Consider the following 115,343-nt stretch of genomic DNA (forward strand, 5'->3'; position numbering starts at 1 on the left):
ATCCCCTTTGCTTACTTTAAAGGGGATTTTAATTCTATTATGAAGTTTTTCTATACAGACTTATGTAGAAGATTCAGTTGCAAGCAAACGGGTTACCTGATCTCTAAATCATTAGTACTCACGCTGGCGAATGTAATCCGCCTCAGGTTATCTCAGACAAGTTGAATTCCTTTCCGAGCCAGTCTTCGCTGAAGGAAATAAGCGGTCAGTAGCATAATGCACCCCAGTGCTAACGTACAGGCACCCATAAGCAGATAGTAATTCTGATACAGGGGTAAGCTTTCTAGGGCGGAGCTTTTATTTTCTGGAATTGCTACGAAACCAGCTATGCGTCCGGAAATCGTATTGGATAAGGAAGCTGCCAGATACCACACTCCCATGGCGAAGGCTATTGCCTGGCTGTCGCAATAAAGCCCTATCATACTTAATCCAATTGCTGATACCCATAGTTCAGCCAAAGTGATGAGTATGTAGGTAAACCCTATATAATTACCATCAACATAGCCATTAACTGCATTGGTTGCTGCAAAGGCCATCACTAATAAGGCAAAGCCTGCTAACAAGGTTCCGCCGGCGAATTGATAAGGGATCGTGAATTTAGGGAAGAAACGATAAAAACGCGGTAATTGAGTCCCTAAGGCAATAATGAGTAGCGGATTAAGCATTTGATATTGTGCTGGGGAAACATGAAGATTCAAAAGTTTTAAATTGGAATTATTCTGTGCAAACAAGACGAGGGTTGTATTCATCTGGTTATAAATAATAAAAAATACCACGGCTTCCACGATTAATAATAAGGCAACTAATTGTTTAGTCCGGGTTTCTCCGGTCAGCGCCAGGGTTCTTAAGAGAAACCAAAAAATACCTAAGCCGCAACCAATGGTTACAAGGATACTGGCAACATAAATGTATGAATAAGCAAAAAGGGTGAAGAAATAAATCATGATGAGATAAACAAATAAATAAGCTTTATTTGATCGGGAAAAAGAAAGGGTATCTTTACCCCAAATGACATTGTCATAAAGAGAATAATGTTTAGCGAAGTTTAAAGCGGCAATTGCCTTGCCGACAAAAACCAGGGTTAAAATTGACAAAGGACCATAACGACTTTCCATCATTGCAGGAGCAATGATTGTTGCGAGCAAGCCACCAATATTAATTGCCATGTAATAGTAAGTCATAGCCGATTTGGCTTTAATGGCATCATCAGAATAAATATGAGAAACCATACTTGATGAGGTACCAATTAAGAGGGAATTGCTGGCAGGTATTAATGCATAAGCGGCGAGAAAGAGTAGATCTCCATATTTACTTAAGGTGTAACCACTTAACATGACAAGTAAATAAGCAGAGGCTAAAAAAATACTGCCCAGCAAGATGGCACGACGAACGCCTAATACTTTATCCGCCATAAAACCACCTAGAATAGGCATGAGATAGCCCGTAGCTTGGCTAATCCCTATAAAGGCATAGGCTTTTTCTTGATCATAACCTAGACCATGTGTAAGGAGGGGACGCGTCAGAAAAAGAATTAAAACAGTATTAAGTGCATAAGATGAAAACTGGCTCCAAAAGGTAATCAAAACGATATTATTGGTTTGCTGTTGACGAGTATCCCAGCGCGTAAAATAATTCTTTATTGTTTGATAAACCACATGAGCTCCTTAACAGGTGGCATACGAACGGAAATGTAAATAGGCCCTATTTTTTAGCCAGTACCACATCGATAATATGGGTATCATGGTAAGGAAAAGTAAATATTTGTCCAAAAAGACGTTTCAATCGTTCTAATAAAAAATTTTTGGGCAGCATTCTCATCGAAATACTGTTTAAAAACCAGGTGCCCTCGATGCCAAAATGGGCCAGTTCGTCAATGTTTTGCAAGGTAATGGGGATTACCAAACGTTGATGGTGAATCACTTTGAATTGATGCTGTGCAAATACATGGAGTAACTCATCCAAACCTGAAGCCACTGTGGTATTTTTTACCATGGCTTTGTAATAATGGCCAACAACGCTGCTCAATAAAGAGCCTTTTGCAATGAAATCGGCTAAATGCTGTTGAGCGACTGGAAAGGATTCATAAGTTGTCGTGATCAGAGAAAAATGGCCATTGGCCCGCGTCAACAGATCAGCTTCATTAAATAGAGTATGAATTGGAATATAAGCGTTGATGAAATGAGCCAATGTTAAATCCTGGCTGTGGTGTGGCAGATAACGGCTGGCCTCGGTTGCACTGGCTTCTATCGTGGTTAAGGGTAAAGCCTTACGAGCACGAGCCAGCATTTCTGTTGAAATATCTATACCAGTAAAATCCGCTTCTGGCATCAGTGGTCTTAGTTTTTCCAAAAAAGCACCATTACCAACGCCAAAATCCAGAACTTTGTAATGTGGCCTTAACCCCAGATGTTCCTGCTTGATCTGTGCTATCGCCACTTTATGGCTGTCACTAATAGAGCCAAATCGATCTGCGGTTGCATAATTTCCCGCAATCTCGTTATACATGGCCTTTAAGGACATGCAGTTTTCCAGTTCATAAACATTCGGACAGTATATCGCCAATTGCGTGCAGGGAATACTCTTTAAAGGATTAAATTGCTGCTGAAGGTTGGCATGGTTTTAGAGAGACATCGTAATTTTTTATTTACTTTCAATTAGAAAAAATGGGTTAAGCAGGTCTCTTATTTTCCTGTTTTTCCTTTTTTGAAAAAAAATCGTTCGATTTTACCTAATTTGCCGTATAATCGACGGGCTTATTTCGTCGCGGCCCAGCATGGTTTAAAAATAGATTCGAGATAAACAGGATTATCTATTGATAATTATGGAGAGGAGATGGCTTGGTTTAGCTTTTATTTGGTTATTTTAACAGTATCTTGCCTCGTAACATGGTTGTTGCGCCGCTATGCTTTGGCAACCAGTTTGATAGATATTCCTAATCATCGCAGTTCTCATCAGGTTCCAACACCACGGGGTGGGGGGCTTTCTTTTGTTTTTTGTTTTTTAGCAGCAACCTTTTTCTTATTCTCTCTAAAATGTATCTCGCTCTCTGTATTCGCTACTCTGCTGCTGTCTGGCGGAGGTATTGCTGTCCTTGGTTTCTTGGATGACCGCGGCCATATTCCGGCTAAGTGGCGCTTGTTAGGTCATTTTATCGCAACAGGTTTGGCTTTGTATCTGTTAGGCGGCATGCCGGCCATTTCTCTTTTTAATTGGACTTTAGCGCCTGGTTTTATCAGCAATGTTTTAGCTGTTTTTTATCTGGTTTGGCTGTTGAATTTATATAATTTCATGGATGGTATTGACGGCTTGGCGGGAGTAGAAGCGATTACGGTATGTTTGGGTGGGGTTTTATTATATTGTTTGCAAGCGGATTTCATGGCGATTTTTTTACCTCTTTGTTTGGCTTTTGCGGTAACCGGATTTTTAATTTGGAATTTCCCACCGGCACGTATTTTTATGGGGGATGCTGGCAGTGGCTTTTTAGGACTTGTACTCGGATTATTATCGCTTCAAGCTACCACGGTTAATGCCAGTTTTTTTTGGAGTTGGCTAATACTTTTAGGTGTCTTTATTGTTGATGCTACGGTAACATTAGTGCGCCGTGGATTGAGTGGCGAAAAACTGTCAGAAGCACATCGCAGCCATGCTTACCAGCATGCTTCCCGCCATTATGGAGGGCATTTGCCTGTAACAGTAGGTGTTTTGGTAATTAATGTGTTGTGGTTGTTACCTTGGTCTTTACTGGTAGGGGTAGGTTATCTCAATGGTTGTTTAGGATTACTCATTGCTTATTCGCCTTTGATGGTCTTGGCTCTAAAATTTAATGCGGGAAAAAGAGAGTAATTTTTCTTTTTATTGATAAAAAATTTTTAAAAATCAAATTCCTTAATATTTTGTTAAGAATGATTGTGTAAACTTACAATCGAACGCTTTATTGTTCATTTTTTGTTCGAATTGTAGTCATCTAGAGCACCATGGAAGCGTTCTATGGAATAGATGATGGCTACTACTAGAAGGGAGATTTGTCATGTTAATTTTGACTAGGCGTATTGGTGAAACGTTAATTATTGGTGATGATGTAAATATCACTGTCTTAGGGGTGAAAGGAAACCAGGTGCGCTTAGGCATTAATGCGCCAAAAGACGTTTCTGTGCACCGCGAAGAGATTTATCTGCGTATACAACAAGAGAAAGAAACAACTGACACTGAAGAAGCGGTATAGGTATAACCCAGATTTCAGCGCAGTCATCCTGCCCCGTATCGTTTAATGAGTAAACAAAGCGGGGCAAACTCCCAATCCCTCTCCTCTCTATTTTCATTGCAATAAACCACTCGTGTTATTCCTAATTGGAATTGGATGTTCTATTGATGCAATGAGGCATCACCAGAGGATAAATAATGTAGCGTACCTTGTTCATCTCTTAAAGTGAGTTGGCCTAACTCATTAACGCCACAAGCCTGCCCCGCAATTAACCCATTAGGTTGCGCAACGGCGATCTGTTTACCGAATAAATAGTCTACCTCTTGCCATCGAGAGCTAAAGCTGGCAAACCCTTGTTGTAAAAATTGTTCTAAATGATCGTCTAACTGAGCAATTAAATTCGCTAAAATAATATTGCGATCAAAATGATGGCCTGTAATTTCATATAAAGAACACCAAGGTCTACCGATCAGAATTTCGTGTTGGGTTGCTGTATTCACGTTAATACCGATACCGATAATAACTTGTGCGCAACCATTTGTTTCGGCAATCACTTCGATTAGGATGCCGCAGAGTTTTTTATCGCCCCACAAGACATCGTTAGGCCATTTTAGTAGAAGGTTTTGGTCCACATTACTATTGCGCAAACATGCCAGAATGGCCAACCCTACCACCAAACTTAAACCTGATAGATGGGATAGACAGCAATGTAATTCCCAGCGACTGGAGAAATAGATATTTTCCCCAAAAGGAGAAATCCAATGGCGACCAAAGCGCCCGCGTCCATTGGTTTGTGTTTCAGCACAACAAATTGCCAAGGAGGTCCCGGAAGGTAATTCTTTTAAAAATCGATTGGTAGAATCAATGGCTGCGAATAAATGAAAATCGAGGGGCTTAGTGAAGGATTTCTTAGATAAATAATGGCGAATTAATTGCTCATCAAGGAATTGCATGGGGGTGCCTAATTGATAGCCTTGCTGTGGCAGTCGCTTAATAACAAGACCTAATTCGGTTAATTGGTGAACGTGCTTCCATACTGCGGTGCGAGATACACCCAACTGCTCACCAAGACTATTGCCGCTATGGCATTGGCCATCGGCTAACTGATGCAGCAGTTGGAGTTGTAGGGAGCTGAATTGTTTCATAACCAATGCGCCTAACCAGTTTATTAACTAAAAGGAAGTATATCAGATTCATTTCGGTACTCACGACTTGATAGCTATTGCCAATACAAGGCGTGAAGATGCTGTGCAAGAAAACTCCTCGCTTAAACGAGGAGTTTTGTCTATCGAATAGTAGAGCACAATACTCTAACCAGCGCGGCGCTTTATGGAGAGTGCCAGAAAAATATAAGTCCAGCCATCGACAATCATCTCAATAGCGATAAATAAACCAATCACCCATAAGCCACTAATGGGCCAATGCGCTAAGATCATGACGCCAAGTGCGATGGCAATAAGGCCGGCCAGCAATAACCATCCCCATCCTGCGGATCCTTTAAGCATAAGAGCCATAAAAATACGACTGATCCCGATAATAATGAGTACAGAGGCTAACATGGCGGTAATTAAGGTGGAGGCTAGAATAGGATCATAAATGATCAGGCAGCCGCCAATAAGATAAAGGACAGCAATCAAGGCATGCCAGACTACGCCTTTCCAATGTTTACATTTAAAAACATCGATAATTTGGGTGACTCCGGCAACAATTAATAATGCTCCCAGGAAGATCATACTGGCTAGAGTTAGGCCTACAACCATTCCCAAGCCAATACACCCCAGGATAACAAACAAGATCCCCAAGGCTAGTAACCATCCCCAGTTACGGCTTAAATTATTTGTCGCTGTTCCCAAATCTGCTTTTTTAGTTGCCATAAAAATATCCTTATTTAAATTCCTTTGGCAATTAAACTATAGACGAAATTACTTAAGTTTCATATTTATATGTCCTCTATATCGCTTCTCTTTAAGTCAATAGATTGAAAAGCGGGGGTGACACAATGACTCTAAGAGTCGATTGGATTAACAGGTGGTCTAATTTATGTTATTATGCGCAATATTTAATCTGTTTGAGATGTTGAATGGCAATAAGAGATTTTTGGGCACGAGTAGGGGTATTGCCAGAGGAAAATGAATCTTATGTTCCTTATGTATTGACCTTTATGTTTTTATGGGCGCCAATTGTCACTCTTTTTAGTAGTGTATGGGCCTTATTCAGGAATGAAAGAGAAGAACCTCAGCAGCAGCTTGCAGAAACCAATAGACTGCTTTCCAGGCTCTCTGCAGAGGATGAATTGCAAGGAACCACAGAGCACAGCATCGACCTGTTTGCGCAAGTTGAGCCTGTAGCAGAGTTTGGAATGACATGTAATGTATACAATCATGACAGCCTGCAACGTAGAGACTCCTCATCAAATGAACTAGACGAGTCCGAATTAATGGTCGAACAGTTTCAACAAGAGCCTTATTCTCAAGATGAGATGGCTAATACACCATTGACTGCCTTCCTGGCGGCCAGGGTTTTTAATTTGAGGAGTAAATACTTAGAGTCCTATCATCAGGAAGTACTTGATCTCCTTGTTAAATTATGTGAATTAGCTAAAACCTCTAAAACTGCGCAAGCGTTGTTAACGACTGCAAATAATCAAAACATGCCGTTAAGCTCCGAGATGATTCAGATGGGTATGCCATCAAATACTCCGTTGATGTTGTTAATAAAAGCGGGTGATAGCGAAGCGGTTAAATTATTAATTCCCTTTTATTCAGCAGAAGATTTACTGAAAGCAACGCCCCGGGGTAATAGTCTGCTCCATATTGCAGCAATCACGGGTCAAGTAGACGTGCTTATGCTACTAAAAAATAGAGCGTTAGAGCTAGGTGTTTGGTCTCAATTAAAAGAGTACGAAAATCAAAAAGGGTTTACAGCCTTTGATATATTAGACAGTTTCCGGTTACTCCCAAGAAGCTGTTTATTTAAAAACCTTTTAGATTATGCCGATGATTTTTTAGGTGGCGAAGAAATTAACAAGGCTGCGGTTTCGAATCAGGGGAAAAGGTGTTTATACGAAGTTCGCAGTAAGGAACTATTACAGTTTGCTGAAGACGTTGAATCTGCCAATAAAGAGGAGTTAACAGCCTCTTGCTCCTCGCCAATTCCGTGCTCTTGATTATTCTTGTTCGACTCGACTGCCCTGGTTAGCATCAAAAAAAGTAGGATCTTTGATAATTTGATAACGAATCTTGTTGATCTGTGGGTTGTAACACAGGGCTGCACTACAAGCCAATTGAGGCATAAAAGAAACCATTTGCCACTCTATTTCATGCAAGGTATCGCTGATAAGCGCATTGCTTGGGGGCGTAATGGGTACATCAAATTGCTGGGTTGGGTAAGCGAGTCCTAAACCACTTGCCTTAATAAACGCTTCTTTCTGTGCCCAGATATGGAAAAAACTTAAAGGTTTAAGAAAATTTGGGAGCATGAAAAATAGTTGCAATTCTTTGGGTGAAAAGGAGTGTTTGGCTATACCCTCATAAGGCCTGGGTGAAAAAAACTCTAAATCAATGCCTAGAGGGAATCGCCGTCCTATTGCCAGTAGGGCTAAATCACGTGAGTGGCTTAAGTTGAACTCCAGTTGCAAGCAATTTTCAACCCGGGGTTTACCGTGTTTACCATAAGTAAAGATGAGTTGTTTCGGGTCCTGTGTCAGGTAACGAGCTAAAATGAGTCGTAACATGGCTCGAGCGGCGGTAAACCGACGTTGATGACGCGGGAAATGGTAACGATTGGCTCGAGCCTGCTCGGTGCTGTTAAGCAAGGAATCTGCTTGGACGGGAGGATGGAGTAAGGGAAACTCCCAGATATCAATCTGATTATCTTTTAAACAAAAATCACCGGAAGGTATGGTTTCAAAAAGCAACATGGGAAGTATTCCCTAACAAAGAGTGACTAATAGAATGTTATCAACGGTGGCGTCAAAAAGCAGTTGCGGTTATCATAGCGCATGAAAATAAAATTCGCCAACGAGTAACTGAATGAGTCGACAATTTTTAGATTTTGAACAACCTATTGAAGAGTTAAATCAGAAAATTCAAGCGCTGCGGATGGTAGGTAGTGACAATGAAGTCAATTTGAGCGAAGAAATCGCGCGCCTTGAAGCAAAGTGTGAAGAATTAACTGCAAATATTTTTTCTAATCTGGAGCCTTGGCAGGTTGCGCAAATGGCTAGACATCCATTGCGTCCGCAAACTACCGATTATATTGAGCACATTTTCACCGATTTTCAAGAGTTACATGGTGACAGGCACTATTCTGCTGCGCCTGCCATTATTGGTGGTGTGGCTCGTTTAAACGGTGAAGCGGTTATGGTTTTGGGGCATCAAAAAGGTAAACGTACCAAAGAAAAAGTTTATCGTAACTTTGGTATGGCTCGGCCAGAAGAATACCGCAAAGCGCTGCGTTTAATGAAAATGGCGGAAAAATTCAAGCTTCCTATTTTTACGTTTATTGATACAGCGGGTGCTTATCCTGGTATTGGCGCTGAAGAACGTAACCAATCAGAAGCTATTGCGAGAAATTTATTAGAGATGGCCAAACTGAAGACGCCAGTCATTTGTACCGTAACCGGTGAAGCAGGCTCAGGTGGTGCCTTGGCCATTGGCGTGGGTAATCGCGTGCTCATGTTGCAATATGGCATATACTCCGTTATTTCCCCAGAAGGTTGTGCTTCTATTCTCTGGAAAGATGCCGCTAAAGCAAGTGAAGCCGCTCGGGCTATGGGGATTACTGCTGATAAAATTCTTGAGTCAGGTTTAGTCGATAAGGTAATCCCTGAACCGCTGGGAGGGGCTCACCGTAATGTGCTTGATATGACTGCTCGATTAAAGGAAGTTCTGATTGATGAATTACGTTCGTTGAAAAATCTTTCTGTAGAAGAGCTTTTGAACCAACGCTACGACAAATTTATGGCAATGGGGGCTTGTTGACACAATCTTTGCTAACAATCGACTGGCTAACGCAATTAGAGCGTTACCATCGGATTTTTGTTGGTTTTAGTGGAGGGCTTGATTCCACCGTCTTGTTACAACGCTTGGCTATAGAGCCTGCACTATTGCCTAAATTGACAGCCGTTCATATTAATCACGGACTCAGTCCGAATGCATTGGTTTGGCAGGCGCATTGCCAACAGGTTTGCGCCACACTTCAAATACCTCTGATTACCAAATCGGTTGAATTTGCACGCCAGAGTAATATCGAAGAAATGGCCAGAAAAGCAAGGTATCAGGTGTTTGCTCAATTGCTTGATAAGTCGGATTGTTTAGTGTTAGGACACCATTTGAATGATCAGGCAGAAACCTTGCTATTACAACTCTTTCGTGGTGCTGGTATTGAGGGTTTATCCGCAATGGCCGTTGAGAAAGAATTCATGCAAGGGAATTTGTTACGGCCTTTTTTACACCATTCACGCCAAACCTTGGAAAACTATGCTCGATTGAATCAGCTACAATGGATAGATGATGAAAGTAACGAGGATATTGGTTTTTCCAGAAATTATATCAGGCATCAAGTCTTGCCTTTACTATCCACACGATGGCCTGGGATCATTAATAGTTTGGCTCGGACGTCGACCCACTGCCAGCAAGCCCAGGCGAACTTAGATGATTTGGCGAGAATAGACTGTCCAGCACTTGCACAAGCGAGCAGCGAGTTAGTTATCGCTACTTTTTCTCATTTATCTCAGGCTCGTATTACCAATATTTTACGCTCATGGTTTAAGGCAAATCAGGTGAGATTGCCAAATACAGTAACATTCAATCGGCTAATCAACGAAGTGATTCATGCCAGTCAAGATGCTAATCCACAAATTAGCTGGGACGACGTCAATGTTCGACGTTATCAGGACACATTGTATTTGCTAAAACGACAGGTTGAGTCTTCTCCATTGGCAATAACCTGGACTTCATTCCCTAAGCCTCTTGATTTAGGCGAGTCAGGTATTTTATTTGCAAGTGTTAAAGATAAAGGTCTAATTGTCCCGCCGCAAAGCAAAATTGAAATTCGATTTCGCCAGGGAGGGGAATTATTTCATTGGCATGGGCAAAGCAAGCAGCTAAAAAAATTATTACAACAATGGCAGGTCCCTCCCTGGCTACGTGGTCAAATTCCTTTAGTTTTTATCAATGGTGAATTAGCGGCTGTGATTGGTTACGCGATAAGCGATTCTTTTTATGGCACTACACCTGCTACAGCCTACGAATTAATCATCAATAATTAACTTTAAGTTAACAATTGTTAACTTAAAACCGGATTTATTGAAAAATAATTAATTAATATAATGTCTTCTACAGTTATGAGTAGAAGGATTAATCATGGTTTCTAATCTTCGAATCGCTTGGTTACTAAGCTATATTTCCATTGCTTCATTCTCTTCAGCAATTTTGACTCCAGCCTTACCGCAGATCCAATTACAATTTGGTCTACAGACTGGCGAAATAGAGTGGGTCGTTTCGGCATTTTTACTGGGCTATGTTCTTGGCCAGCTAATCTATGCTCCACTAGCCAATCGTTGGGGTAGATTAGTTGCGTTACGAGTAGGATTAAGCATTAATTTAATCGGTATTTTACTCTGTTTTCTTTGCTTGATAACCCATTCTTATGGTTTGTTAATTACCGGTCGCTTGGTAAGTGCCTTAGGAAGTGCAAGCGGATTGGCTTGTACCTTGATGTTAATTAACGAATGGTTAGCTGAATCACAACGAAAAACAGCAATGGCTTACACGATTTTGTCGTTTACTCTGGGAATAGGTCTGGCTGTCACGTTAGGAGGACTTATTACAGAATATTGGCATTGGACAGACTGTTTTCTGCTCTTATTCATCCAGGGTACGCTTATGTTAGCTGGGACCTGGCTATTTAAGGAGACGCTCAAAAACAAACAGGCAATTAATATCAGGACAATCATGCTTGCTTATAAACAGGCTCTAGTATCGCATACTCTGGTTTTATTTGCTTTGGTAGTTGGATTGTGTTCGGTAATTAGTTATTGCTTTTCAGCCGCAGGGCCGCAAATTGCGAATGATTTACTTTATCTTTCGGCCGCTGAATATGGCTATTGGAATCTTGTTAATATGTTAGGCATGCTCTTGGGTGGATTGGGGGCAAAATACTTGTTGAATCGATTCCCAGCCATGCAAGTTATTGTTCTTGGACTAATTGGTTGTGCCATGGGTACAATCAGTTTATTTGTGATGTTACATGAAAATTCATCATCCGCAGTCTGGTTCTTTCTTAGTACCTTAAGTATATATTTATTTGGTGGTTTACTCTTTGCGGGCGGTTCATTGATCGCTTCTAACGCTTTGCCTGATAAAGCTAGTGCTTCTGCCATGATGAGTTTCATTAATATGTCCTCGGCTGTATTGGCGGTGGTGGTCATGGGATATTTGGGGGCTAATCCGCTTCAGGCTTTTGTGGAAATTCTTGCTGCAATGTGGCTATTGATTACTGCTTTGTTGGTATTACAAAAAATGTTTAGCAAAAAAATGGTGTTTCAATAATGAAATATAACGCCTGTTTTTTATTAATTAAAAGCTTTGTATGCTAGATGGCGGGATTTGAGGATCCAAGAGTACGGTGATTTTTTCCTGGAAACAAATGATTACGCGCATGCTAAAAGGTACTTTGATATCGCAAATGCAATTGCCCCGAAGGCCATCACTTAAAATATGCCATATCAACTAAGTTGCTGTAGATAGAAGAGGAAATGCCTGGACGTGGAAACTCTTATTCGTGTACCAGTCTACCTTAACATTCAGGATGATTAACAGCTAATCCACCCATTGAGGTTTCTTTGTAAATGCTCTGCATGTCTTTACCCGTTTCTTTCATGGTTTTTATCACTTTATCAAGTGAAATCTGGTGTTGGCCATCACCAATAAGTGCCATACGAGAAGCATTGACTGCTTTAACTGAGCCCATGGCATTGCGCTCTATGCAAGGAATTTGAACTAAGCCCAGAACGGGATCACAGGTCATGCCTAAGTGATGTTCCATAGCAATTTCAGCAGCGTTTTCGATTTGCTCAATGGTACCTCCCAAGACGGCGGTCAAGCCTGCTGCTGCCATGGAAGAGGCAACACCGACTTCACCCTGGCAACCCACTTCCGCACCAGAGATAGACGCACCTTCCTTGTAAAGGATACCGATGGCTGCTGCGGTAAGAAAATACGTATAGATATCTTCTTTGTTTAAGCGATCGTGCGCTTCCTGGCAATACTTCATTACCGCTGGAATAATACCTGCTGCGCCATTGGTTGGGGCCGTAACAATTCTGCCGCCGGCGGCATTTTCTTCATTGACTGCCATTGCATACAAATTAAGCTTGTTCATAATGTCTGATTGCTCAAATATGCTGGGAATGCCTTTATGCTCGATAAGTTTTTGATATAAATCAGGGGCACGGCGTTTAACCTGTAAGCCACCCGGTAAAATCCCAGGATGATGGCAACCATTTTCGATACATTCATCCATGACTTCGGCAATGGCAAGGATTCCGTCCTGGATTTCCTGAGTAGTTCGCCAGGTTCGTTCGTTAGCCATCATTAATTCGGCAATAGTCAATTGATTATCTCGACATAATTTTAATAGTTGTCGCGCTGTAGTAAATGGGTAAGGGGGAGAATTATTATCGGCAGCAGGGTGGTCAAAGGCTTCTTCTGTAGTAATAAAGCCACCACCGATGGAGTAATAAACTTGAGTCAATAGGGTTTTTCCAGCATGGTCATAGGCTGAAAACCGCATTCCATTACTGTGTTTAGGTAACAATTCCTTTTGCAAAAATAGAAAATCGTTGCTTTCGGTGAACGAAATATTTTTTTTGCCAGCAAGATAGAGTTGTTGGGAAGCGATAATTTCCTTCATGCGCGGAATCATCGTTTCGGGAATTACGGTTTCCGGCATTTTGCCTTCCAAACCGTTTAGAATAGCTTTATCTGTACCATGACCTTTACCCGTTAAGGCTAAAGAACCATAAAGTTCTATTTTTACTCGGGTTGTATCACTAAGTTTCTCTTTGTTTTCTAATAAATCCAAAAAAGCATTGGCAGCGAGCATTGGGCCGACGGTATGTGAGCTCGATGGGCCAATACCGATGGAAAACAAATCAAATAAGCTGATACTCATATTTTAAACTCAAATTCACGCCAAATAATGACAATTTTAGAAGGAAAATTGCACACAAACAACATAAATCGGTACCAAAGATAAAATTCACCACAAATAATATTAGATTGCTTACACGGTTACTGGTAATTTCATTAGAATTTAGGCAGAATGAATGGGCATTTTTGCAAAGTTCTATTCTGACGACAGACAAAAAGGGGATTGTTTATGAAGATGAGACTGGTCGCGGCAGCTGTCATAAGTATGGCAATGTCAACGACAATTGCTGCAGCTGATGCGACAGCTACAACATCATTAAATAGTGACATGGATAAGTTGTCTTATAGCATTGGCGCTGATTTAGGTAAGAATTTTAAGAAGCAAGGCATCGAAATCAGTCCTGCTGCTATGGCTAAGGGATTACAAGACGGCATGAGTGGTGGTCAACTGTTGCTGACTGAACAACAAATGAAAGACGTTTTAAATAAATTTCAAAAAGACCTAATGGCAAAACGAAATGCTGAATTCACTAAAAAAGCTGAAGAAAATAAAGCGAAAGGTGAAGCGTTCATGAGCCAGAATAAGGCTAAAGAAGGCGTAGTTAGTTTGCCAAGCGGGTTACAATACAAAATAATCCAGACTGGTACTGGTGCAAAACCAGCAAAAGATGACACTGTCACTGTTGAATACACTGGCAAGTTAATTGATGGCCAGGTTTTTGATAGCACTGAAAAAACGGGTAAGCCTGCTACTTTCAAAGTATCACAGGTTATCCCTGGCTGGACTGAAGCATTACAATTAATGCCTGCCGGTTCTACTTGGGAAGTCTATGTTCCTGCCGGTCTTGCCTATGGTCCACGTAGTGTTGGTGGCCCAATCGGACCTAATGAAACATTGATTTTCAAAATTCATCTGATTTCTGTCAAGAAATCTGACGCTTAATTGATTCAATTCACCCTTGATGCGTAGCGTTGAGGGTGAGTTTGCTTTCACCTTTCTTGAGTATTTTAAAGCATGAACAAACGCCTATTGATCGTTTTTTTATTGGGCTTTTCTTCAGGGCTTCCTTTAGCGCTAATCAGTAGTACCTTGCAAGCCTGGTTTGCTGATACAGGTATGTCAGTACTGGCAACTGGTATGCTGAGTCTGGTTAGTTTGCCTTATGCCTACCGTATTGCTTGGGGACCATTACTTGATCGTTATTCACTCTCGTCACTGGGTAAGCGACGAAGCTGGATTTTGATTATGCAGTTTGCTTTATTAATTGGCTTTAATGTCATGGCATGGTTTTCACCCAACACAGCGCCAGAACTTATGGCGGTTATTGCATTTATGTTAGCTTGTTTTTCGGCTACTCAAGATGTAGCCATTGATGCGCATCGCGTTGAATATTTACCTGTCGTTGAGCATGGCATCGGCGCTTCATTAGCGGTTTTTGGTTATCGTTTTGCTCTGCTTGTTGCCGGTGGTTTTGCTTTAATCATCGCTAAGAATTTCGGTTGGGCGTTTACGTATCGCCTGATGGGGTTTCTCATGTTATTTGGTGTCATTGCGACTTTGTGGAGTAATGAGCCCTCAAAACATAATGAAAATCAAATCAATTTTGTGGAATCGTTTGTTGCGCCACTGAAAGAACTGGGCAAAAGGCGCGGTATTATTCCCTTGCTGTTATTTATCTTGTTTTACAAATTAGGGGAGGCGTTTACAACCACAACAAGTGGTATTGTGATGCCATTTTTAATTCAAGGGGTTGGCTTTTCATTAGATACTATTGGTTATGTTAACAAAATGATGGGTATCAGCTCCATTCTATTAGGCGGTTTGGCTGCTGGTTTACTGTTAATTCGCTGGTCGTTATTTCGTGCCTTACTTGTTTTTGGTTTAATTCAGGCAATTACCAATGTCTTGTTTATTGCCCTGGCAATAAGTGGCAAAAATTTACCTTTGTTTGCTACGGCAGTTGTTTGTGATAATTTCGCTGCGGGTATGGGTTCAACTGCTCTGGTTGCCTTTTTTATGCGTTTGGTAAATCAGTCGTTTACTGCAACCCAGTTTTCTCTCTTAGTGGCATTAGCAACCCTGCCACGGGTTTTCTCGGGTCCTGTTGCCGCAATGTTGCAAATGTGGCTGGGATGGGTGGGTTTATATCAATTATCCTTCGTGTTAGCTCTGGGATTTATTCCCTTTCTCCTCATGATTCGTGAACAAACCAAGGTTGTTAATGAGCCTGGTTTTGGAGCGCCGGAACTAAAAGTCGTTCATTAGACCTCTACCACAGCGAGCTTGGAAGGAGCCCTATTGGTTTAAGCAAGAAAAGGGATCTTATAACATGAGATCAATGCCACCAATTATTCCGTATTTTGATTTTACCTGTGTTCCGTGTAGTGTTTCAGTAATAGGAAAACCGGCAGAAAAATAGAAGGAGACACTATCTCCCAGATTGATTCTGAATCCTGGCGAGAAAAAGAGGCTATTGCCTCCGGTATTAGGATCGCTCATTCCCGCAATTTTATCTTGAGTAAGGTATTCACCGTTTAACTCAACAATACCATCAATGGAGTAGTTGAGCTTTTTCTCTTTATTATTTTGAGTAACCAGGGGATAAACTACTGCAAAATTATAATCCACTATTTTACCTAACAGCGTTTCTTGGGTACCTTGGGTTGTGTGAGTATAAATACAATCAGCGCTGAGTGAAAATTCTCCCAATTTTTTAGAAAAAATTAAACCGGCGAAAGGGTTCCAGGAGCCGCTACCTGGTTGATCCGCAGCGGCAAAAGGTACCCCGTAAGAAGTCATTGCACTGGTTCTACCGGTAGGAGCGTTAACACCGAAAATAAGCGCGGTTGACAAGGGAAATTTGTTATCATCGATCACGTGCCAAAACCCAAAAAGGTTCGCATCGGCTATACCGGACACATTTCCCAGATTAACTACCTGAGAAAAAAAACCTTCTTCATCAGGAAATGCGGTACGCAATTGATAATTGCGGGTATAAGGCAGCGTTGCACCCATTGTGAGATTATCGGTTAGGCCATAGTTGACCATGAGGTAATTAACTAAAAGAGCTAGTTGACTTTCTGATATGGGATCCTCTAATAAGGTCTGATCTGACAACGGATTAAGGCGATAATATTCTGATCTTCCACTAAACGACCAACTTCCCTTATTCAAACTATCTGCAGTTGTCGTAGTGACGGGAGTACCTACCCCGCTTGAATAATTTAATGTTGCAGCCTGTGAAGGGATGGCATAAAGATTATTGAAGTAAAGACTCCCTAAACCAATGAATGCATAAGCTAGTTTTTTCACCAACGGTTGTGCCCCAGGTTTACCAGATGAAGCTTGCTGAAAAGTTCTATATGCTCTCATGAGATCGTTCTATCAGGTTGCAAGAAGAGCATTGTAGAATGGTTCTGATCCATAGTGTCAGTCACTTCATCCAGACAGGCATCTTTACTTGCTATTCATTATATAAAATAGTTTTTAATTTTCACCAGGTTAATTGGATTATTTTACTGGTTTGAGTAAGTACTATAAGTAGTCTTGGATTGCGTCAAGCGCTGCTCGCGCACAGAGACCATCCAGTTCAGGATTGGCTCCACTAATGCCTATTGAGCCTAAATGCTGGCCTGCCTTGCTAACAATCGCTTGCCCGCCTTCGAGGAAAACGATGTCTGGAACAGAAGTATAAGGACTATTGGAATAAGTATTATTTCGTTCTGCCAGCTCTTTGGTAGAAATTGGAATACTGGCAGAAGTCATCGCTTTCAGTTGAGACATACGAACACTAATAAAATTGTTGCCATCCATTCTTTTAAATAACTTTAAATTGCCGTGATTATCCATGATGGCAATAGCAATACGTATATTATTTTTAACAGCATATTTTTCCGCCTGCTCGGCCATTATCTCTGCCATTTCAAGAGAAAGTTCTTGTACATTTCGTAACATGGATAGTCCTTATAATTTATAGTGATACCCTAGAATCATACTTGGTAATAATGAATGGGCAAGTTTATCTAGAGGAACTTTCATTCTGCGAGAAGTCATTTAGGCCACTCATCGAAAATAAGAAAATTTCTAATATTTTCTACGTAATTACGTTTCAAAAAGATTAATTTAATCACTTAATAAATCATTAATACTCATTGAGTACAATATGCGACCAAATTGATGTCTAAAATAAAATCGGTAACAGATTCACATGAGAATATTGCTTTATACAAGACTTGAAAATGATACTGGGGGGGATGAGGCTCTGTTAAATATTCTTCAATTCTATCTGCTGCAAAAATTGGAAAGGGGCACGGAAGTCCATTTATGCCTTAGCTATGATACAGCATCGGAAGCGCGGGCTAAAAAAATTAGAGCAACATGGCTAAAAAATTTGGAAGAAAAAGGATTAGAGGGACAAATTTGGCTATTCTTAACAGCCGAAAGCTCGTTTGAAAAAAGCGTTACTGGCATAAAATGCAAGTACTTGGATATTGGCCAAAAAACAATAGAGAGCTATAAATCACTTAATACCTTGGATGCTACTGTAACCTGGTATATTAAAGCTCAAGACGGGTATCATTTATATAAGAAAGAAGCTAAGCGAACAGTACCCCTTACATTAAAATCCACAGAACCGCCGAAGTTGGAACAAAGAAACTGTTACATTGCGCTGCAACACTCAGGAAGCGAGAAAGACTTTCCTTTATATGTCCTAAAGAATAAGAGTATTTATTACTATAAAACTATAGATGATTCAAAGCCTAAAAAATTCTCCCTGGAATTCGCGCCTTCAAAAGTCCTACAACAACTGCGAAAAAAGGCGAGTGGGGCAGCCAAACTTTTAAGCAATGATGAGCTTAGAATGATCACCTCTTTTACCTATTATATACCTGCAGAATTACTGATGAACGAAGAAGAATATAACCTGGTAGAAGATTATTTTGCTCAAATACCTGAAAATTTCAGCACAGACAGAATATTCTGGCAAGGCTTTACAGAACTGACAAAGAGCTTGGATTTATTTGTAATGGCCGGATGGGCTCATGCGCAAAAGCCTACTACTGCACAATACTTAAGGGCAGCACTAGAAATTCCTATTACCTGTAACATAGTACTCAGTTGTGTGCCTGGAATGAGTATTAATGTCAATAATTTCCTGACCGCCCTGCAAGACAAGCAGAAATACCCCCATGTCTTTGCATTACAACCTGGAGTTGGCGCTAGAGGAGGTTTTCCGCTATTACCCACTTTAACGAAACGCTCGATTGAAGATCGTGAAGTACGAAATAAGTGGAAATCCCATATTGGAACTGCATATGAACCACATTTGGACAGTGTAGGGGAGACAGGCAAAGATAAATTGATTGTTATTTATTGCAGTAAAGATGCGCCAGGTGCCCCTGGAGAAGAGTTTTTACAACAGATTTCTTTAAAGGTGGAGCCACAGGAGTATCCAGTCCTACTGATCGGTGCAATCGAGGAAAGCGAAGCGTGTAAGAGATGGAAATTAATATGTGCTCAGCGTGACTTCTCTTGTAGTGTTATACCTCGCACTGAAAGCACGCAAATATTAATGCGTGGTTTGCGTGATGCCCAATATTCTATGGCAACGGGTTCCTATTCTATATTGGAAGCACGCTATCTTGAGATTCATCATTGTCGATATCTATGTCCGCCTCATATGGTAGAATTAGGCAATATGCTGGAAGAAGCGGGGGCGCTTGCTATAGAACAGGCCTTTGCTCAAGGGCAAGAGGCATTAAACGAGCTCAGCAGATTGCCGCACCAAATTGACGAGTGCCATTTTTTGGATCCTCAATCTGCCTGGGATCAAAAAAATTCCTGGAGAAGATATTTAGAGGAAGCTTTGAATACATCCGAGGTTCCAGAGGTACTAGAACTAGAATCTACTACCACTACGACCTGTAGTTTGGATAGTGGTTTAAAATTGTAAGATTACATGAAATTCAAAGCGGTAATAGAATCGGTAATTGGAGAAACTAATGTTTTCAAAATTTTTTCATTCAAAGCAATTACAAGCCAGAGAAGAAACTCTTCAGGAAGGAGAGATTACTTTGTCGAATGCAGTAGAGGAATATATGCAATCCATAACGCAAGGGGACTATGCTCCAGAGTTACCTGAGATGGATTGGGACGCTAACGACGAGGCAAGTTATATCGAGAGACTTTTAAGCCCTGTTTCAGAGTATTTTAACCATCTGTCTATACCCCCATCCTCTGATGCTGGCCTGCCTGCTATTGCACATCTATTAGCTTCGCTGACAATTCTTAAAGAAATGAGTGGTGTTAAGGCTGATGACAGACTTAAAAAATTAGAAAAAATGGGAGTAATGACGCAAGTTCAAGCCGGCATGCCTGGACCCTGTATGATTTATATCCATGCACTTTTGCAATCGCCTAAATACGATATTATTTCAAAAACTAACTTACTGGGTGATGTGATCAGTTATTTGAGCGGTAATATAAACACCTTCGGTGGACTTGGCTCTACCGTATTAGTTTTTGCGCTCAAGGAATGGTTTGCTATGTTTGGGCGCTTGACTGATAAATTGCAAAACATCTTATCGGAAGATAAAAGTAATCACATGACTCTTCAAGAAGTGTATTCGACGGAACAGGAAGAAAAGACCTTTCTTGATCAGTGTATTCTGCAAGTTTGGGATATACTCAGCATTGACGTAACGGCGATCGGGTTAGACAAAGACGATTTTCCTGCTCCTCCGGCGTTTCCTTCCCCATTGAGAACTAATGGTTCCCTTTAAATCTGCATAGTCGGTTGCAGGCCGAAAGGCTTACAACCCGGCGATTCGAAATAATCAAAAACATCATCAAAAATGCTCTGCAAGGGTGTCTTGACATTATGTGTTGAATAGTGACAATAACACCCAAATTTAATCAATGAGTAAATAGATGACCTAAAAATAGAGCCCCGCTACAATTAGCCGGTGATGTTGCGATTGGTGCGCTAGGTAACGCCAGGAAAGGTCTTTTCGGTACTCTTTTATTATCTGCAGCTGAAAATTCTATACCTACCGTTGGATCTATTGCCACCATGGCTGGGGCCTGTGCCCTTGGAGGAGCCCTCTTAATCATTCCAGCGATGGCTATAAGAAAAATGTTAATTAGTGAGCTTCAGCCGAACGCTTCTTTTCTTGCGATGGTGGCAAACTCGACAGCCAATTTGTGCTTTAGGACTGCTTTTTCTGTTACTTCAGCCTGTGTTGGAGCTGCTGTTTTAGGATTAGCCATTACTCCTGCCGTGCTAACCAGTCTTACTGCCTCACTAACATTGGGTTTGATCGGCTTCATGGCTGCTCTGATTGTTGAGGCAGCTCGTCCAACGACGGAGCAAAGAGTCGATTTGCAGGCTATGAATGTAGCATTTTAAATGGCCTTCAAACTATCTTTGGGTACTGCCAAGAGATATTTAGGTTCGTGGCAGTATCTTTCTTTAAGAAAGCAATGTTAAATAATCAAAGTATAGATTTCCGCCTTCGCGGAAATGATAAAACTTAAATCAATGATGAAATTTACATAGCCAAGATAGGATAGAAAATGCTTTTTAAAACTTATTTTCTCGTTGGTGGGGCAGGTTTTATAGGTTCTCATTTTTTAGATGCCTTGTTAGCGGACAAAACAACACAAAAAGTGACGGTGTATGATAATTTTTCTTCTGGTAAAGAATGGCATTATCAGCAGCACAATGGCGATTCGCGTTTTTCAGTGGTGAATGGTGACGTCAAAGAAAGCGACAAACTGAATAAGGCGATCGAAGGCCATGAGGTTGTGATGCATTTTGCGGCCAATCCGGATATTGCCCGGGCGGTTAAGGAACCAAGTATTGATTTTACTGATGGTATTTATCTTACCTTCCAGGTATTAGAAGCAGCACGATTGGCAAAGGTGAAACGAATTATCTACACCTCAGGCAGCGGAGTCTATGGCGAAGTCCCTATTGAAAGCCCTGAGAATCAAGGCGGTATGTACCCCATTTCTACCTACGGAGCCAGTAAATTAGGCAGTGAAGCGTTTATTTGCAGTTATTGCCATATGTTTGATATGACCGCCTGTGTTTTTCGGTTCGCCAATGTCGTAGGACCTCGCCAAACACATGGAGTAGGGTACGATTTTTTAAGAAAGCTTAGGAACGATCCGACCACCCTGGAAATTTTAGGCGATGGTACACAAAGCAAATCGTATATCCATATTCAGGATGTCATTGCGGCAGTTTTACTGGCAAATAGTCACTTAACAAAAAAATATGAGGTCTATAACGTAGCGACTGGCGATTGTATCAGTGTCCATGATATTGCCCAAATTGTTGTCAAATGTATGAAGATAAAAGAGCCAGTCAATTTTCAATTTACCGGGGGTGACAGGGGGTGGAAAGGTGATGTTCCGGTGGTGCGTTTAAACACTGAGAAAATTCATTCCTTGGGATGGCATTGCCAACAAAATTCTGCCCAGGCGATCGAAGCATCCGTTTTGGCGATGATTAAAGAATTAGAGCGGTTGGCCTAACCTGTAGATTTTGCTTTAGTGCAAGACAAACGCTATTGACGTAGATATCCTCTACCAGGGTCTGTTGACATTTCGCTAGCTTGAGTCGAAAAGCATTGATTTATGAGCATCGCAGCACAGTTTACATGGTAGTAAATGAGCAGCGAAGCGCAGGAAATCAATGCTTTTCGGCCAAGATAGTAGAGATGTCAACAGACCTTACACTAAAATCCAGTATGCCAGGCCAAAACTGATACCCATATAAATACTGATGACTGCAGAGATAATAAAAAGAACCTTGATTAATTTAAACCACTTTGAATGGCCTGCATAATCTTCGTATAGCCAAAGGGTGATAATTGCCAGGGTGATCCAATAGGGAATGAAATCCATCTCATAGCGTTGAACAGCGAAGGGGAGAAGAAGCAGAAATACGACAATAATGAGAGGAATAAAAAAGGTAAAGAGCAAAAACCGAAGTAAAGGAAGTCTCTCTGGTCTGTTTTCTTTGAAATAAACTTTTAGCAGCTTGGGCAGGGCCAAAATTAAAAGAATAAAAGGGGTCGTTGTTAATACGCCGGCAACTGCTTCAAGATAATAATCTTTATCAATGTAGTACCAACAATTATGCCAGAGCAGTCCAAAGTAGGGGAAAGTCAGACCTGTAGTGAATGGCTGTAGAAAATAGAAATAAAAACTATAAGCAAGATTACGAGGAATTTTTCCCAAGGTCGCCAATTCAAGATGCAACGCTTTTATATTGTTGCATGAAAGTTGCCAGATATGACCAAAGTCAATAATGGAGTCAAATCTCAAATAGTTGTAGAGTGCTAACAGCCCTCCCACAGTCGCTGTTGGAATAACGACCGCCATCGTTAATGTGAACCGGTTTTTAGTCGTGTGCCTGAAAAGATAAATTAAAAGGGCGGGCAGTATAAAGAAACAGACCAGAACAAAATGAGGTCTGGCAGCGACACACAAGGATAAGCAAAGACTGAACAGAACAATATCCTTTGTTTTATATTGTTGGAAAATTTGATAGAGGAAAAATAAAGCGAAACTCATAAAACAATAAGCAGCAGCGATCGCCACTTCGTAGGTTATAGGCCTGGACATTAAAAAAGGAGCACCATTGGTGAATCCCAGGAGCGAGGCCATTAAGACTAACTGTAGTTCTGAAACACGGGGAAAATAGCGTTCTTTAATTTTTATTAGCAGCAAGAAATTCACTATAAATCCTAATGAAAGGAAAAAGAATGCGGCAAGTCCGCCTGAGGGATAGAAACCCGTTAATAACTTAAAAGGCAGGTAAAACACGACAACCGGAAGGGGGCCAAAATAAAGATAGTATTTTCCTTTGTACAGCGAGGCATCATGCAGTCGGAGGTGACTATTTTGGATCGGATCATAAGGATCGGCTAACTGCAGTAATTCTGGCGACGGTGAAACAAGTAAATTGAGGTGCCCGGATAAAAAACTCTCCGTTAAATATTGATATAAACTTTGGGGGACGGTATTGAATGATAAATGAAAGGCTGGGTAAAAAGCATACACCATAAGGACGTAGGCAACTATTGCCCCACGGCAAAGCCATTTTTCGTTTGGGTAGGCAGATTGTATTCCTTGGCTCATGAAAGTACCACTTTGGTTCCCTCAAAATCAAAACTAAAGCGGACTTCTTCCAAACCTGCCCGACGCATTGCATGACGCAATTTATTCCGATCAGCCGCATAAAACATTAAAAAACCGCCGCCTCCAGCACCCACTAATTTTCCACCCACAGCGCCATTTTTCATGCCAAGCTCATACCAGGCATTAATTTGCTCACTACTCATACCAAGTGAGCGCTGCTTTTTATATTCCCAGTGCTCATGCATCAACTCACCAAAGCGAAGGCCATTGCCTTGCTCCAGGGCTTCTTTGACCTGATAACCCAGGTTTTTGATAAAATGTAAATTTTGCAGCATTTTATCATCGCCTTCCTGGGTTCGGGTTTTTTGATCTTGAAGAATGCTCCCCGCATTTCTGGAATAGCCCGTAAAAAAGAGTAAAAGATTATCTTCTAAATCAAACAACATATCTTTGGTAATATTTAAAGAGCTTGCTGTTACTTGATCATTTTTATGAAAGGTAAAACAAGTTAAACCGCCATAAGCAGCGATGTATTGATCCTGTTTACCGATTGGTTCCCCCAAACTTTCTATTTCAATACGGCAGGCCAATTCAGCTAATTCTTGTGGATAAATCAATTTGTGGTTATGGGCATAGAGTGCGACCAGTAAGGCTGTAGTAAAACTGCCGGATGAACCCAGACCAGTGCCCGCCGGAATATCCGCCAGGGAGGCAATCTCAATTTGGTTGGAATGCAGCTCGGGTAATCGTAAAACTTCCCGAATGATTCGATGTTTTATCTCATCCACACAGCTGACATGTTCTAATTCAGAATATTTAAGATAAATGCCTTTACTAAAGGGCCTCATTACGGTGACATAAACGTATTTGTTGATCGCTCCCGCAATTAAAAATCCTTCGTGCTCGTGGTAATAAGACGGTAAATCCGTTCCACCACCACCAAAAGTAATCCGCAATGGGCTGCGTGCAATAATCATAGCCTCTCCTAACGAGGTAACTCGAATCCAGCTGCCATCGCATCGTCGTAAAACATTTTCACTGTATCGAGAGAGTAATCTTCTAAATTATAACCAACCAAGGGTAACTTTTTCAGAATATCTTTAGTGACAGTAATAATGTGGCAACCAATAGCATCTGCTTGAAAGATATTGAACAATTCACGCGGGCTGGCCCAGATTAATTCGGCTAGGGGATTCGTTTTAATAATCTCCAAAGCCTCTGCCATTATAGGCAGGGGATCCAGTCCAGTATCTGCAATACGGCCGGCAAATACGGAAATATAACAAGGTACCTCGGGGGATAATGCTGAAGTAATATGACGAACTTGTTCCAGGGTCATCACAGCCGTTATATTCAATTTAACCTGCTGAGCTGCCAGCCTTTTAACTAAGGCATGGCAGGTTTCACGGCGTGTGTTGGTAATTGGAATCTTGACATAAACATTGTCTCCCCAGGAGGCAAGCTGCAGAGCCTGTTGTTCCATTTCACTAAAATCATCGGAGAGTACTTCAAAGGAGATAGGTTGGTCAGGAATAAGGGCAAGAATTTCATGCGCAAAGGCTTGGTAATCCAATACGCCTTCCTGGCGCATTAAGGTTGGATTAGTAGTCCATCCTTTAATATAGGGCTTGTGGTGCATCTCCAGGATATTTGTTCTGTCAGCGCCATCAGAAAATATTTTTACCCTCAATTGCTCAATTTTTTTATTCATCACACTTCCTTACGAAGAGCTCCTCAGGTAAACCGAGTCGACATGTTAGTTTTGTCTTTCAATGTTGGATGGGACACTAACAAATGCCAAACCACTGCCTGTAACGCTTCGGTATGCGGTGTTATTGTTTCCTTGTTAATTGTTGGAATAATAATGCAGACATCCGCTACTTGAGCCGTATAACCCCCGTCTCGCCCTACAATCCCCGTTATTTTTGCCCCTATTGTTTTTGCATGTTCTAAGGCCATCACAAGATTTGGGCTGACATTTTCAATTAAATTGCCACCTCCCACGGAGAATATAAACACCATATCTTTGTTTGAAAGTTTACTGACTTTTAACCACTCTACAAAGGTTGTTGCCCATCCATCATCGTTAGTTCGTGCAGTCAGTTCTGCGACATTATCAGTCGGTGTATAGGCTTCAATACCAAGAATCTTGCGAAAGTCATTGACTGCATGTGAGCAGTTGGCGGCACTTCCTCCTACACCCAGGAAGAATAAGCGTCCTCCTGTCTCTTTGAGGGTAGCAAGGCAAGTAACCATTTGTTCAATTGCACTAATATCTAGCTGATTAAGAATTTCTATTGTTTCGTTCAAATGTTGTTTGGTATAGACCATCATGGTTCTTCTTCATTAACGATTTTTCGGCTTCATGCAATCAAATACAGGCTTAAACTAAATTATTGGGGATTTCTCCAGCTAGGACGTAACCGGCGTCAATTGTAATGTAAGTCTTTTTTTCTGTAATTGCAAAAGGTTTGTTCCGCAATTTGCTAAGAATCAAGATTTAAAATTTATAAGAACAAAATAATAAAAATCAAAAAGTTAACTTATATTTGGCTACAGAATCCCAAGGATAATTTATGAATGCATCCTGACTTTAATGATGCGTTTTATGGTCCACCAGCTCGTATCCAAGGCATTCATTTTACTCTGTCCAATTCTTTCATGATAATCAATAAACACGGTATGTACTTTATAACCAGATATGATTGGTTTTAATAGTAGTTCAACAGGTAAGGCTGCGCCTTGGGCGTCGAATTGTAAAGCATCAATCATGGTTTTTCGGTAAGCTCGCATTCCACTGTGCAGATCGGTTAGATGCCTAAAAAATAATAGACTGGCTAGCCAGGCAAACACGACATTACCAACATAGTTAGACCAGGGCATTGCCTCTGGTTTTTTTCCTAGTCGCGATGCATCAACCAGGTCGTAGCCTTGGTCGAGTATTAATGAGGCAAGTTCAGGAATTTTTTTGCTGGGATAAGTATTATCGCAATCTAAAGTAATAATCACTTCGCGACTTGCTTCTCGTAAGGCACGTTCCATAGCTGGACCATAGCCACGGGGCGGAATTTGGCGAATTACTTTTGCTCCCATTTTTTCGGCAATCGTTGCTGTTTGATCGGCGCTGGAATCTATAATGACAATTTCAGCGTCAGGCACAACCTGTTTGATATCTTGAATAACCCTTCCTACGGCTTTTTCTTCATTTTTGGTAATCATGGCAACAGTAACGCGTTTCCCTGTAGGATCTGTTGTTAAGCTCATTCAGTTTTTTCTCCAGCTATTTTGCTTGCAACCAAGATGATACGAAAGGCGAATAAGCCAGGTATCAGTCGACTAATCCAATATTCAATAGGATATAAGAATTTACAATAAAATTGATAATAAGGTGAGGTAATAATGGAGTTTGTATCCCCGCTTTTTTGACGGCCGATTAGAGATTTAATAATGGGTAGGAAAGCCCTCACCAGGAATGGTGTGCAGTCTACCTTTTCAATATTGCAACCACTGGCTTTAACCATCTTTTTAGCGGAACGAAAGGTGAAAAAGCGTATATGGGTACGATCCATGACGCCTGTCATTTCGTAATTAAAGAGGCCAAAAACAAGACGTAAGCGATTAAGCCAATTTGCTACATTGGGGAGTGAGATCAGGATTTTCCCATCGTGTTGGAGAAACTCCTGATAATCTCGCAAAATTTGTAAGGGATCATAAACATGTTCCAGCACATCAGAAAAAACAAGGTAGTTAAATTTTTTACCTTGCAACACCTCTCGCACGGTTGCCACTTCATGCAGATCAGCACAGATAACTTGATGAACTCTCTTTTTTGCTTCTTCAGCAATCAAGACATTTGATTCCAGAGCACACACCTCATAGCCAAGCTGGACTAAGGCGGCACCCAAGAGGCCTCTCCCTGCACCGACGTCTAAAATCGCTGCTGATCCTTTGGCAGGGGGTATTTGCTTTACAATACCTTCATTGATTTCTTCCAGATAGGGGTAATCTTTATTTTTTTGAAAATCCAAAATGAAATTTACATCTGGCATAAAGCAGATCCGGTTAGTTTAGTTAGGGCATTTTTTAAATAGACTAATTTTGTTTGGTGACAATCTACTTTATCGCCATTTAATGTTGCGGCGAGTTTAATGGCCCTGTCGACTGCCATATCGACATTGATATATTCAAAATAACTAAAGCGGCCTAACAAATAGATTCCCAGGTTGGCAAACCAGGCCCTTACTTTAGCAATATTTTCTTCATACCCGACGTCATAGACAACATAAGAATGCTCTACACGGTCAATTTTCTCAAAAACAATTTCGTCGTCAGGAGGCAATAGTTTTCGCTTTTGTAAACCTAGTTTAGTGTGCATTAATATTTCCGCATCGGGCCTGTTCCAGGTTGCGGAATTTTTAGCGCAAGTGATTTCAGCTTGTAAACTCCAATGACCTTCGGGCCCATTGGCGGCAGAAAAGGTACAAGGATAGCTGATTCGATTGACCAGGAATTCCGCTTCTGGAAAATAAACCGCGGTATATTGATTGTTGTCAACGCCACGGATACCAAACGAAACAACATACATCGGGTTAACAATTAATTGTTCCACAGCGAATCGAATGTCATCAGGTATCGCGATATCTAACTTGGTAATGAGGTGGTGAACAGGCATGGTGCTGATAACTTGATCATATTCTTTCATGCTGCCGTGCCGATCAAATAATCTGATTTTGCCGTTAATGAACTGGACCTTATCGACGGTAAATTGATAGTTAATGCGATTCGCTTTCTTCCAGGCTTCACTGATCGCTTGATAACCGCCGGTTTGGGGGTAGAAATAATAGAGTTGATGCAAATAACCTTCAGTCGTGTACCCCAAAGAAGATTTGAGGATGTCTTCCGGGGGAGGATTAGGAATACGCTCAGCCATGGACATTGAAAGTTGTTCTACCGGGATATTCCATACTTTTTCGTTGTAGGGAAATAAATAGCGTGAACAAATCCCTTCGCCAAAGGTTTTTAAAAACCACTCTTTCATATTGGCTGGGTTTGCGTATTTTTCTTTATAAGGATTAAAAATAAAATGACGAATACAGTCATAATTATCTTCCAGGGATAGTGCTTTTAAATCATTCTCAAAAGGGTATTTAAGCAACCGGTCTTTATAGGCGATTTTATTGTTACGTCGACACCGGGCAACATTCTCACCCAAGGTGGCAACAATAAAATCTAAAATGTCTTGATCACGAGAAAATAAAATGTGTGGGCCATAATCAAAAGTAAAGCCATTGGCGAGGAACGATGAGGCATGTCCGCCAACATGATTTTTACTTTCCAGGATCTCGGGTGTATCCTTTAGAAAAAGGCTAACAGCCAGACCCGATGGTCCTGCGCCAATGACTGCAAGACGAGACGATGTATTGTTTTTTTGCTTATTAATCATCTGTTAATGGCCTATCCAAAAATCGATACTCCCATGAGATGGGAATTTCATTGATATCATTATATCTAGTTGTCTGCAAATATTATCAGAGCACTAGCCACTCAATTGACCTAAATAAAAGGGAGGACGTCTTACATGAGTTTACCAGTTGCCCTATTAGCCGGCGGGCTCGCGACCCGTTTACTTCCTGTTACTGAGGAAATTCCTAAATCATTGGTAAAAGTAGCAGGCGAATTTTTTATTAATCATCAACTCCGTTATTTACGCAAGCAAGGAATAAGAGAGGTAGTTCTTTGTGTGGGGCATTTGGGTGAGCAGATTGAAGCCATCGTAAGGGATGGTTCTGCCTACGATTTACAAATACGTTATTCTTGGGATGGTCCTCATCTTCTTGGGACGGGGGGAGCATTAAGACAAGCATTAGCGCTTTTAGGTGATGCTTTTTTTATTCTTTATGGTGATTCCTATCTTCCTATTGATTTCAAAGCCGTAGAGCGAAGTTTTCATGAAAGTGGAAAGCTTGCCTTAATGACAGTATTTAAAAATGAAAATCGGGGGGACATCAGTAATGTCCTATTTAAGGACAATAACATTATTGAATATAACAAACAGAACCCCTCTTCTACTATGCAATATATTGATTATGGATTAAGCATTTTGTCTGCATCTCTCCTGGCGCATTATCCTAAGGGAGAACCGTTTGACCTGGCTGAACTCTTCCATGATTTATCACTTCGGGGAGAGTTGTATGGTTATGAAGTATTTGAACGCTTTTATGAAATAGGTTCTCCGACTGGATTAAAAGAGGCCATCAGTAAGTTACAGGGACGGCAGTCAACGAAATAAAGCAATTACCGATGTCCTTGAGCCAGGTCAGAGTCGCTCCTGTTTGCTAAATAGGTATCTGCCATCTCTTCATCGGTTATATCAGCGGGCATATTCACGACGTTGCTTTTTGCAAAAAATGAATGTTCAAAACGCGAGCTATTTTTTGTGAATGCTTTCTTGATATAGCGAAATAATTCATCAACCCCATCACCAGTCAGCGCACTTGTTTGAACATAGGCAATAATATTATGGGCTTCTGCTTGTAATTTTATTGTTAGTGCATCAATTTCATCCTGACTTATTTCTCGTTGTTTATGAAGATCCGACTTATTCCCGACCAGGATAATAAACGGGTTTTTCATGGCATGTCTTTGGGCATCATTGACATAATGTTCGACGTGGGAAAAGCTTGCTCTATTCGTCAAATCAAAAACCACAACAATGCCTTGGGCATAGTGATAATAAAAAGGATGGATGTCCTTATAGCGTTGGTGTCCACTCATATCCCAACAGGCACTTAACCAATCGGATTTAAGGCGAAATACGTATTCTGCACCAATAGTTGGGGTGGGGTCGTAATTATAGCTGCAGTGATGGTGTATGAGTTGAGTTTTACCTGTATTGGTATCGCCAATAATAACTAATTGATTCTTCATAGAGGTATTTTAGGATGGATATTTACTTAATTAGGGGACTATGTCATCTATTTAAAATAATTACCAGTTCCAGCGAATATTCTATACTGTGGAGTAGGATGATATCTGCCTCATCACAATGTGCGTGGTGAACATAGCGATGACTTAGAGGAGTAATGATGGAATTTAATGCCTTATATGAAGAATTAGGCCTTAATTCAACGCAGAGTGATGAAGAGAGAGTCCAGATTTTAGCACAATGGTGTTATGAAAAAGTATCCAGAGATATCCGCTTTACTGATAAGTTAGAGGATAACTATGAAAACTATGAGGAACTGGCAACAGACTACCTCGAAGAGTTTCTAATTAATATTCCTCTGGATCTCGGGAAAGAGGTAGCAGCGTTTGAGGGGAGGAATGCTATCCAGGCAGCCGCCTTTTTGGGGCTCGATCAAGCAATCGCTTCCTTAAATCCACAACGCGATTTATTAAATAAAACCGATGCTCATGGAAATACACCTTTGCATATCGCTGCTTTGGCAGGGCATTTTTATACTGTTTCGGTTTTGCTTGATCTGGGGGCGGCTTTTGACAACCCTAATAAACAGTCGCAGCTACCTATTTTTAGTGCTTTAGAAATGCCAATGCTTTATGAAGATGACTTAAAAGAAAAGAAAACAAGAATTTTTAGACTATTAAGAGAGAAGTCACCAAAAACACTGGAGCATCAAGATATTAGTGGAGATACAGTACTCCATTTGATGGCAATTCACGATTTTTCTACTTTATTGGCAGAGGTCCTGAAAACAAATCCCGAGCTTGCCTTGATTAAAAATAATTATTTCTGTTATCCAATCCATACCGCTATTTTAAATAATAAAATCGATTGTGTCCGTAGTCTGCTGGCAATGGAGCAAGCAACCACCTTGGCGGATAGCAAGGGACGATTAGCGCTTCATTATGCAGCGCGTTATAGTGATAAAGACATTACTATTCTTTGCTGTGATGCCAGCGAAGATCTTAATGTGCTTGATGGGAGAGGACGCACCGCTATCATGTTAGCAGCACAGGCAGGAAATAATGCGGCTTTAAACGTGCTGGTTGATAAAGGGGCGGACGTACATGCTATTGATAGTGAAGGCTATTCGGCACTGCACTATGCTGTACTCGCCGGGCATTTGGAAACAGTGCGTTGGTTATTGGCAAATACGACGATTGATTTCAATGCGCCTGATAGCAAACAACAAACGCCCCTTGCTCTTTGTAATACGCCTGAGAAAATTCAAATTAAGAACTTGCTTCTGGAGAGAGGGGCGATTTAACGTCCTTTTTAACAAGGATATTAAGCAAATGTACTGGATGGTGTGACTGTCCTCATTTTTTCTGGTGGTTCCTGCTCATCGTTCGGACGAGCCAAAAGGCCACTATTTGTTTGGGAGCTGATTAACAAATTGATGGGTAGCGCTTCCGAAATAGTTAGTGTCTTGGCAGATAAGACACAGGAAGTATCCGTAAATGCCCGATGAATTAGGTTCCATAACCCTGGTTCTGTGGCTGTAACCTCACACACTTGCCGAACAAACTCATCAACGTCTCCAGGCCAACCATTTTTTTCTAAACAAGTAAGGTTGGAGTTTAAAAGCGCCTGCAGGGAAGGCTTATCATAGGCATAAAAAAAGCCTTTGCTCTCATTGATATAAGTCGTAATCCCTTTTTGTCTAAAAGCGTTTTTTAATTCTTCAATATTGTAGCCGCCTTCAACAATTTCCTGGGTAGTGAGATAACCAAGCGTTTTCTTGATACCTACCAAATTAAGGTCGCTGGTAATTTTATCCACAAAAAATTCACCGATTTCTTTAGAAATATAACGCTGATCTCGATGACGTTTTGGGACAATAAGATATAAAAGATTTGTTTCTTTGCTATCGAATAACTGTCCCAAACTAACATGATTGGTTAGCAAGGCTTTCCTATTAAAAAGTACGCGTAGATCATTAATATCTTCAACAGTACATAGATCTCCAAATTTTTTCTTATAATAGTCTAATATTTGTGATTTTAAATCGAGAATAGTGGATTTTTCATCCAGAGATAATTCAAATTCACTATCATCAATGCTCTTTATAAGAAACTTCATTTTTCCACCAAAATAAAAGAGAACTTGCTATTCTATCTTAGTTAAATTAAATAAATATTAAGGAAATATTAAGAATAATTTTCCATCAAAACCTGCTATTTTTATTTTTTAAACTACTATCATTAGCAAGGCGTATAATTTAACCTGAAGCAGAGATTTTTTTCAGAATAAGCGGAGTTGGGCATGCAACGAATAATTTTTATATTTTTTTTAACAGCGGGATTGGTGAGCAGTCTTTTTGCAGCAACGATAAAGGATTGGCAATTATCGCCAGAGGGTTTGGGGCCTATCCAAATTGGTATGACCTTAAAACAAGCAGAGCAGGCCTCTGGCATGAAATTTGGTTCGACTAAACCGGAGGTAGATCAAGCCGAAGATGAACGTTGTTTTTATGTTAGCCTAAAAGGAACTCAGGGTTTATCCTTCATGATTTCGGGCGATAAAATTGTGCGTATTAATATAACTTCCTCGTCTTTTTCTACCTCAAAAGGGGCAAGAATTGGCGATACGGAAGTGCAGGTACAGGCTTTATATGCTGGCAAGCTCGAAGTTGAACCCCATCACTATGATCCAAACGGTCATTATCTTACCCTTATTGAAACAGGGAGGGATCGTGCCATTCGCTTTGAAACGGATGGTAAAGTAATCACGCAAATTTATAGTGGTAGAAATCAGGAAACACATTATGTTGAAGGTTGTTTGTAATGAAGTCGTAATTTCCATGCTGTCCTATAATTAATCATTATTTGCTCTTCATTCTACTCTGTAAAGTACGTCTCGTTGGACTAAGGAATTGACGATGAGCAACAAAGGTGATCTCTATTTGACAATGCAGGAATTAATGAATCTTATGATCATCCTTGGTTACCCTCTAACGTCCCAAGGTCTTTGTTATGGTTATAGTTATTCGGCACAATTGACAATGTTGGGTGCAGAGTTAGAGACATTCAATCAACGATCCATAAAATTAGCTGAAATATATAGAAAACTTGAAGGGATAGCGAAAGAATCCCTGTTAAAAATATATACTTCCTATCCGCCAAAGGATTTGCAAAGTCATCCAGATAATTCGGTTGGTGTTTTAATAGAAATGTTGAAAAAAGAACGTTTTGCAAAAGACAAGACGGAATTTAACAAATTAGAAAAATTGAAAAAAGAGCTTATTACAGAATTTACAAATAGCGTAAAAGAGATTTCTATTAATAAAGAAAATGCAGCTCTTCAAAGTCAAGCTTATTTTGACTCCGTATCTGTTTTTCATGATATTTCTTCGATTACTCCGAATACGCGGCCCTCTAATCAACAAAATGCACGTTTGGTCATGAAACTGCTTACGCCAATTAAGCTTGAGAAGATGGGGAAAAAGATTCATCATCCCAATGCAATTACAGGTATTTTTGACCATACTGCCTTAAGTCAGGCGTTATCTTTGATGGCAAAAAAAATGCCTCCGATGGATTCTCCCGTGTCTTTCGAATTCGCAAGTTATTTTAAAGTTCCTGGTTCAGGTCAGTATGCTTCAGAAAAGACCGCACTACATGCAATTGGGGTGGGGTTTGACCCCAATAAAAAGGAATGGCTATTTGCTGATTCTATGGAACACCAAATAAAGCGTTTTCCTCTGGGAGAAGAAGACAAGTTAGCCAAAGAAATAGTAAAAGAATTTACTTACATGAAAGAATTTAAAGGAGGGCTCGCCAAGCCTTTTTATATTAATCCTCTGCTCACTGATGCAAAAGCGCTTGAACCATTTAATCAAGCCGTTACTGAACTGCAGAATTCGGAGGCCTGGCAGCAACTGCAAATTTTCAATCAGAATAAGCAAGAGAATGAGGAGTTTCTTGTGAGAAATCTCCTTATGGAGGGTGCGCCCCAAGTGATAGAGGATTTTTTTTCAAAAAATCCCTATAAACAGTTAATAACTAGTCTAGAAATCGAAGGAAAACCTTTAATTAACTGGTTTTTATGGGCAAGAGGTAGCGATGAAAATATTGATTTACTTCTAGCCAGCTTCATCAACTGCGGTGGGGTGGTGAATGCGAAGGACAGCCAAGGTAATTTAGCATTGAATATATACCTGGCTGATTGTTGGAAAATGAAGAAATTAATGGAAACTGATAAGAAGGCGATTCAGTTTTTTTTAGCGCATGGAGCCGATATTAATGCTCGTACTAGCTATAAAAACCCGCCGCTTTTCCATGCAGTATATCACCAGAGTAGCGACCTCGTTGTTTTTTTGGTAGAAAACGGGGCAGATCCGAATCTATTAAGTGTTAATTGGGATAATACTATTACTTCATGTTTACATCTGTTAGTAGAGGAAGTAGGGCGCGGGGGCGATGAAGCTGATAACGCAATAAAAATGGTAAGCCTTCTTCTGGAACATGGGGCTGATCCTCATGCTGGGGAAGATCTGAATCAAGGAAGATCGGCCTTTCAAGTACTAAGGGATGAACGCAAAAAATACCCAGGGTTTGAGGGTTTCAAAAGGGTGGAAGAGTTATTCTCGGGCCTTGAAAAGGCACCTGGTCAATCTGGGGCTCCTAAGTAAAGTCATATAAAAAACCGATAACAGGGGATGAGTTCAGAATAAAGTAAATTTCTGAAGAGCAAATCATGAAACTCGATAACGGTATGTTAGGATAGGGTCAAGTAGTTGCAGGTGTTTATGATCTGTTAGCAATCGTTAGTGGATGTTCGATGAACTTGGCCGCATGAAATTTTTTCAATAAAGGATAATCATGCTCAAAAAATTATGGCGGGGAGAGTACCCATTATGGTTAACATTTTGGGTATTTGCTGTAGGGGGTACAGTTTTACTTCAGGGTTTTGTTTATCTCATTCAGTTTTTTTACAGCTCTAACTCGATACAGAGCGTTTCTTTTATTTATCTAATACTGGCGGTTGCGCTGCTGTATACCGTTTTTTTATGGATTGTAACAGGCCGCAGTTCAACGAACTATAAAGGGACACGACTGTGGCCAATTATGGCAAAAATAGTTATTGCATTAATTTTTTTAAAATCATTAACGGATAGTTATCTCATCTACGAATATGAAACGATAAAAGATGACTTTCGTGAGCAACTTGTCAAAAAAATACAGGCTAAAAATAAGAAGCTACCCATAAAATGGGGGGACACATTGGAGTGGTACAAGGTCGCTGTTGAAGGAAACAACATGGTTTTCTATTATCGATTTGTCAATTTGAATCCACTCCAACAGGCCTCTCTGCAAATGAGTCCGACCCTTGTCCAGAAGAGGTTGAATGAAATATTTAGTGGGGAAGCAGTTTGTAAAAGCAAAGATGCCACCTTATTTTTTCAACATAACATGGGACTTATCTATCGTGTGGATAGAAAGGGACAACAACCTTATCTTGTTTATGTAACCGCAGAGCAATGTAAAGAAAAAACAAATTGAGCTGGTCAATTATTTCTAGTGATTGGTATTAAAAAATAAGAAAATAAAAGGCGCCGGGACAATAAGGACCCCGGCGAACGTTGCTTGTAGAACACGACGTTATTTACCAATAAGAATAAAAATGGCAGCGACCAAGGCGACAATTGCCACTACGATACTTGGAATGGCAATACCTGGTGCTAGAGTAGTAAGAGCAACCAAGATTAAATAGACTGCTAGAAAAATAAAACCGATATTTTTGATAAATGTCATAATTATTCCTTTAAATAATTCACTAGATTTCTTCGGAAGAAGTCTATAGAAGGTCCAACCCACAGTTCCACAAGGAACCCATGAACTAGTATGACTGAACACCATTCTTGGGTCTAGAGCTAAGGAAAAAGACAAAGAAACGAAGCTCTGTAGACTTTTAACAGCTTGCAACGAGCTGACCACCTGATAAACCACCATCAATGACGAGTTCACTCGCTGTCATAAAGCGCGATTCGTCGGAAGCAAGGTAGGCAATCGCGTAGGCAATATCCTCTGGTTGACCGATATGGCCAATCGGTTGAATTGTATTGTGCCGGGCAATAAATTCTTCATAGCCTATTGCGGATTTACGTGCTACTTCTTCCAGTAGGGGGGTCCAAATGTAACCGGGATGAATAGAGTTAACACGAATTTTGTCTTTCGCATAAAGCATCGCATCTGTTTTAGTCATTAAGCGAATTGCTGCTTTAGCGGCGTGGTTAGCCGGGTAATCAGGTGTACCAATTAAACCATGTAAAGAAGACATGTTGATAATACTGCCGCCACCGGCTTCTCTCAGATGAGGAATCACATGTTTGGTGCAGAAGAGAACACTTTTGACATTAATGTTCATTACTTTATCCCATTCTGCTTCGGTGAGTTCATGAGTAGGCTTATTATCGCCAATAATACCTACATTATTGACTAATACATTGATTCGACCCCAGGCTTCACTAATCTGATAAAACGTGGTTTGCACGTCTTTCTCAATAACGGCATTCATTGGCCAAAATTGAGCCTTCCAGCCTTGGGAATTGATTTCGGCAACAATTTTTTCTCCCTTTTCTATATTGATATCGAGTAAGGCAACCTGCGCTCCTTCTTTGGCGAGTAAACGGCAAGCAGCTTCACCAATACCCGAAGCACCTCCGGTAACCAGGATGACTTTATTGTTTAATCTGTTCATCAATTTTTATCCTTAAACCACATGGGGCAAGTCTAACCTACCAATTAGGTTTAAACTACCTTAGAGAGATATCCAATAGGTTATGCTTATTTATTTGTAAGTCGACCAAATAGTTTGAGGAGATAAAATGAGGATTACCATTGAACAGCTTTCTCCTAAAGTTGCGCAAAATTTATGTCGCAAGATTACAGCAAATCTGCCTGAGTATTTTGGTTTACCTGCCTGTAATGAGCACTATGCAATGGGTGTCCTGGATAGAATTAATTTTGCAGCAAAGCTTGGTAATGATTATGTAGGACTTTTATGTTTGGATTTTCCTTATCCAACAACGGCCAATATTTATTGGATGGGAGTCATGCGCGAGAATCATCGCCAAGGGGTAGGGGCTCTTCTGCTTGTGTCGGCAATGAAGTATGCGCATCGATTAAATGCTTCTACGTTAACAGTGGAAACATTAGCGCCAAAGGAAGCGGATAAAAATTATCTAAAGACTTATCAATTTTACCGAGCACAAGGTTTTTCTCCATTATTTAATTTAAAACCAGAGAACTATGATTTTCTAATGGTCTATATGGCAAAAAATATATCTGATGCCGTCATTGAAAATGAGAATAAGATTAATCTCAGATCGCTAATGCAAACTGATATTCAGCCCATTGTAGAAAAATTTAGCAGACATAATTGGGTAAAACCTGCTTCAACGTTTATCACCTATTTAGCTGAACAAAATAGAGGGGAACGTATTATTTGGCTAGCTTTTTCCCAAGATGAATTGGCCGGTTATGTTACTCTAAAATGGCTATCGTCCTATCCCTCATTTCGAGATCAAAATATACCGGAAATTATGGATCTGAATGTATTGCCACCTTATCGTAAGAAGGGGATTGGTTCCTGTTTGCTCGCTCGGGCTGAACACGAGAGTGCTAAAAAAAGTACTCGATGTGGATTGGGGGTTGGGCTTTATGGCGATTATGGGCAGGCGCAAAGACTCTATATAAAAAGAGGATATCTACCGGATGGCCTGGGGATAACGTCTCATTACAATGATGTTGTCCCTGGCGGGCGCTATGCCGTGGATGATGATTTAGTTCTATGGTTAACTAAAAAATTAGTTTAGTATAAATTAAAGGTTGAAGGTAGCGGATAGAAATCCGAATAAGCGTGAGATATTAAAGTTTACCCAGGTGAGTTAACGCTAACAATACTATGAATACATTACAATGGCTTTCGCATCTTATTGGTTTTAACACCATTTCTAGTAATTCCAATATCCAATTAATTGAGGCCATTGAGGCTTGGTTTAAACGCTATGATATTCCTTATCGTCTTATTCACAACAAGAAAAAATCTAAAGCAAATTTATTGGCAACCATCCCTGCAAACAATGGTGAAACACAGGGAGGTATTCTATTCTCTGGCCATACCGATGTAGTTCCAGTCGCTGGACAGCCTTGGGATACCGATCCTTTTATCGCCACAGAAAGAGATGGCAAAATTTATGGTCGTGGGGCCTGCGATATGAAAGGATTTGTCGCTGTTTTACTTGCTCTCGTCCCCGAATTTAAAACATTAAATCTTTTAAAACCTATCCATTTTGCTTTTACCTATGATGAAGAAGTTGGCTGTATAGGAGCAGACGTTTTAACCAGGCATTTACGGAAAATAGGTCTGCAGCCAGAAGCTTGCATTATTGGTGAGCCCTCTAATATGCGGCCAATAATCGGAGAGAAATCCCGGCAAGTTTACCACTGTAAGGTCAAAGGTTTGGCAGCGCACTCATCACTTGCCATGCGTGGTTGTAATGCAATTGAATATGCCAGTCGTTTGATTGCTTATGTCAGCAATATTGCTGGCCACCTGAGGAAAAACGGTCCTTTTGATGAGGATTTCGATGTTCCTTTCACAACGATTTCTACGAATATTATCAGCGGTGGAATTGCTGCCAATGTTACTCCTGGTCATTGTGAATTTATTTTTGATGTGCGATATATCCCCCAATTTCTCCGTGAAAATTTCCGTAGTCAAATTGAAAATTATATTCGTGATGAATTATTACCTGAGATGAAAATAACATGCCCGGATGCTGCGATTTCCCTCAATCAAATATCCGATTCGACTGGGTTTAACGCGTCAGAAGAGGCTCTCATTACGCGATTAGTGCGTATGGTTACCGGTGTAAAAGAGCGGTTGAAAGTTTCTTATTCAACGGAAGCGGGCATTTTTCAAGAGGCACATATCCCTACAATTGTTTGTGGTCCGGGTGACATTGAGCAGGCACATCGACCTAATGAGTTTGTCAGTATTGAACAACTTAAAATTTGCGAAAAAGTTCTAAGTAATATTGTCAATTTATTTTGTCTGAATTTAGATGCCGGCAGCAGTTTTTAATTTCATATTATTGATTTTTAATACGGTAAAAACGGCATTCCATATCCAAATAATACTCATCCTTATAGTATTCCATCCCGCAATTTTTCATTACGCGAAATGAGCCTTTATTTTTTTTATCGGCATAAGCAATAATATAGTCGGCTTTAATATAGGTTTTTGCCCAATTTAGCAGCGCGCTTAGTACTTCCGTGCCATAACCTTTGTTCCAGTATTTCTGATGAAAAAGATAACCCACTTTGGTTTCGCCACTATCAAGGTGATCAAAATAAGCTTCACCAACAAACTCATTGGTTTGAAGTTTAAAAATAACAAAGCAGGGGAGGCCTTTGGTTTTGCAGTTCAGCATACAGTCATTCATGTAGGCTTTAATTTCATCATCAGTGAGAGTGCCCTCGGGAAAGAATTCTTTAACAACCGGATCCTTATCCAGGCTTCTGAGATGTTCGATGTCTTCCCGTCGCATAAAACGCAAGCCCAAGCGTTTTGTTTCGATTAGATAGTTTTGCATCCTATTTCATACCATTTGATTTTATTCCCTACTAGTAAGAATGGCTGAAAAATAGGATGCTTTCCAGTTGTCATGGTGAGCACTGGCATGACTGATAGTAATCTATACCTTTTTTACAAACTGCGATTTCAATTGCATAGGACCAATGCCATCAATTTTACAATCGATGTCGTGGTCACCCTCAATTAATCTTATATTTTTAACTTTAGTACCGACTTTTACGACCAAGGAAGAGCCTTTAACTTTTAAATCCTTGATAACAGTCACTGTATCACCATCGTTTAGGATATTTCCGTTAGCGTCTTTAATAACCGTTTCTTTATCCGTGTTCCTTTCAGAGATATCTTTCGGCCATTCATGAGTACATTCCGGGCAAATAAAAAGTAGGCCGTCTTCATAAGTGTATTCGGAGTTGCATTCTGGGCATCTTGGCGGGTTGTTCATGTTAAATCCTATTGTTGATTGGCTTTCAATTTGAAACAGTACTGTTATTTTTGGGCAGTAACCATTTTTTTCCTTCGACTAATCGGGCAATCATCATACTACTTACGCTATTACCTGTCACATTCAACATCGTTGCTAGCGGATCGATAAGAATGCTAATAGCCGCTATAACTATCAGCACTGAAGGTGGAAATCCATAGATAGTCAGGATTAATAATTCACCGAGCATACCACCACTTGGAATAGCTCCCATGACGGTACCAACCAATAAGGAAACACCCAGCGCGGTGAGTAACACGGTGGCCCCCGAAAAATCCAAATGAAAAATACCAAACAAAAAGGCAATTTTAAAAACACCACCGATCACAGAGCCATCTTTATGAATGATGGTTCCCAGCGGAATGGCTGTTTCATAAATTTCTGGGGAAACGTTCATTTTCTTTGTGGCAATCAAATTGGCAGGAATGCTGGCAGCGCTGCTACAGGTTGCGATGGCTGTGGTCGCAGGAAGCCATACATTCTTCCAAAATGTTCTTATTCCCGCTGTGTTACCGGCGAGGTAGGCGTAAAAAGTATAGGCAGCGATGAAATAAACCAGTGACGAAATATAATAAATGACAGTAATGCGAACATAACTTTCCATTAATTTTGGACCCAGTTCACTCACTAAAACGGCAAAATAAGCAAAAAAACCAATGGGGGCGTAATACATAATGAACGAGAAAACGCGTATGAAAATTTCTTCACCTGATTGTAAAAAGGTGGCGAATAATTTGCCTTTTTCACCTGTAGTGGCAACAGCCAGCCCCACTAAAACTGAAAAGACAATTAAGGCAAGCATATTTTCGTGGGAGAGGAGTTTGGAAAAATCGGGAACGGTGAAGATAGCAGCAATCTGACTTGAAAAACTGATCGTAGCCACTTTCTCAGGGTTTGCCAACTGCAAATAAACATCTTGTGCAGGCGGGAAAAACTTTACAATAAGAATGGTATAGATAGCTGCTATCATTCCAGTAAACAGAAAAACAATAGCCATATAGAAAATAATTTTTCCCAGCTTTCCCAAAGAACCTGCGCGTGCAATAGCCGAGGACACGCTGAAAAAAATGAGTGGTACAATGGCTGTAAAAATTAAATTGAGAAAAATATCGCCCAAAGGCTTTAAATAACGGGTACCGGAGCCAAATAAATAGCCAGCCAAGCCTCCCAGTAAAATGGAAGTAATTAAAATAATGGGAAAAGCATATGAGTTAAGTGTGTTATGTCGAGTTGTCACAACCAAAAATGTCCTATTACTTCTTCAGCCAATAAGCCTAGATAACAGAATTCATAAAAAAAGTCACTTCACTCGCTGATTTTGCGTTATTTTTTCAATGAAAATCACTTAATGTTTTTTTAAGAAACACTTAATGTTTTCTTAAGATTTCCTTAATGTATAAACACTATACTTATAAAAGCTTTTTCTCTAAGGATGTACTCTCATGCCTACCGTAAGTATTGAATCAAATGCTAATAAACAGCTCAGAACCAATTATGCCCGCACTCTAAAGCAAATTAAACATGATTACAAAGAGTTAATGGAAAAATTTTCTAGCCTTGGTCGATCTGTATCTGCATCAGAAGCTTTTATGATTGAATTGGGAAAGAAAGTTATTAATCCATTGATTTTAATAGAAGATGATGCAAAAAAATTAGGTAGGGATACGCATACTTTACCCAGTTTTATCAAGAGATCAGAGCTTTGGGCTCTGTGTAAAGGCTCAAAATCGCTTCTTCTTAAGTTGTGTGAAAGAGATGCATGGCTACGCCGGTTAATGGGTGCGGATAGTAAGCACGGTAGAGAGGAAGATCGTGAAGCCTTTCATAACCGAGTGAATAAGTTCAAGAAAACATTACAAGAGTTAATGAAAGATACGAATGAATATGATCTATGCCTTCCTTTTATAGAAAAATTTGAACAAGGAACCCTCGCTGCGTTTAACAACTACCGCAAGCAACTGGGTTTCGCAGAAAGAGTGACTCCCCAGTTACTTAAGAGGTTTTGTGACCAAGACCATAAAGGCTCTTTGCAAGTGCAACAGGCAGGTGTCTTAAATCAGGTTTTCAGAAAGCTGAACACTATTTCTGATAATGGGATTGCTCAGGAAGAACTCAAATTTAAACAAACCAAAGCATACAAAGAAGCTGCTTCCCCAATAGAGAAACGAATCTTATTGAAGAAGCATATGGATGCCTTTAGAGAAAGTTTACCTTTACAAGAAAAACTGGAGTTCCTGGATCGCGTTCTGCAGAGTCAACAACCCTTTAAAAAAAGAACGCTCACCAAAGAAGAAAAGAAAACGTTAACTAAAGAAGAAAAGGCAGCGATAGCCCTGGAAGAAAAAGAAAAAATGCTTCAGCACAAGGCAGATAAAAAGGAATTTGCCCCTTTATTTAAACGTAATACCAAGGCAGAGCAGCAAGGAAATGCTATTCCTATTATTCAGCATTTAAAAGACCTTCGAGCAGCTTTCGCAGTAGCAGAAGAAGCCAGAATTGGATATCTTCAAGCTGTACAGACATCACAACCCGAGGCGCGTAAACGAAAAACAGATTCTGCCAAGCCTTCTGCCCCAGAGGAAAGACCGGAGAGCCCTAAAAAGCAAAAAACGGAATCAGGTAACTATGCAAGAAAAATGCGTCTTTTCCATGAAGCAGAGCAACAATCTGAGCAAACAACAGACCAAACGGTTGATATGGATCTTGAAATAGCAGACGCACCTTTGATTGTACCCATGTACTCAAAATAAGAATTGAAAAAATTTCTTCGTCTTAGTAGGAGGGCTATCGCATTGTTTGAAACTAACAATACGATGGCCCTCATTATTGATACGTTGTTGTGTTCATTATTCGTTTGATGTTTCCCAAATCTGTACGCAATTTCTTCCAGCAGCCTTTGCGGTGCCCATGGCGTGCATACTGTGATCTATACATTGCTCTATAGGTAGATGGGGATCAAGTAAGGCTAAACCAATGGAAACGGTCATGCGAATAGTTTCCTGCTGGCCTGCATCGATGGTGATGGTGGCAAGACCTTTTCGTAAGCGCTCAACCACTTTTTGGCCTGGGGCTAGTTCAGTGAAAGGAATACATAACAGGAATTCTTCACCACCATAGCGAAATACTCTGTCATAAGGCCTAAGATTATCAATCAGGTAATGTGCGATAGCTGCTAATACCTTATCGCCTATGTAGCGTCCGTGTTGCTCATTAATCTCACTAAAATGGTCCAGATCAACCATAGCAATACAACAATTTTGACCCTGGCGCTTGGCTAATTCCTGTTGTTCGCGCAAGATGGGTAAGATGCCTAATTGTGAAATAGCCCCAGTCAACGCATCGCGATTATATAATAAGGACTCCAGTTCACTTTTTAATGCAGTAATTTCCAGTTGTAAATAGGCCAGTGCGCTGGTAAAAAGATCATAGTTAACAGGGCTGATAGTTCCAGTTGCTGCTTCTTTTACTAGCTGTAAAGCGAGAAGATGTATTTTTTTGTGTGCTTCATCAATAGTAAGAAATCCAGGATAGTCATTGAGCTCTTTAGGGGCTGATGTGCTTAGCCATTGACCAAAGATGCATTGATGGTGCCCATCGGCTTGTAGATTATTATTATCAATGGGTAAATGGCAAATAAGGGCGCGAAGGAGCGTGCTATGCCATTGTAAATGTTCACTAAGCGCTTGTTCAAGCTGGATGATGACCTGTTGGAGCTCATGGCGTGGAATCATGTTGGCTGATAACATGATACATCCTTCTAGTTATCCAAAACCACAGTCACTCTAAGTATATTAGGTCACTATTACAAAAACAACCTGCTAGATTTTTGGCAGGCTATCAGACTAGGCGAGTTTGCCAGGCCGTTCTCTTTCCCAATATTTTAAAGGTGATAAAGAAGGATTCTCCATGGCGTCTACAGGTAGATAAAAAGTTTGCTCCAACAAAAATTGCCCCCCTAGGGCAGCATGGGAGACTTGATCCGTAAAGACTATCCAAGTGCTATTGGCAGGAAAATCAAATCGTTGTTTATTGACGGTTTGTTGATAGTCATCATTAAGCTTCATCGTATCATGTAAATTGAGCTGATAGTGATCATAGGCTGAGCGGAGCGTTTTAGTTGCTTTTATCCAATGTAAAAATTTAGCGCGAATAGGGCTATAGTTTGGAATGCCTGCGGCAAAGCGATTAAGCACTTTGGCAAAGGGCTCGCCCAGATGCCAGACTCTTGGTGCTCCATGCGGGTTAATATTGCAAAAGACGCGTAATATACGTTGTCCGTTAACTGGGCTGGCTGGAAAAGAGTCAACATGCAGACGAGTATCATCCTTGCGCTTTGAGCTGACTCTTCCTTTAATCTCGGCAGGGCGATAACTGGTTCTTCCCCATAGGAGTGCCTGTTGATATTGCGGAAATACCGTATCTACCAATTGCTTTGCAAATTCAGCATAGCGCTGCATAAACGCTTTTAATGGGGCCGATAGCGCATTTTCATCATCCTGCTGTCGATAACCTCCCAAGCGTTGTCGGCTATAATCAAAACTCACATTTTTATGTTTACCATCCAGGATTGTTTCCGTGAGTAATTGCTCGGTTTCTGCTGTCTGAAGCGAAAAAGCATAATTGGGAAAGTAAATGACTTTGCCAGCCTCCAGGGATTGCAAAGCAAGCTCTTTATTGTCGGCAGTAATGGACTCTAAATCATTGATGTTCAGAATATGCAATTGGTCGTTCATATTGCCTCGGACTTGATTAATCAAAACGACATGATTCTAGCAAATTATTCTGTCAATTTGCTGAAATTGATGAATTATCTTAGTTTGCAGCCTATTATTGAAGGGTATAGGGATATTTTGTTATTTATCTGGAAAGGTTAACGATAAATAATATCAATTGTTATGATTTAACCAATTGATTTTAAAATATCTTCTTTTTGCGCTATGGTTAGAGGAGGTTATATTTCTCTAGCTTGCATGTTGACAGCTTGATAATTGAGCACCGCAGCGGAGCCTTATGCTCTTATGTGTGAGCAGTGAAGCAAGCGGTAAGCACCAAGATAGCAGGAATGTAAACAGCCCCGAATACATGAAATAACAAGGAGTTTGTATGAGCGATGTCGTCAAAAAACTATCTATTATCATGGCAGATACTTATGCATTGTATTTAAAAACCCAAAATTATCATTGGCATGTTACAGGTCCCCAATTTAAAGCGTTGCATGAACTATTTGAAATGCAATATCTGCAATTGGCGGAGGCTGCTGATCAAGTTGCTGAACGTATCCGCATTATAGGGCATAAAGCGCCAGCGACATTTAAGGAATTTGAGCAATTAAAGAAGATAAAAGATGGTGATTCCAGCCTTGATGCTAATCAGATGGTGACCGAACTTGCTAATGATCATGATACGTTGGTGAAAGATCTGAACCAGGCAATGACCTTAGCTCAAGAAAATAATGATGAAGGGACTGCTAATTTACTTTCCAATCGTATTGAAGAGCATGAGAAATCACGTTGGATGTTAAATGCATCACGTGCCAGATAGCTTTAACTAAAAAAATAAATAAGACAACAGGGCTTAGGCTCTGTTGATCTTATTAGGTTGCTTAAATCAAAAAAAATCTTCCTTAGTTTTAAGATATCAGCCACAATCCTTGCTGATTGGGAATTCGATGCAATACTGGATGCGTGTCTAACTCCATGTAATGCGGCAATAGCAGGATAAATAGGTGATACAATTTCTTTTTGCCACTAGTCTATTTTTAAGCGCAGCCTTGTTATTTGTGATCCAGCCTATGGTAGCAAAAGCAATGTTGCCTCTCTATGGTGGTACACCGGCTGTTTGGTCAGTCTGTATGTTATTCTTTCAAGCGTTATTATTGTCGGCTTACGGTTACGCCTGGTTGCTTAGTCGTTTTGCTAATTGGCGGTTTGGGAGGTCATTGCATTTTGTAGTCGCGTTACTCAGTCTAATTGTTTTATTACAGCCCTTTATTCCTTCTGAGAGTGGTGCAGTACCTGAGTTTTCTATTTTAAAAGATTTAATCGGTCAATTAGGATTGCCATTATTAATCATTGGTGCTTCCGCGCCATTGTTACAATTTGCTTATAGTCAAACACGGGATAAATACGCCAATGATCCCTATTTTTTATATGTAGCTTCGAATGTAGGCAGTTTACTGGCATTAATCAGTTATCCATGGCTGATTGAATATGCTCTTGGCATAGAACAGCAATTTCACTATTGGCAATGTATGTTTGTTGTTTATTTGTTGTTTCTGGGGATTATCTTTTTTGCTATCCCTTACCAGCAATTAGAGTCAATAAAGAAGAAAAGCAACCTTGCCTGGCAATCTATTTTTCGTTGGGTAAGTTATAGTTTTGTTCCTTGTAGTTTAATGTTGGGTGTGACTTTTTATATATCGACTGATATTGCGGCAACCCCCTTGCTTTGGGTATTTCCTTTAGCACTGTATTTGTTGTCTTTCGTCATCACTTTTGCCAGAAAGCCACTGATTTCTCATGCCTGGGTGGAGCGCTATACCTTGTTGGCTGTCATTTTCCCTGTGCTTGTATTTATCGTTGGTGCCAGTTTGTTGCAAGCCTGGCAATTAATTATTTTCCATTTAGTCAGCTTTTTTATGTTTGCTTTATTGTGTCATGGCGAATTAGTAAGGATGCGGCCGCCAGCTAGTCAATTGACAAGTTTTTATTTTTGCCTTGCCTTGGGTGGCGTATTAGCAGGTTTGTTTAATGGTTTGCTGGCACCAAGAATTTTTAATGATGCCTATGAATATCCTTTGATTTTTCTGCTAGCACTCTTTTGTTTGCCTCTATCCAAATCTACCCGTTTAGGTTGGATGCCTTTTATTGTTCTTGTCCTATTAATGCTTAATTATTGTTTGCCGAATCAACCGTGGGTTTTATGGCTTAAGAAATATCACCTGGCTGAGATTCTAGCCTTAGCTTGTATTATTATTTGGCCAAAAAATAGAATCACTTTGTTTGTGGGCATGAGTATTTTATTCGTTTTTTTATTTTCCCCTTGGTTTAAACCAACAAAAATTTTAAGCCAACAACGCAATTTTTATGGTGTGAAACAAATTGTTTCCCAGTTTGGAGCACATGTTTTAATGAGTCAGAATACGGTGCATGGTTTTCAACTGGAAGGAGCGCAAGGGCCTGGGAATGGGGCTATGGCTTATTACGGTCCCATGTTACCCGTCGTGCGGCATTTACAAGAAACCTATCAGCCGTTGCGGGCTACTATATTAGGTTTGGGAACAGGCATGATGGCTTGCCAGTTTCACAAAGAGGATCAGGTTGACATCATTGATATTGATGAGCAAGTACTTGAGATAGCAAAAAATAGTCTTTTCTTTACCTATTTACGGGATTGTCCACCGAGGGTTTCCTTAGTAGAAGGCGATGGCCGTTTGATATTGCAGAGTAAAGATAACCTTGCAGAACTACTGGTTGTGGATGCTTTTTCTTCGGATGCCATTCCGACCCATTTACTAACCCTGGAAGCATTCAAGCTTTACCAGCAAAAAATTATCGCTGATGGGGTTATTTTGGTAAATATCAGTAATCGCCATCTGAATCTACTGCCTGTACTGACCGCAGCCGGGCGTGAACTTGAATTGCTGGTGTTGCACAAAGGGCATGCTGGCAATAATAAGTTAGGCCAATTTCAATCAGAATGGGTCTTGCTTACAGCAAATCAACCGTTGTCAATTTATTTAATGCGTAGTCACGGGTGGCGTTTTGTTGCGAAAAGAGAGAGTCAATTATGGACCGATGATTACTCTAATTTAATCCCTTTACTCAAATGGTAACGCTGGGAGTAACTGAGAGGAATGGCATAGAAGAAACGCTCAAGCAAGGTGTTAGTGCTTGCTTAAGAATTCATCGACTACTTGTTTTAGAGGCTAATTGACTATTTAATCTTCATTATAAGGAAAGAGGCTATAAAATTAACCGTGAAACCTGGTTAAACTTCAGCCAGGTTTCCTTTGGTTTCCAGCCAAGCTTTACGGTCGGAAGCCCGCTTTTTGGCCAGCATCATATCCATCATGGCTACGGTAGTCTCTTCATCCTCAAGAGTGAGTTGTACCAGACGTCTGGTATTGGGATCCATCGTGGTTTCACGCAATTGCATAGGGTTCATTTCACCTAAGCCTTTGAAGCGCTGAACGTTAATCTTCGCTTTCGTGGTTTGAGACAGTTGCGTGATAATGGCTTGCTTTTCCTCGTCATCCAACGCGTAATGCACTATTTTACCGGCGTCAATTCGATACAAAGGTGGCATGGCAACAAAGACATGGCCTGCCTGAACAAGTGGTTTGAAGTGGCGTAAGAAGAGTGCACAGAGGAGTGTAGCAATATGCGCACCGTCTGAATCAGCGTCAGCAAGAATACAAAGCTTCCCATAGCGCAGACCGGCCAAATCAGTGGAACCCGGATCAACGCCAATAGCAACGGAAATATCATGAATTTCCTGTGAAGCTAATACTTCATTGGATTCTACCTCCCAGGAGTTTAAGATTTTTCCTCGTAGAGGCAGAATAGCCTGAAAATCTTTGTTACGAGCTTGTTTAGCGGAACCGCCTGCTGAATCCCCTTCAACCAGGAATAATTCTGCCTGGCTTAAATCTTGTTGCAGACAATCGGCTAGTTTTCCTGGTAAGGCTGGACCCTGGTTGACGCGCTTACGGGCAACTTGCTTGGCTTGACGTAGACGTTTTTGAGCGCGCTCAATGGCAAAGGCCGCAATCATTTCCCCCTGGCTACGATGCTGGTTAAGCCAAAGAGAAAAAGCATCTTTTACCACGTTGCTGACAAAGGCCGCTGTTTGTCTGGAGCTTAAACGTTCCTTCGTCTGGCCGGCGAACTGCGGCTCTTTCATTTTCACTGACAGTACATATTGGCATGGTTCCCAGAGATCGTCTGCGGTTAATTTCACCCCGCGTGGTAACAAATTACGTAATTCACAAAAAGCAGCCAAGGCATCATACAGGCCTGCTCGAAGGCCATTAACGTGAGTACCACCTTGTGCAGTAGGAATGAGATTCACATAACTTTCATTTAAATTACTGTTGCCCGATGTGGCTGACCAGACCAAAGCCCAATCCACAGTTGCTTCTTCACTGGCAAATTCGCCGGTAAAGGGCTCGTCAGGAAAGTAATCATTGTTTAAGGATTGTAATAGATAATCGGCCAGGCCTTTCTCATAGCACCAATGAGTTTGTTCATTCGTGGCCTTGTTATTGAAGGTCATGGACAAGCCTGGGCAAAGAACCGCTTTGGCACGCAGAACATGGGTAAGTTGTTTAACAGAGATTTTTGTCGTATCAAAATAGTGAGCATTGGGCCAGAAACGGATAATGGTTCCCGTATCTCTTTTTTTGGTTACTCCAAGTTCATTAAGTTCTTCTAACTTGTCGCCATTGGCAAAACACATACCATAAATAATGCCGTTGCGCTTGATGATAACTTCCACCCGTTCAGAGAGGGCATTAACGACAGACACCCCTACACCATGCAATCCACCAGAAAAGCTGTAATTTTTATCGGAAAATTTACCACCAGCATGCAGGCGCGTCATAATGACTTCGACACCACTTAAGCCTAATTGCGGGTGTAAATCAACGGGCATACCACGGCCATTGTCTTCCACTTCGATGGAGCCATCTTCATGCAGCGTGACGATGATCTGATTGGCAAAGCCAGCAATGACTTCATCGACGCTATTGTCGATCACTTCTTGTGCTAAATGATTGGGTCTGGTTGTGTCAGTGTACATGCCAGGGCGGCGTTGTACCGGTTCAAGACCGCTTAACACCTCTATTGCTTCAGCTGTGTAATTTTCAGACATGGATAATCACTTATGTGTAAAAAATACCTTTAGTTTAACACGAAAAACGGTGTTTCGTTTAAGTATATATTAAATTCAATTTGGTTTTTTATTATTCAATTATGACGGGGGGAAATTTATCGGCATAATTTAAGGGTTTTCTAGCTAAAATAGCCGCTGTTTTTATGGCTGTTTTGATAAAAGCGTTTGCTAATTCATCATCACCATGAGCAGCAATAGGGAGACCTTCATCGCATTGACTACGAATACGACTGTCCAGAGGCAGCTGACCTAATAACGTTGTTTGGAAATTTTCACTCAGTGTTTGTCCGCCACCCATCCCAAAAATGGCTTCCTGATGACCACATTGACTGCAGATATGTAAAGACATATTTTCCACCAAGCCAAGAACGTCAATGCCGGTTTTAGCAAACATTTTTATGGCTTTTTGTGCGTCGAGAGTAGCCACATTTTGTGGGGTTGTTACTACAACTGCTCCGGTTAAAGGTATTTTTTGCACCAAACTTAATTGAATATCACCGGTTCCGGGAGGTAAATCGATAAATAAATAATCCAATTCGTCCCAGAGAGTAATATCCAGCATTTGTAAGAGTGATTTTGCCAGCATAGGGCCGCGCCAGATTAGGGCCTGCTCATTATCGGTGAGATAGCCAATGGACATAGCCTGTATACCGTGTGCAGCGGCCGGTAAATAATGGTCGCCACTGATTTCTACGGGTTTGGTTTTCCCAAGCATTAAGGGAATACTGGGCCCATAAATATCAGCATCAAGAATACCGACTCTCGCTCCGGCGCGCGCCAAAGCAACTGCCAGATTGACGGCAACTGTTGATTTTCCTACGCCGCCTTTGCCTGAGGCAACAGCAATAGTGTTCTTAACACCACGTAATCCTTTACCAGCTAATTGAGTACGATGGGCTCTAACAAAAAAATCCACTGCGATCCGAATTTGATAGTTTGGCAAGGCCTCTTGCAAGAGCTCGCTAAGGTGGGGTTTTAGGCTGCTTTCTAACAATTGGGTTGGGAAACCTGCTGCCAAGGTTAAATCAATTCGATTATTTTCTATAGTCAGCCTGGGTTGTATACCCAATTCAGGTATTGTCAAACCTAGTGTCTTGTCAGAGGTAGTTGTCAGGATGTCAACTATGATTTTTTCTACATTCATCGCCGTTTAACCCACTTTTCATTGAGTTGGCATGATAGCCTACGATTTCAAGTTCGGGAAGCTCATTGATCAATAGACCTTGTCTATAAACTCAAACTGCGGTCACCCTCCCACGTGCAGGCAGCTAACTATCGGGTTTACCACCAGCCTGCCTTACTAATGAGTAATAATATCTTAAAGGCAATTGCGCAGAGTACCTTAAGTATTCTTATCGATGGTAATACTTGTCGATGGCATGTTTTCAAGATCGTTCATTAAGGTTCTTAATAAATTTTCCGTTGTTGTATCTAATCCAAAGATGCGAGTAGTCAACCCTCTGCTGCTTTTAAATGTTCTCAGGTTCGTTTGAATCAGCTCAATGCCTTCATGTGGGGATTTTGCTTTTAGATCTTGCAATAATTTTTCCAGTCTTTCTGCTTTCTTTGTGGTTTCGTCTTTATGAAATACACTTTTATGCGCTGCTGCATATAATTTATCTGCATACTCATACACTGTTTTGTACGTGTTCAGGTTAGCTATTTCAGATTGATATTTTTTCGTAAGCATCCATCCATCTATAATGTCTTGGCGTAATTGTTCGGTTGCAAAAAAATCAAAGCGATTTGGGTTCCATAACATCGTGGGTTTAAAACCATTCCTAATTAACTCTTTGTTGAGAACAAGCATCACCAAAGTTCGACAATTGCCGTCAATAAAAGGATGTAGTCGTTCTATTTTTTGAACTAATTCAATAATGACATCCAATTTTTTTTGATCACCAGACACATGCTTTCGTTTTTCTTCATATTGAAGAAGATAGGATTTAATTTTCTCCTCAATGACTTTGTGAGTCATGCTGGGCGAAACGAACTTACATTTTGTATTTTTTATTTTATCTTCTAAAAAATCTAAAACTTCTTCCAGTGCTTGTTTCTTATCCTCTTTTTTTTCATATTGTGCTAGGGCTTCCTTTAGTACATCTACACTGCTATTACTCAAGATCTCAAATTTATTTTCATTTCCATTGGCAATCACTTCTTGTAAAAATTCTCGCAACCCCTCTCTTGAAACATTCGCTTCGTCGCCACCCGTAGTATTAAGTTTTAACCAAAAACCACTTACGTCATTCGATCGAAAACGATCAAAGCGATCGAATTCTTCCAAGTTTGTTTTGCTTACACCCTCTAAAGCAGTTCTATATAATTGCAGGATAAGGTGTGGGGTGAGCGTCTTGTGCAAGTTGTTATTGAGTAACTGATGTGCCTTAAGCATGGCAGCCATATAACCTGGTTCTTCCACATCAAATAACAGAGACCCTTTTTGTTTGCCCTCTTTAGTAAGTTGGCGATAATAGTCAATATAAAATCGCCATATTTCATCAGCGAATAGTTTGGCGTATTCATAATTCGCACTTGCTCTAGGCATGTGACAACCTCAGATTCATTGTTTCCTTATTATAGTTCATCGGGTTTATTGCTCTAATTTCTAGCAATCACAGGCGATTTTAAACAGATTACGCAGCAAGGCAGTGGATTGGGGGGAGCAGGTCTTGTTCTATGCAAACAGGCATAATCTGCCCCGATCCTGAAATCTAGCAGTCAATTTGATCTAATAGTTCAATCTGTTCATTAAGATTCATAATCTGATTCTGCCAGTACACAGGCGTATTAAACCATGGAAAACTCAAAGGGAATGCGGGATCAGCCCAGCGTTTTGCGAGCCATCCTGGATAATGCAGCATGCGTAATGTGCGTAATACCTCGATTAGATGACGTTCACGCGGGTTAAAATCATGAAACTCACAATAACCCTGTAAAATCTTTGTCAGTTGCATATCCATTTGCTGGGGTTCACCTGAAAGCAACATCCAAATATCCTGTATCGCAGGACCCATGAGGCAATCGTCAAAGTCCACAATATGAGGCCCGGATTCGCTCCATAACACATTTCCTGCATGGCAATCACCATGCAAGCGGATTTGATCAACTGGACCTATGTTGTTCAATATCTGATTGATTTTTTGTAAGGCTGTTTCGACTGTGTTACAAAAATTAGGTTTTAAATAATCCGGAATAAAGTCTTGTTCAATGAGAAATTCATAGGGATCATGGCCGTAACTTTGACTGGTTAATTGGATGCGATGCCGAAATCTTTGACACGCCCCGACTCGATGTAATCGCCCCAAAAAGCGCCCCATCCATTCCAATTGCTCGCTATTATCCAATTCCAGTGCGCGGCCGCCACGTCTGGGAAAGAGTGCGAATTTGAAATCATCATGATGGTGTAAGGTTTGATTATTTATAATTAAGGGAGCAACGATGGGAATTTCCTGTTCTGCTAATTCAAGTGCGAACTGATGCTCCTCTAAAATAGCGGCCGAACTCCAGCGATGAGGCCTATAAAATTTAGCGATGAGAGGTTCAGCATCTTCTATCCCTATTTGATAAACGCGGTTTTCGTAGCTATTGAGCGCGAGTAGGCTGCCTGTGCAAATAAAACCCAGGCTTTCAAGTGCATCTAAAATGACATGAGGATCAAGTCGCTCATAAGGTGTTTGATTGTTGTGATTCAAATGGGGATCCAGAGGGTAAGCAGGTGAGTGCATTATACCGATTGTTTGCAGCAAACGTAGGTTAATAGACTAGAAGACAGGTCTTTCTTTTTATGAAGGGTTTGGGGGCAAGTTCTTGAGCCAAGTGATTTGAGTGCATTGCTATGGTTGGCAGATCCGATTGGTGGGAAACAGTCTATAGCTATTGCTCAACATCAGAGGCATAACCCCCTAAAACCCAAATAATTACAGCCTGTTTATTGATTGTCGATAAAAAAGCACTCCTGCCATTGAAATATGAACTAGAAATGAAACTGTTAGGGACGATCCGATTGCTAATTGAATGGCTTTATTAATAAACTCTAAATTCGAATTATTCCATTTCATTGCCCCAGGAAGATAAGCATTATGCGTAAAATAACAACACTCCTGTTTTGCCTCCTGTATTCTTTTTCTCTTTATGCTGCTTGGGAACCCCGTATTGAACAAGTAAAGCACCATTTTGTTCCTGAATTGAGTAACCAGGTATTTCGTGATCAAATTATTAAATTTATTCGGGCAGCAGCCATAGCACAAAACACAGAAACGTCACAATCTAAACTGAATGATTTGGATGCCACATGGAGTAACCCTTACCAAAAAATGGATTGGAGTGTAAAAATTACTGTATACCATCAAGGAAACACGGTGGGAAAGGGGTGTGCTAATGGAGCGCGGTTAACGGATACGTTAAAGAAGGCAACGGCTTTGGCACTGGGTCACCAAGCTGCTGATAAATTGACCTCAGAGCAGCTTAAGCAATACCGTTTTAAAGTTGATTTTGATTATTATCCAGCAAAAATTTATTCCTTTATTGAATACAATGATCAGGGACTTGAGTTGGTTGGCAGCCGTGTTGCAGTGAGACGGTTAGATACCAAGGTAGTTGCGCAGCAAATAAAAAACAGTGAACACTATTTGTTAGAAACAATGCATCCACAATTGCATGGTTTTTTTAAGTTTTATGATGCACGTGACGACAAACAAGAAAGTTTATTGCGGACCATTTATTCTTCATCCAGTTTATATACGCTGTTGAAACTTTATGCTTTAAACAAAAATCCACAGCTACAGCAGAAATTTAAATCCATCGCTGATTTTATTCTATCGAATCAGGTCACGGAGGGGCCTAATGCCGGTGGTTTTTATTATGGTTTTGATCCCAATACGAATCAGAAAACCTGTGTGGTTGTCGTGGGCACGACTTCGAAAACCATTTTTACCTTGTTGGAGCTTGCTCAGCTCTACCACGATGAACCAAAGTATTTACAGTCAGCCAAAAAAGCAGGGGATTGGTTGTTGACGATGGTAGAACAGGATGGCAGGGTAAAACCAATTGCTCGCTGTGATCACGGTGGTTGGCAATATAATGAAAAACAATCATTTCTGTATTCTGGGCAAGTCTTATCTGCTTTATCGAGACTTTACGCAGTGACACAAGATAAACGTTACTATCAGGGAGCAGCCAGGATTGCCAATCGTTTTGTCGATTTGGTGAAGACTCAAGGCCCTTTAGTCGGTGATAATTATCGCCCGGCAAATTCTATCTCTACAAGTTGGGTGATGATGTCTTTGATTGATTTTGCCAAGATAGATAATGCCCTTGTTTACCGGGATACGATCCAACATGTTGGCAGCAAAATTCTATCTCGCCAGATTACTAATAGGGATGATCTCTATAATAACGGTCGCTATCTCGATGCGATGTCAGCCAGTGGGAATGGCTGGATTAATGAAGTCATGGGCGTGTTTTACGAGTTTTGTAACTCAAATCATTTGGCGAATTGCCAACAGTATAAACAGGCTATTATTTTATCAAGTCGTTGGTTATTACAAAATGCTTACACCAAGGAAAACACTTACAATGTGAAAAATCCTGCCCGAGCGATAGGCGGTTTTATTACCAACTTTAGAACACAAACAGTTCGTACCGATGCTGTTTGTCATGGGGTCAATAGCCTAATCAGCTTATTGGCAATTGCAGGGCCGCAAGAACAGATTTTACTGGAGTTGCCTGAGCGGCCGCTGTCGGAGGTGTTGCCTTTATTACGTAATGGTAATGGGTTTATGTAATTAGGGAATGATTAATCGGGTGGTGCGAGTCAGCATTCACGGGGTATGTTATGTTAAAAACCAAGGCCGCTTTAATAAAGCGGCTCCTGCTGTAAAAATTCATTGACATTGTGTTTGACGACTTCTTTAAAGCAATTCGTCTGCGCAAACACGTTTCTTTGCCGTTCAGAACTGGTGCCACGAGTTAGAATGGTTTGCAAGGTTGAAAAATAATGCTGGTAATGAAGCTGTTTAATATAAGGTTGTAGTTTTTCAATCCATTCTTCCAAGTCATCTCTCATTAACTTTATTTTGCCATCGGTATTCATGACCAATTCGGCATCCAAACCATATCGAATGGCTCGCCATTTATTTTCCCGTGATAGCCAGTAAGGTGGATAGGCTACTGATTCAAGCCAACTGCCATTATCACTAAACCAGTGAGCGAGAGTGTGGATAAAGGCAACAATGGCAAGCGTTTCAGACAGCGTGGCTGCGCCATCACAAACTCGAATTTCCAGCGTGCCAAAGCCAGGGCTTGGTCGCAGATCCCACCATAAATCTTTCAGTGATTTTATCGAGCCACAGGATTTTAGTGTCTTGTAAAGATGTTCGAAATCTTGCCATTTTCGCACCTGATAAGGTTGTCCAGCCGTTGGCAATGATTCATAAGTAGTCGGTCGGCAAGATGATAATCCGGTATCAATCCCTTGCCAAAAAGGGGAGCTTGAAGAGAGTGCTAGCAAGTGAGGTAAAAAATACATAAAAAAATTATTAAAACGAATGCAATCTTCGCCACTGGACATACCCAAATGGACGTGTAAACCAAAAACACTCATGCGACGGGTAAGCCACTGGTTGCGATCGATTAACTCTTGATAGCGAGCAGTCGGAGAAATTATCCAGTCGGAATATTTGGAGAAGGGGTGGGAACCTGTGGTTGCAAGTAAAAGGTTTAGTTCTCTCGCGACAGGTTGTAAGTCAGTTATTGTTTGGTAGAGATCATCTTCAACCTGCTGTACGGAATGGCATTTATCCGTGTTAATTTCTATGGTGCTCAAATAAAATTCCGGTTTCACTTTTTCCAGGGGGGTAGTGGCTTCTAATACCTCTTCTGCACGTGAGCATAAATTATAATTGGTGGCGTCAATGAGTTGTAATTCAACTTCTACTCCTAAAGTAAGAATACCATTGCTGCGAAAATAAATTTCGTTTTCTTCCGCTGAGGCTAACGTGGTTGGTGAAGCAGGGGATTCGAACTCGGGAAATGTTAATAAGGATTCATAGCGTTGATTTTTCATCAGTTAATCCTTCTTTTTATTATTAATTATTTTGATTTAAAACAACCAGGGATCATGAATTTTTCAATTCAGATTTGTTAGGGACAACTTGTCTGTCCTTACTATATTTACAAAGGCTCCTACAGTTGTATGGAATAGTTGAGTACAATAGATGTTCTATTAAAAATCTATAACTGTTGAAATGATTAGTACACAAACTATTTTTTCATACTAATAGTTTAGGCGGCTCATTTCAACCCTGGGTTACTTAGAAGACTTATTCATGAACAATTTTGATAATAATGCATTAGAAAAAATTCAGGTCGATGCACAATCTGAGCAGCGATCAAAAATGATCATGCTTTCCTTGCGTAAAGTGATGCAACAGATGGATCATCACTCCAGACGTTTAAATAAATGTTATGGGCTTACTGTACCTCAAATTATATGTCTTTATGAGATTTATGAAAAAGGCATCATGACGCTTTCAGCACTGTCAAAGCGAGTTTATTTAGCTACCAGTACGTTGGTGGGTGTTATCGATCGTTTGGAAGAAAAGGGTTTTGTTAATCGCACTAGAGATTCGAAGGATCGCCGTATTATTTTTATCGATATCACCAATAAAGGAAAAGAATTTGTTTGTTCTTCCCCCTATCTTCTCCATAATCGCCTGAATGAAAATTTACAGACTTTAGCTAAGGAGGAGCAAATAGCACTGGCTAATTCTGTGGATTTATTAGTTAATATATTAAAAGAATTATAAGTATCGACTGAGGCCAGGGTAATCAAAATTGCTCTCGTTTGTTAACTGAATAAGCAGTTAGTTAACTTGAAGACGCGATATAAACTAATGACTCAAATTGATTTGCAGATAAGGGTTCACTAAATAGAAACCCTTGTCCATAATGACATCCATGGTCTATTAGGAATTTTAATTGACTCTCTGTGGTGATTCCTTCAGCGATCACTTTTTTTTGTAGTTTTTTGGCCAGCTGGATAATGATTTCAATAATGATTGCAGAATTACTTTCATGCTCAATATTCATCACAAATGATTTATCAATCTTTAAGGTGCTAATCGGTAAGTTTTTCAAACGCGTTAACGAGGAATGCCCGGTGCCAAAATCATCAAGTGCTAGGTTAAGGCCATTTTTCTCTAAAGCGATTATGTTTTTTTCAACACCCACTCGATTTTCTAATAAAGCAGTTTCAGTTAATTCCAGGTTGAGTAGGTTTGGATTAATGTGATGTTTTCTTAAAGTAGACTTTATTTTCCGTATAAAATTGGAATTGGACAATTGAATCGGAGATACGTTGATCGAAAATTGCAGGGGCTTTTGATATTTATGATTCCAAATTTCAATTTGCTTACAAGCGTTTTCTAATACCCAGTTACCCAGAGGAATCATCATTCCCAGTTTTTCTGCAATACTAATAAATTCTTGGGGGATAATTTTTCCCAAAAGCTTATTTTTCCAACGCAAAAGCACTTCACCGCCAATGATTTTTTTGGTCAGTAAATGATAGATAGGTTGATAGCTAAGATAAAATTCATTTTTCTTAAGGGCGACGCGTAACTGAGTTGCTATCTCCAACTCATGGGAATATATTTTCGATAAATTTTTTGTATAGAATGTATAGGTATTTTTACCTGATGTTTTAGCGCGATACATGGCAGTATCAGCATTTTTTAATAGGTCATGATACGTAGTGCCATCCGATGGATAGATAGCAATACCGATACTGGCTCCAGTATAAAGTTGTTTACCCTTGATACGGAATGGTCTATTCAAGATAGTAATTAATTTATGTGCTACCAGATTAGCTTCATTTTGTGAGTTAATTTCTGTAAGAATGATCCCAAATTCGTCGCCACCTAATCGGGCACAATAATCACTCATTCGTATGGATTTTTTTAAGCGTATGGCAACTGCTTTAATTAACGCATCTCCCACATCATGTCCTATCGAATCATTAACGGATTTAAAGTTGTCTAAGTCTAGATATAACAGAGTAAATTTATAATCATAACGTTTGGCATTTTCTATCATTTTATTGGTGGTTTCTTCAAAAGCCCGCCTATTCAGTAAAAAAGTGAGAGGGTCATAGGTCGATAGCTGTTCAAATTTCTCTTTCTGTTGTCGTAATTCTTTTTGACTTTCAAGCGCAAAATCATAACTAGAAAGATAACTTAATATCAGTGCGAAAAAGGGAATTAAATAGATTAATAATTGTATTAATAGCGCACTAAGATAAACGGTATCGTAAATATGCGTTGAACCAAAGATCATATAGCAAGATATAACAATTTGAGCGATAGCAATATAAAAAATAGAATGAGTTAATAGAGAGAATTTTTTCTTAATGAGTCGGGGATAAATAGCGAAAATCAAATACAGATAGAGACATAAATTGATTAAACCAAATGGGTGTATGATGGTGTTTTCTGAATGGATAATTTCAGGCAGTCTTTCTACTTCTTTAAGCCAATGCATACAGTAATAATTACTGGCAAGAATAAACAGGCTTGTTAAAATTAATAAACTTAATACTAAATATCGTTGCTTTAATTTTTTTAATAAGCAACCGCTTAAGCCTACTAGTAATAATAGTCCTGCGCCAATATTTGAAAGAACCCAAACATAGGCATGTAAATTTTCAACATTTTTACTTAATGGGGATACCCATTCGTTAGCCAGGGTAAATGCAGTATTGAAGTAAGCTGCAAATAAATAAGCGAAACCTAGACTAAGCGCTACATTATCTTTTGTTAATTGATAATGGGTGAATGCCAGTAAGGTGATGAGGGTCGCAATAATTGAAATAGACCAATAATAGAGAGCATGATAAATAATGATTGATTGACTCGACCAGTCAGGAACTGCTAATTTAAAGCCAAATAATATCCCCAATGTCGGTAATATAATTACCATTAGGATAAAGATTACAAACAATTTAGGCATTGTTATTAATATGCCATTATTATATGAATTCTTAGTCATCCAATAACTCGAATATATCCATACCCGTGTGTTGATCAAATTATTAAAATGCTATTTAAATATAGATAATACTGCTATCTAAAACAACGCCTATTACCCCGGCAATCACTTTTTAGTCAGGTATGTGTAATATCTGATCACAAAGGCAGTCATTTATTAATCAGGAACTACAATCCTTCTTCTTTTATAGTATTCGTCGTAGATTTTCCAGAGGCTCATTTAATGGTAAGCACGGTTTATTCAGTAGATGACAGGGCTAAGTGGCCAGTATAGTCCCATTGTACCCAATGACCGCTAGCTAGGTAATAGAGTCCGCATTTAATGGGTTCGTTCCTTAGTCTGGCCAAAAGACGAGCGTACTCATTCACTTGTTGTTGGTGATTTTTTTGGGCTTCCATTTGTTCACTGCCGGTTTTGAAATCAATGATCCAACGACATCCTTGAGCGATAAAGGTTCTGTCAATAATTCTGGTGCTAACCGTTCCTTGTTCGCTAACCAGTAATTCGTATTCATTTTTTTCCTCTGCATGAGGTTGTATTAACCATTGGCCAATTGGATCTTTAAACAAATGGGCTATTTGTTGTTGTAGTATTGCATAAACGTTGTCTTGTTCTGCCGTATCCAAACCTAAACTTTTAAGTTGATTCATGACAAGTGGCCAAGGTAGATTTTCATCGGTGCTTGGGTGGTGATCACAAATCCATTGCAGCAATTCGTGGGCAACTATTCCCAGTTGGCGTGCATTACTATCTGCTGGCAAAAGAGTCGTTGCCGGTATTTTGGAGAAAGATATCGATGGCAAGTCCGCATAGAAAGCGAAAGGCAGTCGATAAAGTTCGGGTAATTTTTCGGAAGGCATAATCGGTTGCAATCTTTCTGCCTGAGTAAGAAATTCTTCGTGTTTTAGAAAGCTGCGAAAAGTTCCTTGGCTTTCTTTTTCACTATTATCAAAGAGGAAAAGTCTTTTTTTAGCCCGTGTAACTGCAACATAAAGTAAACGCTGTAATTCATAACTATTTTTTTCGCTATCCAGTTTACCCAGATAATCATAAAGCAAGCACTGTTCTCGATGCGCAGCTTTTATAGGGGAAACTAGTAATAGTTCGCCATGTTTTTTACTGGGTAATTTTAACCAGCGTAATAAAGGATTATCCTGGTTTCTTGCTTTAGAACCTAAGCCTGGCAAAATAACACAATCAAATTCCAGTCCTTTGGATTTATGAATAGTCATCACCTGTAAACGGGAAGGAGTGGTACGTTGAGAATATAAGCGATTAAATTCGTTGTTAAAATAATCCCACTCAGGTAATTGACCGTTGGGAGTACACCGATCAATCAAGCGCCAGAATTGCTCCAGGTCGGCTTGCTCGGTAGCAGTTAAAATTTTATCGCCGTGTAGTTGTCGGAAAGACTGTGCTATCCAGCCAGAGAATGATTGTTGATGGCGGCAAGCTAAAGCCTCTTGCAACACGGTATAAACAAAACGAGCCCGTGTACGTCCTTCCTCGCTAAGTCTAACGATGTGGTCTAACTGTGACAAAGCATGATAAATGGATTTTTTCTTATCAAAATTGGCCAGCAAATGAAGATCAGCCAAAGATAATCCGGCACAGGGACTTCTCAGTAATGCCAGCCAGGCTAGCCGATTCGCTGGTCTGAGCAAGGCTTGGGTTAATGACCAAAGATCGCGGAGATGAGGAAGCTTGGCTAATAGCTCAATCTCTACACCCTGAAAGCTAATTTGTTGTTCGCGCAATAGCTGCATGATATCAGTGAGCTGGTTACGTGAACGCACCAGAATAGCAATGTCACTGTTGGGATTGGCCTCCAATTCGTCAACAATGCATTTAATTAAAGCGTGGGCTTCTTGCTGGCGATCTGGAAATTGCTGGGCTTTGACGTAACTGTTTCCATCAGCAGGCAGAACATTGGTTGATGGATGAAAGGAAACGGCCCCCGACTCCATATCATCGAGTTGCGGAAAAATAGTGCGGAATTGGTGATTGACCCAATCTACCAGGGTTGCGGTAGAGCGAAAATTACAACACAATTCCAACGGTGTTAATTGGACAGGGCCTATTCCCTGTTGTTTTGCTTTGAGAAAAAGTCCCACTTCTGCTTGACGAAAACGGTAAATGGATTGCATGGGATCACCCACTATAAAGAGAGTTTTACCATCATCAGGCTGCCAACCGTAGACTAATTTTGTCAGCAATTGAAACTGCTGAATAGAGGTATCTTGAAATTCATCGACTAATAAATGGTGAATAGCGTTATCAAGAAAAAGTGTTAAATCTGTAGGATTTTCCTCATCACCGAGCGCAAGCAGAGCCTGCTGCGAAATGGCAGCAAAATCGACCTCATTTTGTTCACTGAAGATCAAATGCAAATGCCCGACTAATATAGGAAGTAAAGTGAATAGCGCTTGCAATACCTCCCATTGTTCAGGGTCATAGTGAGGGGCAGGTAAGTGTTGTACTCGGACTAAGGCGTCAAGAAAATCAGGTGCATTGTCCAGTTGGCTGAGTATTGCCTTACTATTTTCTTTTAGATGATTATAGAGCGCATCGTCGCAAATTCCACGTTTTAACCCGACATGATGATCAAAACTTTTTCTTAAATGACCTTGAGAGGTTAAAAGCAATGCAGCCAGATTGGCCACCAGGTCTCTATCTAATTGCGCGAAGCTATGCCAGTTACGGAGTGAATAGCGGGGGGAGTCCGGGTTTGTTTCAAGACTGGCGAATTGACGAACAAGCTGGCATAAATCGTCCTGGCAATTGACCGGTGTGCTTTGTTTAAAACGGGTTAACTCGTGCTGTTCAATAAAGAGAAGCATTTGCTCATAGTTTGTTTGACTTTGATCACGAGCAGAGTATAAAGAGGCTAACCATTGATCCCGGTTAGCCAGTAATTCACTCAATAATTCTAAAAATTTGTCTTGACGATTATCCAAATGCTGTAACAAACATTTTAAGGGTTGATGTAAATTGATATCACTAAGTGCATGCGCGAAGCAGGCTCTTGCCGCAGCTTGATAATGGCGCTCCGGGTATTCACTGATTTGTGCATAGGGAACTTGTTTTTCTTGCAGAGGGATTGCCTGACAGAGAGTCTGACATAATGAATCAATAGTAATAATTCGTAAACGCCCTGGCTGTTGTAGAAGTTGCCAGCCTCGTTCTGCACAGCGATTGAGTGCTTCAGCAGCATAGCTGTAGGTTTGTTGTTGGTGTGCAGAGGCGGGAGTAAGACCAGAAGCAGCTTGCTGTAAAGCCAATATAATACGCTCTCGCATTTCACTGGCTGCTTTGCGCGTAAAGGTCAGAGCAACGATTTGTTCAGGCTCGTTGACGTGTCCTAATAATCTCAAATAACGTTGAGTCAGTATTTCGGTTTTACCAGAACCGGCCGGTGCTTGTACAATAAAAGACCGGCGAGGATCGGTAGCTTGTAGACGTTGTTGGCTATCCTTAAGCATGTGAGTATTAGTCCCAAATAATTTCTTGCGCTGGTGCTCTGAGATTATAGTTGGAACTCATACAATGACCATAGGCACCGGCATTGGCAATGAGTATCACATCATTTTCCCGAGTCTCTGGTAGCAATCGGTCGTAACCTAAGGTATCCCCTGATTCGCAGATGGGGCCAACGATATGTGCAAAACCCGTTTTTTCCTGGTGCAGGCGACTCAAATTGACAATTTCATGATAGGCACCATAAAGTGAGGGTCGCATCAGTGAATTCATTCCTGTTTCAATGCCAATAAATCGGACTTTACCTTTTTCTTTGCACTGGGTTACTTTCGCGAGGAGCACGCCGCTTTCAGCGACAAAGAAACGCCCAGGCTCCAACCAAAATTTCAAATGAGCAAAACGGGTTTTTACTGCCATTAGGGAAGCATCCAAGGCTGCCAAGTCTAAAGGCTGTTGTCCAGGCTTTTCAACGATGCCCAGTCCGCCGCCCAGATTAATGACAGCTAAGTCTGGGAACTGCTCGGCCAATGCTGTAAGCATTAGCGCGGTCTGCTGCCAAAGTTCGGGAGTTAAAATACCGCTGCCGGAGTGAGCATGTAACCCCATGACTTTAACATGGTGTTGGGCAACCAATTGAATGACCTGAGTGAGATCATGCTGCGGTATGCCAAATTTGGATTCATTGCCGCCTGTACAAACATACTTATGATGTCCTGCACCGCAGCCTGGATCTATACGTAATAAAATGCGTTTTTCAACGAAGAGTTCCGGCCAATTTTCCAAAGGATATAGATTATCGACGGTGACGTGACAACCTAGTGAAAGTGCGTATTCATACTCTGCTTTTGCAGCGAAATTGGGCGTAAAGAGGAGTCTTTCTTTATCGATTTGAGGAAATAAGTTCAAGACATGTTCCAACTCATCTATTGAGACGCATTCAAAGCCAATCCCCTTGTGATAAAGTGTCTGCAAGATAGCGGGATGTGGGTTTGCTTTAATCGCGTAATAGAGTTGATCAATCGATTTTAAGCTTAATAATTCATCGGCTTTATTGGCCTGAGTTGGACTATGGTAGACATAACAAGGCGAGTTGTTTGCTGCGATTGTCAGCAATTTCTGGCGTTCATTTTCCCACCAAGGTGTTTTCTTCAATGCGGGTTTGCCGAATTCTTCCTGCCAACTTTTTGAATAATAGAAACTTTGCGGGTTATTTTCAATCAGTAGACTATGCAGTTTCTGGCATAATTTGTCAGCCTGTGATTCATCAACAACAAAGGTTAAATTCAAATCATTCGAAGCCAGGGACATGAGGTAAACTTGCTGCGCATCGAATACTTCAAGGGTTGGTCCTAATTGGGGTAGGACGGTACGGATATGATGGCCAACAAGACTAACCGCGCTACAGGGTTCAATCAATTTAGCACGGCCGAAACGATTCAAATCGGCGAGCAACGCATCCAATGCCCGACGGTCACGTAATTTGGCATTACTATCCAATGAAAGCGTGACGTTAAACTCTGAGGAAGAGAGTAGATCCACTGAAAAACCATGCGTTTTAAATGCTGCAAAGACATCAGCCAGGAAACCCACTTGTTGCCACATATTAAGCGTATCAATGGAAATCAGGATAACACTATGCTTGACCTGAATGGATTTTATGGGGGGAGCATTATCATCACTTTCTTTAGAAATCCGCGTGCCTGAATGGTCTGGCATGCGAGTGAATTTGACCACCATAGGGATTCCTGCCCGGCGTACGGGAGGTAAACAATTGGGATGCAAAACTTTTGCACCCATCGAGGCAATTTCCTGGGCTTCATCATAATTCAATTGTTTTAATAGGCGTGCATGCGGCAATTGATGAGGATTGGCTGTATAGATCCCGGGAACATCAGTCCATATTTCACAAGCATTGGCTTGCAGGATAGCGGCCAATAAAGCGGCTGAGGTATCGGAGCCTCCACGACCAAGCAATACCGTTTCTCCTTGTGGATTGGCCGCAAAAAATCCTTGTGTAATAACAGCCGCTGCGCCACTGGCAAGCAGTTTTTTACTGAGCTCTGGATTAGCTTCACTATTGCATCTTGCTGCAAGGTAATTGACAGCATCGCCGCCAGGAATTGCTGTAGAAATTAAGGCTTCACGGACATCGAACCACAGACAATTAATTTCTCTTTGTTGCAGAAATGCATGCCCTAAACGAGTCATCATTAACTCGCCCAGGCTTAAAATTTGTGCCCGTGTTTTTGCCGGTGCTTCTTTAAGAAGGGCAATACCAGTCAACCATTGATGCAATTGTTCCAGCTCAGTAGTAATCAGTTCCGGAGACACTTGCAAGGCTTGGGCTAATTCCATATGGCCGTGGCGAATCTCTGCTTCAATAGTTTGGTGCTGGTTTAATAAAGCAGCATTGATGGCTTGCTCTAATTTATTTGAAATTTGCGTAAGGGCTGAACACACAATAACCGGTTGTACGCCATTGGCAATATGTTGTTTAGTAATGGCTGCTATATTTTCCCAGGTTTGAAGAGAAGAAACACTGGTACCACCAAATTTCGTAACGACTTGTTGCATGATTATGCCCGTGCAAAAAAAGAACACATTAACATGGACTGATGAATAGATACAAGCAGAAGGCTGCAACAAAATGGCAATTAATTCCCAATGTGATTTTAATAATTACACCTTGGATTTATCATGACTATTTTAATGATTTTATTAGGAAATTTTTTCTCTAATCGTTTGAAAACCGTTTCAATTCATTTATCATCAGTCTTTTGCAAACATCTCGGGATGCATTTTAACGTTAAGGAGTGTGGAGTGAAGAGCATGCAAAAACCCATGAGAACAATCGTCAGCGCAGCTGTCGTTGCGATGATGGCAAGTACTATTGCCAACGCGGGGAGCTTTTCCCTGTACACAGAAAGTACTGCTTCGGCAGTAGGGAATTATGCTGCGGGTGTGGCAGCAGAAGCAGCTGATGCGTCAACTGGCTGGTACAACCCGGCAGGTCTGGCACTCATTCGGCAGCAACAAGTGGTTGTTGGTGCTGTAGGCGTATTTCCATCCTCTGAATTAACGGGTACCAGTACTTTCAGAACGGTAGGTCTTCCTCCTTTTGGCCAAACGTTTAGTGGAATCCAGGGAGCTAAAGATGCCGTAGTCCCTTCTTTTCATTACGCCTTGCCTTTAGGTGAAAATGCAACCTTTGGTTTAAGTATCGTTTCACCATTTGGTTTGGTTACTGACTGGGATAAAACCAGCCAGGTTCGTTATGGTGCTACGATCAGCGAATTGATTACTACCAATGTCTCTCCTGAAATTGGTGGTAAACTGACTGAGAATCTTGCTCTGGGTGGTGGTATTGATTTCCAATATGCGCGAGTTAAATTTAATCGCATCCTGGGTGAGCCCGCCTTAATGCAAGCGTTTGGTTTCCCACCAAGTTTTGTGGACTCAATGAGTTATAACAAGGGCGACTCGTTTGGTATCGGTTTCCACGCTGGTGTGTTAACTATGTTTAATGATAACCACACTCGCATTGGTTTAAATTACCAATCACAGATGAAGCATAAATTTAATGGATACAGCCGTTTGGGTGGTCGTTATGCGTCACCTGGGTTTAACGTTATAAACCCGGTTTCAGTAGCAACGGCAACTCCAAATAACACGATATGGAATAATAATTTATCCAGTAATGACATCGATCTTCCGGAAATTGTTACCTTAAGTGCGTATCAAGATGTTAATGAGAAATTAGCTCTCTTAGGTTCAGTGGTTTATACTGGCTGGCATTCCCTAAGAACTATTCAACTCAATAACGCGCTAACTTCCGCGCCAGTCGTTGGTGTGGTCAAGGTTATTTCTGCTTCTATTGAAGATTATGACAATGCCTGGCGTTTTGCACTCGGGGCTAATTACCATGTGAATGAGCAGTTAATGTTGCGTGTTGGCGGTGGTTATGATCAGACTCCAACCACTAACCTGCATCGTAGCATCCGTATCCCCGACTCTGATCGATGGGCATTATCTATTGGTGCACATTATCAATTAAAGCCAGAAATTGGTGTTGATGTAGGGTATACACACCTCTTTGCTACCGGTGATCGTCGAATCAACAGAACTGATGCTGTTAGTTCGTTCAGTACTTACAATATTAATGCTGATATTGATGCACACGCAGATTTGGTTGGTATTCAAGCTGTCTGGACTATTGATAAGCCAGTTCCGGTTGCTACAAAGTAAAGAGTATAAAGCTCAAAAAGCCACGCAACGCGTGGCTTTTTTATTTTAATCCTTAGTGATAGTCGCTTCGCCTGGGCCATTCACTTTTATAGTATACCCATTAGCGCGAATTTCCGTAGGTGTTATAACACCTGACTCGATGTTCAAATTTAACCAACCTAGGTTTACTGGGTTTGAAGTATTCGTTGCCATTTTAATTAATGCGCCGCAATTGCCTCCTACAATGTGTCCGAAGCAAATCATTCTGACTACTGCCCAATGTACTTTACCATCGCTATTCGCTTTAGTAGGTTGATGGGAGTCAATAGTTCCATCAATATAGGCGTTTGACTCGACATTGGTTCTGTTATGGATAATCAAATAAGTAGGACTTGCAAAAACTGCGCTGGTTGCGAGACTTAACGCTGCAACAGTCAAACCTTTGAACAATCGATTCATATCTTTACTCCGTAATTAAAAATTGGTTTGTTTCAAGCGGTCAGGAATCAATAGGCCGCTCTTTTTATTATTATTACCATCGTTTACAACGAATCCTTGCGGGTTTTACTATAGGGTAATGCTTGGTTAGTGACAACCCTTTATCAGACTTCTTTTGAAACTCTACTGCATTGGCGCATCGCTTCGTCGAACCGGTGCTCGAATCCTCATGTACTGAGGTGTACACTGCGGTTCTGCGCGCCGTCTCTCCTCGCGCTGCCCTCACTGCAGCGAGTTTCGCAAGAAGTTATTTTTATACGCTACTGCATTGGCGCATCGCTTCGTCGAACCGGTGCTCGCATCCTCATGTACTCACGTGACACTGTGGTTCTGCGCGCCGTCTCTCCTCGCGCTGCTCTCACTGCAGCGAACTTCAAAAGAAGTCTATTTTTTGTTTAATATGCGAGCAATGTCTTTGGCAAAATAGGAAATAATTAAATTTGCCCCAGCGCGCTTAATAGCAAGCAAACTCTCGATCATGGCTTGCTCTTCATTAATTAAACCTTGAGCTGCTGCATTTTTTAGCATGGAATATTCACCACTGACTTGATAGGCGGCCAAAGGAATTTCAGGATAATGTTGTTTGAGTCGAAAAATGACATCGAGATAGTTCATTGCCGGTTTAACCATCAATAAATCAGCCCCTTCCTCCAAATCAAGAGCGGCTTCTCGTATGGCTTCATGGCCATTAGCCGGATTCATTTGATAGGTTTTTCTATCGCCAAACTGAGGTGCTCCTTGCGCTGCCTCGCGGAATGGGCCATAGAAACTTGAGCTGTATTTAACTGCATAACTTAGGATTGCTGTATCAAGATGACCCGCTTCATCCAAAGCCTGGCGAATCGCTGTTACCATGCCATCTGTCATGCTGCTTGGAGCTACCCAGTCGGCCCCGGCATCGGCATGGCTAACTGCCTGCTGGCTTAATGAGGTCAAGGTTGCATCGTTATCTATCTGCTCACCCTGTAAAATACCGCAATGACCATGACTGGTGTACTCACAAAAACAGACATCGGTAATAATCAAAATCTCCTTATTGACATCGCGGATAGTACGTATGGCTTGTTGAATAATGCCGTCCGCCATGAGAGAAGCACTGCCTTGCGCATCTTTATGTGCTGGAATACCAAAGAGTAATACCGCAGGAACGCCCAGGGCTGAGAGCTCTTCAATTTCTTGCGGTAAGCAATTGAGTGTTAATTGAAATTGCCCAGGCATCGATTTAATTTCCTTTTTCTCAGTGATAGTTTCACTGATGAATAAAGGAGCGATGAATTGTTGAGGGTGTAAATGCGTTTCCTGTAGCATGGCCCGCACAGCCGGGTTGCGGCGCATTCGCTTTAAACGTAGGGGAAGTTGATAATTGGTCATCCTATTATTCCTTGCGACGTGTGTATAAGATATCAATCCCGCTTGCAGTAAGACTGGCATTGACTTGGATACTAAAAAATTTATTGAGTAAATAGGTCAGTGTGAGGACGTTACTATCTGATTGGGCCAAACCAAAGTTATAACTTAGATATAAGCGTTTAGACAATGATTTTCCTACAATGACCGATTTTTTCTCGATAGTTTGCTTGGTGTTGTAATTATACTTCGAATTTGTTTCGTAATTGAAATCTAATCCCAAGGTTTGTTTGACCTGGTCGATCATTTGCAATCCTCCTGTCCCTGAATCAAGATTCATAGAGGATATTGCTGCAAGTAATAATTGGCCTCCACTCTTATTAGCACGATCAATGGGTTTTCCTAGAATGAGTAGAGATAAAATATCCGCTTGCTGCAACGTAGGGGGATTAGAAAAGAGTGCTACTTTAGGTGCATTCAATCGTCCAGTGACCTCAATTCCTACGGTTGTTTTACTACCGAAATCCACCGTCTTTAAATTGGTTGCGTTAAAATCAAGTAATTCATTTGAGCCTGCAAACGCGCTATTTGCGTTGGTGAATTGACGGACAGCTCGTACATGAATGCCAGGATTATCAATTAAACCACCCGTGAACAGTAGTTGACCTTGTTTAATTGTCAAATCTTGTCCATAAGCTTTGTACTGGCCATCACGAATATTTAATTCTCCACTGGCAGTCAAAGGGCCTTGTGGTAGTTGGCGCAGACGAATAGCACCCGTAAGAAAACCACGTAACCCTTGTACAGTAATAGCAACATCATTCCCCATTTCAACACGGACATCTGTATCAAGATGTAAAGGATTGGGCGGCGGTTGTTCTTTACCTGCAAAAACTGCATCCCCAGTTAAGCTGACTGAGTTACTAAAGGATTGGGGTTTAATCTCGGCGTGAGGAATAAGGAGGGTACCTTTCATAGCCAGTGATGTCGGTGTAAATTCGAAGTTTAAGTTAGGGGAGACATGAATTTGATATTCCGGTGTATTAATGAGGGGAACACTGTCCCCAATAAGGGTTATTGTACCTCTAATAGCGGGTGAAAAAACACCGTTACCTTTTAATGTTAATGGTCTGCCATTAGAAACAACAGAGCCTTGTGTCTCCCAGTGCTGTGCCTGACTTTGAACTTTAATTTGGACGGGATTGAGCACAAGGCCTTGTTTGGGTAAGGAAAAACTGGCTTTTTCGAGTTGAATAAGTCCATCAATAATCGGTTTGGTGATAGTACCTTTCGCGTTTAGAATGGCGTGGAGTTGTCCTTCTGCTTTACTAATCTCTTTATTTAAATTACTAAGAAAAGCCAGTGAATTAACGTCTAGACGAAGAGAGCCCCGCAGACTTTGGCCATTTGCCAAACCCTTTTGCAACTGAAATTGTGGTAATTCAAGATTAAGAACTAATTGCTTGTGTGGATCAATTGTCAATTTGCCGTTGATAAGTAAATGCTGCGGATTTAAAGCTACACGAAACTCGCCACCGGTAAATGGCAGGCTCGATAGCAAACTGTCATCTGGTAATTGATAGCTGCCTGGGCGAACCCTGATTAGGGCCTCTCCCTTCGTTGCGCTGCTTAACGACGCTTTTGCAGTAATTGAGGTTTTTAAGCCAGCTAAATCAGGATGTAGAAGTTGCAGTTGAGGGAAGCTGGCAGTTGCCTGTAATTGATAAGGCGTTTTTCCTGATAGTCGTAATTGATTAGCGCCTAAGATAATTTTGCCCTTTAACTGTTGATTTTGATAATCGATGACTGCTTTCAATAAATTGTCGCGGTAGCGGGCTGTTAAGTTGCTCTTGAGTGATAAATTGCCAAGGGAATCGCCGGCAAACGCGGTGCTTAATTTCAATTGCCGTAGGGAGGATAGCGGATTTATCTCAGCATCGAAGGATTGTGCTGTCATCTGGCCCTGAATTTGCGGGCTATTTAGGGCATTATAAACGCAGTTAAAATCAATACGGCCTTGTGCTGATTTCACCGTGCTTACCGCATTAATGCTGTGTGGAGTAATTTTGCTATTCACTTCCCATTCTGCAGCTAAAGGGGAATTAAGAGTCGATTTGAGGCGCAGTGTTAAATCCTCTGGCGAACCATCCACATGAATTTCCCCTTTACTGCTCTCCAGATTATATGCCTTATAAAGCGGCCATAAGATCGCTTGCCATTGTGCAGTGCTGTGGATTTCATAACCATTCCTTAGTGTGCCATTGAGTGTAAGTGGGGCAGGATTAGTGAACTCACCATGCCAATGATAAAGAAAAAAATCACCGCCTAAATCAAGTTTGCCCTCCAAGGGAAATATTTTATTGGCAGACTTAAATCGCAATGCAGCTGACGCGGTAAAGGGCAGTTGGGGTTGCAGTTTGGCTTCAGCAATAATGGCAATTTGATTTAAGTTCATTGCCAGTTTTTTAAGTTTCCATTGCTTGCTTGTTAGCCTGGCTTGCAAATTGATCGCATCGATTTGATGGAGCATGCCGGCCTGGGTAATTTTTGTTTGCTTGATAGAGGCGTCTTTGATAGACAGGACAAATGGTAATTGTGGTAATTGGGCGTTAGTTTTCTCAGCCCCCGCTTTCTGGGGAGATAAATCAACCGTTAAACTATCGGCGTTTAGATGTTCGATAGTAATTTGATGGTGAAACAGGGCGCTTACTTGCCATTTTAACTGGAAATTGCTGAGTTCCACGGCAAATTGTTGATGCTGATAGCGCAGATGTTTAAACGAAAGCTGATCAATTAAACGTCCTTGTAATTGCTCAAAATGAAGTTGGCCAGGCAAAAAAATAGTTGCCAGTTTGGCAGTGACGTAGAGTCCTGGGGTAGTTGTCACGAGGAAAATAAACAGACTGATCACCAGGATAAAAAGCAAAAACAAGCTATAGAATGTGGATCGCAGTGCTGTAATAAGGAAACGCATTTATAAATCAGGCCCCATGCTTACGACAAACCTTGGTTTCCATCCTTTAATCCGATTAAAATGGTTATCCACCGCTTGTGCGAAACCGATTTTAATTGGTCCAATGGGTGATACCCACATTAAACCAATCCCCACATCATTTTGTAAACGTTTCAAACTTGGCATATAGACATCACCACTGTCTAAAAAACCTGTAAGATACCATTTGTCCACCGTTTCCTTCTGAATTTCAATGCCGCCATAACTAAGAATTTTCCCAGGTCCAAGCGAGTTATAGCTATAGGCTTTCAGGTTATCGGCTCCCCCAAGTAGCAGTGCCAGGGATAAAGGTAATTCATTAATGTTTGAAATTTGGGTTATCCCTTGAATAGTATGAAAATAAAAGCGTGTGCGTAGGGCCGGCAAGGTAAGCGCAGCCTTGGCGTTAATTGATGCCTGCGCAAAGCTGACTTCCGATAAGATAGCCCTACTGGCTGCCAAACCATTGATCGTCACATTATAACCACTGGGGGAAAAAAGTTTGTCAGTCGTTTTAGACCAGGTGAACGTCGCGCGTGGATATACACTGAGTTTTTCAATTTTAGGCGCACCGGTATAGTGGAAGCGTTCATACAAACCATTAATAGACAATATTCGTTGAAAGTCAGATAAAGTATGTTGTTGCGCGATTGAGGTTAGTACGGAATCACTATAACCGGCGTTATAGTTCATGTTCGCTAAATTGGTACTGATATTGTATTGATCCGTTACTGGATTTTGTCCCGGAATAATATATTGGGCTTGCAGGGAGCTTTCATTATAAGCACCTATACCGACGACATTAAATTTATGACCGGCCCGGTTTACGGGGACAACGTGAAAGCCTGCACGTCCTCGTATGCCCGTATCGGTACCGTAGCCAAGGCCTAATGAATAATTAATGCGATCTGCGCGTTGCAGATGAACATCAACAGGAATATAGCGCTGACCATTCACTTGCGGTTTGATTGCCACATTGCTGAAATACCCGCTATCAACCAAATAGTTATTTAACGTCAATAGTTGTTCTGTTGTATAGGGTTGGCCATAGTGAAAGGGGAGATAGCGGTGGAGCAATTCCGGCGAGATGTAAGTGGGGTCAAATTTTACCTGGCCAAAATAATACTGTGGACCTGTATTAAATAACAAAATAATCTGGGCATTGTACCGATTCAGATCGATTAGAATTTCAGCTTTTTCGAATGATGAATGTAGATAACCCTGATTTTCCGCAGCACCAACTAGACGTTGTTTGGCCTCTTCATATTGGGCGCTATCCAGGGGCTTACCTTCCTTGAAAGGGAAGTCTTGTATTAGCCTGGTTAACTCCGAATTTTGTGCCCCTTCCCCACGAATTGCCACCTGCACCTTGGTAACAAGCATCTGTGGCCCGGGGATAATTGCAATGTGTAAAGGTTGTCTGCTTATGTGAATTTGGGGTTTAAAATACCCATAGGGCTGCATCGCTTTGGCAATATGCAAACGAAGTTCTGCATCCGTTTCCTGGCTCAGTGAAATGGTTTCATTCAATTCACTTAAGCGTAATTGGATGTTACTTAATAATTTCCCTTTCACACCACGAATATTAAATGGATTCTTATTACTGCTGGCCCCAAGGAGCAAGGGCAATCCTGTCAGAAGCAATAGAATGAGACCTATTTTTTTATTCATAAAGCGATAACATATTTCATCAATAGACTTCTTTCGATGCCAGTATTTTCAGTATTCGAGTACCGTAGTTACAAAGCAGGTTCTAAATTTTGAAAAAAATCTAATCTGTTATTTCGTTTGCCTCCAATGCTTTTAGACGATAGACCAATTCGAGTGCTTCACGAGCTGAAAGATTATCGGCATCAATTTTCGCTAACTCACGCAGTACAGGTGCCAGGGGTTTCACTGTAGTTGCAGGGGCTGGTTGTTGAGGAGACTGTTGTTGAACCAGATCCAAATGAGTCGTAGCAAGATGCAAAACTTCAGCGGGAAGGCCGGCAAGTTGCGCTACTTCGAGGCCATAACTGCGATTGGCAGGGCCTTCTTCTACCCGATATAAAAAAACAATACGGCCTGTTGCCAATGTGGCTTGTAAATGAATATTTCTGATGCGATCCATTTGTTCAGGCAACTGGGTTAATTCGAAATAATGAGTCGAAAACAAACTGTAGGCCTTGACGGTTTCGGCCAGATAGATACAGGTTGCGTAGGCCAGTGCCATCCCATCATAAGTACTGGTACCCCGGCCTATTTCATCAATAAGAACCAGACTTTTAGCGGTTGCCTGGCGTAGAATATGGGCTGTTTCAGTCATCTCGACCATGAAGGTGGAGCGCCCTGAGGCCAGATCGTCACTCGCTCCAATGCGTGTGAAAATCTTATCGATAGGACCTATTTGTACCTGTCTAGCCGGTACATAACTCCCTAGATGCGCGAGCAAGACAATTAAAGCATTTTGGCGCATGTAGGTCGATTTACCTCCCATATTAGGGCCGGTAATCAAGAGCATATTTTGTTTATCATCCAGCTCTAAATCATTGGCAATGAATTGCTGTTGCAGAACTTGTTCTACCACCGGATGGCGTCCGGCATGAATGTGAATACCGGGTTTGCTAACTAATTCTGGACAGCACCATTTCAGGCTTTGTGCTCGTTCAGCAAAATTATTGAGCACATCAAGTTGGGCAATTGCCTGTGCCAATTGAGAGAGCGAAGTAATGTATTGTTGTATTTCTTCCAGTAAATTTTCATAAAGCCATTTTTCTCTTGCCAGGGCTTTGACTTCTGCGGACAAGACTTTTTCTTCAAATAACTTTAATTCCGGTGTGATATAGCGCTCAACATTTTTTAACGTCTGTTTTCGTTGATAATTTGCAGGCGCTTTCTCTGCCTGATTGCGTGATAACTCAATGTAATAGCCTTGCACGCGATTATAGCCAAATTTCAGCGACGAGAGCCCGGAACGTTTTTTCTCGTCATTTTCCAAGGTAATGAGTTTTTCCGCAGCATGGTTGTTTAAGGTTCTTAATTCATCAAGCTCTTCATCAAAACCCGTTGCAATTACACCACCATCACGAATTAACATGGGTGGATTGTCGACAAGCGCCGCAGTTAAGAGGTTGTGTAATACTGGCTGCGCAATTAATTGTCCTGCCAGTGTTTGTGTTAAAGAGGCTTTGTTTTGGGCAACTGTTGCATGCAATTCGGGTAAGAGAGCCAACGTTTGACGCAATTGCACCAGATCACGGGGTCTGGCTGATTTAAGCGCAATACGGGAGACAATTCTTTCTACATCACAGAGTTGCCGTAAGAGCGGTTGTAACAGAGTATCTTGCTTTTTCTCAATCAGTTCTTTAATTGCTTGCTGGCGTTGCTGGATTGCACTATGTTGACTCAGGGGCCTGCCAAGCCAGCGCTTTAGCAAACGACTACCCATCGCGCAGGCCGTGTAATCAAGAACGGCGAGTAAGCTATTTTCTCGTCCTCCTTGATAATTTTCAAATAATTCCAAATGCTTTTGTGTGGAAGCATCTAATTGCAGATAATCACTATTTTGTTCCAGCGTTATACTGGTTAAATGCGGCAAAGCCTGGCGTTGCGTCGCTTCTAGATAAGCCAATAAACAGCCGGCCGCAGGGAAGGCATTGCCATAGTCTTTTTCGCCAAAAGCACTCAAATCGCTAACTGCAAATTGCTCACATAGACGTTGACGAGCTCGTTCGGGGGCAAAATCCCATGCCGGGCGAATTTTTACCCGCTCATTATTACGTAGACAATTGATAGCAATGGCATCTTGTAGCAGAATTTCTACTGGTTGCAGGCGGTTGATTTCAGCAATAAGTTGTTCTTCATCGCCTACTTGTAACAAGTGAAAACGGCCACCACTTAAATCGACCCAAGCGAGGCCATATTGCTTCGCCTGAGGATGAATGGCAAGTAATATATTGTCGCGCCGCGCATCGAGAAGCGCCTCATCGGTTACTGTTCCTGGCGTGATAATACGGGTGACTTGGCGTTCAACAGGGCCTTTGCTCGTAGCTGGATCCCCAATTTGCTCGCAAATGGCGACAGATTCACCTTTCTTTAATAAGCGTGCCAGATAATTTTCAACCGCGTGATAAGGAACACCAGCCATTGGTATTGGTTTATCGGCCGATTGCCCACGATGAGTTAAGGTGAGATCGAGCAGTTGCGCTGCCCGTTTGGCATCATCATAAAAAAGCTCATAAAAATCACCCATGCGATAAAGGAGAAGCATATCAGGGTAATCGGCTTTGATGCGTAAATATTGCTGCATCATGGGAGTATGACTAACAGACATGACACTCTAAGGCGATAAGTTTGGGGAGATTCTAGCAAAAGCAGTTGAACAAGTCAGTAAAACATAGCTTGGTATCAATGTCTGGATTAGCAGGGCAAGCTAAATTTTCCTACTGGTTTGTCATGGTTGCTTTTTCCAAAAGCAATCGGGATTCGAATCGCGATGCTAGCAATTCATTCGTAAAAAGCCAAAATTATAGAGACTGTAAACAGATGTCACTCCCGTAAGAGAGCATTTCTGATATAAAAATTAATATTCCGATTTGCCAATTACGGTAAAATTGGCCATTATGCTAGGCTACCTTTTTATATGACATTTTTTTCAGCAATGGAGAGCATGGCCTATGAAATTTGATGCCCTTGTGCTTGGCGGCGGAATTGTTGGTGTATCGGTTGCCACTCATTTACAAATGCGCGGACGTTCGGTTGCTTTGGTGGATCTGAAATTTCCAGGAAGTGAAACCTCGTTTGGCAATGCTGGATTAATTCAGCGTGAAGGTGTGTATCCTTATGCTTTCCCAAGAGATATTGGTTCCCTGATTAAATATGCTTTGAACCGCTCACCGGAAGCCAGATATCACTTAACTTCTCTACTAAAATTGGCACCTTTTCTATGGAAATACTGGTTTCATTCTCATCCATCCCGCCACGCCGAGATTGCTCGCTCTTATGCAACGCTAATCCAATATAGTTTATCGGAACATCATTCGCTGGCTGAGGCAGCAGACGCTAAACATTTGTTTCGCTCCGGAGGGTGGCTTAAAGTTTTTCGTAGCGCGAAAAAGCAGGATATTGAAACAAGGTTTGCTGAAAAATGCCTGGCTGAGCATGGCGCCAAATTTGAGGAATTGAATGCCGAAACCTTACGTCAGATTGAACCCGATCTGGATCAATCTTTGTTAGGCGCCCTTCGTTATACGCAGTCTGAGGCGGTCAGTGACCCTGGTGCGTTGGTCGCTGCTTATGCAAAGCACTTTGAGCGTATTGGTGGGCGCTTCTTCTTTGGAGATGCCTGCAAGCTATCTGATCAGTGGACACTCAAGACAGAGCAGGGCGAGATTAAAGCAGATTCTGCTGTGATTACCTTAGGACCATGGTCGGATATATTAAGTGCTCGATTGGGCTATCGGTTCCCACTGGCTGTTAAACGTGGATACCATATGCATTATGATATGAAACCGGATACATGCCTCAATCACCCGGTGTTGGATGTCGAAAATGGCTATGTTATGGCGCCAATGACACGCGGGATCCGGCTAACGACGGGCGCTGAATTTGCGCGTCGTGACTCGCGAAAGACGCCAGTACAACTTAACTGTGTAGAGCCTATTGCACGCACGCTTTTCCCTATTACCAAACGACTTGAAGAAAAGCCCTGGATGGGTTGCCGTCCATGTACCCCGGATATGCTTCCCATTATTGGCCAGGCACCTCGCCATAAAGGGCTATGGTTTGCTTTTGGACATGCCCATCATGGCCTGACTTTGGGACCGGTTACGGGACGTTTGGTTGCGGAGATGATAACGGGCTCCGATTTGATAACGAATCCCTTACCATTCAGTGCGAATCGTTTTAGCGCATGATGTTTGGATGTTTGTAGAATTTATAGATTCCTAAATTCACACTATAGTATTTATAAGCGGATAATTAGAGCCAAGAGGATTATGAAACGTAACTGGGATATGATTAGAAATATACTCTTCAAAGTGGAAGAGCTTTCACCAAATGCACTGTTGACGTTAGACAGTTTTCCTATGGATGAACACAACGAAATTTCCTACCATTTGGAAATACTGGAAGAAGCGGGATTAATCAAAGGCAAAATCCATAAAACACCAGGCGGTTCTCCGCATGGGTTCCATTTGATTCGCCTGAGCTGGCTTGGGCATGATTTTTTGGAGTGTATTCGTTCCGATGCGATATGGAAACAAATCAACGATCAGCTTGGTTCCAAAAAAGTGGGCATGAGTATTGAAAACATTATGATGATATCTCAAGGTATTTCAAAAAGACTGTTATCTTAATAATCATTTTTTCCCCTGGTATTAATCACCAATAGCCATGCAGCATTAAAATGCCAGTTTTAATTGCTGCCAATAGAGGTTATAAAGTGCCAAAGTCTCTTCACCAACATCGCGTTGAAAGTGGCCGCGCTTAAGTGTTTCGGCTGAGGGGTAGACAACCTTATTTTCACTCACTGATTTAGGTAATAATTCGCGTCCTTTCGCATTGGTAATCGCATGCCCTTCGGCGAGTGCAATTTTCGCACTGATTTCAGCCTGGAGCATGAAATTAATAAATTGATAGGCTTCATCAGGATGTGGCGGGCTAAGAGGCATTGCCAAACAATCAACCCAAATTACAAAGCCATCGTTGGGATAAACGAAGTCAATTCTGTTATTTTCGGCATGCGCTTTAAAAGCATCCCCATTCCAGGCAGAGCCGGCTATGGCATCTTCATCGATCATAATGGCCTGAATACTGTCACTGGCAAATAATTTGATATTAGGAACAAGTGCCAGTAGGCGTTGATAGGCCGCTTCAATGTGTTTGGGATCGCTATCATTAGGATTAAAGCCGAGGCTCATCAAGGCAATAGCAAACACTTCTCTTGAGTCATCAAGCAACATCAATTGCCGGCGCCAACGACTTTGCCAGAGAGTATTCCAGCTACGTGGTGTCATTTTGACGAAGTCTCGATTGAAAAAGATGCCCGTAGCCCCCCAAATTAAAGGCACACTGTAACGGTTGCCTGGATCATAGTTATTATTGGTAAAGCGCTCATCCAAATTGGCAAGATTAGGTAAGCGAGTTTGATCAAGTGGCGTGAGCATACCTTGTCTTTGCATGCGCTCAACATAATAAGCAGAGGGAAGGATGACATCATAAATACTTTTGCCACTTGCTTTTAATTTGGCGTACATCGTTTCATTACTGTCATACGTAGAAAAATTAACCCTAATCCCTGTTTGTTGTTCAAATTGTTGTATGACCTTTTTGGGAATTTCTCCTCCCCAGACGTAGACATTGACCACTTTATTGGCATGGGCAGAAAAAGAGGCCGTTATCATTAGAAGAAAAAAGAGTAGAATTTTCATACTGATTTACCCGATAAGCGATGTGAAATGATAACTAATACCATCGATATCAGCAGAGTAATCGTACATAAGGCATTCAGCTCCGGGGTTACACCTGCTCTAACCAGGGAATAAATGGTGAGCGGTAAGATATTAAAATCAGGACCAGCAACAAAGTAGCTGATAATGACATCATCGAACGATAAAGTGAAACAAAGCAAAAAGGCACTTAAAACGCCTGGCCATAATAAGGGCAGCAGAATTTTAGTTAAGGCAATCCAACGACTCGCTCCTAAATCCAGGGCACTGAAATAGATATTGGGATCAAGGGTATGAATGCGGCTATTGATTGTTAACACCACAAAAGGAATGCAGAACGTGATATGCGCAATTAATAAGCTTGAAAAGCCTAAAGGAATATTGCTGGCATTAAAAAATAAAAGCAAGGCGACACCAAGAACCAAATCCGGAATAATAATCAACAATAATAATAAGGCATACAGGAAATGGCTGTGCTTACTGCGAAAGAGAAATAGATGGACGCAGGTTAGTACGCCTATCGTAGTAGCTGCAATGGATGCGCCGAGTCCTAACAGAATGGAATGTAGAAAAGAGGACCATAACCCGCGATCATGAAAAAGTTCTATATACCAACGTAAAGAGAAGCCATGCCACTGCAGGGAAAATTTGGTGTTATTGATTGAGTAAACGATCAAAACCAAGATAGGAAAATAAAGTATGAGATAAACAAGACTCAAAAATGTTTTTTGCGCCAAGGCCTTCAATGCAATACCTCCTTACTCTGGCGACGATAAATAATTAATAAAATCAGTAAAAGGACTGTTAATACCACCGAGGTTGCTGAGCCCTGCGGCCAATTCTCTAACACCAGAAACTGATCTTGAATTAAATTACCTAACAAAATAGAGCGAGCCCCGCCCAGTACGTTAGGGATGTAAAACAAAGTCATTGCGGGTAATAACACCAATAAGCAGCCTGCAATAATACCACTGGCGGTATTGGGTAAGAACACGCGAAAAAATATAGCCCATTTATTGGCTCCTAAATCCTTCGCTGCTTCAATCAGTTTGAAATCAAAACGCTCCATGTTGGTAAAAATAGGTAAGACCATAAAAGGAAATAAGTTATAAACCAGCCCGCTGATAACTGCAAAATTGGAGTATAGTAAAGCGAGTGGGGTATCGATCAAATGTAATTTCAACAGAATGGCATTGATAATTCCTTTGGATTTGAGTATGGCAATGAGTGAATAAGTACGTACAAGCGAACTCGTCCAAAAGGGAATAATAATCAATAATAACAATAACGATTGATGTTTTGATTTAACCAGTAAATAGCTAAAAGGGTAGGCAATTAGTAAGCAGCATCCCGTAGTAACGAAAGCAATTAATAGGGAACGAAAAAAAATCTTGGCAAAGACAGGGGTTAGCAGGGCGGTGTAATTGGTTAATGTAAAGGGTAAGCTCACCAGATGGCTGCTATCTCGCGATAAAAAACTGGCTATCAAGACCAAACCTAAGGGAATAAAACTAAAAATGAATAGCCAGGTATAAGTCAAGTAAAGAGACGGTGATTTAACGTTCATCTTAATTCTCAGCACCAGGATTATTGATGTTCATAAGGTAATAGGACTTCCCAGCCGGGTAACCACTCTACCCAAACCGTTTCATTGGCCACATATTCCAGCTTATCATCGTCCTCATCAAAAAATTCCGATGCATTGATGATTTTTCCAGAGGGTAGTTCTACTTTGAGATCAACGGTAGACCCTTTATAGACAATATCGACTATCTTGCCCGGCAGCATTTCTTGCGTATCTTCTACTTCATTAAGACTCCACACCCGAATATCCTCAGGTCGAATGATTAGATGTGCTTTATCACCTGGCTTAAACCGAGCTGTGTTTTTACAGCGTAGTGTAACGGATTCAATTTTGGTGAGTAAGTCTTGCTCATCCAGGGCATCCACAGTGATATCGAAAATATTGGCTTCACCGATGAACATTGCCACATGAAGATTGCTTGGCGTTTCATACACTTCCCTTGGTGTACCGATTTGCTCAATATGACCGTGATTAAAGATAACAATCCTGTCCGACATGGACAGGGCTTCTTCCTGATCATGGGTGACGAAAATAAAGGTCATCTTTAACGCTTTTTGCAATTGCTTAAGTTCATATTGCATGTCTTTGCGTAAGCGGTAATCCAGCGAGCTTAAGGGTTCATCAAGTAGTAAGACTTGTGGTCGATTGATTACTGCACGAGCAATTGCGACACGTTGTTGCTGGCCACCACTTAATTGTTTGATGTTACGTTCACCAAAGGCTTCTAATTGCACCAGACGCAGGGTTTCTGTAACTCGCTGCGCAATTTCGCTTTCCTTAACACGTTTACAACGCAAGGCAAAGGCGACATTTTCATAAACGGATAAATGGGGAAATAAGGCATAACTTTGAAAAACGGTATGAACATCACGTTTTTGTGGCGGCAATAAATTAACGCATTGGCCATTAATATAAATAGCGCCAGCTGTAGGCTGCTCAAAGCCTGAGATCAAACGCAGCAGGGTAGTTTTTCCACAGCCGGAGGGACCAAGCAGAGTCAGGAATTCGCCGTTGTATACTGATAAAGAAATATTATTCAGTATCGTAGCACCACCATAGACTTTATCGATCTGCTTAATTTCTATAAGAGGGGTGTTGTTCATGCTTGCGCCGCACAAAATAGAAGAATTATGCGGTTTGCAGGATGGCTTGTCCAGTGCATTGTATCTTTTGCATGCAGATGGGAATCGGGTGATTCCCATCTGCGCGAGGAAGACAATGTCGTTTTGTAGATACGGATGCCGTGCATAAGGCACGGCAGGTTGACAGATTATTGCCAGCTTGAAATAGGTTGATAGGGTGGTTCCCCACTACAAGTTTGGGATATACCACCGTTATTACAAATAACGAGTCCCGTTTCATCTGTGGAGAAAACCCCACCTTGCCATAAGCAGCAACCCTGCAATTTTTCTAAATCCATCACCGCATGTCGAGTACAATAGCAGGATGAGAAATAGCCATTATTACACACGTAGCGACCTGCTGATGAATCGCAGTAATTAATACCACCCATATCACCACAGCATACAGTTTTAGCACAGCTTGGTATGTAAGGTTGGTCGTATCTACATCGAGGGTCATTAGGCGAAATAATCTCGGCGTTTACAGAGAAAGCAAGAAAAAAAAAGGTGATGGCAAGCAGACAACACTTTAGGCGCATGAGGGATCCCATCAATTAATATTTTTCTAGCATACCATAGGTACGGAATTAAAAAGAAGTTATCTTATTGATCTAACAATGACATTATTTTTGAGGGCTCCTTTTGCTTCATTCGTAAAAGATTGGTTTAAGCCTACAATGACGACTGTTAAAACCCTGGCTGCTTGCAACGGGGTTATTTGTTTTTCAATGTCTTGAGACAATCGATGAGAAGCTAGTCTTCAACTGCATCAAGTATCGGGATCGTTTTTTCTAATTCTTGCATGTCCAATTCCACTGATTCAATTTTTTGAAAACGTTGGGTAATTTTTTTAGCCGAAGTACTGACTTCACTGACATCCTGATGAGCAAGATCAATATGTTTGGATAATTTGTCCATTCGTTTTTCAAAACGTTGGAAATCATCGGCCAAGGCATGCAAATGTTTCTGGATGATATGGATTTGTTTACGGGTGGCATCGTCTTTTAGAACAGCTCTTGCTGTCGTTAAGACAGCCATTAAGGTGTTCGGTGAAACAAGCCAGACTTTCAATCGTTGGGCGAGGGCAATCACTTCTGGGTAGTTGGCATGAATTTCGGCAAAAATAGCTTCGGCTGGAATAAACATGACTGCGCCATCGGTGGTTTCATTAGGGATAATGTATTTTTCAGCGATGTCTTTGATATGTTTTTGCAAATCTTGACGAAATTGTTGTTGCAATGATTTTCTCTCAACGGAGGTCGCATCCGTATTCATCAGCTTTTGGAAAGTTTCCAAGGGAAATTTGGCATCAATGACGACATTGCCTGTCGGCTCAGGAAGGAACAAAATACAATCCGCTCTTTTTTGATTGCTCAGTGTGTATTGCATACGATAATGGGTGCTGGGAATCATATTAGCAATCAACGTTGATAATTGGACTTCACCAAAAGCACCGCGTGCCCGTTTGTCTACCAAGACATCTTGTAAACTGACCACATGGGAAGACAACTCCGTAATTTTTTTCTGTGCTTCATCAATAATGGTCAAGCGCTTAACGACATCAGTGAATGTTGAGGATGTTTTCTCAAAGCCTTCGGTTAATTTATGATTCACTTGCTGGGTGAGGCTATGAAGATGATTGCGTATTTCTTCTGTCAACGTTTGCAGATGAGAGGAGAGCGAACTGGCATGCTGTTTAAAGCTGTGGCTCATTTGTTCCCTGACATCGGTCATTTGCCGTTGTACAATGTCACTGATTAATTGCTGGCTCGTTAACTGACCCTGCATAATTTTTTCGCTAATACTATGCTGATTCGCTTGGTAACCTTGTTGCAATTCAAGATGCAGCTGATGCAACTGGTTAGTGAACAATTGCTGTGTTTTATCGAGCTGGGCTTCAGTGTATTGACGCTGTTGGTATTGACGGCGGATAAGCCACAATAAAAGACAGAATTGGAGGGCAATCGCTATGGCGATACCCTCAAGCAATGAAAAATCAGCAAAATAAGCCATTATTCCCCTAGCTTGGTGAGTGCAATCGGCGTATCAAATTCAAAAACCTGTTTTAATTGACCCAAATCGGTTAAATGAATATAGCCAAGATAATAAGGTGCTTTATAATTACTTTTTAGCTCGGAATCAAATGAAAAATCCAAATTATGGAGACCGGCAGTTAGCCATGCAGAAGTTTGCGCTGTTTGCATGGGGTGTATTTTTCCTGCTTTATCACTACCATAAAGAACGACTTGCAAGGCGTAGCGGCTATCAGTAGCTGCTTCAACGCTCGCAGAAAAAGTTAGCGGGCCAGTTCCTGTTTTTTTGATTTCCCGAATCGCTGCGGAGGGAATAATATAAGAAAAAGCAGAATGCCCTTGTCGCTTAATGGTTTGCGCATTAAGTGTTGTAGTCGTTTTGACTTCCACATACCAATTCCCTCCCTGGCTATCTTTATCACATAGGAGGGTTGCATGCCCTTCGTAGTTTTCATCTTCTATTTTTTCCAGATTTAAAGGAATGGTGTCCCCACTTGCATTGACTAAAGAAGCATCAATGGCATCAATGCGGTAATGCTGTTCCTCATCTTGAAAAGAAATGGTTGCCACTAATTCATCTCCGTATTGATAGTGAGCCTTATCCGTCTTGACGTGTAAATAGGTTTTTGCATCCTTATCAAAAACGTGGATAAGGTAATTTTCATCATCTTTTAAGCCAGGTGTAGAACTACTTAAGACAAATTCCCCGGCACCTAGTTCCGGTTTTAATTGTAAGAGAATGAGATCGCGACCATTAAAGAAAGTATTTTGTAGCGCTTCTTCTTTGGAAAATAAGGAAGAGGCTTCAAGGAGGGTCAAATCAAGACCCTTACTATTTTTAATGCGAAAGTCAGGTTTGGCAGGTAATTTTCGATTTAAAGGTGTAATACGAATAATGGCTCCAGGTGCTTGTGTATTGATAACAAGCCCCTTTTTTAATTGTCCAAAGGTTGTTTTTATCTTGTATTTACGGCTTTTTTGTTGATGCTTTGTTTTATGCCCTAAAGGATTATTATTGGTTGGCCAACTTGTACTGAGAGTCTCTCGTGGGAGATTTTCACAACGCTTGCAATCATAGGGTTTAAGTGCTTGCTGCGGGAAGGTCATTGCCTGCGCTTGTAGTGCCCCTAATAAGATTAAAACAAATAGCTGACCTCTCATTGAATTGCTCCTTGTGCAAATAGTGCTTTCCGTAGAATATCGTCCAAACCAAAGCATGAATGGCGGCTTTGATTATGGCTCAAAGGGGTTTGTTGTTTCGTTTTTTGCCAATCATAAAACCAGAAAAGACCAGCGGTCATTTGTGAATCACAATCCAAAAAACCATCTGAGCAGTCATCCAGATAACGTTGGGTGATTTTTAATGCCGCATTCAATAGATATTGATTGCAATAGCTTTCCTTGTCTAGCGGTGAGGCATTAACATCGGAGCCGACAATGACGTGAAAAGGAATTGGTAAAGAAGGTCGTCCTTTACTACCAAATAACATTTCATCATTAAAGAGCGCCATATCGCCAACGCGCTGTTGCTTTACCGAATCATTGCGATAACCGAGCAACCAGGCTACCTCATCCTCAAACCCATTGCCATCAATTGCTTCGTCAGCTAATGGTGTACCGCCACTGGACGGTGCAATAGCAATGACGTGATGGATTTTCTTAGACAAAAGCATGAAACGCGGATCATAGGTGGGATTGGAAAGGATCCAACGCATGACATTTGCACCATTCGAATGGGTATAAACCGTCAAATGTTTAATTTGTTTTTCATGAACAAATTCGAGTAATTGGCTAGCCAGACATCCTGCGGCTTCTTCATGCCACATGTAATGGCTAAAATCGCAATGAACGATGTAGTGGTTTGCTGGATTGGGAAGCGCTGAAGCCAGTGAATTGATAAAACTCCTTTTCCAATAACCACCATCAGCATCTTCGCGATGGTCATTGGTGCCATGTACAAAAGCAATACCCATATTCTTATCTGGTGTTTCCGAGTATGCTCCAAAAGAAACCAGAAAAAGAAAAAAACAGACAAAAAAACGCGGGAAGTCCATTTCATCATCCTTGTTTAAAAGTCAATCACACCCATCTATAACACACTCATCTGCCTGACAGCAAGATTAAAAAATAACAATAAAATTTAACACCTTAAATGTCGAATTATTGGCTTTTTAAGTCCTAATTGTCATTCCATTGGCAAGAAAAAAATTAGGATGTCTCTGAGGGATTGAGAGCGGGGCGTAATTAGGATTATTTTCCTTAATTTAGTTCAGCAACCTCACATTGTGATTGGTATTATTACATCAAAGAGGGCGGTTACCCCATGCTGATGGAATAGCTATTGCAAAAGCAAAGTGCCTGCGATGCATACAACCAGGGTTAGAGATTGGTTGTATGCACATGAGGGTGGTATTTAATCTGGATTTCACTGCAAAATAAATTTCTATTCGGGTCGCCTGTAGGGTGGTTTCCTTTTAGGGAAAAGCGGGCGCTCTTTAACGCCTCCAGAAACATTTTCTAAATCACCGGGTTTAATTTTGCTAGCCTCTTTTGACTCTTTCATCTGTTTTTTGGTTATCTTGGGCATGAGAATCTCCTAAAAAATTAGGTATTTTGAGTATAGCAGTTGTAGGTTGATGTCCTTGCCTGCTCCCAGGTCGGGCCAGGGGGGCCGCTTACTTTTAAAAGAACACGAGGGAAGGCGTGACTGTTCCTGTCCAGGCAGTGGATTATTGAAAACATTCATGGGCTTTAAGCGCTTTACTTGCGTAAAAAGCTAACAAACTTTCAAAGTCACGTCGAAAAAATGGGGGGTATGCCGTTTCTTGAGACGGAAACGTTGAAAAAAGAGGAGTAAATCGAATACCATGGCTTCAGCCATCATTGCCTCCTTGGGAGCTAATTGTGGTTAGCTGGTAGTTGTTTATTAATTTAAAAACGCGCTTAACTCTTTTTTATTCCGCAGTGAGTCGCAACAGAAAATTGAGTGTTTTCTTAGCACTCCCTGTGGAAAACCGCCCTAGTTAATCTTAAAAGGATAGTTGATGAATGAATGAGGATATTCTCAATCAAATCAAAATGTTAAAAACTCGTATCAGAGATTATGATTATCACTATTACGTACTCGACGACCCCTTGGTTCCTGATATTGAATACGACCGCTGTTTTAAGGAATTACAGGCACTGGAATCAGAATATCCACACTATGTCAGTGCGGATTCGCCTACACAACGGATCGGTGGTAAACCTGCCGGTGCTTTTGAACCGGTTTTGCACCAGCAACCGATGCGTTCGTTGGGGAACGTTTTTTCTACAGACGAGTTGCAAGCATTTATGAAACGGGTCAGTGATCGTCTGGAGATGGATGAGAAAGCATTGCTCTTTACTTGCGAGCCTAAACTGGATGGCTTGGCTGTCAGTCTCACCTATAAAAATGGGGTATTACATTGTGCGGCTACACGGGGTGATGGGGCTGTGGGTGAAAACATCACCAATAATATTCGAACGATTGCAGCTGTTCCATTAAAATTATTGACCGAGAATCCCCCTGAGCTGATTGAGATTCGTGGGGAAGTGTATATGCCGAAGGCCGGTTTTGAAGCCTATAACAAAAAAGCACGGGCTCATGGTGAGAAAACCTTTGCTAATCCCAGAAATGCGGCGGCAGGCAGTTTACGCCAATTAAATCCTGCAATTACTGCAAGTAGGCCTTTGGCGATTTACTGTTATGGTATTGGTGGTTATGAGCCGAAAAATTGGTCATTGCCAACTAGCCATTTTGAGCGTTTGCAATGGTTGCAGAGTTTGGGTTTTCGGGTTTCTGCTGAAACTAAAACGGTGCACGGTTTTGCCGGTTGTCTTGCCTTTTATGAATCGATGTTAGAGAGACGAGCATCGTTACCTTATGAAATTGATGGTGTGGTTTACAAGATCGACGATATCGAGTTGCAGGAGGAGTTAGGCTACGTAGCTCGTGCACCACGGTTTGCCTGCGCCCATAAGTTTCCTGCCAGTGAGGAAATGACTCAGATCCATGCCGTTGATTTTCAGGTCGGACGGACTGGGGCATTAACACCCGTTGCACGATTAAATCCTGTGAGTGTGGCGGGTGTTACCGTCAGTAACGCGACCTTACACAACATGGATGAAATCAAACGCAAAGATATTCGTATCGGCGATACGGTGGTTGTCCGCCGTGCGGGTGATGTGATTCCGGAGGTTGTTTCTGTTGTATTGGAAAAACGGCCTGAAGATACACAATTGATCCAGATGCCGACTCATTGCCCGGTTTGTGGTGCAGGCGTTTTCAGGGAAGAAGGAGAGGCAGTCGCCCGTTGCACTGGCGGATTGTTCTGTAAGGCGCAACTCCAACAAATGTTATGGCATTTTGCTTCGAGACGGGCGATGGCGATCGATGGCTTGGGTGAAGTTCTTATCGAGCAATTAATCGACCAGGAAATTGTCCGCGATGTCGCTGATTTATATACCCTGGATCTGGATACTTTAGCTAACCTCGAGCGGATGGGGAAAAAATCGGCAGAGAATTTATTGACTGCCATTGAGCAAAGTAAGCAAACAACCTTTGCCCGCTTTCTCTACGCCTTGGGCATTCGGGAGGTTGGGGAAGTGAGCGCGCGCGTATTAGCGACTGAGTTTTCTGATATTGAATCGTTAAAAAATGCCACAGCAGAACAGCTCATGGCACTGCGAGACATTGGGCCTATTGGTGCTTATCATGTGGTGCACTTCTTTGCCCAATCCCATAATGTTGAGGTCATTAATAAGCTCTTGGCTCAAGGCGTGCATTGGCCGAAGGAAGAGCGCAAACAATTGGATGTTAATCATCCTTTCCACGGGAAGACAATGGTACTGACAGGAACATTGACTAGTATGGGGCGTGAAGATGCCAAAGCACGTCTCTTGGCAGTTGGAGCCAAGGTTGCAGGCAGTGTATCGGCCAAGACTGATTTTGTAGTCGCAGGTAGTGAAGCCGGTTCGAAACTTGATAAAGCCCAGGCGCTTGGTGTTAAGGTGTTGGATGAGGATGAATTTCTTCGTCAACTTTGATAGAAAGATCGCTCCCCCTCTCCGCGAAAGAAACTGGATTAAGGTCGATAAATAAGGCTCTTCGCGGGAGAGGGACTGGCTAAGTCGATGTGAAAACGCTGGTCTGCGTACTTGACTAAAGCCTTAGCGGCTCACATCATAAGACCTTTGAATTATCGTATATCAGGATTTGTACTTTGACAGTATTCTCCAGACAAGGGATCGTATTCTTAATACTGTTTAGTACGTTGCTTACCTCCTATGCCGGGTGGGTATTAAACAATCCTTATCCAGAAGACGAGCGTTTGCAGAAAATTTTTTATTCATCTTTCAACGAGCAACCCAAAACACTCGATCCAGCTAAATCTTATTCCAGCAACGAATACCAATTCACATCGCAAATTTATGAGCCGGTATTGGAATATGATTATTTGCTGCGCCCTTACAAACTGGTGCCTCTAAATGCCACCAGCATGCCGCAAGTCCGGTATTTCGATCGTTCAAACCGGGCGCTTTCCAATCCTGATGAAGGAGAGGTTGCTTATTCAAGCTACACCATTCATATCAAGCCAGGTATTTTCTTCCAACCGCATCCGGCTTTGGCGAAGGATGGAAAGGGTAATTACCGTTATCTTCAATTATCGGCTGATTATCTTGATGAGAATGATATCAGCAGTTTATCTGATTTCGAATATACAGGAACGCGGGAGCTTCTTGCCGATGATTATATTTATGAAATCAAGCGGCTGGCCAATCCAGCGGTTAATTCGCCGATCTATGGGTTAATGAGTGAACACATCATTGGTTTTAGGGAGTTTGCCAGTATCTTGCCAATGATGATTAATCCGGACGATTTTGTCGATTTAAGAAAATATGGCATGGCTGGTTTGCGCAAAATTGATGATTACACGTTTGAGATTACCCTCAAGGGGCAGTACCCGCAATTTTTGTTTTGGCTGGCTATGCCTTTTTTTGCTCCAGTCCCCTGGGAAGCGGATCGTTTCTATTCACAACCTGGAATGGATGATAATAATTTAGGGTTTGATTGGTATCCCGTTGGCACAGGTCCTTTCATGCTCAGTGAAAATAATCCGAACAAGCGGATGGTGCTGAGTAAAAATCCCAATTTTCGTGAGGACTATTTTCCTTCTCATGGTGGGCAAGAAGATAGGGATGCGGGTTATTTATCGCATGCCGGTGAGCGCCTGCCTTTAATTGATCAAGCTGTTTTTACCTTGGAAAAGGAATCGATCCCGAGATGGAATAAGTTCATGCAAGGTTATTATGATACGTCGGGAGTGAGTGAGGATAGCTTTGATCAGGCGATTCAAATCAGTTCGACGGGTGAACCAAGGCTCACACCCTCTATGGTCGAAAAGAAAATGACTTTGACCCAAACCACTGATCCAGCCATTTATTATTTGGGTTTTAACATGCTGGATAGTGTGGTCGGGGGAACTAGCGAACGAGCACGCAAATTACGCTTAGCGATTTCGATTGCCGTCAATTTTGATGAGAATATTGCCATTTTTTATAACGGTCGTGGTAATCCTGCACAAGGTCCAATTCCACCGGGCATTTTTGGTTATAAGGAGGGGAAAGAAGGCATTAATCCTTATGTGTATCGATGGGAAGGAGGCAGAGCAAAACGGCGTAATATTGCTGATGCCAGGGCTTTAATGCGTGAAGCAGGCTATCCAGGTGGACGCAATCCCAAAACGGGAAGAGCGTTAATTTTACATTATGATGTACCCATTACTGGCGGGCCCGATGATAAAGCGCAACTTGATTGGATGCGCAAGCAATTGGCTAAAATTGGCATTGATCTGAATGTGCGGGCGACGCAGTATAATCGTTTTCAGGACAAGATGCGGAGTGGTAATGCGCAAATTTTTAGTTGGGGTTGGAACGCTGATTATCCTGATCCGGAAAACTTTTTATTCATGCTTTATACGGCCAATGGTAAGGTGAAACATGGCGGTGAAAACGCGGCTAATTATTCCAATCGTCGCTATGATCGTTTATTTGAATTAATGAAGAATCATCCTAATGATCCGCAACGGCAATTACTCATTGATAAGATGGTTGAGATTGTCAGGCATGATGCACCTTGGGTGTGGGGAATCAATTCGGAAACTTTGATTTTAAGTCAACAGTGGGTTTCAGCCACGAAGCCTAGCACCTTTAGTCGTAATACCCTGAAGTACCTTGCTGTTGATGTGGATTTGCGTAATGAATTACGGGATCGTTGGAACAAGCCGGTGTTTTGGCCCTTGGGTTTGTTATTGTTATTATTTGTTTTAACTTTACTACCCTTGTTGATTGCTTATCGCCGCAAAGAGAAGCAGAGCGCTGTGAGAATCAAATGATGACCTATTATTTATTGCGTCGTATTGTTTATGCCATTCCTATTTTGCTGGGTATTAACGTGATCACTTTCGCCTTATTTTTTATGGTGAACTCACCGGATGATATGGCGCGTATGCAGTTAGGGCAAAAATATGTGAAGCCAGCAGCGATTATGCAGTGGAAAGTGCAACGAGGCTATGATTTGCCTCTTTTTTATAACGCTGAAAAATCAGGACTTAAACAAGTGACAGAGACTCTTTTTTTCCAAAAATCACTGCGCTTGTTTGCTTTTGATTTTGGCATTTCTGATGGCGGCAGGGATATTAGCTATGATATTTCCCATCGCATGTGGCCTAGTTTGGCGATTGCGATTCCTATCTTACTGTTTGGGATGCTGGCTGATATTATTTTTGCGATGTCGATGGCTTTTTTTCGTACAACCTACCTGGATTTAAGTGGTGTTGTTATTTGCATTATCCTCATGTCCATTTCCAGTCTTTTTTATATTATCGGCGGCCAATATATTTTCGGTAAGGTACTGCGATTAGTTCCTATCTCTGGGTATGATGATGGTTTAGATAGTATTAAATTTATTGTTTTGCCAGTACTCGTTGCAGTCTTGGCGGGGGTAGGCGCCGGTTCGCGATGGTACCGCACTTTATTTTTGGAAGAAATGAATAAGGATTATGTGAAAACAGCACGTGCAAAAGGATTATCAGAATCAATCGTCTTGTTTCGTCATGTGTTAAAAAATGCACTTTTACCTATTCTGACGGGTGTTGTCGTGATTATTCCTTCCTTATTTATGGGAAGTTTAGTGCTGGAATCATTTTTTGGCGTGCCAGGATTAGGCAGCTATATTATTGATGCGATTCAGCAACAGGATTTTGCTATTGTCAGGGCCATGGTGTTTTTAGGGTCAATTCTCTACATTGTAGGCTTAATCTTGACTGATATTTCTTACACACTAGTTGATCCGCGTGTGAGGTTGAGCTGAGATGGAACTCTTATGGACCGATCAATGTTTTCTTGGCGTGTTAATCGTTAGTTTAATAATCACGCTTGTCAGTTTACGTAAAGTGCATACCAGACAGGCCTTTAAGCGCATTTTTAGAAGGCCTCTGGCTGTAAGTGCCGGTATTGTCCTGTGTTTTTTTCTCGCTATTGGTGTTATCGATTCCATTCATTTGCACCAAAACGACTCTGTGCTGGATCGAGTAATGGCACCGTTGGGAGCCAGTTTTGAAAAGACCTATTCAGCCCCGTTAGCACTAAATTTATACAGTGTGGAAACAATTTTGGTTGGCGATAAAGTAGAGCAGGTCTATCCTCGTTTAAAATACCCACCTGCCCAGATAAAAAATGAGGCCGATAAATTCTGGCGAATTAAACAACTATTCGGGAAGGCATTGGCATGGAGTGTCAGCCTGACTCTAGTACTTTGGTTGCTTATGATTGCAGCTAAGAGGGTTACCAATAAGCGCTGGCACTTTAGCCCTAAAAAAGCCGGTGTGGCTGCTCTAGTGACCTTTTTCTTGTGTGCTATGGTTTTACTCTTCAGTTATTGGCTGTCGCGGGAATTGCATCTTTTAGGTACTGGAAAAATCGGGCAGGATATTTTTTATTACACGGTAAAAAGTATTCGTACCGGTCTTATCATCGGTATTCTGACAACCTTGTTTATGTTGCCTCTGGCTTTAATACTCGGCATAGCAGCAGGCTACTTTGGTGGCATCGTTGACGATCTTATTCAATATCTCTATACCACACTTAGTTCAATTCCTGGTGTATTGCTGATTACTGCGTCGGTATTATCGATGCAGACCTACATTGCCAATCACCCGCAACAATTTTCCACCCTGAGTAAAAATGCCGATGCGCGTTTATTTGCGTTGTGCCTGATTTTGGGAGTAACCAGCTGGACCAGTTTATGCCGTTTGCTTCGTGCTGAAGCCTTAAAGCTTAGAGAAGTGGATTACGTGATGGCTGCCCGTGCTTTGGGAAGTAGTTCTTTGACTATACTGCGTAAACATTTACTGCCCAATGTCATGCACATTGTATTAATTACCCTGGTGTTGGATTTTAGTTTTTTGGTGCTTGCTGAAGCGGTACTTTCTTATGTCGGTGTTGGGGTTTCACCAATGACTATCAGCTGGGGCAACATGATCAACGGTGCCCGGTTAGAGTTGGCAAGGGAGCCCCTTGTTTGGTGGCCCATGATCTCAGCGTTCGCTTTTATGTTTACCCTCGTTTTAGCGTCTAACCTTTTTGCTGATGCACTACGGGATGCTTTTGATCCGCATCAAGCAAGAACTTAGAGTTTCTGGAAGTGTCTGTCCGGTTTTGTTTAAAGTTCACACTTTTGTCAAAACCGGAAGCGCTCGTTTTTTCAATCGGTCAGATTAAGCAGAAACTAATTCCTGTTTAGGCAAGCTATACCGAGTTTATCGGCCAGTTGTTATATTGCTTTTTAAACTCGGCAAGGGCTTTCTTTCCAAGCGTAAAATTAATGGTTTTTCTTCTTGGCATTATTGTCGCCTAATAGCCACTCCACACTGACTGCCAGTTCATCAGCAATGGTTTGAATAGATTTGGATTCAAAAATGACGCCATGCAATAGTGCTTCAATTTTAAATTTGGGTAATTTAAATAGTTTGGAGCATGCTTGAACTCGCTCAGTCATTAAACTGGGAACGCCAATTGCATCTAATTCACCCATCAAACGCTCAGATAATAATTTGTTAGACATGGTAGTCTCCTCTTGATTTACTTTTAGTGTAAAACACGTAAGCTTAAGAATTGATTAAGTTAAAATCTGGAGGAGTTAGCTATTATTAGCTTATAAGTGATTGGTATTTTGTATTTTGTATAAGCTCATTGAGGTGAGAGTTAAGAATGGATAATGGATTTTCCCCAAAAACAAAAGGTGGCTACCCGAAATGGGCTAATATTTTTATTAGCGTATGGTTTTTTACCTGGCTATCCAGTTATGCCTATGCAGATATTCGCGTGGGAACTGTTAAATTTGATCCGCCCTATGTTCTTTCCCTCGACCAGGGTTTTGAAATTCAATTGATAAAACTCATTTGTCAACGAATGAATCAGCAATGCACTTTGATACAAATGCCTTATTACCAACTGTTTGAGGAATTACTGAAGGGGTCTATAGACATAGGTATTGACAGTATTCCTTTTTACCTCTCCCCCTCGGGTGGCGATACCTATATTTATTCTTACCCTTATTTACTTAGTAAAGGACAATTTGTCGTTTTGAGAAGTAGCAAAATTAATGCTATCAAGGATATACCGCAGGGATCCACCGTTGGATTAGTTAAAGAGAGTGGGGAACCTGGTCGGGGATTATTTTATCGCTTTTTCGTTGCCAAATACGGTAACACATTTCAAGTTAAACTTTTTGACGATATAGAATCGCTCATCAGTGATTTGTCTAGCGGAAATGTTACTGCAGTATTTTTGGATAATAACGAAGCGAATTATTGGGAACTTAATGGCGGGGATCAGTTTGATGCGCTTGAAACCCCTATGAAAGTTGCTGATGGAATTGGCATTGTTGCTTTGCCCCAAAACCAAGCGTTAATAAACAGTATTAACCAACAATTAATCAACATAGAAAGTGGAAGTGCCTACATTAATTTGTATAACACCTATTTCCATATGGGGAACTAGAGTCTGTTGGCATTTCTACTATCTTGGCCGAAAAGCTAGCGAAATGGCAACAGACCCTGGTAAGTTATAACTAACTATAGTTGAGCAAAATGTTTTTTATTACAGCATAATCTCTTTTTGTTCCAAAGATGGGCGAGCCTATGAGAAGGTGAGCTACCATTTTTTGGTGTTTTCATGCTTGCTCTACCTGGTTGTCTTCGGTAGAGTGCAGTCATCATTTTGGCGATAGGTCTTTCTTATGCAACCGCGATTCGTTCATTTACGCGTCCATACAGAGTTTTCGATGGTTGATGGTTTAGTACGCATTAAACCATTGATGAAAACCCTTGTTGAAAAAGGGATGAATGCAGTTGCTGTTACCGATTTTTGTAATCTCTTTGCTGCTGTTAAAGTATTTAAAGCAGCGATTGATCGGGGAGTCAAGCCTATTATTGGTGGCGATTTGCCTTGTCATGATCCGGAAAATCCTGAGCAACTGTCGTCTCTCGTTCTCTTGTGTCAAAATGAAACTGGTTACCGCAATCTAACGCGTTTGGTGTCGAAAGCGTATCAAGAAGGGCAATACCAGGGACAACCACGCATTCACCACGATTGGATAGCCGCGTATTCCGAAGGGTTGATTGCGTTATCAGGTGGCCGTAAGGGCTCCATCGGTAAAGCCTTGTTGGCAGGTGATGAGCCAGGTGCTTATGATCTGGCCAAATCGTTTGCAGCAATCTTTCCCAATCGTTTTTATTTGGAAATACAGCGGACCGATCGCTCCGATGAGTCAGAGTATAATGAGCGTATTGTTGCTTTGGCCGAGGAGCTGCATTTACCTCTGGTTGCTACAAATGATGTGTGTTTTATCGCAAAAGATGATTTTGAGGCGCATGAGGCGCGTGTTTGTATCCACGAAGGATTGAGTCTTGCTGATCCCAGGCGTAATCAACAATATAGTGCAGCACAATATTTACGCTCAGCAGACGAAATGGTTGAGTTGTTTAAAGATCTACCGCAAGCGATAGAAAATACCGTCGAAATCAGTAAACGTTGTACCTTAAAACTTGATTTGGGCAACAATTATTTACCTAATTTTCCCATTCCTGACGGCTCAACGGTTGAAGAGTACTTATCCCAATTATCAAAACAGGGTTTGGAAGAACGCCTTGCCCTGATTTTTCGTAATCAATCACCAGACCTCATTCAGAGCGCCCGTTTGCCCTATGACAGGCGGTTGCAAATCGAGCTTGATGTAATCAATGCGATGGGTTTCCCCGGATATTTCTTGATTGTGGCTGACTTTATCCAGTGGGCAAAACAAAATGGCGTACCTGTGGGGCCAGGCAGAGGCTCGGGAGCTGGTTCCTTAGTAGCGTATGCGCTAAAAATTACCGATCTCGATCCCTTGCAGTATGAACTACTCTTTGAACGTTTTCTGAATCCAGAGCGTGTATCGATGCCGGATTTCGATATTGATTTTTGCATGGAAGGGCGCGATAGGGTTATTGATTATGTTGCTGAGAAATATGGTCGGCAAAGTGTGTCGCAAATCATTACCTTCGGTACAATGGCTGCCAAGGCAGTTGTGCGTGATGTAGGCCGTGTATTGGGGCATCCCTATGGTTTTGTCGATAAACTTGCCAAATTAATTCCCTTTGAAATTGGGATGACGTTAAGCAAGGCTCTCGAGGATGAAGAGGAGTTACGGCGCCGTTATCAGGATGAGGAAGAGGTCAAAGAGTTGTTTGATTTGGCCCTAAAACTGGAGGGTATTACTCGTAACGCCGGTAAACATGCGGGCGGTGTGGTAATCGCACCGTCGAAGCTAACCGACTTTACCGCTATTTATTGTGAACAAAACTCCACTCAGATAGTCAGTCAATTTGACAAAGATGATGTCGAAGCAGCCGGGCTGGTAAAATTCGACTTTTTGGGTTTACGAACCCTGACCATTATTGATTGGGCACTTGCCATCGTTAATAAGCAGAAGCGAGAGCAAGGGGAATCGGCTATTGATATCAGTATGATTCCAACCGATGATGAGAAGACCTTTGATCTTTTGAAAGCCTGTCAAACCACGGCCGTATTCCAGCTGGAATCCCGCGGTATGAAAGAATTAATCCATCGCCTGCAGCCGGACTGTTTTGAAGATATTATTGCGTTGGTCGCACTTTTTCGCCCTGGGCCTTTGCAGTCAGGGATGGTGGATGATTTTATTGATCGAAAACATGGCAGAGCAAAAGTCGAGTACCCCCATCCTGATCTGGAACCTATTTTAAAGCCTACGTATGGTGTCATTCTTTATCAGGAACAGGTGATGCAAATTGCCCAGGTATTAGCCAATTATACCTTGGGTGCTGCAGATTTACTCCGTCGTGCTATGGGCAAGAAAAAACCAGAAGAAATGGCACAACAACGAACCATTTTTACTGAAGGAGCTACAGCGCGTGGTGTTAGCGAGCAAACCGCTACCTATATTTTTGACTTAATGGAAAAATTTGCCGGTTATGGTTTTAACAAATCACATTCAGCCGCCTATGCCTTGGTTGCTTACCAAACTGCCTGGCTGAAAGCACATTATCCCGCAGCCTTTATGGCGGCGGTTATGTCATCTGATATGGATAATACCGATAAGGTAGTGACCTTTATTGATGAGTGTGGACAAATGAAGCTCAATGTTTTACCTCCTGGTATTAATACATCAAGCTATCAATTTACTGTCGCTGATAATCAGACCATTCTGTATGGACTAGGTGCTATCAAAGGGGTCGGGGAAGCTGCAATTAATTGTATTGTTGACGAACGAAAAGCGGCTGGCTCTTATCCAGGATTATTTAGTTTTTGCCAACGGTTGGATTTACGCAAAGTCAACCGCCGTGTTCTGGAAGCCCTGATTAAAGCGGGGGCCATGGATGAGTGGAATGTTGATCGTGCGGTTCTCTATGCATCCCTTGAAAAAGCGTTAAAGGTAGCAGATAAGACCCACCAAAACCAAAACAGCGGTCAGACTGATTTATTCGCTTTATTAGAAGATGTAAGTAATCAGGAAGATTATGTTGCCTGTAAACCCTGGCCTGAGATGCAACGCTTAAATGGCGAAAAAGAAACACTGGGCCTTTATTTATCGGGACATCCAGCACAGCAATATTGCCAGGAATTTAAAGGATTTATCAGTTTGATCGCACGACTCAATCCGGCAGCAAGCAAAAAGGCTATGCTATGTGGATTGGTCACTGCAATCAGACGAGTGATGACTAAGCGAGGTAAAAAGCTAACAATTATTGGTTTGGAGGATTCTACTGCCAAATTGGACGTTGTTGTTTTTTCCGAAGTGTATGAAGCCTTACAAACGGATGTCCAAACTGGACAGATGATCGTTGTTGAGGGTGAAATCGCTACTGATGATTATAGTGGTGGCGTCAAAATGACAGCGAATCAATTATATACGATAGAGGAAGCCCGTACGCGTTTTGCTAAATGCCTCCAATTATCCATGACCGCTGCCGACGGAGATAGACTTCCAGCCTTGCAATCCATTTTAAAGGCTAACCAGGGAGGTTGTGTGGTACAAATTCGTTATTCCAACACCAATGCCAACGCTACCTTGACTATGGGTACGAAGTGGTGCGTTAAACCGAGTGATGAACTAGTCCTTCTACTAGCTGATTTATTGGGCCCCGATAAAGTGCAAGTAACCTATTAGCAGGCATCGGTTGAATGCGTCGCCCAACAGGATGGTTATAGGGGGCGTACCTGGGCTTAATCCAATTTTTCTTCTTTAAGTAAATGAAGGAATTCGGTGACTGTTTCCTGGTTCGCTTTTTGGTAGACGCCGCGCCGGCTGATAAATCCTCCGGTTAATTCTTTGAGTTTGAGGGTCATCTCCGCCGTTTTGACACAAACCGCTATGCCATTGATTACAATTGCACCATCAATAGTAAAGTTTTTTTGCCGAGCGAGTAACAACATCGGCAAACCACCTGCCAACAGAACTACTTCTACGCCTTTTGCAATCATCGGTCTAATTTGTTCGGTAAACGCATGAAGCAGTTTTTGATAAACAGACGAATTGGTAAAAGCTTGTTCAAAATCTTGCACTTTTGCCTCGACAGCGCTAACAGCAGTAATTCGTTGTTGCAATCCATAATAGTTAATTTGGTTTTCATGCCAGGGAATGAAAACAGGATTGATGGTGACGAGGCCTATTTTATGTCCCAAGCTGCAAGCATGCAGCATAGTGGACTCACCTAAGCCAATCACAGGAATATCTACGCAGGCTTTTATCTCGTTAATGCCGGGTTCTTGAAAATGACCAATAACAAAAGCATCATAACCCTGTTTTTCGGCTTGCACAGCATTACGAATAGTTTGCATGGCACAGCGAAACTCGGTAAGTGGATGCAGGTTTTTATCTGCAGGGGTTAAGCCATGCACTTCAAACTGAAATTCTTTGTCCGCATACTGATTCAATTGATCTTGTAGATGCTTTAAATAATTTGCTTGCTCAGTGGGGGCAACAAAGCTTTGATACCAAATCCGTTTACGAGTAGTCAAGATAAGATCCTCCATGAACTGATAGTGTAAGCAAACAGGTTAAGCCTTTACTGGAGAGCATACGTCTCGATTCCACCAACCGCCACCCAGTGCCTGAAATAAAGCAGCAGTATCTATAAAACGATTCGCCTGATTTTGTGCAAGCGTAATCAGAGCCTGTTGGTAATTTTGTTGGGCATTTAATACAAATAGATGATCAACTGCTCCAGCTTCCCATTGTTGCTGGGCGATGGCAAGGCTCTTTCGAGCCGCTTGGGTTGCATTGGCTGCTGTCTTTAGACTGATTGCATCAAATTGAATTGCCTTGAGGGTATCGGCAACGTCCTGAAAAGAGGCAAGCACGACACTGCGGTATTGCTCGACAGCTTGTTGATAAGCGGCAATTGCTGCACGTTTTTTATGTAACAGAGCGCCCGCATCAAAGACGGGCTGGGCCAAATTGAGGCCGATATCCCAAAATTTGGTTAATGAGCTAAATAAGGTTCCCAATTCAATCGCAGAGCTACCAGCATCAGCGGTTATCAAAATATTAGGCAGTTGATTGGCAATGGCAACACCAATTTGTGCACTGGCTGCGTGTATTTGCGCTTCAGCGGCGCGGATATCAGGGCGTTGTTGAATCAGACGTGCCGGTATTCCAAGGGGAAGTTTTTCTGGGAGAGTCAGTGAGCTTAGCTCAAATTTCTGCGCAAATTCTTCACTGGGAAAATGACCACAGAGAACAGAAAGTAAATGACGTTGCTGGGCAAGTTGTTTTTGCAATGGGGGTAAAACGGTTTGTGCCTGTGCAAGTGCCGCTTGTTGTGCCGCAACTGCAACGGCACCAATTTGGCCAACGCTTTGTTGCTTTAGCATCATGTCCAGTTGTTTTTGTGCTATAGCAATACTTCGTTGGGTTGCTTTGATTTGTTCCCTGATAGACGCTTCTTGGATAACTGCCATCACCACGTTGGAAGTCAGAGTCAGGTAAATAGCTTCCTGCTGAAAAAGAGCCGTCTCAGCCTGCGCTTGCAAGGATTCAACTTGCCGCATATTGGCACCAAAGACGTCAGGAACATAAGACACTGTAAGTTGAGGGGTTGTTAAACTGTAAACATAGGCATTTGATGCAACGATACTGGACAAGGTGTGTGCAGTTAGATGACGAGTCGGATTCAAATTGGCAGAAACGTAGGGCAATAAAGTAGCACGTTGAGCCATTGCATTTTCTTGGGCTACACGCAAGGCAGCTGCTGCAGCTTTTAGATCGGGATTCGTCTGCAAGGCGGATGCTATCAAATCGTTGAGCGGCTGAGAGTGAAATAGTTTCCACCACTGTGCTGGTATGTCCAAGTTATTGACCAGGTATTGCTTATTTCCTCCTGTAGTTTTTACAGAAATGGTGGAAGCCGGTAATGGTTGAGCGGTGTACTGTTTTATTTTTGGTGGGGGTGGGCGATGAAAATCAGGGCCCATAACACAACTATTTAACATACTGGTTGCTATAAGTGCCGAGAGGAGATGATAGCCTGCATGGCGATACTTTAGTCCCCACGTATTTCTCATGGTTCTTTCCTGTTTGTACGGATTTCTTTTTTAATCTTCCCTGCTATCATGCGCTCTTCAATAAAATAATACAGCGCGGGTAAAAGAAGGAGTGTGAGTGCTGTCGCGGATACCAAGCCACCAACAATCACTGTTGCTAAAGGACGTTGGACATCAGAGCCTAAGCCATGGGTTGTGGCAGCGGGGATCATTCCAATTGCCGCAACGGTGGCGGTCATTAAAACAGGTCGTAATCGCTCCTTGGCACCGTGAATAACTGCTTCTTTCAAGCTGCCCTTATGTTCTTTTTGCCAGCGATTGAGATTGGAAATCATAATGATGGCATTGAGTACAGCGACTCCAAACAGGGCTATGAAGCCGACGGCACTGGATACGTTCAAAGTCATTCCGCGTAGAATGAGGGCAACTAAACCACCAAACATTGCGAGAGGAACTGCGAGAAGGATTAGACCGGGTTGGCGTAAATTACCAAATTGAGAAAATAATAAAACCAACATTAACCCCATCAGCATGGGAATAATGACAGCAAGCCTTGCTTGCGCTCGCTGTTGGTTTTCTAATTGCCCACCCCAAGTAATTTCATAATCAGTATGATCATAGTGAATGTTACGAGCAAGCAGCTTTTTTGCTTCGTTGGTAAAGGATACCAAGTCACGACCCCGCAGGTTTAAACGTACGGTTAGTTGGCGTCGACCCATTTCGCGCGTGATAGTCGTTTGACCTTCTACAAATCTGATTTTAGCGAGCTGTCCTAATGCAACTTGCGCTCCATTCGCTGTGCTCAGTAACATATTGCCAATTGCTTGCGGATTATTGCGGGCGGTTTCATTGAATCTTACTGCGACATCATAACTGCGATCTTCAATATAAATTCGGGTAACTGGACTGCCGCCAATACCGGTTTGAATAAGTGCCATGATATCAGCGATGTCGATTCCTAAACGGGCAATCGCAGCTCTATCAACATCAATGCGAAGCTCTGTCATCGGCGGCTCTTGATCAATAATGACATCTTGGGCGCCAGGGACAGTTTTTAATAGCTGCACAATCGATGTAGCAAGATGTCGGACGCCACGAAAATTATTACCGTATACTTTAACAACCAAGTCACTATGAGCACCCGCTACTTTATCTAATACACCGTCAATCATTGGTTGTGAAAAGGCAACCTGAATTCCGGCTAATTGTGCATACCTGCTTTGGAGATGTTTAATCAACTCTTGTTTGCTCCATCCGGATTTCCAGGTATTGTAAGGATGCAGGGTAATGGCGCATTCGATATGTGAAGGTGTAAAAGGATCGGTACCTTCATCGTTACGTCCGACTTGAGTCACAATATGATCAACTTCTTTGAATTCCATGGTAGCTGCCCGTAATTCGGCAGCCATCTGTGCGGCTTTATCCAGCGAAATACCGGGAGGAAGAGTGACCTGTAACCAGATAGAACCCTCATCAAGATAAGGCAGAAAATCTCTTCCAATAGACATTCCCAGAAGGGTAACCACCAGGAAAGTAGAGAGAAATAACCCCACAACTAGTTTATTCTTACCAATCAAGCGCGCTAATAACGATTCATAGCGCGGCATTATCCATAAGAGAAAGCGATTTTTATAGATGTGAATAGGATTGTGATAAGACCAATAAGCAAGGCCGGGAATTAGTGTTAAGGCGACTAATAATGCACCAATCAAGGCAAAGCCCACTGCAAAGGCCATGGGTGAAAATAATTTATATTCAATTTGCTGGAAGGCAAAGAGAACGGAATAAGCAGTGATGATAACGAGAATACCAAAGAAAATGGGTTGGGTGACTTGCAAGGTTGATTGCAGAATATCGTCTTCAGTTAATATTGCCTTTTCATCTTCTTCACGGCGGCGCAAAATATTTTCCATTACGACGATCCCACCATCAACAATGATCCCGAAGTCGATTGCCCCCAGTGATAACAGGTTGGCAGGAATGTCGAAATTATACATACAGATAAAAGCGATTAATAAAGAGAGTGGGATGGTTAGAGCTACAATCGCAGCTGCTCTTACACTCCCTAGAAAAAACAGTAGAACAAGGGCAACCATTGTCATGCCGTCAAATAAGGTTTTACCAACCGTATGAACAGTCGCATGGACCAGATCGCTGCGATCAATATAGGGAACAATTTTCACTCCCTTGGGCAAGATGTGTTTATTGAGGGCATCGACGGTCTTATGTACACCGTCCATAACTTGTGAAGGGTTTTCCTTTTTAAGCATTTGGGTTATCCCTTCGATAACATCACCTTGCTCATCCTTGCCAACAATGCCGTGGCGCTCCTTACTACCTAGCTTGACTTCACCAATATCTTTAATGAACACTGGAATATTGTTGTATTGAGTGATTTGAATATTCGCAAAATCGTTGAGGTTGTGAATTAAACCTACACCACGGACAACAATACCTTGCTCCCCTCGTTTCATAATACTGCCACCAGCACTGGCATTGTTTGCATTAATCGCCTGGGTAATTTGTCCCAGCGAAAGTTTATATTTGGCCAATTTTATCGGATCAAACTCCAGTAGAAACTGAGTGGTCAGGCCCCCAAAATTAGCCACCTCAACAACACCCGGCACTTGTTTAAGCTTGGGAATGACTTTCCAGAACTGTAATTCGGATAATTCAGCCAAGGTATGTGTCTGTGACTGCAGGGTATAGCGATAGATTTCACCAATAGGAGAGGTTAAGGCATCTAAACCTGGTTGGGCACCATAAGGCAGCGCGACATCGTTAATTCGTTCGAGTAGACGCTGCCGGGACCAATAATTGGGTGCACCATCGCGAAAGATGACCGTAATCAAGGATAAACCGAAGGTGCTGCGCGAACGCATGACACTCATACCGGGCGTACCTATAATCTCTCGTTCCAGTGGAATAGTTATTTGTTGCTCAACTTCTTCTGCTGCAAGTCCATTCACCTGAGTAATCACCTGTGAGGTGGTGGGGGCTATATCAGGGTAGGCCTCCAAAGGGATTTGCTTCCAGCAATAAAAACCATAGAAAGCGACAAAGATAAAAACAAGAACAACAATTCCGCGGCGTTTAAAGCACTGAGTGACTAAATTTTCAATCATTCAATATGATTCCCCCAGTTACTACCACTCGCTCATTAACATGCAAACCCGAAACAATCTCGATGTGTTCGTCAAGTTGGGCACCGGTTTTGACGATTCTTGTCTCAAATTGCCACGGCGCGGTTTCAATAAAAACAATACTGTCGAATCCTCGTTGAATAACTGCTGTCAGCGGTAAGACGATACTTTCATGGGGATTACCGTAGAAGATTGCTTTGGCAAACATATTGGGCTTTAGTCGTCCGTCTTGATTGTCGTGAATCATTTGAATATTGACCGTACGCGTATTGGGGTTCACGACGGCGCCAATGTGATGAACGACGCATTGTATAGGTTGTCGATAAGCATCCAATATTATTTTGACTTTTTGACCAGGATAAATGTTACCGATATCTTTTTCCTGAGCATTCGCGGTAATGTATACCTTCGATAAATCAGCGACGGTCATGATTGGCTGGGTTGTATCATTCCAGTAGCCGCCTATTGCAGCATTTAATTCGATAACATGCCCTGAAAGCGGAGAGCGAACAACCAGGACATGCTTGTCGTCATTGCCAGTATTTTCTACACGTAATTCAATTAATCGGGCTTTGGCCCGTGCAAGTTCACTGACTGCTTGCTCATAATTATTCTGCGCCTCTTCTGTATCATGGCGAGCGGCGATATTGGAGACAGTCAGTTTTTCCTGGCGTTTGAGATTCTGTGTTGCAAATACCCATGCAGCCTTTGCTTTATCGACATCACTCAATGCTTGAGCCAGCTCAGCGGAATCAATGGTAAACAAGATTTCACCTGTTTTGACTGAATCACCAAGGCGTTTATTAAGAGTACTGATTCGTCCTAAAAGGGGGGGGAGCACCTTAACCAATGTGGCTGGATCGGCCTCAACCATCGCTGGAATAGTAAAAGGATCTTCTATGGTTTGTTTGGTAGTCGTTTGAATAGTAATTAATTTTCGTAGTGGTGATTTTTCAGGAATAATCAGGCGGCGTCCCTGGTGCACTAAAGGAATAACGACCTCAGGCGGTTTGGAGAAGTGTTTTGCACAACTCACAATCAGCCAGGGAATAAGTATCATAATAGCGAAACCTGCCAAGATCCAAAAAATGCGTTTGGAGACAAGTAATTTCCAATTCAAAGCAATTATCCTTTTACTTTGATACTGGATTAAGAATCCAGCACGGTTTGATTACAGACAATATTAAAACTTATTCATTTAAAAATGATTTTTATCAATACATTACTCGTTTCTTTGGAGGTGAGCAAACTAATTTCTTAAAGAAATTCTATTTATGAATATAATGTTCATTTACAGAGAGATAATAGCGTGATGAGATTTATTAAAAATGATACGCATCGCTTTTTTTATAGCAAGATCGATTTATGAAAACACAGTATTGATGGATTAGTTTTATCCCCTCTTTTTTTGCTGACGGGCATAGGCTAACATGGGAGATAAGTTACTAAAGGATTGTTATAATGATTGTTTTTTACCGATATCTCGTAATTTGTGTATTAGCGCTATCGATATTGCCTAATACCTATGCAGGGATGAGTAAAGATAATTTTTATCGCAGTTTTTGGCTTCCTACTTATCATGGGGAGCGTTTGAATTATTGCATGCTCGGTGGCAAGATTTGTGGTATCCAGGTAGCCACTCGTTATTGCCGGATAATGGGTTATGCCTATGCGAATCAACAAATTATTGATTATAACGTCGGTTTGACCAATTACATGTCTACTTCTCCAGCGTGTAGGGCACAGTGTAAGGGTTGGCGTTGCAATGGTTTTAAAACGATTCGCTGCGTTGCTAATATGAGCCACAAACCACCAAAATCCTACCACTATCGTTTAAGACGCTTTGTCTACCCCCGTTATAATAATTACCGTGTTGATTGGTGTTATGACGGACGAAAGGGGTGTGGAGAGCGGGCGGCTTATTCATTTTGTCGCCGCTTGGGTTATTTAGCCGCGCGTCGATATGCCAAGCAAGATAAAGTAGCTGCCACGAAGGCTATTGGTAATCAAAAACTATGTTTTGGTAATGCATGTAATGGATTTGCTTACATCAATTGCTATCGATAGGAAAAACAAGGAAAGACACCGTGTTAATTATTTATGACACTAATAAAAAATATAGTCATTTATTTGACAGTGTGTTGGTTATTAACCAATACTCAACATTAGATAACCAGGATACAGGGATACGGTTATGAGCAACAATGAAGCAATTTATATCATTGATGACAACGAAGAACGTTGTCACAAGCTCAGTACGATCTTGAGTTTTGTGGGGGAAACCTGTTTTCATGCCAATTATAGTAATTGGCAATCCCAATCTTACAAGGATGCTCAGGCAATCGTAGCCGGTGTACGATCCTCTTACAACGACACCATTGAATTTTTGGATGAACTGGGTACTAATGCCCCCAAATTACCCGTTATACTGGTTGATTCTCCTATACCCGAGAGTCGTTACTATACTAAAAACGTCTTGGCAAACCTTTGTTTCCCATTTAGTTATGCACAGATGCTGGAGGCTTTGCATAAATGTCAAATTGCTCAGGAAATTGCTTTGGCCCAATCCAGTCATGAAAAGCGAACTTCTTTATTTCGTAGTCTCGTAGGTAATAGTGATTCAATCAGGCAAGTACGCCGGCTGATTGAGCAGGTTGCGAATACTGAGGCAAGCGTATTATTACTAGGGGAGTCGGGTACAGGTAAAGAGGTTGTAGCACGAAATATACATGCTCTATCGTCACGCCACAGCAAACCGTTTATTCCTATTAATTGTGGTGCTATTCCAGCTGAGTTGTTGGAAAGTGAATTGTTTGGCCATGAAAAAGGTGCTTTTACTGGGGCAATTACCTCCAGACAAGGGCGTTTCGAATTGGCAAATGGTGGCACATTATTTCTTGATGAAATTGGTGATATGCCTTTGGCCATGCAGGTTAAGCTGTTACGGGTTTTACAAGAGAGATGCTTTGAGCGCGTAGGCTCTAATAGGAGTGTCGAGGTCAATGTCAGAATTATCGCTGCAACGCACAGAAATCTTGAGCAGGCTATTGAAGAAGGGAAGTTTCGCGAAGATCTTTTTTATCGTTTAAATGTATTTCCTATTGATATGCCTCCGTTACGAGCCAGGCGTGAAGATTTACCCTTGTTAGTGAATGAGTTAATTGCCAGGATTGAAGGGGAAAATAGGCCGAGTGTACGTATTATGCCTGGGGCTTTGGAGGCTTTAAGCCGTTATCAGTGGCCTGGTAATGTGCGTGAACTTGCTAATCTTGTTGAGCGGTTGTCTATTTTATTCCCTAACGGGATCGTTGATATTGATGATTTGCCAAGGCGATTCAAGACGGATAATAATTTTCCTACAACGAATACTGCAGTGAGCGGCAATGAGCGCGAGAGCCTGCTTGAAATGGTTAGTCAGGAGCAAGCTTTTTCGGGAGATGGTATCGATCTTAAAGAGCATTTGGTAAAAACGGAGCTAGCGCTTATTAGTCAGGCTTTGGATGAGTCCGATTGGGTAGTAGCTCATGCTGCAAGCTATTTAAATATGCGTCGTACTACGTTGGTAGAAAAGATGCGTAAGTATGGTTTAACACGCCCGGAGCGCGCCTGACCTTTCTCACCCCCCAGTTTCTTCCTGGAGGACCAGGGGGCAAGAATTGTATCTGCGTGTAAATAGAGGGGACGCCTTTTTAAGCTTGTCCGCTATCCGCGTTTTCGTCTTTTCCCACGTTTTCTTCAGCAGCAGGCTTTGTTTTTTTTGCTTTGGCAGGGGACTCTTCTGCTGGTCCAGGTTCTGGTTGCGGAGCTGGAGGTTGTTGCGGAGCTTGAGCTTGAGGAGGAGCCGCCGGTGTAGGTTTAGGCGGGGTTTTAGGCTGGGCTGCGGCTGCAGCCTGTTCTTCTGCTTCGCGTTTTTTCTTATATTCGTCAATAATTTCACCGACGCTGGTTTTAACATCCTTGAAAAGCTTACCCGCAAAGGAGCTCAATTCTTTAAAATCCGGTAGCTTTGATTTGAAATCACCCATGATTTACTCCGTGCTGACAGTTTAATTTCTTTATTCGTTAAGTATATACAACTATATGGGAAAAAAACCTGAATGGGAATCTAATGACGGAATTTAGCAAAAAATTCCCTGCGTGCGCGGAGAGGACAAGGAATAAGCAGGGATAGTACAACAACAATTTGCCTTTCTCATTTACAGGAGAAGCAAGCCTGTTGTAGAGGAAATGATAGATAAAATTAATTGCCTGGCTACCATTGAGAACCGACCGCGTCGAGAGGGACGAAAAGGGGTTGTTGATTTAATTTTTAATATAGCGTTGTTGCCCCGCGCCTGATTGACTCCAGTCATTATTGTCTGAAAAAGTTGTATCAACAACGAACCGACTTGCCCAATCATCTCGGACAACACGCTTTTGATTCAGTAGTTTTTGAAAAAAATAATTGGAAGATTGTTCTTTCATTGTTGCATTAATGGGCCCTAACTGGGGTTGATATTTTTTCCTAAATTCTGCAAGGCGACTTTCTAAAAAATTAACAGTCTCTACTTTCTTGGCCGGAGGCAACCAATCATCGGGAATTTTAGAAACTAGCAGCATCAGGTCATTTCTTTCGATATGGAATAATTTAATAAGTGCCCGCTTTCTATGTTCGGGAGTAAGGTTATCAAATAAATGTTTATATCGCTGATTATAGTGAGTGACGTTATCTACTAGAAAAACTTTAAGATAAGTATGGTTGAGGGAGTCATCATCACATAAGGTTGAAATCCCTTGGGGAAATTCTTTATCTTGCTGTTTTAATTGAAAAAAATGCAAATAAAATTTTAATTTTTCAGAAGATAAAACCTGAGTTCCACCATCATGCTTCGTGAGCCTGACTTTGTCTCCTGTCTGTTTTTTACCGATGTTATCGAAAACCCATCCACTCAGATCAATATCTGACAGGATTGCTGCGGCTAATTCAAGTTCTGCTAGGCCGTCTAGATCAGAGGGTAAGCTCGGAGTTTCCGGAGAATTATCGTTGAAACGAAGACCTTGCCAATTCTTAATCATTTTACTGATAAGAACAGCATCGTTTGCTGATGATCCCAAATAAGTTTTGGGAGTAGAAATCCCCATTAACCTATAAAAGCCCAGGGCAAGAAATTCATCAACCACTTTTTCTTTTGTTAAAGGCAAGGTAACTTGAGGCCCATTAAGCCAATATACCTGTTCTACATTTTTGAATCTGGATTTAATAAAAAAGAATCTCACAACAACTCCATTTGTAACTCAGTAGCCGCAGTGCTGTATCCGCGGCTACTATTTTCTTTTTTCTTTAGGCTAAGCCCATCGATGCAGCAATTTCATCGCCGGTTGCATCAGTTTGTCAAGGAGAGAGCGTTTGCCGTGAATTGCAATCTTAAATGCATTGTAGTTTTCCATTTTTTCAGTGATGTAATCATCACTGGTTTTCAAACTATCCACCAGTCTTAAATCATAGGCATCTTTGGCTATCCAATGTTCACCAGTCGCTACCTTTTCGATATCCAATTGCTGACGATGGCCAAGCACATAATCTCTAAAAGCGCGATGAATTTTTTCCAATTCTTCCTGGAATTTTTCACGCCCTTTTTCCGTATTTTCAGCAAAAAGAGTGAGTGTGCGTTTGTATTCACCGGCGGTTAATAATTCGAAATCGATATTATTTTTCTTCAACCAACGGTGAAAGTTAGGTAATTGAGCAACAACGCCAATGGAGCCCACAATAGCAAAAGGAGCAGCAATAATCCGGTTGGCAACGCAAGCCATTAAATAACCGCCGCTAGCAGCAATTTTATCAATGCACACGGTCAATGGTATTTTTTTATCGCGTATACGTTGTAATTGGGAAGCGGCTAATCCATAGCCATTCACTGCACCGCCAGGGCTTTCAAGACGAACAACAATCTCATCTTTCTCTTGAGCTATTGCAAGAACAGCAGTGATAACATCGCGAAACTCATTCACTTGCGACGCTTTTATATCACCCTGGAAATCAATCACATACAGCGATGATTTTTCTTCTTTATTTTTATTCTTCTTTTTCTTCTCAGGTTTTTTATTTTTTATTTCATGCGCCATTCGCTGTTGAATTTCATCATACTGCTTATTGAGCGAGGTGATTTCCAGTTTATGTTTCGATTTGGAACCACGGCTTAGTGCTAAAATACCAGCCAGCGTGAGTAGTATTGCGATGACCAATGTGAGGCTTTTTAAAACAAATAAACCGTATTGCATCAGGAAATCCATCATATACCTTAATTAAATTTTATAAAGCAATGATTATCACCATGACCGCTCTGTAGTGCAAGTCTTGTCGACTTCTTTTGAAACTCTACTGCATTGGCGCATCGCTTCGTCGAACCGGTGCTCGAATCCTCATGTACTGACGTGTACACTGCGGTTCTGCGCGCCGTCTCTCCTCGCGCTGCTCTCACTGCAGCGAGTTTCGCAAGAAGTCTATTTTTATACGCTACTGCATTGGTGCATCGCTTCGTCGAACCGGTGCTCGAATCCTCATGTATTGACGTGTACACTGCGGTCTGGGCGCCGTCTCTCCTCGCGCTGCTCTCACTGCAGCGAGTTTCGCAAGACGTCTACTCTTGATTTGCTCTTGCCAGAACAAGCAAATATAGATAGGCTGCCCTTTTTAATTAATGAAATCCTGCATGCTCGACGTTCAATCCCTCACTTTTGACTATCAGGATAAGCCTTTGTTACAGAAGGTCCAATTTTCTGTAGCTGCAGGACAATTACTGCATTTGCGGGGCAATAATGGTGCAGGAAAAACAACATTGCTCAAATTATTGACAGGATTGCTTCAGCCCCATGAGGGGGAAATTCGTTACGATGGACAAGCGATCATGACGGATCTTGCGGCTTACCAACAAAAGCTTTGTTATGTTGGGCATAAAGGAGGGATTAATCCTTTACTTACTATCAAAGAAAATTGTTTTTTTGATATGCATTGGGGTAGACGTACCCTCAGTTTTGACCATCTATTAGCAGGCTTTGGTTTACAAGGGTTTGGTGATGAACTGGTTTATCATCTCTCCGCGGGGCAAAGAAGGCGGGTTGGATTATTACGCATAGCAATGACTGATGCGAAATTATGGTTGCTGGATGAGCCTTTGGTCGCTTTAGATAAAGAAGCCATTTCTACCTTGATAACTTGCCTTGAAAGCCATCTTGCCCAGGGTGGGCAGGTTATTTTGACTTCACACCAGAATTTGCCATTAAACCGGACGAGTTATCAGGAGTATTCTCTGTGATGATGAGTCTGTTAACCCTCTTTCGCCGCCAATTCCGCCGAGAAATGCTCATTCATCTTCGCCAACCACGACTTTTGTTTCAGGCGGCCTTATTCTTTTTAATGGTGGCTGTTTTTTTTCCATTAACCATGCCACCCGACATCATTCTCTTACGTACCGTCGCACCAGGATTAGTATGGATAGCAATGTTACTGGCTATGTTGTTAGCTTCAGTGGGGCTTTTTCAACAGGATTATGAAGACGGTGTTGTGGAACAATGGTTGATTTCTGGTTACCCCCTAAGCGTGATTGTGGGAGCAAAAATTTTAGTGCATTGGTTACTTAACCTGATACCCATGCTTATTTTTTGTCCATTGTTAGCTTTATTGTTTAATTTGACTGCCTATGAAACAACCATTTTGCTGTGTAGTTTGATTGTCGGTACACCGGCCATTCTTTTTCTATGTGCTCTGGCTGCTGCATTTAGTGCGGGCATGCAGCAAAAAGGAGTGTTGATGGCATTGATCTTATTGCCTCTTACTATCCCGGTAATGGTTTTTGGCAGTGGTAGTTTAACCGCGGTGATGCAAGGATTGCCTGTACTGGGCTATTTAGCAATCTTGCTGGCTTTATCCATTCTTGCGGTTGGTTTTTTACCTTTTGCGATTGCAGCGGTGATTCGTATTAGCCTTGCTGAGTAATGCATGGTAAAATTTTTGTTTTTTTCTGATTCAATTATTCCCTATGTGGAAATTTTTATACCAACTGGCGTCGCCAAAGGCATTTTATGAGCTGACACGATCATGGCTACGTTGTCTGGGTGCCGGTGCTTTACTTTTTCTTTTACTTGGTATGATCTGGGGTTTGGTTTTTGCACCACCGGATTATCAGCAAGGTGATGCTTTCCGTATTATCTATGTGCATGTTCCGACAGCTTTTTTATCGATGGCAATTTATGGCTGGATGGGATTTTTGGCAGTGCTTTTGCTGGTCTGGCGCATTAAAATGGCTGGTTTAATGTTAGGAATTGCTGCCCAAACAGGGGCCATTATGGCTTTTCTGGCGCTAGTGACGGGCAGTATCTGGGGTAAGCCCATGTGGGGAACATGGTGGATTTGGGATGCGCGGTTGACCTCTGAACTTATTTTACTGCTTTTATATTTGGCGATTTTAGCGACTGGAACGGCTTTTCAGAATAAAGAGCAGGGCGATAAAATCGTCGCTATTTTGACGTTGGTTGGTTTAGTAGATTTGCCCATTATTCATTATTCTGTTTATTGGTGGAATACCTTGCATCAAGGCGCAACTTTATCTGTTTTTGCCAAACCAAAAATCGCGAGTACTATGCTTTATCCTTTATTATTGACGCTGGCTGGTTTTTCTTTTTATTGCCTGTGGGTTATGTTACATAAGGCTCGAAATGAGGTTGTTCTGCGTGAGCGCCGGCAGCAGTGGGTAAAGAACCTGGTGGAGAGAGAAGAGTTATGACTCAGTTTATGCACTGGCTTGCCATGGGAGGCTATTCTTCCTACATATGGTCTGCGTATGGTCTGGTAGTCGTCGTTTTGGCAATGAATACTGTTGGCCTGAGACTACAACGCGCCCGTGCCCGCAAATTATTACAACAATGGTTTAAGAGACAGTCTTCATGAATGCTGTACGTAAGCGTAAAATGTTCCTGCTTTTATTTATCATTTCTATTCTCGCGCTAGTGACGGGTTTAGTGCTCTATGCATTGCGCCAGAACATCAGTTTATTTTATACCCCAACTCAGATTGTTAATGGAGAGGCTTCCAGTAAACATACAATTCGTTTAGGTGGTATGGTGGTAAAAGGCAGTATTGTACGGGCAAGCAAGGGGTTGGCGGTTCAATTTAAGCTCACTGATTTCAAGCAAACAGTGACTGTCAATTATGAAGGTATTTTACCCGATCTATTCCGTGAAGAGCAGGGAATTGTCGCGCTTGGTGAGCTCAGCACAGATGGGCAATTCAAAGCACAGGAAGTATTAGCGAAACACGATGCCAATTATATGCCTCCGGAGGTTAAAGATGCCTTGGCTAAAGCGGCTCAACAAGGAGAAAAGAAAAGCGCATGATTGCTGAAATTGGTTTATTTTCTCTAATATTGGCGTTGCTATTTGCTTTTTTGCTGGCGATTATTCCTGCCTGGGGGCTTGTGCGAAACAAAACAGACTGGGTTGCTGCCGCACCGCTTTATGCATCTGGGCAATTTGTTTTTATAGCCTTTGCCTATTGCTGTCTTACGGCTTGTTTTCTGAGTGATGATTTTTCTGTGACTTATGTACTCACTAACTCCAGTATTTCACTCCCCTGGTTTTATAAATTATGCGCGGTCTGGGGCGGACATGAAGGGTCGATGCTACTGTGGGTTGCCATATTAAGTGTATGGATGCTGGCAGTTAGTTTTTTTAGTTCCGCTTTGGATTCGGCAATGCGTGCACGGGTTTTAGTAGTGCTAGGCTGGCTTAGTATTGGATTCATCCTTTTCCTGCTTTCAACCTCTAATCCCTTCACACGGCAATTTCAATTATTAGAGACAGAAGGGCGTGATCTGAATCCTTT

The 115,343-nt window shown here is 41.6% G+C and carries 95 protein-coding genes (1 of these 95 running past the window's edge); 41 read left to right on the top strand and 54 right to left on the bottom strand.

The genetic code is table 11. From position 1 onward, the window contains the following. Nucleotides 1-152: 152 nt before the first annotated feature. Both ACN4Z1_RS05065 and ACN4Z1_RS05070 read right to left on the bottom strand, forming a co-directional pair. The gene (locus tag ACN4Z1_RS05065) at nt 153-1,655 is read right to left on the bottom strand and encodes a peptide MFS transporter (RefSeq protein WP_115220849.1); all 1,503 of its coding nucleotides are present in this window, start codon (nt 1,653-1,655) and stop codon (nt 153-155) included. A gap of 46 nt (nt 1,656-1,701) precedes the next feature. Beyond that, nucleotides 1,702-2,520, bottom strand: a complete 819-nt coding sequence (locus tag ACN4Z1_RS05070; protein WP_115220850.1) for a class I SAM-dependent methyltransferase — start codon at nt 2,518-2,520, stop codon at nt 1,702-1,704. A gap of 312 nt (nt 2,521-2,832) precedes the next feature. Here ACN4Z1_RS05070 and ACN4Z1_RS05075 point away from each other — a divergent pair, with 312 nt between their 5' ends. Further along, entirely contained in the window at nt 2,833-3,843 is a 1,011-nt protein-coding gene (locus tag ACN4Z1_RS05075; RefSeq protein WP_228364411.1) for an MraY family glycosyltransferase, read from the top strand. Nucleotides 3,844-4,027: 184 nt separating this feature from the next. Continuing rightward, nucleotides 4,028-4,222, top strand: coding sequence for a carbon storage regulator CsrA (gene csrA / locus ACN4Z1_RS05080; RefSeq protein ID WP_019217553.1), 195 nt, complete (start codon nt 4,028-4,030; stop codon nt 4,220-4,222). Between the two features lie 140 nt (nt 4,223-4,362). Here csrA and birA read toward each other — a convergent pair whose 3' ends face one another. Next, complete coding sequence (birA, locus tag ACN4Z1_RS05085; protein WP_115220852.1) at nt 4,363-5,346, bottom strand: bifunctional biotin--[acetyl-CoA-carboxylase] ligase/biotin operon repressor BirA; 984 nt, start codon at nt 5,344-5,346, stop codon at nt 4,363-4,365. A gap of 165 nt (nt 5,347-5,511) precedes the next feature. Beyond that, nucleotides 5,512-6,075 carry an HdeD family acid-resistance protein gene (locus ACN4Z1_RS05090; RefSeq protein WP_115220853.1) on the bottom strand — a complete coding sequence of 188 codons (564 nt, stop codon included), beginning with the start codon at nt 6,073-6,075 and terminating at the stop codon, nt 5,512-5,514. 206 nt (nt 6,076-6,281) lie between these two features. Between ACN4Z1_RS05090 and ACN4Z1_RS05095 the strand changes: the two genes are divergently transcribed. Then, complete coding sequence (locus ACN4Z1_RS05095; protein WP_419388072.1) at nt 6,282-7,367, top strand: ankyrin repeat domain-containing protein; 1,086 nt, start codon at nt 6,282-6,284, stop codon at nt 7,365-7,367. Here the strand turns inward: ACN4Z1_RS05095 and ACN4Z1_RS05100 are convergent, their stop codons facing one another. After that, entirely contained in the window at nt 7,368-8,120 is a 753-nt protein-coding gene (locus ACN4Z1_RS05100; RefSeq protein ID WP_419388071.1) for a 4'-phosphopantetheinyl transferase family protein, read from the bottom strand. It abuts the gene before it with no gap. Between the two features lie 112 nt (nt 8,121-8,232). On the opposite strand from ACN4Z1_RS05100, the gene ACN4Z1_RS05105 reads away from it, so the two are divergent. The 3 genes from ACN4Z1_RS05105 to ACN4Z1_RS05115 all read left to right on the top strand — a co-directional run bounded on the left by ACN4Z1_RS05105 (nt 8,233) and on the right by ACN4Z1_RS05115 (nt 11,754). Continuing rightward, on the top strand, nt 8,233-9,183 hold the full coding sequence (locus ACN4Z1_RS05105; protein ID WP_115220856.1) for an acetyl-CoA carboxylase carboxyltransferase subunit alpha: 951 nt from the start codon (nt 8,233-8,235) through the stop codon (nt 9,181-9,183). Continuing rightward, on the top strand, nt 9,180-10,472 hold the full coding sequence (gene tilS / locus ACN4Z1_RS05110) for a tRNA lysidine(34) synthetase TilS (RefSeq protein WP_419388070.1): 1,293 nt from the start codon (nt 9,180-9,182) through the stop codon (nt 10,470-10,472). Before ACN4Z1_RS05105 ends, tilS begins: the two co-directional genes overlap by 4 nt. Before the next feature lie 94 nt (nt 10,473-10,566). Then, complete coding sequence (locus tag ACN4Z1_RS05115; RefSeq protein ID WP_419388069.1) at nt 10,567-11,754, top strand: MFS transporter; 1,188 nt, start codon at nt 10,567-10,569, stop codon at nt 11,752-11,754. A 247-nt stretch (nt 11,755-12,001) separates the two neighbouring features. Here ACN4Z1_RS05115 and ACN4Z1_RS05120 read toward each other — a convergent pair whose 3' ends face one another. Next, on the bottom strand, nt 12,002-13,378 hold the full coding sequence (locus ACN4Z1_RS05120; protein WP_228364406.1) for an L-serine ammonia-lyase: 1,377 nt from the start codon (nt 13,376-13,378) through the stop codon (nt 12,002-12,004). A 207-nt stretch (nt 13,379-13,585) separates the two neighbouring features. Between ACN4Z1_RS05120 and ACN4Z1_RS05125 the strand changes: the two genes are divergently transcribed. Continuing rightward, nucleotides 13,586-14,299, top strand: a complete 714-nt coding sequence (locus ACN4Z1_RS05125) for an FKBP-type peptidyl-prolyl cis-trans isomerase (RefSeq protein ID WP_181879329.1) — start codon at nt 13,586-13,588, stop codon at nt 14,297-14,299. A gap of 72 nt (nt 14,300-14,371) precedes the next feature. Beyond that, on the top strand, nt 14,372-15,622 hold the full coding sequence (locus tag ACN4Z1_RS05130; RefSeq protein ID WP_228364405.1) for an AmpG family muropeptide MFS transporter: 1,251 nt from the start codon (nt 14,372-14,374) through the stop codon (nt 15,620-15,622). Nucleotides 15,623-15,679: 57 nt separating this feature from the next. Here ACN4Z1_RS05130 and ACN4Z1_RS05135 read toward each other — a convergent pair whose 3' ends face one another. Then, a complete protein-coding gene (locus tag ACN4Z1_RS05135; protein ID WP_419388068.1) occupies nt 15,680-16,729 on the bottom strand; it encodes a hypothetical protein in 1,050 nt (349 codons plus the stop codon). A gap of 162 nt (nt 16,730-16,891) precedes the next feature. Further along, entirely contained in the window at nt 16,892-17,311 is a 420-nt protein-coding gene (locus tag ACN4Z1_RS05140; protein ID WP_228364403.1) for a GlcG/HbpS family heme-binding protein, read from the bottom strand. 436 nt (nt 17,312-17,747) lie between these two features. Here ACN4Z1_RS05140 and ACN4Z1_RS05145 point away from each other — a divergent pair, with 436 nt between their 5' ends. The 4 genes from ACN4Z1_RS05145 (at nt 17,748) to ACN4Z1_RS05160 (ending at nt 21,898) form a co-directional block, all read left to right on the top strand. Further along, a complete protein-coding gene (locus ACN4Z1_RS05145) occupies nt 17,748-19,310 on the top strand; it encodes a hypothetical protein (protein ID WP_419388067.1) in 1,563 nt (520 codons plus the stop codon). 49 nt (nt 19,311-19,359) lie between these two features. Continuing rightward, complete coding sequence (locus tag ACN4Z1_RS05150; protein WP_419388066.1) at nt 19,360-20,139, top strand: hypothetical protein; 780 nt, start codon at nt 19,360-19,362, stop codon at nt 20,137-20,139. Nucleotides 20,140-20,429: 290 nt separating this feature from the next. Next, complete coding sequence (locus ACN4Z1_RS05155) at nt 20,430-20,765, top strand: hypothetical protein (protein ID WP_419388065.1); 336 nt, start codon at nt 20,430-20,432, stop codon at nt 20,763-20,765. A gap of 167 nt (nt 20,766-20,932) precedes the next feature. Then, entirely contained in the window at nt 20,933-21,898 is a 966-nt protein-coding gene (locus tag ACN4Z1_RS05160; RefSeq protein WP_419388064.1) for an NAD-dependent epimerase/dehydratase family protein, read from the top strand. Between the two features lie 198 nt (nt 21,899-22,096). Here the strand turns inward: ACN4Z1_RS05160 and ACN4Z1_RS05165 are convergent, their stop codons facing one another. The 7 genes from ACN4Z1_RS05165 to ACN4Z1_RS05195 all read right to left on the bottom strand — a co-directional run bounded on the left by ACN4Z1_RS05165 (nt 22,097) and on the right by ACN4Z1_RS05195 (nt 28,952). After that, nucleotides 22,097-23,509 carry a hypothetical protein gene (locus ACN4Z1_RS05165; protein ID WP_228364398.1) on the bottom strand — a complete coding sequence of 471 codons (1,413 nt, stop codon included), beginning with the start codon at nt 23,507-23,509 and terminating at the stop codon, nt 22,097-22,099. Then, nucleotides 23,506-24,486, bottom strand: a complete 981-nt coding sequence (locus tag ACN4Z1_RS05170; protein WP_115220868.1) for a galactokinase — start codon at nt 24,484-24,486, stop codon at nt 23,506-23,508. Before ACN4Z1_RS05170 ends, ACN4Z1_RS05165 begins: the two co-directional genes overlap by 4 nt. Nucleotides 24,487-24,494: 8 nt before the next feature. Then, nucleotides 24,495-25,220: a transaldolase gene (locus ACN4Z1_RS05175; protein WP_228364396.1), complete on the bottom strand. Its 726-nt coding sequence runs from the start codon at nt 25,218-25,220 to the stop codon at nt 24,495-24,497. Nucleotides 25,221-25,243: 23 nt separating this feature from the next. Continuing rightward, nucleotides 25,244-25,843: an SIS domain-containing protein gene (locus ACN4Z1_RS05180; protein ID WP_419386164.1), complete on the bottom strand. Its 600-nt coding sequence runs from the start codon at nt 25,841-25,843 to the stop codon at nt 25,244-25,246. Between the two features lie 240 nt (nt 25,844-26,083). Beyond that, nucleotides 26,084-26,773 (bottom strand): glycosyltransferase, encoded by a 690-nt coding sequence (locus tag ACN4Z1_RS05185; RefSeq protein WP_419388063.1) that lies wholly within the window; start codon nt 26,771-26,773, stop codon nt 26,084-26,086. Continuing rightward, entirely contained in the window at nt 26,770-27,558 is a 789-nt protein-coding gene (locus ACN4Z1_RS05190; RefSeq protein ID WP_419388062.1) for a class I SAM-dependent methyltransferase, read from the bottom strand. Before ACN4Z1_RS05190 ends, ACN4Z1_RS05185 begins: the two co-directional genes overlap by 4 nt. Next, nucleotides 27,546-28,952 (bottom strand): protoporphyrinogen/coproporphyrinogen oxidase, encoded by a 1,407-nt coding sequence (locus tag ACN4Z1_RS05195; RefSeq protein ID WP_115220872.1) that lies wholly within the window; start codon nt 28,950-28,952, stop codon nt 27,546-27,548. Before ACN4Z1_RS05195 ends, ACN4Z1_RS05190 begins: the two co-directional genes overlap by 13 nt. A 135-nt stretch (nt 28,953-29,087) precedes the next feature. Between ACN4Z1_RS05195 and ACN4Z1_RS05200 the strand changes: the two genes are divergently transcribed. Then, nucleotides 29,088-29,798 carry a nucleotidyltransferase family protein gene (locus ACN4Z1_RS05200; protein WP_419388061.1) on the top strand — a complete coding sequence of 237 codons (711 nt, stop codon included), beginning with the start codon at nt 29,088-29,090 and terminating at the stop codon, nt 29,796-29,798. A gap of 5 nt (nt 29,799-29,803) precedes the next feature. Here ACN4Z1_RS05200 and ACN4Z1_RS05205 read toward each other — a convergent pair whose 3' ends face one another. Next, a complete protein-coding gene (locus ACN4Z1_RS05205; protein ID WP_419388060.1) occupies nt 29,804-30,436 on the bottom strand; it encodes a Rab family GTPase in 633 nt (210 codons plus the stop codon). Between the two features lie 155 nt (nt 30,437-30,591). Between ACN4Z1_RS05205 and ACN4Z1_RS05210 the strand changes: the two genes are divergently transcribed. Beyond that, a complete protein-coding gene (locus ACN4Z1_RS05210; RefSeq protein WP_419388059.1) occupies nt 30,592-31,737 on the top strand; it encodes an ankyrin repeat domain-containing protein in 1,146 nt (381 codons plus the stop codon). 20 nt (nt 31,738-31,757) lie between these two features. Here the strand turns inward: ACN4Z1_RS05210 and ACN4Z1_RS05215 are convergent, their stop codons facing one another. After that, nucleotides 31,758-32,552: a hypothetical protein gene (locus tag ACN4Z1_RS05215; RefSeq protein ID WP_419388058.1), complete on the bottom strand. Its 795-nt coding sequence runs from the start codon at nt 32,550-32,552 to the stop codon at nt 31,758-31,760. A 183-nt stretch (nt 32,553-32,735) separates the two neighbouring features. Between ACN4Z1_RS05215 and ACN4Z1_RS05220 the strand changes: the two genes are divergently transcribed. From ACN4Z1_RS05220 to ACN4Z1_RS05230, 3 genes are all read left to right on the top strand, one after another. Then, the gene (locus ACN4Z1_RS05220; protein WP_228364388.1) at nt 32,736-33,257 is read left to right on the top strand and encodes a hypothetical protein; all 522 of its coding nucleotides are present in this window, start codon (nt 32,736-32,738) and stop codon (nt 33,255-33,257) included. 94 nt (nt 33,258-33,351) lie between these two features. Next, complete coding sequence (locus tag ACN4Z1_RS05225) at nt 33,352-35,103, top strand: ankyrin repeat domain-containing protein (protein WP_419388057.1); 1,752 nt, start codon at nt 33,352-33,354, stop codon at nt 35,101-35,103. Between the two features lie 190 nt (nt 35,104-35,293). Next, a complete protein-coding gene (locus ACN4Z1_RS05230; RefSeq protein ID WP_228364386.1) occupies nt 35,294-35,974 on the top strand; it encodes a hypothetical protein in 681 nt (226 codons plus the stop codon). 99 nt (nt 35,975-36,073) lie between these two features. Here the strand turns inward: ACN4Z1_RS05230 and ACN4Z1_RS05235 are convergent, their stop codons facing one another. Together ACN4Z1_RS05235 and ACN4Z1_RS05240 are read right to left on the bottom strand one after the other, a co-directional pair. Beyond that, nucleotides 36,074-36,226, bottom strand: a complete 153-nt coding sequence (locus tag ACN4Z1_RS05235; RefSeq protein WP_019217514.1) for a hypothetical protein — start codon at nt 36,224-36,226, stop codon at nt 36,074-36,076. A 157-nt stretch (nt 36,227-36,383) separates the two neighbouring features. After that, entirely contained in the window at nt 36,384-37,172 is a 789-nt protein-coding gene (locus ACN4Z1_RS05240) for an SDR family NAD(P)-dependent oxidoreductase (protein WP_419386171.1), read from the bottom strand. A 127-nt stretch (nt 37,173-37,299) separates the two neighbouring features. On the opposite strand from ACN4Z1_RS05240, the gene ACN4Z1_RS05245 reads away from it, so the two are divergent. After that, entirely contained in the window at nt 37,300-38,289 is a 990-nt protein-coding gene (locus ACN4Z1_RS05245; protein ID WP_228364384.1) for a GNAT family N-acetyltransferase, read from the top strand. A gap of 89 nt (nt 38,290-38,378) precedes the next feature. Further along, nucleotides 38,379-39,560, top strand: a complete 1,182-nt coding sequence (gene argE, locus ACN4Z1_RS05250) for an acetylornithine deacetylase (protein ID WP_419388056.1) — start codon at nt 38,379-38,381, stop codon at nt 39,558-39,560. 7 nt (nt 39,561-39,567) lie between these two features. Here argE and ACN4Z1_RS05255 read toward each other — a convergent pair whose 3' ends face one another. The 3 genes from ACN4Z1_RS05255 to ACN4Z1_RS05265 all read right to left on the bottom strand — a co-directional run bounded on the left by ACN4Z1_RS05255 (nt 39,568) and on the right by ACN4Z1_RS05265 (nt 41,791). Then, the gene (locus ACN4Z1_RS05255) at nt 39,568-40,071 is read right to left on the bottom strand and encodes a GNAT family N-acetyltransferase (RefSeq protein ID WP_115220883.1); all 504 of its coding nucleotides are present in this window, start codon (nt 40,069-40,071) and stop codon (nt 39,568-39,570) included. Nucleotides 40,072-40,173: 102 nt separating this feature from the next. Then, the gene (locus tag ACN4Z1_RS05260) at nt 40,174-40,515 is read right to left on the bottom strand and encodes a zinc ribbon domain-containing protein YjdM (RefSeq protein WP_228364382.1); all 342 of its coding nucleotides are present in this window, start codon (nt 40,513-40,515) and stop codon (nt 40,174-40,176) included. A gap of 25 nt (nt 40,516-40,540) precedes the next feature. After that, complete coding sequence (locus ACN4Z1_RS05265; protein ID WP_419388055.1) at nt 40,541-41,791, bottom strand: dicarboxylate/amino acid:cation symporter; 1,251 nt, start codon at nt 41,789-41,791, stop codon at nt 40,541-40,543. A 205-nt stretch (nt 41,792-41,996) separates the two neighbouring features. On the opposite strand from ACN4Z1_RS05265, the gene ACN4Z1_RS05270 reads away from it, so the two are divergent. Continuing rightward, on the top strand, nt 41,997-43,304 hold the full coding sequence (locus ACN4Z1_RS05270; RefSeq protein ID WP_419388054.1) for a hypothetical protein: 1,308 nt from the start codon (nt 41,997-41,999) through the stop codon (nt 43,302-43,304). Between the two features lie 96 nt (nt 43,305-43,400). On the opposite strand, the gene ACN4Z1_RS05275 is transcribed toward ACN4Z1_RS05270, so the two are convergent. After that, entirely contained in the window at nt 43,401-44,300 is a 900-nt protein-coding gene (locus tag ACN4Z1_RS05275) for a diguanylate cyclase (protein ID WP_419388053.1), read from the bottom strand. Nucleotides 44,301-44,396: 96 nt separating this feature from the next. After that, nucleotides 44,397-45,287 (bottom strand): Kdo hydroxylase family protein, encoded by an 891-nt coding sequence (locus ACN4Z1_RS05280; protein ID WP_419388052.1) that lies wholly within the window; start codon nt 45,285-45,287, stop codon nt 44,397-44,399. A 370-nt stretch (nt 45,288-45,657) separates the two neighbouring features. Here ACN4Z1_RS05280 and ACN4Z1_RS05285 point away from each other — a divergent pair, with 370 nt between their 5' ends. Together ACN4Z1_RS05285 and ACN4Z1_RS05290 are read left to right on the top strand one after the other, a co-directional pair. Continuing rightward, a complete protein-coding gene (locus ACN4Z1_RS05285; protein ID WP_228364377.1) occupies nt 45,658-46,095 on the top strand; it encodes a Dps family protein in 438 nt (145 codons plus the stop codon). Between the two features lie 184 nt (nt 46,096-46,279). Continuing rightward, the gene (locus tag ACN4Z1_RS05290; RefSeq protein WP_419388051.1) at nt 46,280-48,388 is read left to right on the top strand and encodes a spermidine synthase; all 2,109 of its coding nucleotides are present in this window, start codon (nt 46,280-46,282) and stop codon (nt 48,386-48,388) included. A 155-nt stretch (nt 48,389-48,543) separates the two neighbouring features. On the opposite strand, the gene parE is transcribed toward ACN4Z1_RS05290, so the two are convergent. The 4 genes from parE to ACN4Z1_RS05310 form a co-directional block, all read right to left on the bottom strand. Then, complete coding sequence (parE, locus tag ACN4Z1_RS05295) at nt 48,544-50,427, bottom strand: DNA topoisomerase IV subunit B (RefSeq protein WP_228364375.1); 1,884 nt, start codon at nt 50,425-50,427, stop codon at nt 48,544-48,546. A gap of 91 nt (nt 50,428-50,518) precedes the next feature. Beyond that, nucleotides 50,519-51,592: an iron-sulfur cluster carrier protein ApbC gene (gene apbC, locus ACN4Z1_RS05300; protein WP_228364374.1), complete on the bottom strand. Its 1,074-nt coding sequence runs from the start codon at nt 51,590-51,592 to the stop codon at nt 50,519-50,521. A gap of 198 nt (nt 51,593-51,790) precedes the next feature. Then, entirely contained in the window at nt 51,791-52,996 is a 1,206-nt protein-coding gene (locus ACN4Z1_RS05305) for a Fic family protein (RefSeq protein ID WP_419388050.1), read from the bottom strand. A gap of 166 nt (nt 52,997-53,162) precedes the next feature. Beyond that, a complete protein-coding gene (locus tag ACN4Z1_RS05310) occupies nt 53,163-54,143 on the bottom strand; it encodes a serine/threonine protein kinase (protein WP_419388049.1) in 981 nt (326 codons plus the stop codon). A gap of 387 nt (nt 54,144-54,530) precedes the next feature. On the opposite strand from ACN4Z1_RS05310, the gene ACN4Z1_RS05315 reads away from it, so the two are divergent. Then, on the top strand, nt 54,531-56,234 hold the full coding sequence (locus ACN4Z1_RS05315) for a glycoside hydrolase family 76 protein (protein ID WP_228364371.1): 1,704 nt from the start codon (nt 54,531-54,533) through the stop codon (nt 56,232-56,234). A gap of 71 nt (nt 56,235-56,305) precedes the next feature. Here ACN4Z1_RS05315 and ACN4Z1_RS05320 read toward each other — a convergent pair whose 3' ends face one another. After that, nucleotides 56,306-57,514, bottom strand: coding sequence for a carboxylate-amine ligase (locus ACN4Z1_RS05320; protein ID WP_228364370.1), 1,209 nt, complete (start codon nt 57,512-57,514; stop codon nt 56,306-56,308). Between the two features lie 262 nt (nt 57,515-57,776). On the opposite strand from ACN4Z1_RS05320, the gene ACN4Z1_RS05325 reads away from it, so the two are divergent. Further along, complete coding sequence (locus ACN4Z1_RS05325) at nt 57,777-58,256, top strand: MarR family winged helix-turn-helix transcriptional regulator (protein WP_419388048.1); 480 nt, start codon at nt 57,777-57,779, stop codon at nt 58,254-58,256. A 61-nt stretch (nt 58,257-58,317) separates the two neighbouring features. On the opposite strand, the gene ACN4Z1_RS05330 is transcribed toward ACN4Z1_RS05325, so the two are convergent. From ACN4Z1_RS05330 to ACN4Z1_RS05340, 3 genes are all read right to left on the bottom strand, one after another. Next, nucleotides 58,318-60,456 (bottom strand): putative bifunctional diguanylate cyclase/phosphodiesterase, encoded by a 2,139-nt coding sequence (locus ACN4Z1_RS05330; RefSeq protein ID WP_419388047.1) that lies wholly within the window; start codon nt 60,454-60,456, stop codon nt 58,318-58,320. Between the two features lie 275 nt (nt 60,457-60,731). After that, a complete protein-coding gene (locus ACN4Z1_RS05335; RefSeq protein ID WP_419388046.1) occupies nt 60,732-63,977 on the bottom strand; it encodes a UvrD-helicase domain-containing protein in 3,246 nt (1,081 codons plus the stop codon). 7 nt (nt 63,978-63,984) lie between these two features. Beyond that, nucleotides 63,985-66,546, bottom strand: coding sequence for a bifunctional aspartate kinase/diaminopimelate decarboxylase (locus ACN4Z1_RS05340; RefSeq protein WP_419388045.1), 2,562 nt, complete (start codon nt 66,544-66,546; stop codon nt 63,985-63,987). A 219-nt stretch (nt 66,547-66,765) separates the two neighbouring features. Here ACN4Z1_RS05340 and ACN4Z1_RS05345 point away from each other — a divergent pair, with 219 nt between their 5' ends. Then, nucleotides 66,766-68,217: an OmpP1/FadL family transporter gene (locus tag ACN4Z1_RS05345; protein WP_419388074.1), complete on the top strand. Its 1,452-nt coding sequence runs from the start codon at nt 66,766-66,768 to the stop codon at nt 68,215-68,217. Between the two features lie 45 nt (nt 68,218-68,262). Here ACN4Z1_RS05345 and ACN4Z1_RS05350 read toward each other — a convergent pair whose 3' ends face one another. The 5 genes from ACN4Z1_RS05350 to mutS form a co-directional block, all read right to left on the bottom strand. Then, complete coding sequence (locus ACN4Z1_RS05350) at nt 68,263-68,655, bottom strand: hypothetical protein (protein WP_228364365.1); 393 nt, start codon at nt 68,653-68,655, stop codon at nt 68,263-68,265. A gap of 423 nt (nt 68,656-69,078) precedes the next feature. After that, complete coding sequence (hemB, locus tag ACN4Z1_RS05355; RefSeq protein WP_419386331.1) at nt 69,079-70,065, bottom strand: porphobilinogen synthase; 987 nt, start codon at nt 70,063-70,065, stop codon at nt 69,079-69,081. A 4-nt stretch (nt 70,066-70,069) separates the two neighbouring features. Next, a complete protein-coding gene (locus ACN4Z1_RS05360; protein ID WP_419388044.1) occupies nt 70,070-73,015 on the bottom strand; it encodes a translocation/assembly module TamB domain-containing protein in 2,946 nt (981 codons plus the stop codon). Next, entirely contained in the window at nt 73,016-74,704 is a 1,689-nt protein-coding gene (locus ACN4Z1_RS05365; protein ID WP_228364362.1) for an autotransporter assembly complex protein TamA, read from the bottom strand. It abuts the gene before it with no gap. A gap of 100 nt (nt 74,705-74,804) precedes the next feature. Beyond that, nucleotides 74,805-77,345 carry a DNA mismatch repair protein MutS gene (gene mutS / locus ACN4Z1_RS05370; protein ID WP_419388043.1) on the bottom strand — a complete coding sequence of 847 codons (2,541 nt, stop codon included), beginning with the start codon at nt 77,343-77,345 and terminating at the stop codon, nt 74,805-74,807. 343 nt (nt 77,346-77,688) lie between these two features. Between mutS and ACN4Z1_RS05375 the strand changes: the two genes are divergently transcribed. Together ACN4Z1_RS05375 and ACN4Z1_RS05380 are read left to right on the top strand one after the other, a co-directional pair. After that, a complete protein-coding gene (locus tag ACN4Z1_RS05375) occupies nt 77,689-78,927 on the top strand; it encodes an NAD(P)/FAD-dependent oxidoreductase (protein ID WP_228364360.1) in 1,239 nt (412 codons plus the stop codon). Between the two features lie 81 nt (nt 78,928-79,008). After that, the gene (locus ACN4Z1_RS05380; RefSeq protein ID WP_419388042.1) at nt 79,009-79,368 is read left to right on the top strand and encodes a DUF2513 domain-containing protein; all 360 of its coding nucleotides are present in this window, start codon (nt 79,009-79,011) and stop codon (nt 79,366-79,368) included. Between the two features lie 45 nt (nt 79,369-79,413). Here the strand turns inward: ACN4Z1_RS05380 and ACN4Z1_RS05385 are convergent, their stop codons facing one another. The 9 genes from ACN4Z1_RS05385 to ACN4Z1_RS05425 all read right to left on the bottom strand — a co-directional run bounded on the left by ACN4Z1_RS05385 (nt 79,414) and on the right by ACN4Z1_RS05425 (nt 87,786). After that, nucleotides 79,414-80,442, bottom strand: coding sequence for an ABC transporter substrate-binding protein (locus ACN4Z1_RS05385; protein ID WP_419386329.1), 1,029 nt, complete (start codon nt 80,440-80,442; stop codon nt 79,414-79,416). Next, on the bottom strand, nt 80,439-81,206 hold the full coding sequence (locus ACN4Z1_RS05390) for an ABC transporter permease subunit (RefSeq protein ID WP_228364358.1): 768 nt from the start codon (nt 81,204-81,206) through the stop codon (nt 80,439-80,441). The genes ACN4Z1_RS05385 and ACN4Z1_RS05390 overlap by 4 nt, the downstream gene beginning before the upstream one ends. Then, complete coding sequence (locus ACN4Z1_RS05395) at nt 81,203-82,027, bottom strand: ABC transporter permease (RefSeq protein WP_115220908.1); 825 nt, start codon at nt 82,025-82,027, stop codon at nt 81,203-81,205. Before ACN4Z1_RS05395 ends, ACN4Z1_RS05390 begins: the two co-directional genes overlap by 4 nt. 20 nt (nt 82,028-82,047) lie before the next feature. Then, a complete protein-coding gene (gene potA, locus ACN4Z1_RS05400; protein WP_228364357.1) occupies nt 82,048-83,148 on the bottom strand; it encodes a spermidine/putrescine ABC transporter ATP-binding protein PotA in 1,101 nt (366 codons plus the stop codon). Nucleotides 83,149-83,315: 167 nt separating this feature from the next. Then, nucleotides 83,316-83,705 carry a neurogenic locus notch gene (locus tag ACN4Z1_RS05405; RefSeq protein ID WP_115220910.1) on the bottom strand — a complete coding sequence of 130 codons (390 nt, stop codon included), beginning with the start codon at nt 83,703-83,705 and terminating at the stop codon, nt 83,316-83,318. A 214-nt stretch (nt 83,706-83,919) separates the two neighbouring features. After that, the gene (locus ACN4Z1_RS05410) at nt 83,920-85,179 is read right to left on the bottom strand and encodes a DNA recombination protein RmuC (protein ID WP_228364356.1); all 1,260 of its coding nucleotides are present in this window, start codon (nt 85,177-85,179) and stop codon (nt 83,920-83,922) included. Next, nucleotides 85,179-86,360 (bottom strand): DUF4785 domain-containing protein, encoded by a 1,182-nt coding sequence (locus ACN4Z1_RS05415; protein WP_228364355.1) that lies wholly within the window; start codon nt 86,358-86,360, stop codon nt 85,179-85,181. The genes ACN4Z1_RS05410 and ACN4Z1_RS05415 overlap by 1 nt, the downstream gene beginning before the upstream one ends. Beyond that, on the bottom strand, nt 86,357-87,253 hold the full coding sequence (locus ACN4Z1_RS05420) for a hypothetical protein (protein ID WP_419386327.1): 897 nt from the start codon (nt 87,251-87,253) through the stop codon (nt 86,357-86,359). The genes ACN4Z1_RS05415 and ACN4Z1_RS05420 overlap by 4 nt, the downstream gene beginning before the upstream one ends. A gap of 389 nt (nt 87,254-87,642) precedes the next feature. Beyond that, nucleotides 87,643-87,786, bottom strand: coding sequence for a hypothetical protein (locus ACN4Z1_RS05425; RefSeq protein WP_181879334.1), 144 nt, complete (start codon nt 87,784-87,786; stop codon nt 87,643-87,645). A gap of 461 nt (nt 87,787-88,247) precedes the next feature. Between ACN4Z1_RS05425 and ligA the strand changes: the two genes are divergently transcribed. The 4 genes from ligA (at nt 88,248) to ACN4Z1_RS05445 (ending at nt 94,912) form a co-directional block, all read left to right on the top strand. Then, on the top strand, nt 88,248-90,266 hold the full coding sequence (gene ligA / locus ACN4Z1_RS05430; protein ID WP_419388041.1) for an NAD-dependent DNA ligase LigA: 2,019 nt from the start codon (nt 88,248-88,250) through the stop codon (nt 90,264-90,266). Between the two features lie 578 nt (nt 90,267-90,844). Then, nucleotides 90,845-92,614 (top strand): ABC transporter substrate-binding protein, encoded by a 1,770-nt coding sequence (locus ACN4Z1_RS05435; protein ID WP_419386334.1) that lies wholly within the window; start codon nt 90,845-90,847, stop codon nt 92,612-92,614. Further along, nucleotides 92,614-93,591 (top strand): ABC transporter permease, encoded by a 978-nt coding sequence (locus ACN4Z1_RS05440; RefSeq protein WP_419388073.1) that lies wholly within the window; start codon nt 92,614-92,616, stop codon nt 93,589-93,591. The genes ACN4Z1_RS05435 and ACN4Z1_RS05440 overlap by 1 nt, the downstream gene beginning before the upstream one ends. Before the next feature lies 1 nt (nt 93,592). Beyond that, nucleotides 93,593-94,912, top strand: coding sequence for an ABC transporter permease (locus ACN4Z1_RS05445; RefSeq protein ID WP_228364352.1), 1,320 nt, complete (start codon nt 93,593-93,595; stop codon nt 94,910-94,912). 188 nt (nt 94,913-95,100) lie between these two features. On the opposite strand, the gene ACN4Z1_RS05450 is transcribed toward ACN4Z1_RS05445, so the two are convergent. Beyond that, a complete protein-coding gene (locus ACN4Z1_RS05450) occupies nt 95,101-95,343 on the bottom strand; it encodes a hypothetical protein (protein ID WP_228364351.1) in 243 nt (80 codons plus the stop codon). A gap of 146 nt (nt 95,344-95,489) precedes the next feature. Here ACN4Z1_RS05450 and ACN4Z1_RS05455 point away from each other — a divergent pair, with 146 nt between their 5' ends. Both ACN4Z1_RS05455 and dnaE read left to right on the top strand, forming a co-directional pair. Then, nucleotides 95,490-96,281, top strand: a complete 792-nt coding sequence (locus ACN4Z1_RS05455) for a transporter substrate-binding domain-containing protein (RefSeq protein WP_228364350.1) — start codon at nt 95,490-95,492, stop codon at nt 96,279-96,281. Nucleotides 96,282-96,519: 238 nt separating this feature from the next. Beyond that, nucleotides 96,520-99,966: a DNA polymerase III subunit alpha gene (gene dnaE, locus ACN4Z1_RS05460; RefSeq protein ID WP_419388040.1), complete on the top strand. Its 3,447-nt coding sequence runs from the start codon at nt 96,520-96,522 to the stop codon at nt 99,964-99,966. Between the two features lie 56 nt (nt 99,967-100,022). On the opposite strand, the gene ACN4Z1_RS05465 is transcribed toward dnaE, so the two are convergent. The 4 genes from ACN4Z1_RS05465 to ACN4Z1_RS05480 are packed head-to-tail and all read right to left on the bottom strand — an operon-like array spanning nt 100,023 to nt 106,604. Then, a complete protein-coding gene (locus tag ACN4Z1_RS05465; protein WP_419388039.1) occupies nt 100,023-100,817 on the bottom strand; it encodes an aspartate/glutamate racemase family protein in 795 nt (264 codons plus the stop codon). Between the two features lie 39 nt (nt 100,818-100,856). Beyond that, nucleotides 100,857-102,362: an efflux transporter outer membrane subunit gene (locus ACN4Z1_RS05470; RefSeq protein WP_228364347.1), complete on the bottom strand. Its 1,506-nt coding sequence runs from the start codon at nt 102,360-102,362 to the stop codon at nt 100,857-100,859. Beyond that, nucleotides 102,359-105,466 (bottom strand): efflux RND transporter permease subunit, encoded by a 3,108-nt coding sequence (locus ACN4Z1_RS05475; RefSeq protein ID WP_115220920.1) that lies wholly within the window; start codon nt 105,464-105,466, stop codon nt 102,359-102,361. The genes ACN4Z1_RS05470 and ACN4Z1_RS05475 overlap by 4 nt, the downstream gene beginning before the upstream one ends. Beyond that, nucleotides 105,459-106,604 (bottom strand): efflux RND transporter periplasmic adaptor subunit, encoded by a 1,146-nt coding sequence (locus tag ACN4Z1_RS05480; protein WP_228364346.1) that lies wholly within the window; start codon nt 106,602-106,604, stop codon nt 105,459-105,461. Before ACN4Z1_RS05480 ends, ACN4Z1_RS05475 begins: the two co-directional genes overlap by 8 nt. A 341-nt stretch (nt 106,605-106,945) precedes the next feature. Between ACN4Z1_RS05480 and ACN4Z1_RS05485 the strand changes: the two genes are divergently transcribed. Together ACN4Z1_RS05485 and ACN4Z1_RS05490 are read left to right on the top strand one after the other, a co-directional pair. Continuing rightward, nucleotides 106,946-107,551: a hypothetical protein gene (locus ACN4Z1_RS05485; RefSeq protein WP_115220922.1), complete on the top strand. Its 606-nt coding sequence runs from the start codon at nt 106,946-106,948 to the stop codon at nt 107,549-107,551. A gap of 127 nt (nt 107,552-107,678) precedes the next feature. Beyond that, entirely contained in the window at nt 107,679-109,094 is a 1,416-nt protein-coding gene (locus tag ACN4Z1_RS05490) for a sigma-54 dependent transcriptional regulator (RefSeq protein WP_115220923.1), read from the top strand. 79 nt (nt 109,095-109,173) lie between these two features. On the opposite strand, the gene ACN4Z1_RS05495 is transcribed toward ACN4Z1_RS05490, so the two are convergent. The 3 genes from ACN4Z1_RS05495 to sohB form a co-directional block, all read right to left on the bottom strand. Further along, nucleotides 109,174-109,509 (bottom strand): hypothetical protein, encoded by a 336-nt coding sequence (locus ACN4Z1_RS05495; RefSeq protein WP_419386322.1) that lies wholly within the window; start codon nt 109,507-109,509, stop codon nt 109,174-109,176. Between the two features lie 277 nt (nt 109,510-109,786). Continuing rightward, nucleotides 109,787-110,740 (bottom strand): hypothetical protein, encoded by a 954-nt coding sequence (locus ACN4Z1_RS05500; protein ID WP_228364344.1) that lies wholly within the window; start codon nt 110,738-110,740, stop codon nt 109,787-109,789. A 69-nt stretch (nt 110,741-110,809) separates the two neighbouring features. Next, on the bottom strand, nt 110,810-111,757 hold the full coding sequence (gene sohB, locus ACN4Z1_RS05505) for a protease SohB (protein WP_419386333.1): 948 nt from the start codon (nt 111,755-111,757) through the stop codon (nt 110,810-110,812). A gap of 419 nt (nt 111,758-112,176) precedes the next feature. On the opposite strand from sohB, the gene ccmA reads away from it, so the two are divergent. The 6 genes in view from ccmA to ACN4Z1_RS05535 are tightly spaced (at most 43 nt apart) and all read left to right on the top strand, a layout consistent with a single transcriptional unit that may run on beyond the window. Further along, a complete protein-coding gene (gene ccmA, locus ACN4Z1_RS05510; RefSeq protein WP_228364343.1) occupies nt 112,177-112,779 on the top strand; it encodes a cytochrome c biogenesis heme-transporting ATPase CcmA in 603 nt (200 codons plus the stop codon). Further along, entirely contained in the window at nt 112,779-113,459 is a 681-nt protein-coding gene (gene ccmB, locus ACN4Z1_RS05515) for a heme exporter protein CcmB (protein ID WP_228364342.1), read from the top strand. The genes ccmA and ccmB overlap by 1 nt, the downstream gene beginning before the upstream one ends. A gap of 43 nt (nt 113,460-113,502) precedes the next feature. Further along, a complete protein-coding gene (ccmC, locus tag ACN4Z1_RS05520; protein WP_370634595.1) occupies nt 113,503-114,246 on the top strand; it encodes a heme ABC transporter permease CcmC in 744 nt (247 codons plus the stop codon). Further along, the gene (gene ccmD / locus ACN4Z1_RS05525; protein ID WP_115220930.1) at nt 114,243-114,410 is read left to right on the top strand and encodes a heme exporter protein CcmD; all 168 of its coding nucleotides are present in this window, start codon (nt 114,243-114,245) and stop codon (nt 114,408-114,410) included. The genes ccmC and ccmD overlap by 4 nt, the downstream gene beginning before the upstream one ends. Next, entirely contained in the window at nt 114,407-114,856 is a 450-nt protein-coding gene (ccmE, locus tag ACN4Z1_RS05530) for a cytochrome c maturation protein CcmE (protein ID WP_228364340.1), read from the top strand. The genes ccmD and ccmE overlap by 4 nt, the downstream gene beginning before the upstream one ends. Next, nucleotides 114,853-115,343, top strand: partial view of a heme lyase CcmF/NrfE family subunit gene (locus ACN4Z1_RS05535; RefSeq protein WP_419388038.1) — the beginning only. The gene runs 1,462 nt beyond the window's last position; 491 of the gene's 1,953 nt are visible here — the first part of the coding sequence; its start codon is at nt 114,853-114,855; its stop codon lies beyond the right edge, outside the window. Before ccmE ends, ACN4Z1_RS05535 begins: the two co-directional genes overlap by 4 nt.

The sequence above is a fragment of the Legionella sp. ST3F1 genome (assembly GCF_048553315.1).
In the GTDB taxonomy this organism is placed as follows: domain Bacteria; phylum Pseudomonadota; class Gammaproteobacteria; order Legionellales; family Legionellaceae; genus Tatlockia; species Tatlockia donaldsonii.

Bases quoted from the DNA above. Each gene is read 5' to 3' on its own strand.
- ACN4Z1_RS05445 (WP_228364352.1), top strand. From the start codon at position 93,593: ATGGAACTCTTATGGACCGATCAATGTTTTCTTGGCGTGTTAATCGTT.
- parE (WP_228364375.1), bottom strand. From the start codon at position 50,427: ATGTCTGAAAATTACACAGCTGAAGCAATAGAGGTGTTAAGCGGTCTT.
- ACN4Z1_RS05420 (WP_419386327.1), bottom strand. From the start codon at position 87,253: ATGGACTTCCCGCGTTTTTTTGTCTGTTTTTTTCTTTTTCTGGTTTCT.
- ACN4Z1_RS05385 (WP_419386329.1), bottom strand. From the start codon at position 80,442: ATGAAAATTCTACTCTTTTTTCTTCTAATGATAACGGCCTCTTTTTCT.
- ACN4Z1_RS05345 (WP_419388074.1), top strand. From the start codon at position 66,766: ATGCATTTTAACGTTAAGGAGTGTGGAGTGAAGAGCATGCAAAAACCC.
- ACN4Z1_RS05195 (WP_115220872.1), bottom strand. From the start codon at position 28,952: ATGATTAATAAGCAAAAAAACAATACATCGTCTCGTCTTGCAGTCATT.
- ACN4Z1_RS05285 (WP_228364377.1), top strand. From the start codon at position 45,658: ATGAGCGATGTCGTCAAAAAACTATCTATTATCATGGCAGATACTTAT.
- ACN4Z1_RS05330 (WP_419388047.1), bottom strand. From the start codon at position 60,456: ATGCCTAAATTGTTTGTAATCTTTATCCTAATGGTAATTATATTACCG.
- ACN4Z1_RS05380 (WP_419388042.1), top strand. From the start codon at position 79,009: ATGAAACGTAACTGGGATATGATTAGAAATATACTCTTCAAAGTGGAA.
- ACN4Z1_RS05200 (WP_419388061.1), top strand. From the start codon at position 29,088: ATGAGTTTACCAGTTGCCCTATTAGCCGGCGGGCTCGCGACCCGTTTA.
- ccmD (WP_115220930.1), top strand. From the start codon at position 114,243: ATGACTCAGTTTATGCACTGGCTTGCCATGGGAGGCTATTCTTCCTAC.
- ACN4Z1_RS05160 (WP_419388064.1), top strand. From the start codon at position 20,933: ATGCTTTTTAAAACTTATTTTCTCGTTGGTGGGGCAGGTTTTATAGGT.
- ACN4Z1_RS05175 (WP_228364396.1), bottom strand. From the start codon at position 25,220: ATGAATAAAAAAATTGAGCAATTGAGGGTAAAAATATTTTCTGATGGC.
- ACN4Z1_RS05320 (WP_228364370.1), bottom strand. From the start codon at position 57,514: ATGAAAAATCAACGCTATGAATCCTTATTAACATTTCCCGAGTTCGAA.
- ACN4Z1_RS05335 (WP_419388046.1), bottom strand. From the start codon at position 63,977: ATGCTTAAGGATAGCCAACAACGTCTACAAGCTACCGATCCTCGCCGG.
- ACN4Z1_RS05075 (WP_228364411.1), top strand. From the start codon at position 2,833: ATGGCTTGGTTTAGCTTTTATTTGGTTATTTTAACAGTATCTTGCCTC.
- ACN4Z1_RS05140 (WP_228364403.1), bottom strand. From the start codon at position 17,311: ATGTTACGAAATGTACAAGAACTTTCTCTTGAAATGGCAGAGATAATG.
- csrA (WP_019217553.1), top strand. From the start codon at position 4,028: ATGTTAATTTTGACTAGGCGTATTGGTGAAACGTTAATTATTGGTGAT.
- ACN4Z1_RS05130 (WP_228364405.1), top strand. From the start codon at position 14,372: ATGAACAAACGCCTATTGATCGTTTTTTTATTGGGCTTTTCTTCAGGG.
- ACN4Z1_RS05220 (WP_228364388.1), top strand. From the start codon at position 32,736: ATGCAACGAATAATTTTTATATTTTTTTTAACAGCGGGATTGGTGAGC.
- ACN4Z1_RS05235 (WP_019217514.1), bottom strand. From the start codon at position 36,226: ATGACATTTATCAAAAATATCGGTTTTATTTTTCTAGCAGTCTATTTA.
- ACN4Z1_RS05365 (WP_228364362.1), bottom strand. From the start codon at position 74,704: ATGAATAAAAAAATAGGTCTCATTCTATTGCTTCTGACAGGATTGCCC.
- ACN4Z1_RS05325 (WP_419388048.1), top strand. From the start codon at position 57,777: ATGAACAATTTTGATAATAATGCATTAGAAAAAATTCAGGTCGATGCA.
- ccmE (WP_228364340.1), top strand. From the start codon at position 114,407: ATGAATGCTGTACGTAAGCGTAAAATGTTCCTGCTTTTATTTATCATT.
- ACN4Z1_RS05375 (WP_228364360.1), top strand. From the start codon at position 77,689: ATGAAATTTGATGCCCTTGTGCTTGGCGGCGGAATTGTTGGTGTATCG.
- ACN4Z1_RS05100 (WP_419388071.1), bottom strand. From the start codon at position 8,120: ATGTTGCTTTTTGAAACCATACCTTCCGGTGATTTTTGTTTAAAAGAT.
- ACN4Z1_RS05495 (WP_419386322.1), bottom strand. From the start codon at position 109,509: ATGGGTGATTTCAAATCAAAGCTACCGGATTTTAAAGAATTGAGCTCC.
- ACN4Z1_RS05450 (WP_228364351.1), bottom strand. From the start codon at position 95,343: ATGTCTAACAAATTATTATCTGAGCGTTTGATGGGTGAATTAGATGCA.
- mutS (WP_419388043.1), bottom strand. From the start codon at position 77,345: ATGTCTGTTAGTCATACTCCCATGATGCAGCAATATTTACGCATCAAA.
- ACN4Z1_RS05245 (WP_228364384.1), top strand. From the start codon at position 37,300: ATGAGGATTACCATTGAACAGCTTTCTCCTAAAGTTGCGCAAAATTTA.
- ACN4Z1_RS05255 (WP_115220883.1), bottom strand. From the start codon at position 40,071: ATGCAAAACTATCTAATCGAAACAAAACGCTTGGGCTTGCGTTTTATG.
- argE (WP_419388056.1), top strand. From the start codon at position 38,379: ATGAATACATTACAATGGCTTTCGCATCTTATTGGTTTTAACACCATT.
- ACN4Z1_RS05270 (WP_419388054.1), top strand. From the start codon at position 41,997: ATGCCTACCGTAAGTATTGAATCAAATGCTAATAAACAGCTCAGAACC.
- ACN4Z1_RS05360 (WP_419388044.1), bottom strand. From the start codon at position 73,015: ATGCGTTTCCTTATTACAGCACTGCGATCCACATTCTATAGCTTGTTT.
- ACN4Z1_RS05485 (WP_115220922.1), top strand. From the start codon at position 106,946: ATGATTGTTTTTTACCGATATCTCGTAATTTGTGTATTAGCGCTATCG.
- ACN4Z1_RS05070 (WP_115220850.1), bottom strand. From the start codon at position 2,520: ATGTCCTTAAAGGCCATGTATAACGAGATTGCGGGAAATTATGCAACC.
- ccmC (WP_370634595.1), top strand. From the start codon at position 113,503: ATGTGGAAATTTTTATACCAACTGGCGTCGCCAAAGGCATTTTATGAG.
- hemB (WP_419386331.1), bottom strand. From the start codon at position 70,065: ATGACCAATTATCAACTTCCCCTACGTTTAAAGCGAATGCGCCGCAAC.
- ACN4Z1_RS05260 (WP_228364382.1), bottom strand. From the start codon at position 40,515: ATGAACAACCCGCCAAGATGCCCAGAATGCAACTCCGAATACACTTAT.
- ACN4Z1_RS05475 (WP_115220920.1), bottom strand. From the start codon at position 105,466: ATGATTGAAAATTTAGTCACTCAGTGCTTTAAACGCCGCGGAATTGTT.
- ACN4Z1_RS05405 (WP_115220910.1), bottom strand. From the start codon at position 83,705: ATGCGCCTAAAGTGTTGTCTGCTTGCCATCACCTTTTTTTTTCTTGCT.
- ACN4Z1_RS05155 (WP_419388065.1), top strand. From the start codon at position 20,430: ATGGCTGGGGCCTGTGCCCTTGGAGGAGCCCTCTTAATCATTCCAGCG.
- ACN4Z1_RS05205 (WP_419388060.1), bottom strand. From the start codon at position 30,436: ATGAAGAATCAATTAGTTATTATTGGCGATACCAATACAGGTAAAACT.
- ACN4Z1_RS05425 (WP_181879334.1), bottom strand. From the start codon at position 87,786: ATGCCCAAGATAACCAAAAAACAGATGAAAGAGTCAAAAGAGGCTAGC.
- ACN4Z1_RS05225 (WP_419388057.1), top strand. From the start codon at position 33,352: ATGAGCAACAAAGGTGATCTCTATTTGACAATGCAGGAATTAATGAAT.
- ACN4Z1_RS05150 (WP_419388066.1), top strand. From the start codon at position 19,360: ATGTTTTCAAAATTTTTTCATTCAAAGCAATTACAAGCCAGAGAAGAA.
- ACN4Z1_RS05180 (WP_419386164.1), bottom strand. From the start codon at position 25,843: ATGATGGTCTATACCAAACAACATTTGAACGAAACAATAGAAATTCTT.
- ACN4Z1_RS05240 (WP_419386171.1), bottom strand. From the start codon at position 37,172: ATGAACAGATTAAACAATAAAGTCATCCTGGTTACCGGAGGTGCTTCG.
- ACN4Z1_RS05105 (WP_115220856.1), top strand. From the start codon at position 8,233: ATGAGTCGACAATTTTTAGATTTTGAACAACCTATTGAAGAGTTAAAT.
- dnaE (WP_419388040.1), top strand. From the start codon at position 96,520: ATGCAACCGCGATTCGTTCATTTACGCGTCCATACAGAGTTTTCGATG.
- ACN4Z1_RS05350 (WP_228364365.1), bottom strand. From the start codon at position 68,655: ATGAATCGATTGTTCAAAGGTTTGACTGTTGCAGCGTTAAGTCTCGCA.
- ACN4Z1_RS05395 (WP_115220908.1), bottom strand. From the start codon at position 82,027: ATGAACGTTAAATCACCGTCTCTTTACTTGACTTATACCTGGCTATTC.
- potA (WP_228364357.1), bottom strand. From the start codon at position 83,148: ATGAACAACACCCCTCTTATAGAAATTAAGCAGATCGATAAAGTCTAT.
- ACN4Z1_RS05215 (WP_419388058.1), bottom strand. From the start codon at position 32,552: ATGAAGTTTCTTATAAAGAGCATTGATGATAGTGAATTTGAATTATCT.
- ACN4Z1_RS05470 (WP_228364347.1), bottom strand. From the start codon at position 102,362: ATGAGAAATACGTGGGGACTAAAGTATCGCCATGCAGGCTATCATCTC.
- ACN4Z1_RS05280 (WP_419388052.1), bottom strand. From the start codon at position 45,287: ATGAACGACCAATTGCATATTCTGAACATCAATGATTTAGAGTCCATT.
- ACN4Z1_RS05090 (WP_115220853.1), bottom strand. From the start codon at position 6,075: ATGGCAACTAAAAAAGCAGATTTGGGAACAGCGACAAATAATTTAAGC.
- ACN4Z1_RS05410 (WP_228364356.1), bottom strand. From the start codon at position 85,179: ATGGCTTATTTTGCTGATTTTTCATTGCTTGAGGGTATCGCCATAGCG.
- ACN4Z1_RS05115 (WP_419388069.1), top strand. From the start codon at position 10,567: ATGGTTTCTAATCTTCGAATCGCTTGGTTACTAAGCTATATTTCCATT.
- ACN4Z1_RS05185 (WP_419388063.1), bottom strand. From the start codon at position 26,773: ATGAGCTTAACAACAGATCCTACAGGGAAACGCGTTACTGTTGCCATG.
- ACN4Z1_RS05415 (WP_228364355.1), bottom strand. From the start codon at position 86,360: ATGAGAGGTCAGCTATTTGTTTTAATCTTATTAGGGGCACTACAAGCG.
- ACN4Z1_RS05490 (WP_115220923.1), top strand. From the start codon at position 107,679: ATGAGCAACAATGAAGCAATTTATATCATTGATGACAACGAAGAACGT.
- ACN4Z1_RS05305 (WP_419388050.1), bottom strand. From the start codon at position 52,996: ATGCCTAGAGCAAGTGCGAATTATGAATACGCCAAACTATTCGCTGAT.
- ACN4Z1_RS05275 (WP_419388053.1), bottom strand. From the start codon at position 44,300: ATGTTATCAGCCAACATGATTCCACGCCATGAGCTCCAACAGGTCATC.
- ACN4Z1_RS05120 (WP_228364406.1), bottom strand. From the start codon at position 13,378: ATGAGTATCAGCTTATTTGATTTGTTTTCCATCGGTATTGGCCCATCG.
- ACN4Z1_RS05190 (WP_419388062.1), bottom strand. From the start codon at position 27,558: ATGCCAGATGTAAATTTCATTTTGGATTTTCAAAAAAATAAAGATTAC.
- ACN4Z1_RS05440 (WP_419388073.1), top strand. From the start codon at position 92,614: ATGACCTATTATTTATTGCGTCGTATTGTTTATGCCATTCCTATTTTG.
- apbC (WP_228364374.1), bottom strand. From the start codon at position 51,592: ATGAATGTAGAAAAAATCATAGTTGACATCCTGACAACTACCTCTGAC.
- ACN4Z1_RS05170 (WP_115220868.1), bottom strand. From the start codon at position 24,486: ATGATTATTGCACGCAGCCCATTGCGGATTACTTTTGGTGGTGGTGGA.
- ACN4Z1_RS05230 (WP_228364386.1), top strand. From the start codon at position 35,294: ATGCTCAAAAAATTATGGCGGGGAGAGTACCCATTATGGTTAACATTT.
- ACN4Z1_RS05165 (WP_228364398.1), bottom strand. From the start codon at position 23,509: ATGAGCCAAGGAATACAATCTGCCTACCCAAACGAAAAATGGCTTTGC.
- ccmB (WP_228364342.1), top strand. From the start codon at position 112,779: ATGATGAGTCTGTTAACCCTCTTTCGCCGCCAATTCCGCCGAGAAATG.
- ACN4Z1_RS05340 (WP_419388045.1), bottom strand. From the start codon at position 66,546: ATGCAACAAGTCGTTACGAAATTTGGTGGTACCAGTGTTTCTTCTCTT.
- ACN4Z1_RS05135 (WP_419388068.1), bottom strand. From the start codon at position 16,729: ATGAGAGCATATAGAACTTTTCAGCAAGCTTCATCTGGTAAACCTGGG.
- birA (WP_115220852.1), bottom strand. From the start codon at position 5,346: ATGAAACAATTCAGCTCCCTACAACTCCAACTGCTGCATCAGTTAGCC.
- ACN4Z1_RS05210 (WP_419388059.1), top strand. From the start codon at position 30,592: ATGATGGAATTTAATGCCTTATATGAAGAATTAGGCCTTAATTCAACG.
- sohB (WP_419386333.1), bottom strand. From the start codon at position 111,757: ATGGATTTCCTGATGCAATACGGTTTATTTGTTTTAAAAAGCCTCACA.
- ACN4Z1_RS05455 (WP_228364350.1), top strand. From the start codon at position 95,490: ATGGATAATGGATTTTCCCCAAAAACAAAAGGTGGCTACCCGAAATGG.
- ACN4Z1_RS05095 (WP_419388072.1), top strand. From the start codon at position 6,282: ATGGCAATAAGAGATTTTTGGGCACGAGTAGGGGTATTGCCAGAGGAA.
- ccmA (WP_228364343.1), top strand. From the start codon at position 112,177: ATGCTCGACGTTCAATCCCTCACTTTTGACTATCAGGATAAGCCTTTG.
- ligA (WP_419388041.1), top strand. From the start codon at position 88,248: ATGAATGAGGATATTCTCAATCAAATCAAAATGTTAAAAACTCGTATC.
- ACN4Z1_RS05125 (WP_181879329.1), top strand. From the start codon at position 13,586: ATGAAGATGAGACTGGTCGCGGCAGCTGTCATAAGTATGGCAATGTCA.
- ACN4Z1_RS05315 (WP_228364371.1), top strand. From the start codon at position 54,531: ATGCGTAAAATAACAACACTCCTGTTTTGCCTCCTGTATTCTTTTTCT.